113 protein-coding genes and 1 tRNA gene (1 of these 114 cut by a window edge) are annotated in these 111,097 nt (G+C 69.2%); 55 read left to right on the forward strand and 59 right to left on the reverse strand.

Annotated elements, in window-relative coordinates:
- Nucleotides 1-224 precede the first annotated feature (224 nt).
- The 7 genes from ACFYTQ_RS20705 to ACFYTQ_RS20735 all read left to right on the forward strand — a co-directional run bounded on the left by ACFYTQ_RS20705 (nucleotide 225) and on the right by ACFYTQ_RS20735 (nucleotide 6,474).
- A complete protein-coding gene (locus tag ACFYTQ_RS20705) occupies nucleotides 225-974 on the forward strand; it encodes a lytic transglycosylase domain-containing protein (RefSeq protein ID WP_387363109.1) in 750 nt (249 codons plus the stop codon).
- 175 nt (nucleotides 975-1,149) lie between these two features.
- Nucleotides 1,150-2,439 (forward strand): phosphopyruvate hydratase, encoded by a 1,290-nt coding sequence (eno, locus tag ACFYTQ_RS20710; RefSeq protein ID WP_387363112.1) that lies wholly within the window; start codon nucleotides 1,150-1,152, stop codon nucleotides 2,437-2,439.
- 48 nt (nucleotides 2,440-2,487) lie between these two features.
- Nucleotides 2,488-3,114, forward strand: a complete 627-nt coding sequence (locus tag ACFYTQ_RS20715) for a septum formation initiator family protein (protein WP_387363115.1) — start codon at nucleotides 2,488-2,490, stop codon at nucleotides 3,112-3,114.
- Nucleotides 3,111-3,686, forward strand: coding sequence for a DUF501 domain-containing protein (locus tag ACFYTQ_RS20720; RefSeq protein ID WP_387363118.1), 576 nt, complete (start codon nucleotides 3,111-3,113; stop codon nucleotides 3,684-3,686). The genes ACFYTQ_RS20715 and ACFYTQ_RS20720 overlap by 4 nt, the downstream gene beginning before the upstream one ends.
- Nucleotides 3,679-4,626 (forward strand): exopolyphosphatase, encoded by a 948-nt coding sequence (locus ACFYTQ_RS20725; RefSeq protein WP_387363121.1) that lies wholly within the window; start codon nucleotides 3,679-3,681, stop codon nucleotides 4,624-4,626. The genes ACFYTQ_RS20720 and ACFYTQ_RS20725 overlap by 8 nt, the downstream gene beginning before the upstream one ends.
- Before the next feature lie 250 nt (nucleotides 4,627-4,876).
- Nucleotides 4,877-6,343 (forward strand): peptide MFS transporter, encoded by a 1,467-nt coding sequence (locus tag ACFYTQ_RS20730; RefSeq protein ID WP_387363123.1) that lies wholly within the window; start codon nucleotides 4,877-4,879, stop codon nucleotides 6,341-6,343.
- A 57-nt stretch (nucleotides 6,344-6,400) separates the two neighbouring features.
- Nucleotides 6,401-6,474: transfer RNA gene (locus ACFYTQ_RS20735), tRNA-Leu, on the forward strand.
- 170 nt (nucleotides 6,475-6,644) lie between these two features.
- Here ACFYTQ_RS20735 and ACFYTQ_RS20740 read toward each other — a convergent pair.
- Nucleotides 6,645-7,055 (reverse strand): hypothetical protein, encoded by a 411-nt coding sequence (locus ACFYTQ_RS20740; RefSeq protein ID WP_387363126.1) that lies wholly within the window; start codon nucleotides 7,053-7,055, stop codon nucleotides 6,645-6,647.
- Nucleotides 7,056-7,213: 158 nt separating this feature from the next.
- Between ACFYTQ_RS20740 and ACFYTQ_RS20745 the strand changes: the two genes are divergently transcribed.
- Complete coding sequence (locus ACFYTQ_RS20745; RefSeq protein WP_387363129.1) at nucleotides 7,214-7,699, forward strand: flavodoxin family protein; 486 nt, start codon at nucleotides 7,214-7,216, stop codon at nucleotides 7,697-7,699.
- Nucleotides 7,700-7,722: 23 nt separating this feature from the next.
- On the opposite strand, the gene ACFYTQ_RS20750 is transcribed toward ACFYTQ_RS20745, so the two are convergent.
- Nucleotides 7,723-9,117: a pentapeptide repeat-containing protein gene (locus ACFYTQ_RS20750; protein WP_387363132.1), complete on the reverse strand. Its 1,395-nt coding sequence runs from the start codon at nucleotides 9,115-9,117 to the stop codon at nucleotides 7,723-7,725.
- Nucleotides 9,118-9,360: 243 nt separating this feature from the next.
- On the opposite strand from ACFYTQ_RS20750, the gene ACFYTQ_RS20755 reads away from it, so the two are divergent.
- Nucleotides 9,361-9,786 carry a hypothetical protein gene (locus ACFYTQ_RS20755; RefSeq protein ID WP_387363135.1) on the forward strand — a complete coding sequence of 142 codons (426 nt, stop codon included), beginning with the start codon at nucleotides 9,361-9,363 and terminating at the stop codon, nucleotides 9,784-9,786.
- A 78-nt stretch (nucleotides 9,787-9,864) separates the two neighbouring features.
- Here the strand turns inward: ACFYTQ_RS20755 and ACFYTQ_RS20760 are convergent, their stop codons facing one another.
- From ACFYTQ_RS20760 to ACFYTQ_RS20780, 5 genes are all read right to left on the reverse strand, one after another.
- The gene (locus ACFYTQ_RS20760; protein WP_387363138.1) at nucleotides 9,865-11,097 is read right to left on the reverse strand and encodes a cytochrome P450; all 1,233 of its coding nucleotides are present in this window, start codon (nucleotides 11,095-11,097) and stop codon (nucleotides 9,865-9,867) included.
- Between the two features lie 14 nt (nucleotides 11,098-11,111).
- Complete coding sequence (locus ACFYTQ_RS20765; protein ID WP_387363141.1) at nucleotides 11,112-12,395, reverse strand: cytochrome P450; 1,284 nt, start codon at nucleotides 12,393-12,395, stop codon at nucleotides 11,112-11,114.
- A gap of 269 nt (nucleotides 12,396-12,664) precedes the next feature.
- Complete coding sequence (locus tag ACFYTQ_RS20770; RefSeq protein ID WP_387363144.1) at nucleotides 12,665-14,281, reverse strand: carboxylesterase/lipase family protein; 1,617 nt, start codon at nucleotides 14,279-14,281, stop codon at nucleotides 12,665-12,667.
- Nucleotides 14,282-14,381: 100 nt separating this feature from the next.
- Entirely contained in the window at nucleotides 14,382-14,852 is a 471-nt protein-coding gene (locus ACFYTQ_RS20775) for a MarR family winged helix-turn-helix transcriptional regulator (RefSeq protein WP_387363147.1), read from the reverse strand.
- Between the two features lie 144 nt (nucleotides 14,853-14,996).
- On the reverse strand, nucleotides 14,997-15,566 hold the full coding sequence (locus ACFYTQ_RS20780; protein WP_387363150.1) for a TetR/AcrR family transcriptional regulator: 570 nt from the start codon (nucleotides 15,564-15,566) through the stop codon (nucleotides 14,997-14,999).
- 86 nt (nucleotides 15,567-15,652) lie between these two features.
- Here ACFYTQ_RS20780 and ACFYTQ_RS20785 point away from each other — a divergent pair, with 86 nt between their 5' ends.
- On the forward strand, nucleotides 15,653-15,979 hold the full coding sequence (locus ACFYTQ_RS20785; RefSeq protein ID WP_387363153.1) for a hypothetical protein: 327 nt from the start codon (nucleotides 15,653-15,655) through the stop codon (nucleotides 15,977-15,979).
- Between the two features lie 86 nt (nucleotides 15,980-16,065).
- Nucleotides 16,066-16,479, forward strand: coding sequence for a hypothetical protein (locus ACFYTQ_RS20790; protein WP_387363156.1), 414 nt, complete (start codon nucleotides 16,066-16,068; stop codon nucleotides 16,477-16,479).
- A gap of 100 nt (nucleotides 16,480-16,579) precedes the next feature.
- Here the strand turns inward: ACFYTQ_RS20790 and ACFYTQ_RS20795 are convergent, their stop codons facing one another.
- The 3 genes from ACFYTQ_RS20795 to ACFYTQ_RS20805 form a co-directional block, all read right to left on the reverse strand.
- Entirely contained in the window at nucleotides 16,580-17,407 is an 828-nt protein-coding gene (locus tag ACFYTQ_RS20795; RefSeq protein ID WP_387363159.1) for an SDR family oxidoreductase, read from the reverse strand.
- Nucleotides 17,408-17,442: 35 nt separating this feature from the next.
- Nucleotides 17,443-19,065: a bifunctional 3'-5' exonuclease/DNA polymerase gene (locus ACFYTQ_RS20800; protein WP_387363162.1), complete on the reverse strand. Its 1,623-nt coding sequence runs from the start codon at nucleotides 19,063-19,065 to the stop codon at nucleotides 17,443-17,445.
- A 175-nt stretch (nucleotides 19,066-19,240) separates the two neighbouring features.
- Nucleotides 19,241-19,801: a TetR/AcrR family transcriptional regulator gene (locus ACFYTQ_RS20805; RefSeq protein WP_387363165.1), complete on the reverse strand. Its 561-nt coding sequence runs from the start codon at nucleotides 19,799-19,801 to the stop codon at nucleotides 19,241-19,243.
- A gap of 139 nt (nucleotides 19,802-19,940) precedes the next feature.
- Between ACFYTQ_RS20805 and ACFYTQ_RS20810 the strand changes: the two genes are divergently transcribed.
- Entirely contained in the window at nucleotides 19,941-21,413 is a 1,473-nt protein-coding gene (locus tag ACFYTQ_RS20810) for an MFS transporter (protein ID WP_387363168.1), read from the forward strand.
- Between the two features lie 246 nt (nucleotides 21,414-21,659).
- Here ACFYTQ_RS20810 and ACFYTQ_RS20815 read toward each other — a convergent pair whose 3' ends face one another.
- From ACFYTQ_RS20815 to ACFYTQ_RS20840, 6 genes are all read right to left on the reverse strand, one after another.
- Entirely contained in the window at nucleotides 21,660-22,574 is a 915-nt protein-coding gene (locus ACFYTQ_RS20815) for an anti-sigma factor RsbA family regulatory protein (RefSeq protein ID WP_387363171.1), read from the reverse strand.
- A complete protein-coding gene (locus ACFYTQ_RS20820; RefSeq protein ID WP_387363173.1) occupies nucleotides 22,571-23,407 on the reverse strand; it encodes an MEDS domain-containing protein in 837 nt (278 codons plus the stop codon). Before ACFYTQ_RS20820 ends, ACFYTQ_RS20815 begins: the two co-directional genes overlap by 4 nt.
- 32 nt (nucleotides 23,408-23,439) lie before the next feature.
- Nucleotides 23,440-23,766, reverse strand: coding sequence for a plasmid stabilization protein (locus ACFYTQ_RS20825; RefSeq protein WP_387363175.1), 327 nt, complete (start codon nucleotides 23,764-23,766; stop codon nucleotides 23,440-23,442).
- A 1-nt stretch (nucleotide 23,767) separates the two neighbouring features.
- Entirely contained in the window at nucleotides 23,768-25,960 is a 2,193-nt protein-coding gene (locus ACFYTQ_RS20830) for a glycogen debranching N-terminal domain-containing protein (protein ID WP_387363178.1), read from the reverse strand.
- A gap of 103 nt (nucleotides 25,961-26,063) precedes the next feature.
- Nucleotides 26,064-26,699, reverse strand: coding sequence for a TetR/AcrR family transcriptional regulator (locus tag ACFYTQ_RS20835; protein WP_387363181.1), 636 nt, complete (start codon nucleotides 26,697-26,699; stop codon nucleotides 26,064-26,066).
- A complete protein-coding gene (locus ACFYTQ_RS20840; RefSeq protein ID WP_387363184.1) occupies nucleotides 26,696-27,949 on the reverse strand; it encodes a glycosyltransferase 87 family protein in 1,254 nt (417 codons plus the stop codon). Before ACFYTQ_RS20840 ends, ACFYTQ_RS20835 begins: the two co-directional genes overlap by 4 nt.
- A 93-nt stretch (nucleotides 27,950-28,042) precedes the next feature.
- Between ACFYTQ_RS20840 and ACFYTQ_RS20845 the strand changes: the two genes are divergently transcribed.
- On the forward strand, nucleotides 28,043-28,924 hold the full coding sequence (locus ACFYTQ_RS20845; RefSeq protein ID WP_387363186.1) for an SGNH/GDSL hydrolase family protein: 882 nt from the start codon (nucleotides 28,043-28,045) through the stop codon (nucleotides 28,922-28,924).
- A gap of 46 nt (nucleotides 28,925-28,970) precedes the next feature.
- Here the strand turns inward: ACFYTQ_RS20845 and ACFYTQ_RS20850 are convergent, their stop codons facing one another.
- Complete coding sequence (locus ACFYTQ_RS20850; protein ID WP_387363189.1) at nucleotides 28,971-29,912, reverse strand: SDR family NAD(P)-dependent oxidoreductase; 942 nt, start codon at nucleotides 29,910-29,912, stop codon at nucleotides 28,971-28,973.
- A gap of 102 nt (nucleotides 29,913-30,014) precedes the next feature.
- On the opposite strand from ACFYTQ_RS20850, the gene ACFYTQ_RS20855 reads away from it, so the two are divergent.
- Nucleotides 30,015-30,860: a helix-turn-helix transcriptional regulator gene (locus ACFYTQ_RS20855; protein ID WP_387363192.1), complete on the forward strand. Its 846-nt coding sequence runs from the start codon at nucleotides 30,015-30,017 to the stop codon at nucleotides 30,858-30,860.
- Here ACFYTQ_RS20855 and ACFYTQ_RS20860 read toward each other — a convergent pair.
- Nucleotides 30,842-31,342, reverse strand: coding sequence for a DUF2306 domain-containing protein (locus ACFYTQ_RS20860; protein WP_387363195.1), 501 nt, complete (start codon nucleotides 31,340-31,342; stop codon nucleotides 30,842-30,844). The two genes, ACFYTQ_RS20855 and ACFYTQ_RS20860, sit on opposite strands and share 19 nt — an antisense overlap.
- Nucleotides 31,343-31,628: 286 nt before the next feature.
- On the opposite strand from ACFYTQ_RS20860, the gene ACFYTQ_RS20865 reads away from it, so the two are divergent.
- A complete protein-coding gene (locus ACFYTQ_RS20865) occupies nucleotides 31,629-32,354 on the forward strand; it encodes a TetR/AcrR family transcriptional regulator (RefSeq protein WP_387363198.1) in 726 nt (241 codons plus the stop codon).
- Nucleotides 32,355-32,382: 28 nt separating this feature from the next.
- Complete coding sequence (locus tag ACFYTQ_RS20870; RefSeq protein WP_387363201.1) at nucleotides 32,383-33,192, forward strand: NAD(P)H-binding protein; 810 nt, start codon at nucleotides 32,383-32,385, stop codon at nucleotides 33,190-33,192.
- Here the strand turns inward: ACFYTQ_RS20870 and ACFYTQ_RS20875 are convergent.
- The 5 genes from ACFYTQ_RS20875 to ACFYTQ_RS20895 form a co-directional block, all read right to left on the reverse strand.
- Entirely contained in the window at nucleotides 33,152-33,655 is a 504-nt protein-coding gene (locus tag ACFYTQ_RS20875; protein WP_387364221.1) for a dephospho-CoA kinase, read from the reverse strand. The two genes, ACFYTQ_RS20870 and ACFYTQ_RS20875, sit on opposite strands and share 41 nt — an antisense overlap.
- Nucleotides 33,656-33,695: 40 nt before the next feature.
- Nucleotides 33,696-34,100, reverse strand: coding sequence for a PPOX class F420-dependent oxidoreductase (locus ACFYTQ_RS20880; RefSeq protein WP_387363204.1), 405 nt, complete (start codon nucleotides 34,098-34,100; stop codon nucleotides 33,696-33,698).
- A 66-nt stretch (nucleotides 34,101-34,166) separates the two neighbouring features.
- A complete protein-coding gene (locus ACFYTQ_RS20885) occupies nucleotides 34,167-34,787 on the reverse strand; it encodes a Fic family protein (protein WP_387364224.1) in 621 nt (206 codons plus the stop codon).
- Nucleotides 34,787-34,948 (reverse strand): hypothetical protein, encoded by a 162-nt coding sequence (locus ACFYTQ_RS20890; RefSeq protein WP_387363207.1) that lies wholly within the window; start codon nucleotides 34,946-34,948, stop codon nucleotides 34,787-34,789. The genes ACFYTQ_RS20885 and ACFYTQ_RS20890 overlap by 1 nt, the downstream gene beginning before the upstream one ends.
- 104 nt (nucleotides 34,949-35,052) lie before the next feature.
- Nucleotides 35,053-36,243 carry an esterase/lipase family protein gene (locus tag ACFYTQ_RS20895; RefSeq protein ID WP_387364227.1) on the reverse strand — a complete coding sequence of 397 codons (1,191 nt, stop codon included), beginning with the start codon at nucleotides 36,241-36,243 and terminating at the stop codon, nucleotides 35,053-35,055.
- 272 nt (nucleotides 36,244-36,515) lie between these two features.
- On the opposite strand from ACFYTQ_RS20895, the gene ACFYTQ_RS20900 reads away from it, so the two are divergent.
- The 3 genes from ACFYTQ_RS20900 (at nucleotide 36,516) to ACFYTQ_RS20910 (ending at nucleotide 40,537) form a co-directional block, all read left to right on the forward strand.
- Entirely contained in the window at nucleotides 36,516-37,871 is a 1,356-nt protein-coding gene (locus tag ACFYTQ_RS20900; protein ID WP_387363210.1) for a purine-cytosine permease family protein, read from the forward strand.
- A 37-nt stretch (nucleotides 37,872-37,908) separates the two neighbouring features.
- Nucleotides 37,909-38,934 (forward strand): phosphotransferase enzyme family protein, encoded by a 1,026-nt coding sequence (locus ACFYTQ_RS20905; protein ID WP_387363212.1) that lies wholly within the window; start codon nucleotides 37,909-37,911, stop codon nucleotides 38,932-38,934.
- 115 nt (nucleotides 38,935-39,049) lie between these two features.
- Entirely contained in the window at nucleotides 39,050-40,537 is a 1,488-nt protein-coding gene (locus ACFYTQ_RS20910) for an amino acid permease (RefSeq protein WP_387363216.1), read from the forward strand.
- Here ACFYTQ_RS20910 and ACFYTQ_RS20915 read toward each other — a convergent pair.
- Nucleotides 40,510-41,055, reverse strand: coding sequence for a hypothetical protein (locus ACFYTQ_RS20915; protein WP_387363219.1), 546 nt, complete (start codon nucleotides 41,053-41,055; stop codon nucleotides 40,510-40,512). The genes ACFYTQ_RS20910 and ACFYTQ_RS20915 overlap by 28 nt on opposite strands.
- Before the next feature lie 157 nt (nucleotides 41,056-41,212).
- Here ACFYTQ_RS20915 and ACFYTQ_RS20920 point away from each other — a divergent pair, with 157 nt between their 5' ends.
- The 4 genes from ACFYTQ_RS20920 (at nucleotide 41,213) to ACFYTQ_RS20935 (ending at nucleotide 44,410) form a co-directional block, all read left to right on the forward strand.
- Nucleotides 41,213-41,887, forward strand: a complete 675-nt coding sequence (locus ACFYTQ_RS20920; protein WP_387363222.1) for a TetR/AcrR family transcriptional regulator — start codon at nucleotides 41,213-41,215, stop codon at nucleotides 41,885-41,887.
- A gap of 51 nt (nucleotides 41,888-41,938) precedes the next feature.
- A complete protein-coding gene (locus ACFYTQ_RS20925; RefSeq protein WP_387363225.1) occupies nucleotides 41,939-42,334 on the forward strand; it encodes a MerR family transcriptional regulator in 396 nt (131 codons plus the stop codon).
- Nucleotides 42,331-43,191, forward strand: a complete 861-nt coding sequence (locus tag ACFYTQ_RS20930; protein ID WP_387363228.1) for a TIGR03619 family F420-dependent LLM class oxidoreductase — start codon at nucleotides 42,331-42,333, stop codon at nucleotides 43,189-43,191. The genes ACFYTQ_RS20925 and ACFYTQ_RS20930 overlap by 4 nt, the downstream gene beginning before the upstream one ends.
- A 76-nt stretch (nucleotides 43,192-43,267) precedes the next feature.
- Nucleotides 43,268-44,410 carry a hypothetical protein gene (locus tag ACFYTQ_RS20935; protein WP_387363231.1) on the forward strand — a complete coding sequence of 381 codons (1,143 nt, stop codon included), beginning with the start codon at nucleotides 43,268-43,270 and terminating at the stop codon, nucleotides 44,408-44,410.
- Here ACFYTQ_RS20935 and ACFYTQ_RS20940 read toward each other — a convergent pair.
- Nucleotides 44,395-44,730 (reverse strand): cupin domain-containing protein, encoded by a 336-nt coding sequence (locus ACFYTQ_RS20940; protein ID WP_387363234.1) that lies wholly within the window; start codon nucleotides 44,728-44,730, stop codon nucleotides 44,395-44,397. The two genes, ACFYTQ_RS20935 and ACFYTQ_RS20940, sit on opposite strands and share 16 nt — an antisense overlap.
- 71 nt (nucleotides 44,731-44,801) lie before the next feature.
- Between ACFYTQ_RS20940 and ACFYTQ_RS20945 the strand changes: the two genes are divergently transcribed.
- Nucleotides 44,802-45,743: a GlxA family transcriptional regulator gene (locus tag ACFYTQ_RS20945; protein ID WP_387363237.1), complete on the forward strand. Its 942-nt coding sequence runs from the start codon at nucleotides 44,802-44,804 to the stop codon at nucleotides 45,741-45,743.
- Between the two features lies 1 nt (nucleotide 45,744).
- Here the strand turns inward: ACFYTQ_RS20945 and ACFYTQ_RS20950 are convergent, their stop codons facing one another.
- From ACFYTQ_RS20950 to ACFYTQ_RS20960, 3 genes are all read right to left on the reverse strand, one after another.
- Nucleotides 45,745-46,680 carry an undecaprenyl-diphosphate phosphatase gene (locus ACFYTQ_RS20950; RefSeq protein ID WP_387363240.1) on the reverse strand — a complete coding sequence of 312 codons (936 nt, stop codon included), beginning with the start codon at nucleotides 46,678-46,680 and terminating at the stop codon, nucleotides 45,745-45,747.
- A gap of 73 nt (nucleotides 46,681-46,753) precedes the next feature.
- Entirely contained in the window at nucleotides 46,754-47,929 is a 1,176-nt protein-coding gene (locus tag ACFYTQ_RS20955; RefSeq protein WP_387363243.1) for a PucR family transcriptional regulator, read from the reverse strand.
- A gap of 75 nt (nucleotides 47,930-48,004) precedes the next feature.
- On the reverse strand, nucleotides 48,005-48,451 hold the full coding sequence (locus tag ACFYTQ_RS20960) for a winged helix-turn-helix transcriptional regulator (RefSeq protein WP_387363246.1): 447 nt from the start codon (nucleotides 48,449-48,451) through the stop codon (nucleotides 48,005-48,007).
- A 66-nt stretch (nucleotides 48,452-48,517) separates the two neighbouring features.
- Between ACFYTQ_RS20960 and ACFYTQ_RS20965 the strand changes: the two genes are divergently transcribed.
- The 3 genes from ACFYTQ_RS20965 (at nucleotide 48,518) to ACFYTQ_RS20975 (ending at nucleotide 51,530) form a co-directional block, all read left to right on the forward strand.
- Nucleotides 48,518-49,420, forward strand: coding sequence for an NADP-dependent oxidoreductase (locus ACFYTQ_RS20965; RefSeq protein WP_387363249.1), 903 nt, complete (start codon nucleotides 48,518-48,520; stop codon nucleotides 49,418-49,420).
- 7 nt (nucleotides 49,421-49,427) lie between these two features.
- Complete coding sequence (locus ACFYTQ_RS20970) at nucleotides 49,428-51,104, forward strand: DUF885 domain-containing protein (protein WP_387363252.1); 1,677 nt, start codon at nucleotides 49,428-49,430, stop codon at nucleotides 51,102-51,104.
- Between the two features lie 135 nt (nucleotides 51,105-51,239).
- Entirely contained in the window at nucleotides 51,240-51,530 is a 291-nt protein-coding gene (locus tag ACFYTQ_RS20975) for a hypothetical protein (protein ID WP_387364229.1), read from the forward strand.
- A 41-nt stretch (nucleotides 51,531-51,571) separates the two neighbouring features.
- Here the strand turns inward: ACFYTQ_RS20975 and ACFYTQ_RS20980 are convergent, their stop codons facing one another.
- Genes ACFYTQ_RS20980 through ACFYTQ_RS20990 form a run of 3 tightly spaced genes read right to left on the reverse strand, consistent with a single transcriptional unit; the run spans nucleotide 51,572 to nucleotide 53,322 of the window.
- Complete coding sequence (locus ACFYTQ_RS20980) at nucleotides 51,572-52,180, reverse strand: DUF305 domain-containing protein (RefSeq protein ID WP_387363255.1); 609 nt, start codon at nucleotides 52,178-52,180, stop codon at nucleotides 51,572-51,574.
- A 51-nt stretch (nucleotides 52,181-52,231) separates the two neighbouring features.
- Nucleotides 52,232-52,705, reverse strand: coding sequence for a hypothetical protein (locus ACFYTQ_RS20985; protein WP_387363258.1), 474 nt, complete (start codon nucleotides 52,703-52,705; stop codon nucleotides 52,232-52,234).
- A gap of 47 nt (nucleotides 52,706-52,752) precedes the next feature.
- Entirely contained in the window at nucleotides 52,753-53,322 is a 570-nt protein-coding gene (locus ACFYTQ_RS20990; protein ID WP_387363261.1) for a hypothetical protein, read from the reverse strand.
- A 72-nt stretch (nucleotides 53,323-53,394) separates the two neighbouring features.
- On the opposite strand from ACFYTQ_RS20990, the gene ACFYTQ_RS20995 reads away from it, so the two are divergent.
- Nucleotides 53,395-54,534, forward strand: a complete 1,140-nt coding sequence (locus ACFYTQ_RS20995) for a class I SAM-dependent methyltransferase (RefSeq protein ID WP_387363264.1) — start codon at nucleotides 53,395-53,397, stop codon at nucleotides 54,532-54,534.
- A 116-nt stretch (nucleotides 54,535-54,650) separates the two neighbouring features.
- Nucleotides 54,651-55,508, forward strand: coding sequence for a Bax inhibitor-1/YccA family protein (locus tag ACFYTQ_RS21000; RefSeq protein ID WP_387363267.1), 858 nt, complete (start codon nucleotides 54,651-54,653; stop codon nucleotides 55,506-55,508).
- A gap of 71 nt (nucleotides 55,509-55,579) precedes the next feature.
- Here ACFYTQ_RS21000 and ACFYTQ_RS21005 read toward each other — a convergent pair whose 3' ends face one another.
- The 3 genes from ACFYTQ_RS21005 to ACFYTQ_RS21015 form a co-directional block, all read right to left on the reverse strand.
- Complete coding sequence (locus ACFYTQ_RS21005; RefSeq protein ID WP_387363270.1) at nucleotides 55,580-56,800, reverse strand: acetyl-CoA C-acetyltransferase; 1,221 nt, start codon at nucleotides 56,798-56,800, stop codon at nucleotides 55,580-55,582.
- A gap of 35 nt (nucleotides 56,801-56,835) precedes the next feature.
- Nucleotides 56,836-57,702, reverse strand: coding sequence for an SGNH/GDSL hydrolase family protein (locus ACFYTQ_RS21010; protein WP_387363273.1), 867 nt, complete (start codon nucleotides 57,700-57,702; stop codon nucleotides 56,836-56,838).
- A 93-nt stretch (nucleotides 57,703-57,795) separates the two neighbouring features.
- Nucleotides 57,796-58,254 carry a hypothetical protein gene (locus tag ACFYTQ_RS21015; protein ID WP_387364232.1) on the reverse strand — a complete coding sequence of 153 codons (459 nt, stop codon included), beginning with the start codon at nucleotides 58,252-58,254 and terminating at the stop codon, nucleotides 57,796-57,798.
- Between the two features lie 134 nt (nucleotides 58,255-58,388).
- On the opposite strand from ACFYTQ_RS21015, the gene ACFYTQ_RS21020 reads away from it, so the two are divergent.
- From ACFYTQ_RS21020 to ACFYTQ_RS21035, 4 genes are all read left to right on the forward strand, one after another.
- Complete coding sequence (locus ACFYTQ_RS21020; RefSeq protein ID WP_387363276.1) at nucleotides 58,389-59,765, forward strand: cystathionine beta-synthase; 1,377 nt, start codon at nucleotides 58,389-58,391, stop codon at nucleotides 59,763-59,765.
- A 108-nt stretch (nucleotides 59,766-59,873) separates the two neighbouring features.
- The gene (locus ACFYTQ_RS21025; protein WP_387363279.1) at nucleotides 59,874-61,031 is read left to right on the forward strand and encodes an AbrB family transcriptional regulator; all 1,158 of its coding nucleotides are present in this window, start codon (nucleotides 59,874-59,876) and stop codon (nucleotides 61,029-61,031) included.
- 490 nt (nucleotides 61,032-61,521) lie between these two features.
- Entirely contained in the window at nucleotides 61,522-62,163 is a 642-nt protein-coding gene (locus tag ACFYTQ_RS21030; RefSeq protein WP_387363282.1) for a transglycosylase SLT domain-containing protein, read from the forward strand.
- Nucleotides 62,164-62,289: 126 nt separating this feature from the next.
- Nucleotides 62,290-63,462: a hypothetical protein gene (locus ACFYTQ_RS21035; protein WP_387363285.1), complete on the forward strand. Its 1,173-nt coding sequence runs from the start codon at nucleotides 62,290-62,292 to the stop codon at nucleotides 63,460-63,462.
- A gap of 104 nt (nucleotides 63,463-63,566) precedes the next feature.
- Here ACFYTQ_RS21035 and ACFYTQ_RS21040 read toward each other — a convergent pair whose 3' ends face one another.
- Both ACFYTQ_RS21040 and ACFYTQ_RS21045 read right to left on the reverse strand, forming a co-directional pair.
- On the reverse strand, nucleotides 63,567-63,914 hold the full coding sequence (locus ACFYTQ_RS21040; RefSeq protein ID WP_387363288.1) for a DUF6401 family natural product biosynthesis protein: 348 nt from the start codon (nucleotides 63,912-63,914) through the stop codon (nucleotides 63,567-63,569).
- Nucleotides 63,915-63,969: 55 nt separating this feature from the next.
- On the reverse strand, nucleotides 63,970-65,133 hold the full coding sequence (locus ACFYTQ_RS21045; RefSeq protein ID WP_387363291.1) for an acyl-CoA dehydrogenase family protein: 1,164 nt from the start codon (nucleotides 65,131-65,133) through the stop codon (nucleotides 63,970-63,972).
- A 38-nt stretch (nucleotides 65,134-65,171) separates the two neighbouring features.
- Between ACFYTQ_RS21045 and ACFYTQ_RS21050 the strand changes: the two genes are divergently transcribed.
- Nucleotides 65,172-66,320 carry a cystathionine gamma-synthase gene (locus tag ACFYTQ_RS21050; protein ID WP_387363294.1) on the forward strand — a complete coding sequence of 383 codons (1,149 nt, stop codon included), beginning with the start codon at nucleotides 65,172-65,174 and terminating at the stop codon, nucleotides 66,318-66,320.
- A 61-nt stretch (nucleotides 66,321-66,381) separates the two neighbouring features.
- Here the strand turns inward: ACFYTQ_RS21050 and greA are convergent, their stop codons facing one another.
- Together greA and ACFYTQ_RS21060 are read right to left on the reverse strand one after the other, a co-directional pair.
- Entirely contained in the window at nucleotides 66,382-66,876 is a 495-nt protein-coding gene (gene greA, locus ACFYTQ_RS21055; RefSeq protein ID WP_387363297.1) for a transcription elongation factor GreA, read from the reverse strand.
- Nucleotides 66,877-67,168: 292 nt separating this feature from the next.
- Nucleotides 67,169-67,594: a DUF4307 domain-containing protein gene (locus ACFYTQ_RS21060; protein WP_387363300.1), complete on the reverse strand. Its 426-nt coding sequence runs from the start codon at nucleotides 67,592-67,594 to the stop codon at nucleotides 67,169-67,171.
- 133 nt (nucleotides 67,595-67,727) lie between these two features.
- Here ACFYTQ_RS21060 and mca point away from each other — a divergent pair, with 133 nt between their 5' ends.
- The gene (mca, locus tag ACFYTQ_RS21065; protein ID WP_387363303.1) at nucleotides 67,728-68,624 is read left to right on the forward strand and encodes a mycothiol conjugate amidase Mca; all 897 of its coding nucleotides are present in this window, start codon (nucleotides 67,728-67,730) and stop codon (nucleotides 68,622-68,624) included.
- Complete coding sequence (locus ACFYTQ_RS21070; protein ID WP_387363306.1) at nucleotides 68,621-68,905, forward strand: hypothetical protein; 285 nt, start codon at nucleotides 68,621-68,623, stop codon at nucleotides 68,903-68,905. Before mca ends, ACFYTQ_RS21070 begins: the two co-directional genes overlap by 4 nt.
- 362 nt (nucleotides 68,906-69,267) lie before the next feature.
- Here the strand turns inward: ACFYTQ_RS21070 and ACFYTQ_RS21075 are convergent, their stop codons facing one another.
- Nucleotides 69,268-69,510, reverse strand: coding sequence for a PASTA domain-containing protein (locus ACFYTQ_RS21075; protein ID WP_387363309.1), 243 nt, complete (start codon nucleotides 69,508-69,510; stop codon nucleotides 69,268-69,270).
- 411 nt (nucleotides 69,511-69,921) lie between these two features.
- Between ACFYTQ_RS21075 and ACFYTQ_RS21080 the strand changes: the two genes are divergently transcribed.
- The 3 genes from ACFYTQ_RS21080 to ACFYTQ_RS21090 all read left to right on the forward strand — a co-directional run bounded on the left by ACFYTQ_RS21080 (nucleotide 69,922) and on the right by ACFYTQ_RS21090 (nucleotide 73,314).
- Nucleotides 69,922-70,488: a hypothetical protein gene (locus ACFYTQ_RS21080; protein WP_387363312.1), complete on the forward strand. Its 567-nt coding sequence runs from the start codon at nucleotides 69,922-69,924 to the stop codon at nucleotides 70,486-70,488.
- Between the two features lie 70 nt (nucleotides 70,489-70,558).
- Nucleotides 70,559-72,604 carry a thioredoxin domain-containing protein gene (locus tag ACFYTQ_RS21085; RefSeq protein ID WP_387363315.1) on the forward strand — a complete coding sequence of 682 codons (2,046 nt, stop codon included), beginning with the start codon at nucleotides 70,559-70,561 and terminating at the stop codon, nucleotides 72,602-72,604.
- A gap of 113 nt (nucleotides 72,605-72,717) precedes the next feature.
- Nucleotides 72,718-73,314 (forward strand): LGFP repeat-containing protein, encoded by a 597-nt coding sequence (locus ACFYTQ_RS21090; protein WP_387363318.1) that lies wholly within the window; start codon nucleotides 72,718-72,720, stop codon nucleotides 73,312-73,314.
- On the opposite strand, the gene ACFYTQ_RS21095 is transcribed toward ACFYTQ_RS21090, so the two are convergent.
- Both ACFYTQ_RS21095 and ACFYTQ_RS21100 read right to left on the reverse strand, forming a co-directional pair.
- On the reverse strand, nucleotides 73,298-74,839 hold the full coding sequence (locus ACFYTQ_RS21095) for an adenylate/guanylate cyclase domain-containing protein (protein ID WP_387363321.1): 1,542 nt from the start codon (nucleotides 74,837-74,839) through the stop codon (nucleotides 73,298-73,300). The two genes, ACFYTQ_RS21090 and ACFYTQ_RS21095, sit on opposite strands and share 17 nt — an antisense overlap.
- 31 nt (nucleotides 74,840-74,870) lie before the next feature.
- Nucleotides 74,871-75,494: a hemolysin III family protein gene (locus ACFYTQ_RS21100; protein WP_387364235.1), complete on the reverse strand. Its 624-nt coding sequence runs from the start codon at nucleotides 75,492-75,494 to the stop codon at nucleotides 74,871-74,873.
- A gap of 127 nt (nucleotides 75,495-75,621) precedes the next feature.
- Between ACFYTQ_RS21100 and ACFYTQ_RS21105 the strand changes: the two genes are divergently transcribed.
- Together ACFYTQ_RS21105 and ACFYTQ_RS21110 are read left to right on the forward strand one after the other, a co-directional pair.
- Nucleotides 75,622-76,410 (forward strand): isoprenyl transferase, encoded by a 789-nt coding sequence (locus ACFYTQ_RS21105; protein WP_387363324.1) that lies wholly within the window; start codon nucleotides 75,622-75,624, stop codon nucleotides 76,408-76,410.
- Between the two features lie 30 nt (nucleotides 76,411-76,440).
- A complete protein-coding gene (locus tag ACFYTQ_RS21110; RefSeq protein WP_387363327.1) occupies nucleotides 76,441-77,025 on the forward strand; it encodes a hypothetical protein in 585 nt (194 codons plus the stop codon).
- Nucleotides 77,026-77,035: 10 nt separating this feature from the next.
- Here ACFYTQ_RS21110 and coaA read toward each other — a convergent pair whose 3' ends face one another.
- Nucleotides 77,036-77,968, reverse strand: coding sequence for a type I pantothenate kinase (gene coaA, locus ACFYTQ_RS21115; RefSeq protein ID WP_387364238.1), 933 nt, complete (start codon nucleotides 77,966-77,968; stop codon nucleotides 77,036-77,038).
- A 177-nt stretch (nucleotides 77,969-78,145) separates the two neighbouring features.
- Here coaA and ACFYTQ_RS21120 point away from each other — a divergent pair, with 177 nt between their 5' ends.
- The gene (locus tag ACFYTQ_RS21120; RefSeq protein ID WP_387363330.1) at nucleotides 78,146-79,393 is read left to right on the forward strand and encodes a DUF885 domain-containing protein; all 1,248 of its coding nucleotides are present in this window, start codon (nucleotides 78,146-78,148) and stop codon (nucleotides 79,391-79,393) included.
- A gap of 52 nt (nucleotides 79,394-79,445) precedes the next feature.
- Entirely contained in the window at nucleotides 79,446-80,744 is a 1,299-nt protein-coding gene (gene glyA, locus ACFYTQ_RS21125) for a serine hydroxymethyltransferase (protein WP_387363333.1), read from the forward strand.
- Here glyA and ACFYTQ_RS21130 read toward each other — a convergent pair.
- The gene (locus ACFYTQ_RS21130; RefSeq protein WP_387363336.1) at nucleotides 80,741-81,697 is read right to left on the reverse strand and encodes an LLM class F420-dependent oxidoreductase; all 957 of its coding nucleotides are present in this window, start codon (nucleotides 81,695-81,697) and stop codon (nucleotides 80,741-80,743) included. The two genes, glyA and ACFYTQ_RS21130, sit on opposite strands and share 4 nt — an antisense overlap.
- A gap of 80 nt (nucleotides 81,698-81,777) precedes the next feature.
- A complete protein-coding gene (locus tag ACFYTQ_RS21135; protein WP_387363339.1) occupies nucleotides 81,778-82,050 on the reverse strand; it encodes a hypothetical protein in 273 nt (90 codons plus the stop codon).
- A gap of 452 nt (nucleotides 82,051-82,502) precedes the next feature.
- Here ACFYTQ_RS21135 and ACFYTQ_RS21140 point away from each other — a divergent pair, with 452 nt between their 5' ends.
- The 3 genes from ACFYTQ_RS21140 (at nucleotide 82,503) to ACFYTQ_RS21150 (ending at nucleotide 85,528) form a co-directional block, all read left to right on the forward strand.
- Complete coding sequence (locus ACFYTQ_RS21140; protein ID WP_387363342.1) at nucleotides 82,503-83,783, forward strand: PhoH family protein; 1,281 nt, start codon at nucleotides 82,503-82,505, stop codon at nucleotides 83,781-83,783.
- 185 nt (nucleotides 83,784-83,968) lie between these two features.
- Nucleotides 83,969-84,559: an LGFP repeat-containing protein gene (locus ACFYTQ_RS21145; protein WP_387363345.1), complete on the forward strand. Its 591-nt coding sequence runs from the start codon at nucleotides 83,969-83,971 to the stop codon at nucleotides 84,557-84,559.
- 111 nt (nucleotides 84,560-84,670) lie between these two features.
- A complete protein-coding gene (locus ACFYTQ_RS21150) occupies nucleotides 84,671-85,528 on the forward strand; it encodes an acyl-ACP desaturase (protein WP_387363348.1) in 858 nt (285 codons plus the stop codon).
- Between the two features lie 168 nt (nucleotides 85,529-85,696).
- Here the strand turns inward: ACFYTQ_RS21150 and ACFYTQ_RS21155 are convergent, their stop codons facing one another.
- Together ACFYTQ_RS21155 and ACFYTQ_RS21160 are read right to left on the reverse strand one after the other, a co-directional pair.
- The gene (locus tag ACFYTQ_RS21155; protein ID WP_387363351.1) at nucleotides 85,697-86,137 is read right to left on the reverse strand and encodes a limonene-1,2-epoxide hydrolase family protein; all 441 of its coding nucleotides are present in this window, start codon (nucleotides 86,135-86,137) and stop codon (nucleotides 85,697-85,699) included.
- Nucleotides 86,138-86,264: 127 nt separating this feature from the next.
- Nucleotides 86,265-86,978, reverse strand: coding sequence for a TetR/AcrR family transcriptional regulator (locus ACFYTQ_RS21160; protein WP_387363354.1), 714 nt, complete (start codon nucleotides 86,976-86,978; stop codon nucleotides 86,265-86,267).
- A 96-nt stretch (nucleotides 86,979-87,074) separates the two neighbouring features.
- On the opposite strand from ACFYTQ_RS21160, the gene ACFYTQ_RS21165 reads away from it, so the two are divergent.
- Entirely contained in the window at nucleotides 87,075-88,250 is a 1,176-nt protein-coding gene (locus tag ACFYTQ_RS21165) for an FAD-dependent monooxygenase (RefSeq protein ID WP_387363357.1), read from the forward strand.
- Nucleotides 88,251-88,444: 194 nt separating this feature from the next.
- Here ACFYTQ_RS21165 and ACFYTQ_RS21170 read toward each other — a convergent pair whose 3' ends face one another.
- Both ACFYTQ_RS21170 and glpX read right to left on the reverse strand, forming a co-directional pair.
- Nucleotides 88,445-89,848, reverse strand: coding sequence for a class II fumarate hydratase (locus ACFYTQ_RS21170; protein WP_387363360.1), 1,404 nt, complete (start codon nucleotides 89,846-89,848; stop codon nucleotides 88,445-88,447).
- A 95-nt stretch (nucleotides 89,849-89,943) separates the two neighbouring features.
- A complete protein-coding gene (glpX, locus tag ACFYTQ_RS21175; protein WP_387363363.1) occupies nucleotides 89,944-90,987 on the reverse strand; it encodes a class II fructose-bisphosphatase in 1,044 nt (347 codons plus the stop codon).
- Nucleotides 90,988-91,122: 135 nt separating this feature from the next.
- Between glpX and ACFYTQ_RS21180 the strand changes: the two genes are divergently transcribed.
- From ACFYTQ_RS21180 to ACFYTQ_RS21190, 3 genes are all read left to right on the forward strand, one after another.
- Complete coding sequence (locus ACFYTQ_RS21180) at nucleotides 91,123-91,689, forward strand: DUF4245 domain-containing protein (RefSeq protein ID WP_387363366.1); 567 nt, start codon at nucleotides 91,123-91,125, stop codon at nucleotides 91,687-91,689.
- Nucleotides 91,690-91,866: 177 nt separating this feature from the next.
- Nucleotides 91,867-92,424: a DinB family protein gene (locus ACFYTQ_RS21185; RefSeq protein ID WP_387364241.1), complete on the forward strand. Its 558-nt coding sequence runs from the start codon at nucleotides 91,867-91,869 to the stop codon at nucleotides 92,422-92,424.
- Between the two features lie 273 nt (nucleotides 92,425-92,697).
- On the forward strand, nucleotides 92,698-93,594 hold the full coding sequence (locus ACFYTQ_RS21190) for a phosphotransferase family protein (RefSeq protein ID WP_387363369.1): 897 nt from the start codon (nucleotides 92,698-92,700) through the stop codon (nucleotides 93,592-93,594).
- A 64-nt stretch (nucleotides 93,595-93,658) separates the two neighbouring features.
- On the opposite strand, the gene ACFYTQ_RS21195 is transcribed toward ACFYTQ_RS21190, so the two are convergent.
- Genes ACFYTQ_RS21195 through ACFYTQ_RS21210 form a run of 4 tightly spaced genes read right to left on the reverse strand, consistent with a single transcriptional unit; the run spans nucleotide 93,659 to nucleotide 96,174 of the window.
- Nucleotides 93,659-93,997, reverse strand: coding sequence for a VOC family protein (locus tag ACFYTQ_RS21195; RefSeq protein WP_387363372.1), 339 nt, complete (start codon nucleotides 93,995-93,997; stop codon nucleotides 93,659-93,661).
- Nucleotides 93,994-94,221 (reverse strand): exodeoxyribonuclease VII small subunit, encoded by a 228-nt coding sequence (locus tag ACFYTQ_RS21200; RefSeq protein WP_387363375.1) that lies wholly within the window; start codon nucleotides 94,219-94,221, stop codon nucleotides 93,994-93,996. Before ACFYTQ_RS21200 ends, ACFYTQ_RS21195 begins: the two co-directional genes overlap by 4 nt.
- Nucleotides 94,208-95,479: an exodeoxyribonuclease VII large subunit gene (gene xseA, locus ACFYTQ_RS21205; RefSeq protein WP_387363378.1), complete on the reverse strand. Its 1,272-nt coding sequence runs from the start codon at nucleotides 95,477-95,479 to the stop codon at nucleotides 94,208-94,210. Before xseA ends, ACFYTQ_RS21200 begins: the two co-directional genes overlap by 14 nt.
- Nucleotides 95,476-96,174, reverse strand: a complete 699-nt coding sequence (locus ACFYTQ_RS21210; RefSeq protein ID WP_387363381.1) for a lipid droplet-associated protein — start codon at nucleotides 96,172-96,174, stop codon at nucleotides 95,476-95,478. Before ACFYTQ_RS21210 ends, xseA begins: the two co-directional genes overlap by 4 nt.
- A gap of 146 nt (nucleotides 96,175-96,320) precedes the next feature.
- On the opposite strand from ACFYTQ_RS21210, the gene ACFYTQ_RS21215 reads away from it, so the two are divergent.
- Together ACFYTQ_RS21215 and ACFYTQ_RS21220 are read left to right on the forward strand one after the other, a co-directional pair.
- Complete coding sequence (locus tag ACFYTQ_RS21215) at nucleotides 96,321-97,325, forward strand: 4-hydroxy-3-methylbut-2-enyl diphosphate reductase (RefSeq protein ID WP_387363384.1); 1,005 nt, start codon at nucleotides 96,321-96,323, stop codon at nucleotides 97,323-97,325.
- Nucleotides 97,326-97,500: 175 nt separating this feature from the next.
- Entirely contained in the window at nucleotides 97,501-98,325 is an 825-nt protein-coding gene (locus ACFYTQ_RS21220; RefSeq protein ID WP_387363387.1) for a hypothetical protein, read from the forward strand.
- 134 nt (nucleotides 98,326-98,459) lie between these two features.
- On the opposite strand, the gene ACFYTQ_RS21225 is transcribed toward ACFYTQ_RS21220, so the two are convergent.
- Nucleotides 98,460-99,212, reverse strand: a complete 753-nt coding sequence (locus ACFYTQ_RS21225) for a DUF6542 domain-containing protein (RefSeq protein WP_387363390.1) — start codon at nucleotides 99,210-99,212, stop codon at nucleotides 98,460-98,462.
- 121 nt (nucleotides 99,213-99,333) lie between these two features.
- A complete protein-coding gene (locus ACFYTQ_RS21230; RefSeq protein WP_387363393.1) occupies nucleotides 99,334-100,470 on the reverse strand; it encodes a DNA recombination protein RmuC in 1,137 nt (378 codons plus the stop codon).
- A 102-nt stretch (nucleotides 100,471-100,572) separates the two neighbouring features.
- Here ACFYTQ_RS21230 and ACFYTQ_RS21235 point away from each other — a divergent pair, with 102 nt between their 5' ends.
- Nucleotides 100,573-101,742 carry an exonuclease SbcCD subunit D gene (locus ACFYTQ_RS21235; RefSeq protein ID WP_387363396.1) on the forward strand — a complete coding sequence of 390 codons (1,170 nt, stop codon included), beginning with the start codon at nucleotides 100,573-100,575 and terminating at the stop codon, nucleotides 101,740-101,742.
- 164 nt (nucleotides 101,743-101,906) lie between these two features.
- Here the strand turns inward: ACFYTQ_RS21235 and ACFYTQ_RS21240 are convergent, their stop codons facing one another.
- On the reverse strand, nucleotides 101,907-102,110 hold the full coding sequence (locus ACFYTQ_RS21240) for a hypothetical protein (protein ID WP_387363399.1): 204 nt from the start codon (nucleotides 102,108-102,110) through the stop codon (nucleotides 101,907-101,909).
- Between the two features lie 29 nt (nucleotides 102,111-102,139).
- Between ACFYTQ_RS21240 and ACFYTQ_RS21245 the strand changes: the two genes are divergently transcribed.
- On the forward strand, nucleotides 102,140-105,697 hold the full coding sequence (locus ACFYTQ_RS21245; RefSeq protein WP_387363402.1) for an AAA family ATPase: 3,558 nt from the start codon (nucleotides 102,140-102,142) through the stop codon (nucleotides 105,695-105,697).
- Between the two features lie 78 nt (nucleotides 105,698-105,775).
- Here ACFYTQ_RS21245 and ACFYTQ_RS21250 read toward each other — a convergent pair whose 3' ends face one another.
- From ACFYTQ_RS21250 to ACFYTQ_RS21265, 4 genes are all read right to left on the reverse strand, one after another.
- Nucleotides 105,776-106,330 (reverse strand): methylated-DNA--[protein]-cysteine S-methyltransferase, encoded by a 555-nt coding sequence (locus ACFYTQ_RS21250; RefSeq protein ID WP_387363405.1) that lies wholly within the window; start codon nucleotides 106,328-106,330, stop codon nucleotides 105,776-105,778.
- Nucleotides 106,327-107,823 (reverse strand): AlkA N-terminal domain-containing protein, encoded by a 1,497-nt coding sequence (locus ACFYTQ_RS21255; protein WP_387363408.1) that lies wholly within the window; start codon nucleotides 107,821-107,823, stop codon nucleotides 106,327-106,329. The genes ACFYTQ_RS21250 and ACFYTQ_RS21255 overlap by 4 nt, the downstream gene beginning before the upstream one ends.
- A 138-nt stretch (nucleotides 107,824-107,961) precedes the next feature.
- Entirely contained in the window at nucleotides 107,962-108,153 is a 192-nt protein-coding gene (locus ACFYTQ_RS21260) for a YbdD/YjiX family protein (RefSeq protein WP_387363410.1), read from the reverse strand.
- Nucleotides 108,150-110,447, reverse strand: a complete 2,298-nt coding sequence (locus ACFYTQ_RS21265; protein ID WP_387363413.1) for a carbon starvation CstA family protein — start codon at nucleotides 110,445-110,447, stop codon at nucleotides 108,150-108,152. Before ACFYTQ_RS21265 ends, ACFYTQ_RS21260 begins: the two co-directional genes overlap by 4 nt.
- Nucleotides 110,448-110,682: 235 nt before the next feature.
- Between ACFYTQ_RS21265 and ACFYTQ_RS21270 the strand changes: the two genes are divergently transcribed.
- On the forward strand, nucleotides 110,683-111,097 hold the 5' portion of the coding sequence (locus ACFYTQ_RS21270) for an ABC transporter substrate-binding protein (RefSeq protein WP_387363416.1). Its footprint extends 908 nt past the window's final position; 415 of the gene's 1,323 nt are visible here — the first part of the coding sequence; the start codon lies at nucleotides 110,683-110,685; its stop codon lies off the right edge, out of view.

The raw sequence follows: 111,097 nt of genomic DNA on the forward strand, positions 1-111,097 counted from the left end.
GCCTCGACTCCTCCGACACGATGATCCCTTCCGCTGAGACAAACCGCCCCAGCTTCTCCGATCACCATCCGACCCACAAGATCTCAGACAGTCCCGATCCGCACCCTCTGTAGAGCCGTGCAAGGGGTGCGGATTCGAATAAAGGGTGCGGCTGGGTTCGTGGTCCTGGGGATCGCTCGGGGTGGTTCAGCTGGGAAGGGGTGGGGAGGCTGGATGATGGGGGTGTGCGTTCGAGGAAGTTCAGGGCCTCTGCCGGGGTGGTGCGGGGCGGGGTGGTGCTCGTGGCCCTTGTGGTCGGGGTGGCGGGGTGTGGGATCGGGGAGAAGTTGCCGCCGATTCCCGAGGGGATTCCGCCGGGGCCGGGGACGGCGGTGCCGGTCATCGATCTCGACGCGCCCGGGCGGGCGGCCGAGCAGTTGCGGGATTGGGCGGGGGAGCAGGCGGGGGCGCTGCGGATTCCGGTGATCGCGTTGGAGGCGTACGGGTACGCCGCGGCGATCATGGCTCGCGCCCAACCGAATTGCGGGATCGCCTGGACCACGATCGCGGGCATCGCCGGGGTGGAGAGCAAACACGGCAGCCACGGCGGCTCCAGCCTCGACGCCGACGGCGAGGTGCGGCCACCGATCCGCGGCGTGCCCCTCGACGGATCCCCGGGCGTCGCAAGGATTCTCGACGAGACCGAGACCGCCCGCACCGGCGCCCCGGTCTACGTCCGCGCCGAAGGCCCCTTCCAATTCCTCCCCGAGACCTGGCAGCGCTTCGGCGTCGACGCCAACGGCGACGGCGTGGCCGACCCGGACAACATCGACGACGCCGCCCTCACCGCCGCCCGCTACCTGTGTGTCAGCGGCGGCGACCTGACCACGCCCGAGGGCTGGCAGCGAGCTCTGTTCACCTACAACCAGTCCCGCGACTACATGCTGAAGGTCCGCGATCACGCGGCCGCGTACAGCGTCGGCCGTCGCGCCTGAGAATTATTTTCGGCGCGTCACCGGCGCGTCTCCATGCAAGGGGTGCGGCTGGGATCTGGTCGAGGTACCCGCCCGCGCCCTGCGTTAGGCTCGCGGGTGCACGGGCTCGCCGTGCGACCTGCTCATGGACGGCGGTGAGCGGGACGGAGTCCACAGCCGAAGGAGTGTCGTTTTCGTGGCCATCATCGAACAGGTCGGAGCTCGCGAGATCCTGGATTCGCGCGGTAACCCCACCGTCGAGGTCGAGATCGCTCTCGACGACGGCACGCTGACCCGCGCGGCCGTGCCCTCCGGCGCGTCCACCGGCGAGCACGAGGCCGTGGAGTTGCGCGACGGCGGTGACCGCTACGGCGGCAAGGGCGTGCAGAAGGCCGTCGAGGGCGTCCTCGACGAGATCGCCCCGGCCATCATCGGTCTGGACGCGGTCGAGCAGCGCACCGTCGATCAGGTCCTGCTGGACCTCGACGGCACCCCCGACAAGTCCCGCCTCGGCGCGAACGCCCTGCTCGGCGCGTCGCTCGCGGTGGCCCGCGCCGCCGCCGAGTCCTCGGGTCTGGAACTGTTCCGCTACCTGGGCGGCCCCAACGCCCATGTGCTGCCGGTCCCGATGATGAACATCCTCAACGGCGGCGCCCACGCCGACACCAGCGTCGACGTCCAGGAATTCATGATCGCCCCGATCGGCGCGCCCACCTTCAAGGAGGCGCTGCGCTGGGGCGCGGAGGTCTACCACGCGCTCAAGGCCGAACTGAAGACCAAGGGCCTGGCCACCGGCCTCGGCGACGAGGGCGGTTTCGCCCCCGACCTCGCGGGCGGCACCCGCGAGGCGCTCGACCTGATCGCCGCCGCCATCGGCAAGGCGGGCTACAAACTCGGCACCGATGTCGCCCTGGCGCTCGACGTCGCCGCCACCGAGTTCTACACGGCCGGTTCGGGTTACAAGTTCGAGGGCGCGGACAAGACCGCCGCGCAGATGGCCGACTTCTACGCCGAACTGCTCTCGGCCTACCCGCTGGTCTCCATCGAGGATCCGCTGTCGGAGGACGACTGGGACGGCTGGGTCGCCCTCACCGATCAGCTCGGCGAGAAGGTCCAGCTCGTCGGCGACGACCTGTTCGTCACCAACCCCGAGCGCCTCGAGGACGGCATCGCCAAGGGCGCCGCCAACGCGCTGCTGGTCAAGGTCAACCAGATCGGCACCCTCACCGAGACCCTCGACGCGGTCGAGCTGGCCCATCGCAACGGCTACAAGACCATGATGAGCCACCGCTCCGGCGAGACCGAGGACACCACCATCGCCGACCTGGCGGTGGCGGTCGGCAGCGGCCAGATCAAGACCGGCGCCCCCGCCCGCAGCGAGCGCGTCGCCAAGTACAACCAGCTGCTGCGCATCGAGGACGCGCTGGGCGATTCGGCCCGCTACGCCGGGGACGTCGCGTTCCCGCGCTTCGTCGCCGAGGACTAGTAACGTCGTCGCGAGTCGATCAATCGGTACCGACTTTCGAGGTGTGAGATGACGGAGCGACGAGCGCGCGGAACCAGTCCGGCCGGACGTGGAGAACGCCGCTCGTCGCGGTCGTCCCGATCGCGCCCCGAACGCGCGGCCGGTGCGTCGGCCCCCGCGGCGCGCACCGCCGCGGGCAAGCGCGCGGTCCAGCGCCGCGACCGCAAGCCGGAAACCGCTGCGGCCAAGGCGAAGTCGAAGTCGCACGATCGGCACGACCGCAAGATCCTCGGCCTGTCCACCGGGCGGGCGGTGATCCTCGCGGCCGTGCTGTGCGCGCTCGCGCTCACCCTCGCGGTGCCGATGCGCACGTATTTCAGCCAGCGCGCCGAGGCCGCCCAGCTCACCCAGCAGCGCCACGAACTCGAGGACGATCTGGCGCGGCTGCGCGATCGCCGTGCCCAGCAACAGGATCCGGCCTACATCCGATCCGAGGCGCGCAACCGGTTGCGCCTGGTCATGCCGGGGGAGACGCCGTACATCGTGCAGGTGCCCGGCATCGAGCAACCCCCCGTCCCCGCCCAGATCGCGCCCCCGCGCAAACCGGACCCCTGGTACACCGAGCTGTGGCGCAGCGTGTCCACTCCCCAACCCGCACAACAGGTTTCGCCTACCCCCGAAGGAGCGCCCCGGTGACCCAGCCCGACACCCACTCGGCACGCGAGGGTGGGCAGCCGAGCGAGGCCGATCTCGAGATCGTCGCCCGTCAGCTCGGACGCCCGCCGCGTGGGGTGCTGGCCGTGGCCTACCGCACGCCCGACGGTCAGCCCGCCGTGGTGAAGACCGCACCGCGACTACCCGACGGCACCCCGTTCCCCACGCTGTACTACCTGACCGATCCCCGGCTGACCGCCGAGGCGAGCCGTCAGGAGGCCGCCGGACTCATGCGCGGCATGACCGAACGCCTCGCCGCCGATCCCGAACTGGCCGCGGCCTACCGCCGCGCGCACGAGGGCTATCTGGCCGAACGCGACGAAATCGAGTCGCTGGGCACCGATTTCAGCGGCGGCGGCATGCCCGATCGGGTGAAATGTCTGCACGTGCTGATGGCGCACGCCCTGGCCAAGGGCCCGGGGGTGAACCCGCTCGGCGACGAGGCGGTCGCCCTGGCCGCCGACACCGGACTGCGCGGCACCGCGATTCCCGCGGATTGGCCGAAATACGAACGGTACCAGCCACATTCGGCGGGAGAGGAACGCGATGAGTAACCGGGTGGCCGCGGTCGACTGCGGCACGAATTCGATTCGACTGCTGATCGCGGACGTCGACGCCGACGGCCGCCTCGCCGACGTGCACCGCGAGATGCGCATCGTGCGTCTCGGCCAGGGCGTCGACGCGACCGGCGTGCTCAATCCCGAGGCCATCGAGCGGACCCGCGTCGCCCTGCACGACTACGTCGACCTCATGCGCGACAACGAGGTCACCCGCGTGCGCATGGTCGCCACCTCCGCCACCCGCGACGCGAGCAACCGCGACGACTTCTTCACCATGGCCGCCGCCGAACTGGGCCGCGTCGTGCCCGGCGCGACGGCCGAGGTGATCACCGGCGACGAGGAGGCCCGGCTGTCGTTCGCGGGGGCGGTCGGTGAACTCGCCGACGACGAGGGACCGTTCGTCGTGGTCGATCTCGGCGGCGGCTCCACCGAGGTCGTGCTCGGCGACGCGACCGGCGTGACCGCGGCCTACTCCGCCGACATCGGCTGCGTCCGCATCACCGAGCGCTGCCTGCACGGTAATCCGCCCACCCCCGAGGAGGTCGCCTCGGCCCGGTTCTTCGCCTCGCAGCGGCTGGCGCAGGCGTTCGGCACGGTTCCGGTCGGCCGCGCGCGCACCTGGGTCGGCGTGGCCGGGACCATGACCACCATCGCCGCCGTCGCGCTCGATCTACCCGAATACGATTCGGAGAAGGTGCATCTCACCCGACTGCCGCTGGACGAGTTGCGCACGGTGTGCCATCGCCTGATCGGCATGAACCACGACGAGCGCGCCGCGCTGGGCCCGATGCATCCCGGCCGCGTCGACGTCATCGGCGGCGGGGCCGTGATCACCGAGGTGCTCGCCGACGAACTCGCCCGGCGCGCGGGCATTTCCGAGTTGATCGTCAGCGAGCACGACATCCTCGACGGGATCGCGCTCTCGACGCTGTAGACACACCTGTTCGAGGACGCGTCCGCGCTCCGGTGCGCGGTAGTGCACGGTGCCAAGGCGGCTCGCCCGCACTTGTGCACATTGTGAGCAAATTGCTCGAGCGTCCAACAATCTGACCGGAATTCGCTTCCTCGACAGACATATCCCGCTACTCTGCTGGCCGCGGCGATCCACACCCGGATCGCCCGGAGTTCAGGCGACCACAACCCCGGTTGCTGAAAGATTGCGATGGCATGGAAAGGTCGAGCGCATGACGGAAGGGGCCCACCTCGAACAGGGGCGCACCGAGCGGACGCTGTTCGGGCATCCGATCGGGCTGGTGAACCTGTTCGGCGTCGAGCTGTGGGAGCGGTTCTCCTTCTACGGCATGCTCACGATCCTGGGCTACTACCTGTACTACTCGCTGGCCGAGGGCGGGCTGGGCCTGGAACAGTCCACGGCCACGGGCATTGTCGGCGCGTACGGCGGTCTGGTGTACCTGTCGACGGTGCTGGGCGGCTGGGTCGCCGACCGCCTGCTCGGCATGGAACGCACGGTGTTCTACGGCGGCGTGGTCGTGGTGGCCGGACACATCGCGCTGGCGATCCTGCCCGGACTCACCGGTGTCGGGGTGGGCCTGGTGCTGGTGGCGCTGGGCAGCGGCGCGCTCAAGGCGAACGCCTCCTCGTTGCTGGGCACGCTCTACGAGAAGGGTGACGCGCGGGCGGACGGCGGTTTCACGCTGTTCTATCTCGGCATCAACCTCGGCGCGTTCGTCGGGCCGCTGATCACCGGTGTGCTGCAACGGGATATCGGATTCCACTGGGGTTTCGGCGCGGCCGCGGTCGGGATGACGCTGGGTCTCGCGCAGTACGTGGTGTTTCGGCGCAACCTCGGCACGCACGGGCGGGAGGTTCCGAACCCGTTGCGGCCCAACGAGATCGGCCGCTCGGTCGGGTTCGTGGTCGTGCTGCTCGTCGTGGTGGTGATCGCGATCGCGACGAGACTGCTCACCCTGGGCAACCTGTCGTGGGTGACCACCGGCGTCATCGCGGTCGCCTCGATCGCCTACTTCGCGGTCATGCTGACCCATCCGCGGGTGACCCCGCTCGAGCGCACCCGGGTCCGCGCGTTCATTCCGCTGTTCGTCGCCAACGCCGTGTTCTGGTCGCTGTTCCAGCAGATCTTCACCGTGCTCGCGGTCTACTCCGACGAACGCATGAACTGGTCGCTGCTCGGCTGGACCGCCCCCTCGAACTGGATCGGCTCCGAGGAACCCGTCTGGATCATCGCGCTGTCACCCCTGTTCGCGATGATGTGGACCCGCCTCGGCACCCGCGCCCCCAGCACCCCGCACAAGTTCGCCTACGGCGTCATGGGCATGGGCGCGTCATTCCTGCTGTTCGTCCCGCTCGCGGGTTTCGACGGCAAAACCGTACCCGCCCTGCTGGTCTTCCTGATCCTCGGCGGCTTCGCCGTCTCCGAACTCCTGCTGTCCCCCATCGGCCTGGCCGTCACCACCCAACTCGCCCCCCGAGCCTTCCGAGCCCAGATGATGGCCCTCTACTTCTTCTCGGTAGGCCTCGGCACCGCCCTCTCCGGCGTCCTGGCCCGCTTCTACACCCCCGACGCCGAGATCCCCTACTTCGCCCTGACCGGCCTGGTAGCCATAGCCATCGGCCTCCTGACCCACACCCAGGCCCCTAAGATCACCGCCCTCATGAGAGGAGTCCACTGATCAAGTCCTCAAACAATTCCGAGACGCCCGTACAAATCCGTTAGGCTGACCCGGCACGCCCCCGTAGCCCAATTGGCAGAGGCAGCGGACTTAAAATCCGTACAGTGTGGGTTCGATCCCCACCGGGGGCACGTACTGCATCTACACATCCCGTTCCTGCCGTGGTGATGGCCACCTGGTCTTCGTCGTGCATCCGGACGAGCAAAGACATCGACGACACCTCGCGCAGGCCCAGGCCGACACAACCGGCCACCCCTGCGACAGCGAGAACCAGCAAGGTGTCCGGCAATCGAGCTGCGGCCTACAGCAATTCGGGTGCGAGATAGGTAGCCGCCAGGGTGACGAAAGTCTCGGCCTCCTCCTTCGATACGGCGTATTGGTAGGTGACGCGGCGGGCCACGAAGACTCGTTGCGGGCCGCGGTCGCTGTTGGGATGGGCGGCGATTTCGGTTCGCAGGTCGGCGACGACGGCTTTGGCGAGGTCCACGCTTTCTCGCCGGTATTTCCACGCCATGACGCGGAGTTGGCCGTCGTAGGAGTCGAGCCCGTCGAGGAACTGTTTCTCCTGGGCGGTGTACTGCTGGATGCGCGGAATTCGGTCGCCGTAGACATTGAGGGTCAGGCCCGCGGAGAAGCCGAGGGAAGCGCCGAAGAGGCAGGCCGCCGAGGCGATGAGGAAGAGGCGACGGGTAGCTGGTGAGGCTTTGATCACCTATCGAATTGTATTGCGTGACAGCGGGTGTCGAAGTCGAGTGTGTTACACGCAGATCCAGTACGCGCCGCGCCCGGGGGCACATCCTTCTTCAGCCTGTGTCACAGCTCACCCCCTCGACCTGTCACACCTCCGCCCCGACCGGAGTCTCCATGCTCATGGAAACGACTGAGCAACCACAGACTTCGGCCGTGATCGTGTGCGCGTCGGTGTCCCATGGCAATACCGCGCGGATCGCCGAGGCGATCGGGCAGGAACTCGACGCCGTGATCGTGGCTCCCGAGGAGGTCGATCCGAAGGATTTGGCGGCGGCGACGTTGGTCGGTTTCGGCTCGGGGATTTTCGATCTGGACTTTCATCCCACGCTCCGGCGGTTGGTGGCCGCGCTACCACAGCGGGAGGACGGTAAGGCATTCGTCTTCGCCACCAGTGGATTTCCCGAGCCGCCCTATCGTCGATACCTCCGGCGCATGTCAACCTCGCTGGAGGAGAAGGGATTCGAGGTCATCGGTACGTTCGACTGCCGCGGTTTCGATACCTGGCTTCCGTTCCGGCTGGTCGGGGGTCGGTATCGGGGTCGGCCGGGGCCGTCGGATCTCGAGGCGGCACACGCCTTCGCGAAGGGGCTGCGCGATCGGGTTTGACGGACAGTATTCCGGCCCTCTGCTCACCTTACGGGCGCGGCGAACGTTTCCGTCGCGGGTAGCCAGTTGTCCGGCTTGACGTTGCGCGGTTTTCGGGAGAGGTCCGTGGACCAGTCGAAGACCGGCTCCGGGGGACCCCACTGCCTCGGATTGGCGAATGAGACGAGCTCGGTTCCGAAATCCACGTTCTCGAAGGAGGTGGGTCCCGAGAAGGAGGTGTGGCCGAACCAGGCGTCGGCGGCGAACCTCGCACCCCCGAACCTGGTGGGGCCGGTGAATCGGGCGTCGCTGAACCAGGCGGTGCTGGAGAACGTCGTCCCGCCGAACCTGGTGGTATCAGCGAATCTCGTATCGCCGTACCAGGCGTCGCCGTAGTACGTCACGCCGCTGAATTCGGCCGGGCCGGAGAATGTCGTCCCGCCGAATCCGGCTGTGCCGGAGAATCTCGCGTCGCTGAATCCGGCCGTATCGCCGAATGTAGCCTCGGTGAACCACGCGGCGCTGCTGAACTTCGTGTGGCTGAACCTCGCGGTGTCCGAGAATGTGGCGCCGTCGAACCTGGCGGCGTCGAGGAACGTCGCGCGGTCGAAATCGGCGTCGCTGGAGAATGTCACACCGTCGAACCAGGCTGTGCCGGAGAACGTCGCACCGCTGAACCCGGCCGTGCCGGTGAATCTGGCGTTGCTGAACCGGGCCGTACCGGAGAAGATCGACGTACCGAAGTAGGCGTCTTCGAGGTAAGCGGCGCGGAAGTCGAAATCACAAGCCGACCAACTGAATTCAGCGGTCGGTCGCACTCGAGCGGCAATGACACGAACGATGGCCGTCCGTACCTCGCGGTCGTTCTGGCGGAATTCGAAATAGTCCTCGTGCTCACCTACGCCGCCGCGACCGCGCCTTCTTCGGACACTTTTGCTCTGGTGGTTGCCACCGAGGTCGGGTGCGTAGGGCAGGCGGAGATACCCGCACAATACGTCGATGCACTGCTGACGGCGCAGCCTACGGGATTCGTCGGCCACACCGGCCATCGCATATACGCCGGCGATGCGTACGGCCACATCGGTAGCGCCGAGTTGCGCCGCCGCGGCGCCGAACCGTTCGACGAACCGGCCTTGTTCCAGATCGCGTTGGCGGCGATACGCGACGACCAGCGCGACGACGCCGCCGACACCGGCGACAATGGTTAGCGACAACTTCGTGATGTCGATCGGCGCGGCGGGAGCAGTGCTGGTAGCGATGAATCGACGCAGCACCCACTCCATACCGACTGCCAGAAGGACGCCGACCACCAGTGCCGTGGCAATCGACCAGAACAGGCCGATATCCGCGAGCCCGCGCGCGTTTCCCTTGGCGATCGCCGTCGTCCGTCGTGCCGCCCGTATCGCCGAATGCTGGACCCAGCGCATGCTCCCCGTCACGCCTCGATTCTCGCGAAAAGACCGACAGCTCACCGGCATACATAGTAAACCTCACGACTACTGCGATCTCGCCACGACCGTTGAACCCGAAGGGGTTGCGGAATCGGTTTCGACGGTCGTCGGTACCGACCCGGCCAAATAGGCTATTCCGGACCCAAACCATTTGCCCCTCACCGCCACCCGTCCCCAGTCACTCCCCGCAACGAATAGCCATGGACCATTCACCCAACTGGAAGGACCAAGATGCAACGGCTCGGAAATGTGGTGCCCCGCATGATGGCGGTCGGATCGCTCACCGCGCTCGTGCTCGGCGGGGGTATGGCCGGGGTCGGCGTCGCGAACGCGCGGCCGGATGCGGAGTTGTCGATCGGGAAGGTCGAGGTCAGCGAGGATTCGGCGAAGGTCGAGGTGAAGTACAGCTGCTCGAAGGACGACAAGGTCGTCTATCTCGCCGCCGGTGTGCTGCAGGCGAATCCGAGTCCGGACGAGGCCGCGGGGGAGAAGGTGCAGGAGGCCGAATGCGACGGAAAGGCCAAGATGGTCACCGTCGAGGTCGCGGCGGGACAGGGCAAATTCGACAAATCCAAGCCCGCTCTCGTGGCCGCCGGTCTGCTCGATGAGAAGGGTGAGTCGGTGAAGGCGGCCACGACGCATTACAAGCCCGAGTAATCGCGTCCTGCTGTCCGCGACGATGGACAGGCCCGGGACGCGGCACGAAAGCTCCCGCGCCCCGGGCCTTTTCCCGTCTCAGGCTTCCAGCAATACCGGCAATCGCCCGTGACCGTTGGAGATGAAACTGGGCACGGTCCCCAAATCGTCGGTCGCCAAACGCATTCCGGGGAATCGCGCGAAGATCGCCGACAGCGCGATATCGGCCTCCAACCGGGCCAGCGCGGCCCCGAGGCACAAATGCTTTCCCCACCCGAAGGCCAAGTGGTCCTTCTCCTTTCGGGTGATGTCGAACTCCTCGGCCGTCGGCCCGTACACCTTCGGATCCCGGTTGGCCGCCGCGTAGGAGGCGAGAATGGCCTCGCCCGCGGCGATCCGGACGGTCCCGGCCGCGGTCTCGAGATCGATGTCCTCGACCGCGTAGCGCAGCGGCAGATGCGCGACGGGCGCCTCGAACCGCAGCGCCTCCTCCACCAGCTCCCGCCACTCGATCGCGCCCGACTCCAGCGCGGCGCGCTGCTCGGGATGGGTCAGCAGCAGGTAGATCGCCTGGTCGAGCAGGTTGACCGTGGTCTCGTGCCCGGCGCTGATGACCAGCAGCAGGGTGTCGACCAACTCCTGCTCGCTGAGCCGCGAACCGTCCTCCTCGTCGCGGTGACCGATCAGGACGCTGGTCATGTCGTCGCCGGGATGCTCCCGCCGATACGCGACCAGTTCACGCAGAATCCGTTGCATCTCCAGGTAATTCGCCCCGGCCTGCTCCGGCGTCAGCGACGTGTCGAAGATGCCGTCCACACAGGTCCGCAGCCCCGGCCCCAAATTCTCGGGCACGCCCATGAGTTCGGAGATGACCCGGATGGGCAGCGGATAGCAGTACCCCTCTCGCAGGTCGACCGGCTCCCCGGCCGGTGTCTCGGCCAGCCGGTCGAGCAGATCGGCGGCGATGGCCTCGACCCGCGGCCGCATCGCCTCGGTCCGGCGCGGCGAGAACGCGGGCCGCACCAGTTTCCGTAGCCGAGTGTGGTCGTCCCCGTACGCGGTGAACATATTGTTGACCGCCACCCAGGTGTACAGCGGCCAGCTCTGCCCGACCTCCTCCTTGATGAAGGCGGGCCAGTGCTGCCGGGCGTCCTTGGAGACCCGCGGGTCGAGGAGCAGACCGCGCAGAATCTGTTGATCGGTGATCGACCAGGCCGGCACGCCCTCGGGTAACAGCACCGGGACGACGGGCCCGCGCTCGCGCAGGGCCGCGGACTCGCCCTGGATGTCGGCGCCCGCGACGTCCAGTGTCAACGCGTCGGTGTGCTCCATGTGTATCTCCTCATCTAGACATGCAACGGTGGAGATTTCGGGAAGGTGACCGGCAGCTCGGTCAGGGCCCGGTGGAACGGCCCTGGGCGCCAGACCAATTCGTCGGTCCGGACCGCCAACTGCATGTCGGGAAGAGCGTCGAGGAGCTGATCGACGGCGTCCTGGGCGATCTGGAGTCCCTCCTTGCGGGCGGGGCAGTGATGCTCGCCCGCCGAGAACGCCAGATGCGAGCGATTGCCGCGCACACTCAGCGCGCGGGCCTCCGGATCGCGGTTGCACGCCGCCATACTGATCACCACCGGTTCGTGTGCGGGTAGCCAGGTGTCGTCGATGACGACGGGCTGCCGCGGATAGGTGACGCAGTAGTTCGCCAGTGGTGGATTGGTGAACAGCACCTCGTCCAGCGCGTCCAGCGTGGACAGGCTGCCATCGAGGAGGTTGCCCGCGAACCGCTCGTCGGTGAGCATGAGCAACAGCGTGTTGCTGATCAGATGCACCTGCGGTTCGCTGCCGCCGCCGTGCAGGGTGACCAGTTGATGCGCGATCTCCTCGTCGGTGAGGTTGTTGCGGTGATCGATGAGCCGCGAGGTGATGTCCTGGCCCGGCGACTCCCGTTTGCGCGCGATGTGTTCGAACAGCGCGCCCATCAGCAGCCGGTTGCCCTCGTCGGCGTCACCGGCCGCGTCGAAGATGGCCGCCATCCCCTCGCCGACCTTCTGCAGGGTGTCGGTCTCGAAGCCCAGCAGATGGCCCAGCACCTGGTACACCAGCGGATAGATGTACTGGCCCAGCAGGTCGACGCGCACCATCGCCTCGCCCTCGACGCCGGTGCAGAAGCCGTTGATCAGATCGATGGCGATGCGTTCGATGGCGCGGTGCATCGCGTGCTTGTCCGCGCCGTCGATCGCGTCGCGGTTCGCCTCACCGTAACGGGCATGTGCCAGACCGGAATTGCGCAGCGCGTTGGGCCGCCACTCCAGCATCGGCAGCAACGGGTGACCGGCGGGCAGGCTGCGCTGCCAGATGCGCGGGTCGGCCGGAAAACGGTCGGGATCGTGCAGGATCCGCACCGCGGTGCGATAGCTCAGCACCAGCGTCGCGGGCACCCCCGGGGCGAGTTCGACGGGCGCGAGGGAACCGTACTTGTCCCGTAGCATCTCGCACGCGCCGTGCGGATCGTCGGCGAATGCCTGGTCGTACATCGGAAAACCCGGTTCGCCGCGATCGAACGGCGATTGCCGGATCACCGTGGTGTCGTCGTTCACCGCGGCGGCGGTCGGCCAATGCGACTCGGTCACAGTTGATCTCCAAACTGTCGACGGATCGCTGCGATGAAACCCGTTGAGCAGCAGCCATTCCGTCGTCGTACTACATCGAATACGTTGCGACTCAGGATGTTTCGGGCAATGCTGCCACACGGTACCGCCCCGCGCGAGCGCGCGCGGCTCCGGTCCACGCAAATCCCCCATTCGGTCCCAACGCTCCGAAAGGAACTTAACCGACACCACCAGCCGATGTACGGCGAACGGCGGCAAATCTACCCCGAACCAGTAGGGGGTGTACCGATCTACCCGATATGTCCGATCTCCGACCACAGATCGCAGTGATGCTGACCCTCGAAACCGTCGCCGACGAGGACGCGGTCACCGCTCAGTTCGAGGGTGCGGTCGGGTTCGGCGGGCCACGGGGTGAAGGCGGGCGTCTCGGGATCGCCGGTGTAGGCGAATCGGGCCCAGCTCTGCTGGATACGGCGGGAGAGCTGATCGGCTACGGGTGGAAGCGGGTAGGGCAGGCCGACGCCGCCGGAGAAGACGTACAGCACGTCGGCCGCGTGAAAGGCGCCGGGCAGCACCGGGTTCTGGCCCAAGGGCGCGTCGTCGAACTGGTACTGCCAGACCCGTCCACCGCCGTGGCGCGCGGCCCGGGACACGAACAGGGACGGGCAGGCGAAGAATCCGTCGGTGATCACCTGTCGCTTGGCCTCGGTGGCGGATGCGAAGGCCGACAGCGGGTATCGGTCGAGGACACGATCGGTATCGGCGCCGAATTCCGTGCGCAGCCAGGCCAGGTAGTCGCTGTCGGTCGGAACGGCGCCGCGGGTGTAGTCCAGCAGGGCGATGAATGTCGCGCCCTCGTTGGTATTGCTGCCGGTGATCAGGGGGATGTCGCGGGCGGCGCCGTTCGCGAGGGCCGTCTCGGGGTCGGTGGTGAGCACGACGCCGTCGAGAATCGGCGTCCAGGTGACGTTCATCGACATGAGCGAGGTGGTGGGGGAGTCCAGCAGGCGGCCTACCGGCAAGGCACGAAGGCATGCCGAACGGCTTGCGGGATCGGCACATCCGAGCGCGGCCGCGTAGTCGGCCGAGCGCTGGTAGGCGACCTCCTTGCTCGGCGGTGCGAGCGGACTACGGGCGCAGGAGCCACTTTGGACGATCGCCTTGGCGTAGAGGCCGCGGGCCAGCGGGGAGGCGAGCTGGGTGCACACGCTCATGCCGCCCGCCGACTCGCCGAACAGCGTGACATTGTCCGGGTCGCCGCCGAACGCCGCCGCGTTGTCCCGGATCCAGTGCAGCGCGGCCTGCTGATCGAGGGTGCCGTAGGTGCCGGTCGCGCCGCCGTCGGCGTCGGCGAGTTCGGGCAGCGCCAGGAAGCCGAACGGCCCGACGCGGTAGTTGGGGATGGCGACGATGACCTGCCCGTCGCGCACGAGCCGTGCGGGCGAGTCGTATTGGGAGTTCGCGCCGAGGACGAACGCGCCGCCGTAGAGCCACACCATCACCGGCAGTTTGGCGTCGGCGGGATGGTCGGGGACGTAGACGTCGATGTTCAGGCAATCCTCGCTCGACGGCCACAGCGGCGCGCCGGTCGGCAGGGTGGGGGCCTGCGGACAGGCCGGGCCGTGCTCGACGGCCGGACGGGTTCCGGTCCAGGCGGGAGCGGGTCGTGGTGGCGCGAAACGGTTTTCGCCCGCGGTCGACGCCCCGAAGGGCACGCCGAGATACTGGACGATACCGTCGGCGCGCCGCCCGCTGATCTCGCCACCGCTCACGGTCGTCACCGGCGCGTCGCCGGGGGCCGCGCCGACGGTCGCGGGCACGGCCGCCGTGAGCAGGCCGAGGATCACGACGAGGGACCACAGCCAGGCCGAAGGTCGCCGACGCGCTGCCGGAATGGAGACGCCCATGTCCCGCTCCTGCTTCTTTTGATGCAAAAGTATTAGGGCGAAAGGGTAGCGGCACACCGGCGTTCGAGCCATGGGTATCGGGTGACGAATTCGAGCGATGTCACTTTTCGGCCAGCGCGGCCAGCAGGCGTCGCAGGGCGGGCAGGGCGTCCTCGATGGCTCGCCGGTCCGCGGCGGGCAGGTCGCCGAGGACCTCGCGCAGCATGGCCGAACTGGCCCGGTCGTAGCGCGCGAGGAGATCGCGGGCACGCGGCGAGGCGACGAGCAGCGCTCCCCGACCGTCCGAGGGGAGGGGGCGCCGCTCGATCAGTCCCGCGGTGGTCATGGCCCGCACGAGATTGCTGATCGTCGACTGCGCCACCTTCAATTCGCTGGACGCGCGGCTCGGCGGCAGGCCGTCGGTGGCGACGAGCAGCCGCAGCAATTCGATCTGCGCCTCCGGCAGATCCGGCAGATCCGCGGCGGCCCGGGTCTGTCGGAGCACCGCCCGGCGCAGCGGGCCGAGCAGCGCGCTGAGCTGGGCCTCGGGCGAGGTCGCCCGGGTCGGGACCGGATCGGCTGGCGCGTTCACGCTCCCATTCTGCCCGCGTCGATGCGTGGAATCCGTCGCCGCCCGGCTTGACGGTCTCGTCGGCGGGGATGGTCGGCCGCTGGCCCGCGATATCGACAATGGTCCTCCACCGCAACGACTTTCGCCTCGTGGCCGAACGTTCGGTCAGGCATCGTCGGAACGTATTGAGCCGTAAGCGATTTCGTGGAACGCCCCCCGCAGCAACGCCGTCACCCGTTCCGGTTCGGCATCGGCCACTCCGTCCAGGCGCAGCAGGTGGCGGGCGATGACCGCGCCGATGGTGACCGCGCCGAGGAGTCCGGCGCGCAGGTCCGCGTCGTCGGGCGCGAGGTGGCCCGCGGCTTGGCGCTGCCGGGCGACCATGCCCGAGCGGACCTCGCTCAGGGCGTCGGGGTGGGTGAACATGGAGCGCAGCGCCGCGAGCGCCTCGGTGGGTTCGTCGGCGAGTTTGTGTTCGAGTGCGGTCAGCAGTTGTTCGGCCGCCTGCTCGGGGGTTCCGGTCACGTGGTCGTCGTCGCCGAACGCCGCCGCGCGGGCGAACAGGTCGTCCTTGGAGCCGAAATAGCGCATGACGAGCCCCGGGTCGGCGTCGGCCTCGGCGGCGATCGCGCGGATGGTCGCTCGGTCGTAGCCGAGTTCGGCGAACAGCTTCCGGGCCGCGGTCAGAATGCGGGCCTCGGTGCGATTACGTTGCTCGGCGCGACGGGAACTCATCCGGTCAGTCTACGCGCGTTGACTGGGTGGGCGGCGAGGTGTTAGCTTCGGTCTACGCTTGTTGACCGAGAGTGAGGGTGATCGCCGTGTGGCATACGATCCTGCTGTCCGCCCTGGCCGGGCTCATGGGGGCCAATGCCGTGCCGCATTTCGTGAAAGGCATGGTGGGCGAGCCGTTTCCGAATGTCTGGGGCAATGATCCGCTGCGCAATGCGGTCGCGGGGGTTCTCGGGCTCGCGCTCGCCGCCGGGTTCGGGGTGTGGGCCGGGCTGCCGGATCATCCGGTCGCGGGGAGCGTGAGCGGTCTGGCGGGGGCCTTGCTCATGGCCGTGTTCCACGGGCGGCGGGGGGCGTTCCGGCTGAACTCCCGGCTCGGACTGCCCACTCCGCCGGGTCCGGAACCGATCGCCTGATTGCGGACCGGGCGGTCGCCTCGCGTGCCATGATGTGGGATAGCTGATCGTTCGCCTGATCGGGTACTCGCGAAGGAGTCTCGCTCATGACACACGCATCACGACCCGGAGCACGAAACGCGGTCGCCGCCGGGGTCTCGCTCGGCGCGGCGGTCCTGCTCATCACCGTCGGGGTCCTGTCCATTCTGGAGGGCATCTCCGCGGTGGCCTCCGACCAGTTGTTCGTGGCCGGCGCCGACTATCTGTACGAACTCGACGTCACCGGCTGGGGCTGGATCCACATCGTTCTCGGCATCCTGCTCATCGTCGCCGCCATCGGCCTCGCCACCGGCACCACCTGGGGCCGCGTCGCCGCCATGACCCTGGCCGCCCTGTCCATCGTCGGCAACTTCCTCTGGCTCCCCTACTACCCCTGGTGGTCCATCCTCGTCATAGCCCTCGACATAGTCGTCATCTGGGCCATCGCCACCTGGAACCCCGACAAGACCCCCACCCCCTAACGCAACCCAGCCGCACCCTTTATTCGGATCCGCACCCCTTTCAGAGCTATGGAAGGGGTGCGGATTCGAATAAAGGGTGCGGCTGGGGTTGGTGGACCTTTCAAGGGGTGCGCCATTTGTGGGTGTCGAGGGTGCTGCTGGCTTGGGGGCCCATGAGGAGCATGCCGCCGTCGACGACGTAGGAGGCGCCGGTGATGTAGCTGGCGGCGGGGGTGGTGAGGAAGGCTACGACGGCGGCGACCTCCTTGGCGTGGCCGGGGCGGCCGAGGGGGATGCCGGGGCGGGATTCGGTGCGGGGGTCGGTGTCCTCTTGGCTGGTCATGGGGGTCGAGATCTCGCCTGGCGCAACGGAATTCACGGTGATGTCGTGTTCGGCCAGTTCGAGGGCGAGCACCTTGGTGAGGGCGCCCAGACCGGCCTTGGCGGCGCAGTAGGGGGCCGAGCCCACGCGGGGCGCGTGCTCGTGGACGCTGGTGATATTGACGATCCGGCCGCCCCGCCCGGCGTCGATCATGCGCCGGGCCGCGCGCTGCGAACAGAGGAACGCGCCGTCCAGATCGACCGACAGCACCTGCCGCCAGGTGTCGAAATCCATATCCATCGCCTTCTGCGCCGAGCCGGTGCCCGCGCAGTTGACCAGGACATCGATGCCACCGAGCTCGTCGGCCAGCTCGTCGACGACGGCCGCGGCGGTGGGCGGATCGGTGAGATCGAGGTGCCGGATCGCCGCGCGGACGCCCTGTTCGCGCACCTGATCCGCGGTGCGCTGGGCGCCGGTCTCGTCCTGGTGGAAGGTGATTCCGACGTCGACGCCGCCGCCCGCGAGGGCCACCGCGATCGCCGCGCCGATGCCGGAATCGGATCCGGTCACCACGGCCCGCATCGGCGCGCCGGTCCGGTCTTGCGGGAGAGGAGCGGAAGCAACCATGCTCGACGGCTACCCGGCCAAGGTGGCCGCACACATCACTTGGCGTCCCAATAGCATTCGACCACCGCCGTGGTGAACGGGAACCGCACCGGCGTCGGCCCGAACGTGAGCCGCCCCGCCGCCTCCGCCGCGGTCGTGACGGCCGCCGCGACGGTCTCGGCCTCCTCGGCCGGGCAGTGCACGATCACCTCGTCGTGCTGGAAGAACACCAGTTCGGCCCGCGACCCGGCCCTAAAGATCAACTGCCGCAATGTCGCCAGCAACGACAGCGCCCAATCGGCCGCACTGCCCTGGACCACGAAGTTGCGGGTGAACCGCCCTCGCGCCCGCGCCGCGGCGGCGGCGAGCTCCCCGTCCACCGGCGGACAGGTGCGCCCCAGCCAGGTGCGGACGAGACGGCCCTCCTCGCCCGCGCGGGCCGCGTCGTCGACGTAGGCCACCGCGGCCGGATAGCGGCGGCGCAGTTCGGCGAGGTGTTTCAGCGCGTCGCCGGAGGTCTGTCCGTACATCGCGCCCAGCATCGCGATCTTGGCCTGATCGCGGTCGCCGTCGAAGTCGCGCGCCGCCAGGTCCGCGTACAGATCCTCCCCGCGCCCGGCCACCTCCATCAGACCGCGATCGCGTGAGATCGCCGCCAGCACACGGGGTTCCATCTGGTCGGCGTCGGCGACCACCAGCCGCCACCCGGGATCGGCGCGCACCGCCTGCCGGATGATCTTCGGAATTTGCAGCGCCCCACCGCCGTTGGTGGTCCAGCGGCCCGAAACCGTTCCGCCGGGCAGATATTCGGGCCGGAAGCGGCCGTCGTGCACCCACTGATCCAGCCAGGACCAGCCGTGCGCGGTGTAGAGCCGATACAACGTCTTGTAGGCCAGCAGCGGTTCCACCGCCGGATGCTCGACCCGTTGCAGCTCCCATTTGCGGGTGGAGGACAACAGGATTCCCGCCCGCCCGAACGCCTTGATGATCTCCTGGGGCAGATCGGGCCGCACCCGCGCGCCGAAGGCCCGCGACACCTCCTCGGCCAGCTCCGCCATCCGCCGCGGTTCCATACCGCCCGGAAAGCGTTCGCCCAGTAGGGAATCCAGCAGCTCGCGATGGATGTCGGCGCGCCACGGGATGCCGGTGCGCGACATCTCGGTCGCGACCAGCATTCCCGCCGATTCGGCCGCCAGCAGCAGCCGCATCCGCTCCGGATGTTCGGTCCGCGCGGTCCGCGCCAGCTGCCCGGCGTAGACCTCGAGCAGCGCGTCCAGTTCGTCGGTGCCCGTGGGCAGCGGCACCGGGCCGGATTCGAACAGCGACGGCTGGGTCTGCGCCGCGCGGGCGGGTCCGTCGGCCGGGACCGGAAGTCCGTGCAGCCGAGCCCAACTCGCCGCCAGCGACCGCGCCTGGCCCGACTGCCCCTCCTCGTGCCCGATCAGCAGCGCCTCCGCGGCCTCCACGTCGTAGCAGCGCTCGACCCGTACCCCCGCGGCCAGCAGCCGCCGATAGATCGCACTCGTCGACCGCCACACCCACCGCTCGACCTCCGGCCGCGCCCGCACCGCCTCGACGAGCGAGGGCTCGACCACCACCGGCCCCGCGGCTCGCCCGTCGGCGTCGACCGGGCACAGCCGCGCCCCGCCGTCGCCGGTCTCGGCCAGTGCACATCGCATGGGCACGAGTCTGGCATCGACCACCGACAACCAGCGCCGACCCGCCGCCGGTGCTCTTCCCGCGGCATCCCGACCCTGAGGTTTCGCAACGCGACCATCAGGTCGCCGACCCGTGGCCGGGATGGTCGGTCATCACGTCCAGCTCGGCCGAGATGTCGAGCCGGGCCCGAACATCTCACACCTGACGCAGAAAGTCCTCCGCCAGCGTGCGCGCGTCGAGCCCGGCGGGGTCACGGCCGCTCAATACCCAGAAGAAGGTGGGCCCGATCAGCAACGCCGTGGCCCGCTCGATCGGCATACGCGAATCCGGAAGGGCCCGTTCGATGACCACGCGCGCGCTGTCGCCGAGAATGTCCTTGCCCGCGAGCAATTCCGCGACCGCCGGATCGTGCTGGGCCTCCCCGAGCAGCGCGCGGTACGCAGCCCCGGCCGGTGACCGCCACAGGAAGCGGACCAGCGCCTCCAGGTAGGCGGTGAGATCGTCGAGGGGCGACCCCGCGGGTTCGATCGCCAACTCCTGCTCGGCGTCGGCCGCACCGGCCTCGAACAGGATCTCCGCCTTGGTCGACCACCAGCGGTACACCGTCTGCCGTCCGACCCCGGCCCGTTCGGCGATGCCCTTCATCGTCATTGCCGCGTAACCGATCTCGACCAGCAGGTCGTCGACCGCCTGCAACACCGCCACCCGCGCCTGTTCGCTGCGGGGGCGGCCCACTCGACCGCGCGCGTCGTCCACGTCACAACTATAGCGAGACACCGTGACTCGTTATATGCTCTCGTTTCGAGACACTATGACTCGTATTTCTGAGGAGGTCACATCGATGCGTGTATTCGAAAACCGTCTTTCGGCGAGATCGCGGCGGGAGCGTACGCCGATGCGTGAGCCGGTCGGGTCCCCGCCGCGCTCCGGATCGGTTCTCGCGTGCGTGTGTGCGTGTACGGCCCTGGTCGTGGGTTTGGTGGCGGCGATCAATCTGGCGGTGCCGATGGTCGCGGCGAGCGGGTTGCGGCCGAGCGGGGCGCAGCTGTTGTGGATCGTGGACGCCTATATCGTCGTCTTCGCGTGCCTGGTGATTCCGGGTGGCGCGGCGGGGGACCGGTTCGGGCGCAAGGGCGCGCTGCTGGCCGGTCTGCTGACTTTCGCTGCGGGAGCGGCGGTTTCGGCCCTCGCACCGAATGTCGTGCTCCTGCTGGCGGGGCGGGCGATCACCGGTGTGGGAGCGGCGCTGGTTCTGCCGAACGCCCTGGGTGTGCTCGTGCACGCGACCGCGCCCGAGGGTCGGGGCCGCGCGCTGGCGGTCTGGGCCGCGATGACCGGGATCGGCGGATTACTCGGAAACGTCGGTGGCGCAACGGTTCTCAGCGCCGGGTCGTGGCGGGGGCTGTTCGCGGCGATCGTCCCGATCGCCCTGGGTTGCGCGCTGTGGGTGGGTCTGGTCGCGCCGCGCAGTGCCCGGCATTACCGCCGACTCGATCCGGTGGGCACGGTGCTGTTCGTGGCGGCCACGGTGGCGCTGCTGGTCGGCATCATCGAGGGTCCCGAACGGGGCTGGGGCAGCGGTGTCGTGCTCGGCGCGTTCGCGTGCTGCGGTGTGCTCGGGGCGCTGTGGGTGGCGGTCGAAATCCGTTCGCCCGCACCGTTGCTCGATCCGCGGCTGTTCCGGATCCCACTGCTCGCCAGCGCGTGCCTGGGCATGCTGGTAACGTTCTTCGGCAGCTTCGGCCTGTTCTATCTCAATGCCTCGCTGTTGCAGTACGGCCGCGGCTATCCGGTCCTGCTGACCGGGCTCGGGGTGCTTCCGCTGTCGTTGCCGCTGCTGGCCGGGTCGCGCTACGTTCCGGGACTGGTGCGGCGGATCGGGGTCCCGGCGACGCTGGGCGCGGCCTTCCTGGCCACCGGCCTGGGCCTGTTCGGCCTGTCCACGGCCGCGCGCCAGCCCTACCCCGCCTACGCGGCCTGGCTGGTGGTGATCGGCATCGGCATCACGCTGGCGCTGCCCTGCCTGACCGCCGAACTCACCGCGGCCCTGCCGGTCGAGCGGGCCGGGGTGGCGGGCGGATTGCAGTCGGCCACAAGGGAATTGGGCAGCGCGTTGGGCGTCGCCGTCGTGGGCACCGTGCTGACCGCGACGTTCACCCGGCGACTGCCGATGATCTCGGGCCACACTCCGCGCACGGTGGCGCAGGCGCTCACGGTGGCCCCGGACCGCGGGGCCGCGATCGTCGACGCCTTCACCGACGGGGCGGTCTCCGCGTTGCGGGTGGCGGCGTTGGTCACGGTGACGGCGGGCGCTGTGGTCGTGGCCGTGGTGGTGCGGAAGGACCCCTCGGCTCGGGGACCGCGCTAGCCTCCGGGCGTCGGCGCCGCCGCGGGCGCTGATGCGGCGGCGCCGACTATCCGAGATCGCCCCAGGCTGAATTGGGGCGAGTACGAGCCGAAGGGACGGCCCGTGTGTTAGCACGGTAGTCCAAAAGCGGGCCGAGAATGTTGTGATACGCCCCAATTGGGGGGTGATGATTGTTACTCGGGGTAACAGGGCTGGTGAGGGCGGTGTGGCGGCGGAACCCGACCGGGAGTCGGTTGTCGCCCCGCGTCAGTCCGCGAGGCGGAGCAGGGCGTAGTGGGTGGTGCCCTCGGGGCTCGAGTAGGTGCGGAACAGGTCGGCGAGCCGATGGACCAGGAGCAGGCCGCGTCCGCCGAACTGGCCGGGCTGCGGTGGGTGGCGGCCGGCGAGGGGGTCGGTGATGTGGCCCGGGTCGCGGGTCTCGCAGACCAGGTAGTCGCCCTCGCGGCGCAGGCGGAGTTCGCAGTGGCCGTCGGTGTGTTCGAGGCTGTTGGTCGCCAGTTCGGTGACGATGAGTTCGAGATCGGGTACGCGGCGCGGCGACAGGCCCAGTCCCAGGGCGCGGTCCGCCGCCGTGTGCCGGGCGCGGGCCACGTCGGCCGGGGCGGCCACGACCAGGTCCGGCAGGTCGTCGAAGGCGAACAGTCGCTGGTTGTACCGGTCGACGACGGCGTCGGGCTCGTAGTCCGGGCTGTCGTAGCGCCGCCCGGCCGCCCAGATCTCGGGATGGGTCCGGCGGGCGTCGGCGACCGCGACGTCGTCGAGAGTCGTTGTGTCGTAAGGGCATACGATCGTCACGTCGCGTTCCACGAAGGCGAAGTTGATCAGCGCCTCGTGCTGCGCGCACGCCGGATACTCCCATTCGTCGCGCCCGGCCCAGATCGGCTCGCCCACGATCCGCACGTGCCGATCGGGGTGGGCGTCGGCGAATTCGCGCAGCACCCCGGCGATGATCCGTCCCGGATTGCGTCCGGCCTCGCGCATATCGATCAGGGTGATGTCGTCGGCGGCATTGCCCAGCGCCGAGCGCAGCAGCCGGAGTCGATCGCCCGGCACCGCCGCGGCGGCGGGCCCGTCGCCCTCGGTCAGGAACGGCACGAGCCCGTCCAGGTACTCCTCGTCCGACCCGTAGAAGAGTGCGGGATGCACGAATGTCGGGGTCATGCTACTTCCTCCACCTGCACGTCCATCTCCAACACGTCCACCAGCCGCGCCGCGCCGGGCCAGCCGGTCCGCAACACCAGGCGGGCGTCCCGCGCGGCGGCGTACTCGGCGAGTCGGAGCAGGCTGTGGTGGTCGAGGAACCGCAGGTTCGTCGCGTCGATCGTCAACCGGCCGTCCTCGGGTGCGGGCGCGGCCTGCCGCAGCACGGTGGGGAACAGCGTGCGGCTGAGCGTATCCAGTTCGCCGCCGAGCGCGGCGGAATGCGCGGCGGCGCCGAACAAGCGAAATCCGAAGGCCGCGTTGGCATTCGGATGCTGACAGGCGAGCTGGGTCAGGGTCGACTCGGGCAGCTCCGCGCTGTGGTAGGCGCACATCGCCGAGAACGGCCGGGTCGCCATGTAGCGATCCACCAGCCACTCGTACCGCGCGAACGCCGCGAGCTGGGCGGGCGTGCGCACCAACGAGGTGGCGTCCGCGGCGATCCGCAATCCGGTGTACCCGGCGGCCAGCGCGGCCTCGGTCGCCTCGGCGTAGACGCGCACCTGGGCCTCGGGATCGACCGAATGTCCGGCGGGATAGACCTCCTCGACCGAGACAACGCGGGCCCGGCCGTCGCGCAGCGCGTCGGCCCACCCGTCGAGTTCGCCGAGGTGCCCGGCCAATTCGGCCGCGTCGCCCGCGGCCACGTACCAGACCAGGGCGCCGAGCCGCAGCCCGTCGGCGAGGAATTCGCGGGCCCGGAGCCGGAACTCGTCGGGCCGTTCGAAGCTCCAGCAGACGTGATCGTGTGACCCCAACCCCCGCGCATGGTGGACCAGCCCGGACCTTCGCACGAGGCCGAGTGTAGCCCGCCCGGTTTCGGGGCCTACTTACCCAGGGCTTTTTGCAGCTGGCCCTTGGTCATCCGGGACCGGCCCTTGATGCCGCGCTGGCGCGCCTCGTTGTAGAGCTGGTCGCGCGTCGGGCCCTTGGGCCGATTGGTGCCCGAGCGCTGGCCGCCGCGGCTCTGCGGGGACTTGTCCTGCGTGGACGAGCGGCTGGCGGTGCGGGACTGACCGGACTGGGCGCGGTTCTTGTTGACCGTGCGGGCCGCGATCTCCTTCGCCCGGCCGCTGCTCGCCCCGCGGTCGCGGGCCGAATCCTTGACGTGCTCGTACTGGCGCTCCTGCTTCGCCGTCCATTCCTTCGGCATGTCACACCTCCTGTGCGCGACATACCCCTTCACCCTCGGCCGAATCCATCGGTGCGACGCTGACCGGATGCCGCCCGGTCCAATCGGTGAGCGTCCAGTCGGCGGGCAGGCCGTGCACACGACCGTCGGTGCCCTCGGCCTCGATGGTCACCGAGACCGGTCCGAGGCGCAGATCGGCCAGCACCATATTGCCCCAGCGCTCGGGAAGGCAAGGGGCCAAGGCGATTTCGCGGCCGGGGACGTTCGGTTCGAGGCCCAGGAACGACCGGACCAGCAGCAGCGGCGTGGCCGACGCCCACGCCTGCGGGGAGCAGGACGTGGGATAGGGCACGGGCGTGCGGAACTGATCACGCGGGAAACCACAGAACAACTCGGGCAGCCGGCCGTCGAAGGCGAGCGCCGCGTCGATCAATCCCTCGGCCAGCCGTTCGGCCAGTTCGATCGCGCCGGGCAGATGCCGGTAGCGCAGCAGCCCGGCGACGCCGATCGCGGTGTCGTGCGGCCAGATCGAACCGTTGTGGTAGCTCATCGGGTTGTAGGCGCCCATGTTCGCGGCGAGGGTGCGCAGGCCGAAGCCGTCGCTCATGGCGGGGGAGGACAGTTGCTCGATGAGTTGCGCGGCGCGGTCGTCGGGCACGATGCCCGTCCACAGGCAGTGCGCCACATTGCTGGTGAGCGAGTCGACGCGGCGCTTGCGGTGATCGAGAGCCAGTGCGTACCAACCGGATTCGGGGATCCAGAACGCCTCGTCGAACTGCTTGCGCAACTGCTGGGCCTGGTCGCGTAGCCGCTCGGCGGTGTCGGTGTCGCCGCGCGCCTCGGCCATCGCGGCCCGCGCCATGCGCGCGGCGTAGACGTAACCCTGCACCTCGCACAGCGCGATCGGCGCCTCGGCCAGATGACCGGACACGTCGTTGATGGCGTCGAAGCTGTCCTTCCAGCCCTGGTTGGCCAGCCCGCGATCGGTCTTGCGCTGGTATTCGACGAACCCGTCGCCGTCGCAGTCGCCGAAGTGGTCGATCCACGACAACGCGGCGTCGGCGGCGGGCAGCAGTTCCTCGACGGCGCCGTCCGCGCCCCAGCGGCGGCACTGGTCGAGCAGCATCACGAAAAGCGGTGTGGCGTCGACGGTTCCGTAGTAGACGCTGCCGCCGAGCACCCGGTCCCCGGCCGGGCCGCGGCGCATCTCGTGCATGATGCGGCCCGGTTCCTCCTCGGTGAGCGGATCGACCGTGCGGCCCTGCAATTCGGCCAGCTGCCGCAGCGTGCCGACGGCCAGATCGCTGTCCAGCAGCAGCGCCATCCACGAGGTGAGCAGGCTGTCGCGGCCGAACAGGGTCATGAACCAGGGCGCGCCCGCGGCCACGTACGCCGGGGGGCCGTCGCCGTCCTCGTCGCCGCGCGGCGTGCCCTCGATGCGCAGCGCGCCCAGATCGCTCTCGGTGTGCCGCAGCACGTGGGTGAATCCGGCGTCGGAGGCGGTCAGATTGGTCGACGAGGCGCGCCACGCCTTCATCCGCCGCGCCGGGTTGTCCTCCTCGGTGATCGACATGCGGACCGGATGATGGTTGACGACGGGCTGGGCCAGCAGCGTGGTCTTCCACTCGCCGTGCGCGGGGACCAGGGCCCGCCAGGTGATCGCGCCCGGCAGCACCTGCGGCTGTCCGGTCGCGGTGAGCAGCAGGCCGCGGCCGTTGTCGTTGTGATCGGACAGCCGCAGCTGCTCGCCGACCACCACGGCGTCGGCGCTGCCCAGATGCGTGCGCCCCTCCTTCACCGCGAACAGGTCGGCGAAGTCGGCGTCGGCGTGCACGGTGATGGTGAGCGCGGTGTCCTCGTTGCCGAGGTTGTGCACGGTGAGGATCTCGGTCAGACCCTCGCCGATGAGTCGGCGCCGCTCGATCATGACGGTGCTGTCGGCGAGTCCCGCCCGCGGCGGCTTGCGCAGCACGAACCGCACCTTGAACGCCTCGGCCGCCTGCACGGTCAACGGTTCCAGCGGATGCCCGTCCACCCGCACCTCCCATCGCGAGAGCACCCGGGTGTCCCGGTAGTACAGCCCCTGCGGTCCGCCCGGCCGAATGTCCCCCAGCTGATCGGACAGACAGAACGTGCTGGCCTCGACCAGCGTGATGGTCGGCTGCCCGCCCACCCCGATGGGCGGTCCGGCATTGAAGATCCGCGGCGCGGTCATGACGCCCACCGCCTCGTCCGGCCACCACCGTGGGACAAGGTACTGCTCATCGCATTTCCTCCTGCCGAACGCGTGCGGGAAACCGATAGCAAATTGATCTTACTTATAGTCCATGATGGGGGCGGGTCTGTCGAGGAGCCGGGCGCAGGAGTTCGTCCACCCCGCGGCGGAGCAGCCGGACGCTGGTTCGGTCGTCCAGGCGCAGGGCGATGTTCGTGGCGTTGAGCATGCTGTCGAGCTGAACGGCGGCCAGCTCGGGGTCGGTGTCGTCGAGTTCGCCTGCGGCCGTGGCCTTTTCGAGGTGGTGGCGGAGCAGGGTCAGCCATTGGTCGCGCCGGTGGACCAGGGCGTCGCGGACCGGGCCGGGGTGGGAGTCGAATTCGGCGAGGGTGGCGGTCCAGAAGCAGCCGCCGGGGAAGACCGGGCGTTCGGCGTAGCCGAGCCAGTTCTCGATGAGGGCGCGCAGGTGGGCGAGGCCGGGCGGGAGGTCGCGGGCGGGAGTGACGACCTCGTCGAGGAAGACGGCGCGGGCGGTCTCGATGGTGGCCAGTTGCAGCTGTTCCTTGGTGCGGAACAGGGTCTGGATGCCCGCCTTGCTGATGCCGAGATCGTCGGCGAGGCGGCCGAAGCTCACGCCGTCGAGTCCGTCCACCGACGCGATCTCGGCCGCGCGGCGGGTGATCGCCAGGCGGGAGCGGGCCCCGCGCAGCAGGCGGCGATCGGCGGTCCCGTCGCTCACGTGCGGGCGGGGTCCGGTTCCGGTGCGGAGGCGGCGCGGCGCGTGCCGAAGACGAACAGGGCCACCAGCAGCACGCTCAACCAGACGTAGGTGTCACCGACGAGGTGTTGCCATGGCGTCCAATCGAATTCGCGGTTGTTGTCGCCGGGTTCCCAGTTCTGCGGGCCGATGACGAAGACGGTCGCGGTCGCGGCCAGGACCGCGAACCACGGCAGCGCCGACCGCGGCGGACGCCGCGCGGCCACGCCGACACCGGCCAGCAGCGCCGGGGCGATCCACACCCAGTGATGCGACCACGAGATCGGCGAGACCAGCAGCGTGAAGATCGCGTTGAACGCCAGCATCAGCGCCGGCTCGTCGTGGGCGCGGCGCATGGCCGTCACGACCAGCGCCAGCACGATCGCCGACAACAGCAGCCACAGCGCGGTGAACGCGGGTTCGGGCACCCGGAAACGCGACAGCACGCCCTGGATCGACTGGTTGGTGTGGAAGGCCGAACCGCTCAGCCCGGAGACATTGCCCATGCCGCCGAACCAGTACCGCGCGGATTCGTGCGGCATGACCGCGAAGGCCAGCAGCGTCGCGGCGGCCCCGGTGAGCGCGGCGGTGAGCGCGGACCGGTAGTCCTTGCGGACCAGGAAGTAGATGACGAACGCGGCCGGGGTCAGTTTGATCGCGGCCGCGATGCCGATGAGCATGCCGCGCCGCCACTTCGGGCGCTGTGCCAGGCAGTCGGCGGCCACCAGGACCATGAGCAGCAGGTTGACCTGGCCGAAGTCGAGCGTGGAGTGTACGGGTTCGAGCAGCATTCCCAACGGGATCGCGCAGGCCGTCGCCCACAGCACGAGTTCGGTGTTGCCCCGCCACATCCGCCGGGCGACCAGATAGAGCGTCACCGCGAGGGCCAGCGTCGAGACCACGAAGAACGCGATATTCGCCGGATGCCAGGCCAGCATCGCGAACGGGCCCAGGGCCAGTGCGGCGAACGGGGGATAGATGAACGGCAGGCTGATGCCGATCGTCGTCTTGGGCAGCGAGCCGTACATGTCACCGCCGTGCCACCACGCCTGCACCCCGAGGCGATAGACCTGGAGATCGATGAATTCGCGGCTGATGGCGGTCAGCGGATAGCTGGGATGGGTCAACCAGTAGACCGCGACCACGACCAGCAGCGGCGGAATCAGCCACAGCGGACGGCGCAGAGAGCGGGCCGGAGACTTCGTCGGAGCGGGGGCGGACACACTAACCATCCAGGACGAGACTACCGGTCATCGGTACGCCGGGTATGCTCGGGCCGCAAGGCGGTCCGGTTTCGTGCGATTTTCCGGGGGAGGAGTTCGTCGGTGTTCAAGACCCGGCTGCTGTCCTCGGTCGCCGCGTCGGCGGCCGTCGTGAGCGTGCTCGCGGGTCCGGCGCACGCCGAGGGAGCGTTCGAAGAGTATGTGGCCCTCGGTGATTCGTGGGCCGCGGATTTCACGCTGAGCCAGGGCACCGCCGAATACGCCCCGCTCGGATGCGGTCAGAGCCGCCACAACTACCCGAAGCAGATCGCGGCGACATTGCATGTGGCGCGTTTCCAGGACGCCTCGTGCGAGGGCGCGACGACGAACGAGCTCACCTCGGCGCAGACCACGCGTGACGGCACGAACGCGCCCCAGTTCGATCGGCTCACTCCCGCAACGGATCTGGTGACCCTCGAGATCGGCGGCGACGACGCGCACCTGGCCTCGACCGTCGAGCGCTGCCTCACCGTGAATCCGCGCGCGACGCCCTGCCAGGACGCGCTCGTGGTCGACGGCGTCGATCAGATGTCGGCGAATATCGCCGCGGCCGAACCCAAGGTCGTCGACGCGATCGCCGGGATCAAGGCGCGTTCGCCGCGCGCCCGCATCCTCCTGATCGACTACTTCCGCGGCGCCCCGACCGAGGGCGGCTGCTTCCCGGTCATCCCGATCTCCGACAGCGACGCGGCCTGGCTGGGCCGCAAGCTCATCGAACTCGATCGGATGCTGGCACGGGTCGCCTCGAGTACGGGAGTCGATTTCGTCGACACCTACTCCGGCAGCTTCGGTCACGACGCCTGCCAGCCGCCCGGAGTCCGCTGGGTGGAGGGCCTGATCCCGCTGTCGATCAACCCGCCCGGCCTCGCGGTCCCCTTCCACCCCAACCAACTCGGCGCGGACCACCAGACCCGCACGGTGCTCGGGTACCTGTCGGGGGCGTAACCGCGGCACCCGGCGGTGTTCGAACCCGCACGAGGGAGGTGGTGCCCTACGGGGAGCTGGGGGAGTGAGACCGATGGCGCAGCAGTTCGGCGGTCGCCTCCCACAGGCGGCGTTCGCGTTCGCGGTCGGTGGCGATCGGATGTGGCTCGGCGACAACGGATTTCACGACGAAGGCGCCGTCGCGTAGGTGGGCCCAGCGGTCGTCGAGGGCGAGGGCGGCGAGGAGGGGACCCGAGCGTTGCGGGGTGGAGACGCCGGGGACGCGGGCCAGCGCGCGACCGATCATCTGGGCGGGCTTCGGGGTCCCGCGGCTCAGGGCGGTGCCGGGCATCCAACCCGGTTCGAAGACGGTCACATTCACGCCGTCGGGGGCGTGGCGCTGGAGTTCGTGGGCGTAGTAGAGGACGGCCAGTTTGGCGTTGGAGTAGGCGGTGCCGGAGGCGGTCGCGCTCGGGGCGGTGGTGGCCGGGCGGGCGAGGTCGACGGGGTCGGCCCAGGCGGCCGGGGGGACGTGCAGGAGTTTGCGCCAGACGTTGGCGTGGTAGGTGTTCGAGCCGAGCAGCACGATGCGGGCGGGGGCGGTGAATTCGCCGAGCAGGTCGGCGATCAGCTGGGCGTGCGCGAGATAGTTGACGGCGAAGGTCGTCTCGTAGCCGTCGGGGGTGGCCCGGCGGGTGTCGGTGGAGATGATGCCCGCGTTGGCGATCAGGGCGTGCAGCGGTCGGACGGCGCCGGTGCCGAGCAGGTCGCGGGCGGTGGCCGCGGCAGCGCGGACGTCGGCGAGATTCGCCAGATCGCAGGGGATCTCGTGGACCGTCGCGCCGCGGTCTCGGGCCTCGGCGGCCACCGCGGTCAGATCGGATCCGGCGCGGCCGACGAGCAGCAGGTCGGGGCGTCGGTCGCGGGGACGGTCGGCCATGGCGAGGACGGTGTGGCGGCCGAGGTTGCGGGTGGGGCCGGTGATGAGGACTGTTCCGGGATCGGTCATGGAATCAGCGTGCGGCCGTGCTCGATCCGTGGGGAGTCGTCCGGTTTTCGTAGGACCGGCAGGGCCAGGACAGTCGCGGTGGGGCGTGAGCACACTGGGGTCATGGAAGCGTGGGAGTTCGGCCGGACGCTGCGCCGGTTGCGCGACCGGGTGCCGCCCGAGGCCGTGGGGGTTCCCGTGGGTCCGCGCCGCCGCGCCAGCGGACTGCGCCGCGAGGAACTCGCCGGGCTCGCGGGCATCTCCGCCGACTATCTGACCCGGCTCGAGCAGGGGCGCGCGACCGCGCCGTCCGCCCAGGTGGTGGAGTCGCTGGCCCGGGCGCTGCGGGCGCCGGACGGCGACCGCGATCTGCTGTACCGGCTGGCGGGTTTGGCCGCGCCCGGCCCGGATGTGGTGCCGTCACGGATCACCCCGAGCGTGCAGCGGCTGCTGGATCGGCTGTCGCACACGCCCGTGGTCGTGTACAACGCCGGGTGGACGCTGGTGCTGGCCAACGCGCCGTACGACGCGCTCATGGGCGATACCACGAGCTGGCGGGGGCTGGAGCGGAACGCCGTGTGGCGCAATGTGACTCGGATGCCGTCCCGGGTCGTGCACACGGCTCGGGAGCAGGCCGAGCACGAGGCCCGGCTCGTCGCGGATCTGCGGTTGACGGCGGCGCGCTATCCCGCCGATCGGTCGTTGCACCGATCGATCGCCGAGATGTCCTCGGGCAGTGCGCGATTCGCCGAACTGTGGGAGGCCGAGAACCCGACGCCCCCGGGTGATCCGGCGCGGCGCAAGACCATCGACCATCCGGCGGTCGGTCAAATCACCCTCGATTGCGACACGCTGATCGTCACCCAGGACGATCTGCGCGTCACCGTCTACACCGCCGAGCCCGGCACCGAGGACGCCGAGCGGCTGGAGCTCGCCATCGTGCTGGGGACTCAGGCGCTGACGCGCTGAGTGCGCAGGCCGCGTTCGATCCACCATTCGGCGATCAGGAGGCAGGTGGTCCAGCCGAGCCAGGTGCCGATTCCGGCGACGGTCTGGGTCATCAGTTTCTCGTCGCCGTGGAAGGTCGTCTCCAGCTGGGGATCGAAGATCACCACGAGGACGGCGGCCAGGACGCGATTGAGCATGATCGACAGGGTCAGGGCGAAGCTGCGGATCATCCAGCGCCGGTGTTCGGCGAAGCGCCGACGACGAGCCATGCGCCAGCCCGTCGCGGTGACGGTCAGCCACAGGGCGGCGAGCATGACATTGCTGACGCGGGCCACGGGCCCGAACGGGCTGGTCGCGCCGATGACCAAACCCGCGAGTCCGGCGGGGAGGACGCCCGCGAACACGTACCAGCGGCCCAACCGCCGATGCAGTGCGGGATACCTGCGGCGGAACCACGGCCAGACCTGGAAACCGCAGCTGAGAATGGCGATCGATCCGCACACGACGTGCAGGACGAGCAGCGGGTAGTGCGGGGCGAAACCGGGATCCGGGAGCGCGTCCGGTCCAGGGTCAGATAGGGCGGCAGGGAGAACGCGACGAACGCGACGGTGAGGACCAGCAGCGGTCCCACCCAGGGGCGTTGCCACCAGCGTCGGGTATTCGTCTGGGGCGCAGGGGGATTCGGGATTCTTGTCGGTGTCGCCATGAGTGCCATCCAGGTTCGTGGGATCTTCTGCGTATTGCATACGCATAGGCGTATGTTATACGCAATAGTGGTGAGGAGCGAGCATGAGCGATGAACTCCCTCGGGTCGCACGGCTGCTGTGGACGGGCAAGCAGCCCTCCGGCCGAGGTCCCCGGCCCGGACTGAGCCTGGAGCGCATCGTGGACGCGGCCGTCGCGATCGCGGACGGGGAGGGGATCGGCGCGCTATCGATGCAGCGGGTGGCGAGCGAGTTGGGTGCGGCGACGATGTCGCTGTATCGGCATGTGCCGGGCAAGGACGACCTCGTCGCGTTGATGCTCGACTCGACCATGTCCGTTCCGTTGGACCTGCCGTCCGGGAATTGGCGTGCGGCACTGGACCTTTGGGCCCGGCGGACGCGGGAGCTGTATCGCGATCATCCGTGGGTGCTCGGGGTCGGCTCGAGCAATCGGTGGATGGGGCCGAACGAGGCCGCGTGGGCAGAGGCGCCGATGGCGGTGCTCCTGGCGTCCGGATCGCCGCCCGGCGTCGCGATCGAGGCCGTCATGTCGGTGAACGCGTTCGTCGGCGGCGTGGCGCGGCTGGAGATCGATCCGGCGCTCGGGCGGGACGTGGGCGGGCATGTGGGTCCGGTGCTCGATCCGGAGATGATCCGCCGGTACGGGCGGGCGGAGCGGTACCCCGCCATGCTGGCGATGCTGAGCGACGCGCCGCAGGAGCCGAACGATTCGCGGTCGACGGCGGAGGCGGTTTTCGAGTTCGGGTTGGGGACGCTGCTGGACGGTATCGCCGGGCGGTTGGACGGCTGAATCGCCGGTGTCCTGGGAGGATCGACGCATGATTCTGGTTACGGGAGCGACCGGCAACGTCGGTGCGGAAGTGGTACGGGCCTTGTCCGGGGAACCGGTGCGGGCGGTGGTACGGAACCCGGAACGCGCCGCGCTGCCCGCGGGCGTGGAAGTCGTTGCGGGAGACCTGCGTTCACCCGACTCCCTGGATTTCTCGGGCGTCCGAGCGGCCTTCCTGCTCCCCGGATACCCCGGCCTCGCCCGCGCGGCGGCCGCCGCCGGCGTGGAGCACATCGTGCTGCTCTCCGGCGTCTCCGCCGGAACCGGCGACACCTCCAACGCCGTCACCCGCTACATGATGGCCTCCGAACAGGAGGTCACCGAAACCGACACGGCCTGGACCATCCTGCGCCCCTGCGCCTTCGCGTCGAACGCCCTGCGCTGGCTACCGCAGTTGCGTGCGGGCGACGTCGTGCGAGCTCCGTTCCCGGCGGTGCGCACGGCGGTGCTGGATCCGGAGGATCTCGGCGAGGTGGCGGCGGCGGTCCTGCGAAACGGCGACCATCGAGGCGAAATCCTCTGGCCCACAGGCCCGCAGGCCCTCACCCCGGCCGAACAGGTCGCCGTTCTGGCCAAGGTCACCGACCGCCCCTTGGTCTGCGAGGGCCTCAGCGACGACGTGGCGCGCACGGAGATGCTGCGAGACACTCCGGTCGAATACGTGGACGCCTTCTTCGACTTCTACGTCAACGGCGCGATCGACGAGTCCATCGTGCGTCCGACGGTCCAGGAGGTGCTGGGCCGGGCCCCGCACACGTTCAGGGAGTGGGCCGAGGCCCACGCCTCCGCCTTCCGTTAGGGATCCCGCTTATTTCGACCAGTCGACCGACAATATCGTCGAGATGCGCGGTGCTGGTATCGATCTCGACGGTCGCGGCAGCCCGGAGCATCGGCACCACCTCCGCCGTATCCGCGATGATCCGTTCACGCTCCTCGGCGGTCTTGCCGAACGGGTTGGATTCGCGGGCGGCGATGCGTTCGAGCATCACCTCGACGGGCGCGCTGAGCAGGACCACGTAGTCGAATCGTTCGTAGAACACGTATTGGTTCCATACGGTCCCCGCGACGAACAGCGCTTCCCCCGATCGCTCGTGCGCGGCGAGGAGGGCCGCGATTCGATCCTCCAGCCACCGGCGTTCGGTACCGTCCGGCTCGTCGATCCAGCCCCCGGAATCGGTGTCGACCGCGCGAAAACCACGCTCGGACAACGACTTCAGCACGGTGGATTTCCCCGTCCCGGACATCCCTGTCAGCAGGATCATCACCACCGGACGATCGTAACGACGTCCGAGGTTCGTTCCGTCATTGCACGCTGGTCCCCGTGGGCGTCACGACGAGCACGACCCGATCCGGAGCATCGGCCGGTGCCTCGGTGATCGGCATCTCGTAGCGCCGAGCCAGGAACAGAAAGAACTCGCCTGTGGGGTCGGATTCGACCGCGGTGACCTCGCCGCGGACCTCGAGGTAGCGGTAGGGCTGGTCGGGGTCGTTGATGGAGAGGGAGACGCGGGGGTCGGCCTCGACATTGCGGAACTTGCGGCGGGTGCGGGTGGTGGTGAAGCGGAGGTGGGTGCCGTCCCAGGCGAACCACATCGGATTCGTTTGGGGGGAACCGTCTTCGCGGAGGGTGGAGAGGTGGGCGAACAGGGGGCGGGTGAGGAGGTCCTGGTGGGTGTTGGGGATTTGGGTGGGGGTGATCTCGGGCATCGCGTCATCCTGTTCGTCGTGGTTCGGACGCCGAGGGTAACGGACGTGGGAAGACGTCGGTGAACCTTAGTCACCGAACGGGCACACCGGAACGAACGCGGCGAGCTCGCGAGGATCGCGATGCTCGTCGAACTTCCGAAGGAGATCGATGTAAGTCCGTTTGTGGAGGTCCCAGTCGTACCGTTGCAGGGTCTCGCCGGTTTGCGCGGCGGTGAACACCAGATCCCCGAGAAGCCTTGTCGTCCGGCCATTTCCGTCGGTGAAGGGATGGATCCGCACCGTCTCCGCGTGCACGACAATGCCCAGCTGTCGTGGAGTCCAGTCGTCGGTGTGCTGCCAACGGTAGCGGATGTTGTCGAGTGTGTTCCTCAGTTCCGATGCGATCTGTTCAGGTGCGATGCCGATGGTCATCTCCCGGACGCGGAACCTCCCGGCCCACTGCCAAAGATCGCCGTACAAGCGGAAGTGGAGGTCACGGATGAAGAAGTCGGTGAGTAGATCATCCAACGTGATTGCATCACAAAGGATTTCGGCCAGGAGGTTCGTTGTGGTCTCTGTTTGGAGTTGTTGCTCGATATCGTAGATCTCAGCCTTGCTGATCGGTTCGCCCAACGCCTCTCGAATGGAAGGTTGCAGGGCCTCGGCCTCTTCGTGAGCGAGGGGCGTCTCCCCGTAGCCAGGCTCCATCACTTCCCGGTCCGGGACCGGTGCTCGGCGAGGAACTTCTCCACTCGCTCGGAACGCTGGTAGTTGGGGGGAACGATCCGGCGTTCGAGCTTGGCGGATGCCTTGGTCGAGCTGCGCGCCACTCGCTTGATCGTTTCCTTGGTGACAGCGGGACGCTTCATGGCTCGAACCTCTCTGCTCCGGCGGCACTTCATCCTAGCTCCGGAGCATCGAGGGCATGCCGAACCGCCGGGTCGTTGGCACGGCCCGGCGGGACGGGTTCACATCACGGGTGGCCGCCGCCTCCGATCAGCCAGGGGTTGGGGGAGCATTTCAGGTTGGGGAACTTGGTCGGGTCCAGGGCGTTGAGGGCGATGGAGAGGGCTCGGGGGGAGTACATCATGGTCAGGTGGTCGGAGAGGTCTATGCCGCAGTCGTCCTGGAGGGTGATGTTGTGGACCGTCGCGCCGGGGCCCGCGGTGAGGAAGGTGGAGTCGTAGGGGGTGGTGATCTCGTCGTAGCGGGTGCCTACGACGGTGTAGTTGATGCCGGAGACGGTGTCGCCGTTGGCATTCAGCTTGTTGATGAAATCCGAGCCGACGGTCTGCTGGATTCCGGAGACTCCGACGACGAGGGAAATGGGGCCGAGAACGTCGATGCCGAAATTGTTGATGGCTCGGCCGAGAGCGCCGATTCCGTCGAGCGTGGTGCCGTGATGGGTGGCGCCGTAGGTGATGAGGTTTTTGACCTTCGTGCCGCCGCCTTCGTATTTCGTGTAATAGTTCGTCATCGAGCCGCCCTGCGACCAGCCGATGATGTCGACCTGCGGGGCGCCCGTGGCGGACAGGACGCGGTCGACGAAGGTCGACAATTGCTTGGCCGAGGTCGGGATATCGCCGGTGCCGTACGCGCCGGGCAGCAGCGAACCGGCGCCGCCCCCGTTGATCAGGTCGGAACGGCCGTAGTTGAAGGCGAACTCACAGAAACCCGCGTCCTTGATCGGCTTGCTCATGTACGCGAACGTGTCGTAGGCGTCGGCCCACGTGCCGTGCACCAGAACGACCGGCCGCGGATGCGCCGAGCTGGGCTTACAGCTCCAATCGTTGACCCCGGGCGGGGCGACGTCGGGGTTGAGCAGCGAGTACCCGAACGCCGCCAGGAACGCCGACATCTCGGGCCCGGACCCCTTGGTGTCCGACGCCGAACTTCCCCCCGTATCGGCGACCGGCTGCTTCGACTTGTCCTTCAGCCCGCTCGCGATCTTGTCGATGAGCTGCTGTTTCTGCGCGCTGAGCGAGGACGTGCCCGCGTCCGCGGCGGGTGCGGCCGCGGCGGGCGGGGCGGCCGTGGTCGTGGTCGTCGAGCTCGGCGCGGCCGGTTCGGCGCCGGCCAGCGCGCCGGACGCGCCGACGGTGAGCGCGAATGTGCTGGCGAAGATCGCCAGACGCAGTAATTTCCGATTCTGGGTTCGCTTCATCATGCTGCCTCTTTGCAGAATTAATGATCACGGGGAAATGGTTCTCCGACGCCTGAACGTCGAAGTGGATAAACGGTAACTCCGACCATTTCCTGTATTCGCCGAGGTGCCGAACAAGCTGAAAAATCTCACAATTCGACCCGATTGCGAGAGTGATATAACACATTGTGAATCAGACGTATATTCGATCTCGGCAATCGGTATTTCCACCAGTTCACCACGCCGGGCCACGTCCGCGACGGCACCGCCCGTGACCTAGCATGGGGTGGGTTATGGCCGATACTCGCGAGCAGCGGCGGGCTCGAAACGCCGAGGCGCCCCTCACGCTCACCACCGAACCCCCACGCAGCCTCTCCTTCGCCGATCAGACGGCGTTCTGGGTGAATCTCGGGGTCAGTCTCATCGGATTCACCGGGGCGCTGTTCGTCCTGCGGCCGGGGGATTCGCCGCAGTTGCCGGTGCTCGCCGCGATCCTGGCGACCGTACTGGGGACGGTGATCGGAACAGCGATGGTCGCGGCCGCGGGCGCGGTGGGCGCGCGCACGGGGGCGCCCGCGATGGCGAACTTCCGGGGGCTGTTCGGAACTCGCCTGTCGTACGTGCCCACGGTCGCCAATATCGTGCAGTGCGTCGGCTGGGGCGTGTACGAGCTGACCGTGATCTCCGGTGGGGTGCGGGCGTTGACGCACGGCGCGCTGCCGCGGGTCGCGGTGATCGTGGCGGCCGGGATGCTGTGCACCGCGATGGCGGTGTGGCCGTTGTCGGTGCTGCACATCCTGCGCAAGTACGTGACCGTCGCGGTGGCGATCTCGATGCTGTATTTCACCGTGCAGTTGCTGCGGCATCCGCTGCCCCCGAGCCCGGACACCTCGTGGAGCGGATTCTTCCCGGCCGTGGATACCGCTCTGGCCGTTGCGGTTTCGTTCGTGCCGCTGGCCGCGGACTACACCCGGCACGCGCGCTCGGCGGCCGCGGCGTCGGGGGCGACGCTGCTCGGCTATTCGGTGGGACAGATCTGGTGTTATCTGCTGGGCATCGTCGCGTTGCTCCAGGTCGGCGGCGACCCGGAGCGGATCTTCGACACCTTCCTCGGGGTGGCGGCGGGCTGGGTGTTCTTCGCCGTGCTGGTGCTGCGGGAGTCGGATCAGTCGTTCGCGAACGTGTACTCGACGGCCATGTCGTTGCAGAATCTGCTGCCGCGCGTGGATCGGCGGATTCTCGCCGGGGCGGTCGGGGCGCTGGCGACCGTGCTGGCCCTGGGGGTGCACGACTTCACCGGATTCTCCAACTTCCTGTTGCTCATCGGGTCGGTGTTCGTGCCGTTGTGCGCGGTGCTGGTGGTGGACTACTTCCTCGGCCGTGGGCGGCGGGGGTGGGATCTGTCGGAGCACGCGCCCGCGCGTCCGCTCATGGTGCTGCCGTGGGTGCTGGGTTTCGCGGTGTATCAGCTGTTCAATCCGGGATCGGTGACGTGGTGGGCCCGGTTCTGGGTGCGGGTGCAGGACGCGGTGGGGGTGCGTCCGGGCGGCTGGTCGTCGGCGTCGTTGTTCTCGTTCCTCGTCGCCGGGGCGGTCACCGGACTCCTGGTGATGGTGGAGCGCCGGCGCGCCGGAACGACGGGACGGTAGGGCCGGGGTGGGCCGGGACGGCGAATGGGTCTGGGGCATGGGCGCCGACCCGGTGGCCGAACCCGATTACCCGCCACTGACTCTCGACGAGATCGACGGCGCCGTCGAGATCGAGTGGCGCAGTCCCCGACCCCTGTCGACCACGGCCCGGGTACGGATGGGGAACGGGTCTCGGGTGGTGGTCAAGCGCGTGCCGATGGCGCTGCGCGACGGCGCGGCGCTCGCCGAGGAGCACCGGTTCATGGATCACCTTCGGCGACAGGGCATTCCGGTGCCCGAGGTGCGGTCGTGGACCCGGGACGGCTTCTCCTACGAGATGCAGACGCGCGGGGCGGGGTCGGATCCGTACCGCGGGGTGTTCTCCTGGACGCCCTACCTGTCCGTGGCGCACGCCGCCGCCTCGGGACGGATGTTGGGCCGAATGCACCGCGCCGCAGCCGGTTACGACGCGCCCGCCCGTCCCGTCCGCCCCCTGACCCCCGCGATCTGCACCGACCCGATCGCCACGGCGAGGACCTACGCCGCCGCCCGCCCGGCGCTCGCCGCGTTCCTGGCGAGCAAATCTTGGCGAACCGAATTGGCCTGGCCGCCAATAGAACTCGGTGACCTGGAACCCCTCTGGACGCACAACGACTGGCACCCCACCAACCTGCTCTGGTCCGGCGACGAGATCACCGCGGTCTTCGATTTCGGCCTCGCCAACCGCACCACCGCCGTCTTCGACCTCGCCGTCGCCGTCGAACGCTTCGCCGTCGACTGGCTCGCGCTGCCCGCGGGCGGCCCCGCGCGCGTGCGCGCCGACCAACTCGCGGCCTTCCTCGCCGCCTACCGCGAAACGCGCCCGCTCACCCCCGGCGAACGCGACGCCCTGCCGAAACTGTTCCCGCTCTGCCACGTCGCCTACGAACTCTCCGAGATCGACTACTTCCTCTCGGTCCTCCCGCGCCCCAACCACGAGAACGCCGAAATCGCCTACCGCCGACACCTTTCCGACCGCCTGCGCTGGGCGGCCTCGCCCGACGGACGCGCGTTCACCCGGCGCATCGAACGACTGACCCGATGACGGCCGAATTCCGCTGACAGTTTTTGCCGACCTGGTGCATCTCGGCGGGCGAACCGGGCAATACTATGTCGCAGGCGGGTCGAGCGGGGGGCAGCTACAACGGAGGAGTAAGAGGTTGGCCAGCGCGTTGTTCCGCACCAAATCCGTAGAGCAGTCGATCAGCGACACCGACGACCCGGACTCGAGACTGCGGCGGGATCTCACCGCGGTCGACCTCACCGTCTTCGGCGTGGCCGTGGTCGTCGGCGCCGGTATCTTCACGCTCACCGCGCGCACCGCGGGAACCGTCGCCGGTCCCTCGGTCTCGCTCGCCTTCGTCTTCGCCGCCGTCGCCTGCGGGCTGGCCGCGTTGTGCTACGCCGAGTTCGCCTCGACCGCGCCGGTCGCGGGCAGCGCCTACACCTTCTCCTACGCGACCTTCGGTGAGCTCGCCGCCTGGATCATCGGCTGGGACCTCATCCTCGAATTCGCCCTCTCCGCCGCGGTCGTCGCCAAGGGCTGGTCGCAGTACCTCGGCGAGGTGATGGGGTCGCGCACGCCGATCGTCCACTTCGGGTCGGTCAGCTTCGACTGGGGCGCGGTGCTGTTGCTGGCCGTGCTCGGCGTGCTGCTGGCCGTCGGCACCAAGGTGTCCTCGCGGGTGTCGGCGATCGCGGTCGCCATCAAACTCGCGGTGATCGCGCTGGTGCTCGTGGTCGGGCTGACCTACTTCAAGTCCGAGAACCTCTCGCCGTTCATCCCGCCGTCCAAGCCGGGCGAGGGCGGGTCCGGCGTGCATCAGTCGTTGTTCTCGTGGCTGACCGGCGCGGGCAACAGCACCTTCGGCTGGTACGGGCTGCTGGCCGCGGCGAGCCTGGTGTTCTTCGCGTTCATCGGCTTCGACGTCGTCGCCACCACCGCCGAGGAGACCAAGAACCCGCAGCGCAACGTGCCGCGCGGCATCATCGGCTCGCTGCTCATCGTGACCGTGCTGTACGTGGCGGTCTCGCTGGTGCTCACGGGGATGGTGCCCTACACCGAATTGTCCGGTGGCGACGCCACTCTCGCGACCGCCTTCGCGATCCACGGCGTGGACTGGGCCAAGAACATCATCTCGATCGGCGCGCTGGCCGGGCTCACCACCGTCGTCATGGTGATGTACCTCGGGCAGACCCGGGTGCTGTTCGCGATGTCGCGCGACGGGCTGCTGCCGCGCGGGCTGGCGCGCACCGGCCGCAAGGACACGCCCGTGCGCATCACCGTCATCGTCGGCGTGGTGTGCGCGGTGCTGGCGGGCTTCGTCGAATTCGGCACGCTCGAGGAGATGGTCAACATCGGCACGCTGTTCGCCTTCGTGCTGGTCTCGATCGGCGTGCTGATCCTGCGGCGGACGCGGCCGGACCTGCCGCGCGGATTCCGGGTGCCGCTGGTTCCGCTGGTGCCGATCCTGGCCGTGATCGCCTGCGTGTGGCTGATGTTGAACCTGTCGGTGGAGACCTGGCTGCGGTTCCTCGTGTGGATGGTCGTGGGGCTGGCGCTGTATTTCACCTACGGCGTACGCCATTCGGTGTTGCGCAAGCGGGAGCGGGCGGCCGGTCAGTCCGGCGCGGTCGAAACCCCCTGAGGTGCGGTCTCACCCGCCGCGTGGGCGGACCGCGCCAGCGCCCGGGCACGGTCGAGCTGTTCGAGAATCGTTTCCCACTGGGCGTATTCGCCGTCGGGCCGTCCCGCGGCGCCGTCGAGATGAAGGCGCAGCAGCGCCCGGGTGACCTCCGCGGTATAGGCCGCCGCGGCCAGCGGCGGGGGCACCCGATCGACGGCGTCGTAGACCTGGGCGACGCGGTCGGTGAGCCAGTACGCCTCGAAATGCGCTTGGGCGGCGGGATTCTCGTCGCGCAGCGCGACGCCGCTCGGTCCCGCGGCGCCCGCGCGGTCGGACAGGCCGCCCAGATCCGGCGCCTCGCTGAGCGCCCGGCGGAGTTCCGCGCCGAGCGTGCGGTACAGCAGACCCGCGAGCATGGCGTGTTCGACCCCCGCGGTGTCGGTGCCCGCCAGCTCTCGGCCCCACACCTGCTCGGCAACCTCGTCGACCTCGGCGCCCAGGATCGCCAGTGCCGCCCTCAACTGCCCTATCGTCGCCATAGGTGCTCGTTTCTCTGCCGTGGTGTGACAGGTGGACAGGACGGACGACCGTCTTGTCGATCGATAGGCTACCTTCTGGCAAACGTTTTTGCCCGCCGAACGTGTGCGGTGTCGTGCCCGTCCTGCTGAACCGGTCGACTGTCCATATCCTGGCGGTATGAGCGTGCGGACCGACGAGACGGCCGGCCGCCTGCCGCGCGGCAGGCATCGGCTCAGTCGCGCGGAGGTGGAGTCGTCGCAGCATCGGCGATTGTGCGGGGCGGCACTGGACGTGGTGGGGGAGTTCGGCTACGCGGCCACCACCGTCGGCGATATCGTCGCGCGGGCCCGGGTGGCCCGGCGGACGTTCTACGCCATGTTCGCAGGTAAGGACGAATGTTTCGCCGCCGCATACGATTTCGGCGTCGAGCGGGCGCTGGATCGGGTGACGGCGGCGATCGGCCGCTGGCACGACAGCGATTTCGGCGTCCGGGTGCGGATCTCCTTCGAGACCTATCTCGACGTGCTGGCCGCCGCACCCGCCGTCACCCGGGCGTTGTACGTGGAGGCGCTGGTGGCCGGCGGGCCGTTGGTCGAGCATCGCGCGCGGGTGCATCGGCTGTTCGCCGACTACCTCACCGAGGTCGCCGGGGCGGCCGTGCGGCACGGGGAACTGGCCGCGCTGCCCGATCCCCGGATGGTCGACATGCTGCTGGGCGGTATCGATGACCGCATCCGCGCGTGCCTGAATCATGAAGGGGCGCAGGCATTGCCGAGTCTGGCTCCGTTGTTCACCGACGCGGCCCTCAGGCTGTGCGACGCGACGGTGCGGGGCCGCGACGGCTTGCTCTGACATCGATGACAAGGTTTAGCGTCGGCGGGGTCGGTGTGGTGAGGAGGTCGCATGTTGATCGGGGAGTTGGCGGATCGGGCCGGGATCAGTGCTCGGATGTTGCGGTATTACGAGCGGCAGGGGTTGGTGCGGGCGGGGCGGTCGGCCAATGGGTATCGGGTGTACGACGAGGGGGAGGTGGTGGTCGTGCGCAAGATTCGGGAACTGTTGGCGCTGGGGTTCGATCTGGCGGACGCGGGGGCGTTCGTGACCTGTCTGCGGGCGGGGAATCGGTCGGGGGACGAGTGCCCGGATTCGGTGGAGAGTCTGCGGCGTCGGCTGGCCGAGGTGGAGGGGGCGATCGCCGAGCTCACCGATGTTCGGGAACGTTTGCGCGGGCAGCTCGCGGCGGCGGATGACGCGCCGAGATGTGAACTGTCGCATTATCTTTCGGAGGAGAATCGGTGAAGTTCGCCGTCAGTTACAGCACGCCGTTCAACGGGACCGATCCGGATCGGCTCGTCGCGTTCGCGCGCCACGCCGAGGAATGCGGGTTCGAGGGGCTGTACGTGCAGGACCACATCGCGTTGTACCCGGGGGCGAACTACGGGGGCGGGGAGATGCCGCCGACGCTGGCGTACTTCGATCCGCTGGACTGCCTGAGTTTCGTCGCGGCGGCGACGGATCGGCTGTTGCTCGGGACGGGCGTGCTGCTGTTGCCGTATCGGCATCCGGTCGTGCTCGCCAAGCGGCTGGCCACCCTCGACGTGCTGTCCAAGGGGCGGATGCGGCTGCTCACGATCGGTCTCGGCGCGCTGCCCGGCGAGGCCGAGGCGGTCGGCGTCGACTTCCGCAGCCGGGGCCGCCGCGCGGACGAGGCGATCGACGTGTTGCGGCTGCTGTGGGCGGGCGGGCCGGAGGGCGTCGATCATCGCGGCGAGTTCTTCGCCTTCGACAAGCTGTGCAGTTATCCGAAACCGCTTGCGGGAGCGGACCTTCCGATCCACGTCGGCGGTTCCAGCCGGGCCGCCGCCCGCCGCGCCGGTCGCCGGGGCGAGGGCTACTTCGCGGGCGGCATGCTCGACGAGGCCGAACGCGATCGGCAACTCGACCTCGCCCGCAAGGCCGCCGCCGAGGCCGGGCGCGATCCGGCCGCGCTGGAGTACACCCGGTGGGGCTCGGCGAATCTGGCGCCCGAGCGGGTCGCCGAACTCGCCGAGCACGGCGTGACCCGCGTCGTGGTCAACCTCACCACCGAGACCGCCGCCGAACAGCACGACCAGATGTCGGACTTCGCCGCGCGTTTCGGGTTGACGGCGTCCTAGCCGATCGGGCGCGATCGCACCGCGGTTCGCGGTTCGGGGGTTTCCCGGCGAACCGGCGATGCGGTTGGATGACGGCGTGGACACTGTCGAATTCGCCCGTGTGGTCCAGGAATTCGGGCCCGGCGCCGCGCTGCTGGTCGAGCCCGGGTCCGCGGCCGCCGCCCACGTTCCGGCGCGCTGGGCGGGGATCGCGGGCAGCGAGGTCGCGTGGGACCGCTGCGCCGCCGCGTTGGCGCTGTGGCCGCGCGAGGTCGTCGATCTGCTGCCGAGGTTCGCGTCGGTGCTCGCGCGCTGCCTGGAGGATGTGCGGGTGTGCCTGCTGCGCGGGGACTGGGTGTTGCTCTACGGGATACGAAACCGGTTCCGGGAGCACGAGTTCCGGATCGGCTGGGATCCCGCCACCTTCGGCGCCGCCGTCCCGGCGCACTGGGACGCGCTGCCCGAGGCGCTGCGCGAGTTCCTCACCTCGGTGCACGCGGGCTTCACCGATCTGGACCGCGTCTCCTTCGGGCCCGTCCGGCCGCGCGACATGCTGAGCTACGCGGAGCTGGGGCTGCTGCCGGTGCGCAATTGGCAAGCGGGCGAGGATATTCCGGTGGATCGGGCCATGCTCGTCACGCGGGGGCTGGGCGGCACGTACTACTTCGCGTCGCCGGATCTGCCCGCGGGGACCATCGGCTGGGAGGCGGGCGGGAACCTGGACCGGCCCCTGCCGTTCGGCCCGACCCTCGACGACATGATGAGCCGCGGCTTCCCGCCCGCGACCGCTCCCGAACCCGTCGCCGCACCCGGTCCGCCGCCGCGGGTGGCGCGCGCGGTGGTGTGGAACGCGAAGCTCACCGAGGACACCGCGCGGGCGCGCATCCACGAACTCGTCGGCGAACTGTCGACGGCGCTCGGCGGTCAGCTGCGCGTGGAACCGCTGGACGAGACGATGCTGCCCTGCGACGACGACGCGGGCGGGGTGTCGGAGTTCGAGCGGCTCGACGCCCGGTTCCGGCTCGAACCGCCGCCCCCCGATCGCGCGCGCGGCTATCTGCCGGTGCTCGTGCGGATCTGGGAACAGCGCGGCTGGAAGGTCGACGCGTCGGTCGAGGCGGACGGCGTCGTCGCGCGCGCCCGGACGGCGGACTGGTTCGAACTCGTGCTCTCCTGTCGCGACGACGTGCTGCGGCTGACCGTCGCCTCGCCGGGAATGGCCCGTCAGCCCTCGGGATAGAACAGGAACAGGGTGCAGCCGGTGGTGGTCGCGGGGATGTGCCAGGAACCGGCCGGTGCGTGCAGGAAGGTGCCGGGGCCGTAGTCGCGGGCGCCGTCGTGGAAGGTGCCCGCGACGACGTAGACCTCCTCGGGGCCCGGTTCGTGCACGTCGCGGCGGGGCCATCCGGAGCCGGGGTCCATCTCGAGGAGGTGGGCGTGCGCGCCGTTCGGTCCGGTCCAGAGGGTGCGCAGCCGGACGCCTGGGAAGAGTTCGCGGACCGGGGCGTCGGCGGCGGTGTTCGAGGTGTAGCCGTCCTGGGCGAGGATCTCGGGGTGCATGACTCCTACCGTGCTCCGTGCGGTGGGGTCCGGACAGTGTCCGATAAGACGTCATAGGGTACTTTTTTGCCATGCATCGTGTGGTGGCCCTCGTGCGGCCGGTGCAATCGACCTTCGAACTGGGTTGTGGCGCAGAGGTGTTCGGCACACCCCGGGCCGGGGTGCCGCAGTACTACGAGTTCGAGGTGTGCGCCGAGCGGCCCGGACCGGTGCCGACGACCGCGGGATACGCGCTGAACGTCACCCGCGACCTGTCGGCGCTCGACACCGCCGACACCGTGCTCATCCCCGGCTGGCTGCCGGTGGAGACGCCGTTGCCGCCCGCCGTGCGCCGGGCGCTGCTGCGGGCGCACGCGCGCGGGGCGCGGCTGGTGACGATCTGTTCGGGGGTGTTCGCGCTGGCTCGCACGGGTCTGCTGGACGGCCGGTCGGCGACCACCCATTGGGCGCGCGCGGCGCAGCTCGAATGGGAGTTCCCCGCGATCCGGGTCGAGCCCGATGTGCTCTACGTCGATCACGGCGACGTGGCCACCAGCGCCGGGGCGGGCGCGGGCATCGACCTGTGCCTGCATCTGGTTCGCAAGGATCACGGCCCCGCGCACGCCGCGCTGCTCGCCCGGCACATGGTGCTGCCCCCGCACCGCGAGGGCGGTCAGATCCAATTCGCCCCGCCCCCACCGCCTTCCGACGCCCTGGACGGGCTGCTCGAATGGGTGGAGGCGCGCCTGGACAAGCCGCTCACGGTCGAGGACATGGCCGCGCACCTGCGCGTCTCCCCGCGCACGCTGGCCCGCCGCTTCGCCGACCAACTGGGCACCAGCCCCGGCGCCTGGCTGCTCGCCCGCCGCGTGGCCGAGGCCCGAAACCTGTTGGAGCAGACGGATCTACCCGTCGACGCCATCGCCGTCCGCGTCGGCCTCGCCTCGGCGGTCAACCTGCGCCGCCGCTTCCGCGACCGGGTGGGAACGACGCCGGGCGCGTACCGGCGCGCGTTCCGGACGCCGGGACCGTGATTCAGCCGAAGTGCAGGATCGACAAACCGCCCGCGACGAGGCAGTAGGTGGCGAACGGGAGCAGGGTGCGGGTGCGGAAGTAGCGTTCGAGGTAGCGCACCGCGAGCCAGGAGCAGACGCCGGAGACGAGCGCGCCCACCAGGATCGGGCCGCGGGCGGGGGCGATGCCGGGGTTGAACAGTTCGGGGAGTTCGACCAGGCCCGCGCCGAGAATGGTGGGCGTGGCCAGGAGGAAGGCGAATTTGGCGGCGTGCTCGTTCTCCAGGCCGCGCCACAGGCCGCCGACCATGCTGAGCCCGGCGCGGCTGAAACCGCTGAGCAGCGCGCCGGTTTGGGCGAAGCCGATGGCGATCGCCTCCCACCAGCTCAAAGCCGCCAGGGGACGGTCGGATTGGCGCGGGGTCGCCGGGTCGAGGAGCGCGACACCGCCGTGCGCCCGGCGGCGGGCGAAGCGGCGGCCGTACTCCGCGAGCGACGGTTCGTTGCGGCGGCGCAGCCCCTCGCCCACGATCAGCACCGCGCCGTTGGCGGTGAGCACGACGCTCGTCTCCAGCGGGGTGACCGACAGGGCGTGCAGTTCGTGATCCAGCAGCGGTCCGAGCACGCCGACGGGGACGGTGGCGAGGATGATCAGCCAGGCGAGCCGTTGCGGCACGGTCTCCGCGCGCCCGGTGCGCACCGACGCCACGAAACCGCCCGCGATGGCGAGCCAATCGCGCCGATAGTGTCCGAGCAGGGCCACCGCCGTCGCCACGTGCATCGCGACCACGACCGCGAGATACACTGTGCCCCTGCCGGATCGGCCCTGGCTCGCCTGCCGCCAACTGCCGCCGACCCAGTCCGCGACCAGCACCGAGTGTCCGAGACTGGAGATCGGGAAGAGTTCGGTGACACCCTGTACCGCCCCGATCACGGCGGCCTGTGAGTAGGTGATCATCGAGCACGAGTCTCGCACAGCCCCGGGGCCGGATCATGATCACCCCACAGGTGGGCACAATGCCCGAAATGCCCTATCCCTCAGCATGATTGCGGTAGGTGCGCGCCACCAACGCGGCGCGCAGATACCACAGTCCGCTCGGCTCGGTCGGGTCCAGACCGGTGAGCTGGCCGACGCGCTTGAGGCGGTAGTCGACGGTGTTGGTGTGCACCTGGAGCTGTCGCGCGGTGCGCTGGCGGGACAGGCCCGTGGCGAGGTGACTGCGCAGGGTCTCGAGCAGATCCGGGTGGTCGTCGAGCGGATCGAGCAGGGTGCCGAGCCGGTCCAGGCCCGGTCCGGGGCGGGTGAGCTGGTACTCCATCGCCAGATCGGCGAAGCGGTAGAGCGCGGGCGGGCTGCCCAGCCGCAGCACGGTGTCGAGGAGTTCGTGGGCGCGGTCCGCGCAGTCGGGGATCTCGGCGGTGGCGGCGGTGACGACCGTGGCGGTGATCGGCACCTGGGCGGCCTCGGCGAGCCGGGCGACCAGCGGGTCCAGTTCCTCGTCGGCGATCGCGTCCGCGGGCACGAGCACGGTGCCGCCGTCGACGCTGAGCAGCGACAACACCCGCCCGTCACCGGAGCGGGCCAGCTCGGCCTGCAATCGCCGAAGTTTGCGGCGCGCAACGACTTTGCCGTCCACGCCCGGCCGGTCCTCGTCGCGATGGCGGGGCAGGCTCATCGCCAGCACGGCGTACTCCGGCGCGATCTCCACGCCGCTCTCCCGGGCCATGGTCGAGGTCGGATGCCCCGACAGCAGCGCCGACACCAGGGTGTGCACGGCGGTGTGGTGCTCGCTGACCGCCGCCTGGTGTTCGCGCACGTACGCCAGCGAGACCGCCGGGGTGATCGTGTCCAGGACCTGCAGGAGCAGCTGGGCCGGATTCTCCGGCCGCTCGTGCGGTTCGGTCTGGGTGAGCAGCAGATCGAACGCCACCCGGAAGCCCTCGTGCACGGCGTGGTGCACGGTATCGATCGGGATGCCCTCGCGCGCCCAGCCCGCGGCGGCCTGCCGCAGGAATTCGACCTTGTCGTCGGGGCAGCGGCCCTCGAGGACGTCGATGGTCAGTTCCAGGCAGACGCGGGTGACGGCGGTGATGTCGCCGCGTAACGCGTCACCGGGCAGGGTCGCGCACGGTGCCACATGCCTGGCGAAATGGCCGACCAGTTGTCGCGAGAGATTCCGGACATCGTGTCGGGCGCGTCCGTTCATGGAGACTCCGCAATCGCGTCTTCGAGGAACACGAACGTTCCCAGTAGCGGCCGACTCTATCGAGCGTGCCGGTCGCTACGCAACCGTCCGGGATGTGACCGGTAGGGGTTCGGGCGGTGTGAGATCGGCCTCACGCTCGTCGAATCGCGCTCGGGCGCTGACCAGTTCGCCCTGGTGGGCGACGACCCACGAACCCATGGCATGGGTCAACCGGCCCAGGTCCTCGCCCAGTTCGGTGAGGGAGTACTCCACCCGCGGCGGCACGGTCGGGTATACCGCGCGGCGGACCAGGCCCTCGCGTTCCAGGGTGCGCAGGGTCTGGGTGAGCATCTTCTGGGTGATGCCGTCGAGGCGGCGGCGCAACGCGTTGAACCGCACGGGTTTCCCGTCGACGCGCAGCGCGCCGAGCACCAGCAGCACCCATTTGTCGGCGAGCACCGACAGCAGTTCGCGGGCGGGGCAGCGGTTCAGGTAGCTGTCGACCAGATCGTCGGAGCCGATCCAGGAGTCCACGGTATCCATCGGGTACCTCGGTATGGAAATAGTGCCTACTTTCCAGCGGATACTACAGCGCCCAGAATCGGGAGTATGCGAGCGATCAGTCAGAACAGCTTCGGCGGCCCGGATGTGTTGCGCACCATCGAGATTCCCCGCCCCGAGCCCGGACCGGGCGAGGTGCTCGTCCGGGTGGCGGCGACATCGGTGAATCCGGCGGATTGGAAGGTGCGCGCGGGGCACGTCCTGCTGGGCGACCCGCCGTTCACGCTCGGATTCGACGTCTCGGGCACGGTCGCCGCGCTCGGATCGGGCGTGACCGGCTTCGCGGTGGGGGAGGAGGTGTTCGGGATGGTGTTCGGCAGGTTCGGCGCGTACGCGGAATACGTTGTGGCGCAGGCGGAGTCGCTGGTGCGCAAGCCGGAGGCGCTGGATCACGTCCACGCCGCCGCGCTGCCCAGCGCGGCGACGACCGCGTGGCAGGCGCTCGCGGGGCTGCGGGCCGGGGAACGGGTGCTGATCCACGCGGCGGCCGGGGGCGTCGGGCATCTGGCCGTGCAGATCGCCGTCGCGCGGGCCGCGGAGGTGCTGGGGACGGCGCGCGCGGACAATCACGAGTTCCTGCTGGGGCTCGGCGCGAGCGAGCTGATCGATTACCGCGCAACGGATTTCACCACGGTCGTGCGCGATGTCGACATGGTGTTGGATCTCGTCGGCGGCTCCTACGGCGCGCGCTCGCTGCGGGTGTTGCGGCCGCAGGGACGGTATGTGGACGCGCTGGGCTCCGACGCCGAGGGCGATCCGCGGTACGTCCGGTTCTACGTCGAGCCGTCCGGGGCGGATCTGCGCGAGATCGTCGCGTTGATCGACGCGGGCCGGTTGCGGGTGGAGGTGGCGCGGGTGCTGTCGCTGGCGGAGGTGGCCGAGGCGCACCGGATCAGCGAATCCGGCCGGGTGCGCGGGAAGATCGTGCTGGTGCCGTGGGGCGCGGCATGATGGGGTGATGGACGCGCACGCCGAACTCGTCGATCTGGCCGAGAAGTACTGGGACACCGTGCTCGAGGCGGCGCCCGGCGCCGCGACCCTGCTGGGGGATCGCCGCTTCGACGACCGGATCGAGGATCTCTCCGAGGCCGCCGAACAGCGGTTGACCGGGGTGTATCAGGGCCTGCTGCAACGGGTTTCGGCCCTCGACGCGGCGGCGTTGACCGACCGGGACCGGATCACCCGGGCGTTGCTGATCCAGGAGCTGGCCTCGGCCGTCGACCAGCTGGAGTGGCGGCCGGTGGAGATGGCGTGCGATCAGATGGACGGCGTGCACGCGGCGACCTTGACCCTGGCGCCGCAGACCAATGCCCCCGCGCCGGAGAACGCGCGGGCCCTGGTGCGCCGGTTCCGGCAGTTCGACACCCTGTTCGCGCAGGCCGCGGAGCGGTTCCGGGCGGGGCTGGCGGCCGGGCGCGCGCCCGCGCGGGTCGTGGTCGAGCGGTCGCTGAACCAGCTCGACGGATACCTCGCCTCGGATCCGGCGGACGATCCGTTCGTCACCTTCCCCGGCCCGGCCGACTGGGACGGTGAATCCGCTTGGCGCGCAACGCTGTCCGAGGTGGCGAGCGAGGTGATCCGCCCGGCCCTGCGCGAGTATCGGACGGCGTTGGCCGAGGAACTGCTCCCCGCGGCACGACCCGACGACAAGGCCGGGCTGTGCTGGCTCGGATCCGACGGCGAGGACATCTACCGGCGGCTGCTGCGCAGGCACACGACCCTCGACGATCTGGGGGCCGAGGAGATCCACGCGCTGGGTCTGGCCGAGTTGGAACGGCTGCGCGAGGAGTACGCGCGGGTGGGCGGCGCGCTGTTCGGGCTGCGGGATCAGGCCGAGATCTTCGAGCGCCTGCGCGCGGACCCGGCGCTGCGCTACCGCGACGGGGCGGAGATCCTGGCCGACGCGCGCGCCGCGCTGGCCGACGCCGACGCGGCCATGCCCGACTGGTTCGGGCGGCTGCCCGAGGAGTCGTGCGCCATCGTGCCGGTGCCGGAGTTCCTCGCGGCGGATGTGGCCGGGGCGTACTACTTTCCGCCCGCCGCCGACGGCTCGCGGCCGGGGACCTACTTCGTGAATTTGTACGACCCGTCCGATCAGCCTCGCTACCAGACCCGGGCCATCGCCTACCACGAGGCCATTCCCGGTCATCACCTGCAACTCACGATCGCCAACGAGCTGACCGGGGTGCCGCGCTTCCAGCGGCAGTCCTTCGCCAACACCGCGTTCGTGGAGGGCTGGGCGCTCTACACCGAACGCCTCGCCGACGAGATGGGGCTGTATCCGGACGATCTCGCCCGGATCGGCATGTTGGCGGCCGACTCGTTCCGCTCGGCGCGGCTCGTGGTCGACACCGGTCTGCACGCGCGGGGCTGGAGCAGGCAGCGCGCGATCGACTTCATGGTCGCGCACGTCCCGGTCGGGCGCACCGAACTCGAGACCGAGGTCGATCGGTATATCGCCATACCGGGGCAAGCGGTCGGTTACAAGGTCGGACAGCTGGAGATCGCGCGGCAGCGGGCGCGGGTCGCCGAGCGGCTCGGGGAGCGCTTCGACATCAAGACCTTTCACGACACCGTGCTGGGCTCCGGGTCGGTGAGCCTGCCGGTGCTGCGGGAACTCGCCGGGACGCTCTGAGGCCCGGCCCGTCAGCGGCCGAAACGGTGTGTCCGCCTGCGGCAAACAACCGGCGTGCTGTTCAATGGACTGGTACGACGAGTTCTTCCAGCATGCTCCGCCCTCGCAGCATCCGAAAGGACAACTACCGTGAGCATGGTTCTCGCCGCAGCACACGACATGTACACGACGGTGGTCGCCCAGGTCGGCAATCCGACCCCGGAAACGCCCCCGGCCGCGGACAAGATCATGAAGATGGTCCGCTACTTCACCTGGTTCGTCCTGCTCTCCGGCGTCAGCGCCATCACCTACGGCGGCGGGCGCTTCGCCTGGGAGAAGTGGAGCGGCGGCGCCCTCGAATCCCCGAAGATGGTCGCGGGAGCCATGATCGGCGGCGCCACGGCCACCAGCGCGGGCACGATCATGAACGCCGTCATCGGCAGCTGATGCCGGGATGACGTCGCGCGTCATCCCGGCGTCGGCGGTGCTCAGGACTGGGTGAGCAGGGTGTGCATCCGGTCGATCTCCGCCTGCTGGGCGGTGACGATGGCCTGGGCCAGGGCCTTGGTCCGGGCGTCTCGACCGTCGGTGAGTTCGGTGTCGCTCATGGTGACCGCGCCCTGATGGTGCGCGATCATCATCCGCAGCCACTCCCGGTCGAAGTCCGCGCCCGAAAGCCCTTGCAGCGCGGTCATTTCGTCGTGCGTCATCATGCCGGGCATATCGTGGCCCATATCGGCGGAGGGCGCGGGCCTGCCCGCCGCGCGCAGCAGATCGGTGATCTGCTGCATCTCGGGGGCCTGGGCCTTCTCGATCTCCGCGGCCAGGGCGATCACCTGGGGGTTCGGCGAGCGGCCGGGGACCAGTTTCGCCATATCGAGGGCCTGGGCGTGATGCGGATACATCATTTGCAGGAAGGTGATGTCGGCATCGGCGAAACCCGCGTCGGCGGTGGTCGTGCCGCCGCCGTGGTTCATGCCGGACATGGTCGTGGTGGCCGGGGACGCGGTGTCGTCGCCGTTGCTGCAGCCGGCCATGAGCAGGGCCACGGCGATGCCGGTGCCCGCGAGCGTGGTTCGGGTACGGGGGCCGAACATGATTGTCCTCCTGAGGGATTCGTCTGGGTGAAGGGCGCGCGCGGGCGCCCATCAGATCCGCAGGATCGACAGCTCCGGTAGGGACGGCACGGTCCACGGGGGTGGGCGTGGCTGGCGGGACAGCCGGGCGCGCGCGGCGGCGGCCGCGGCATCGGCCCGGTCCGCGCCGACCCACGCCACCAGCGCGAGCCCCAGGACGAGGGCGAGCGCGGACAGGACGAAGACGCACGCGTGCATTCCGGCGTGCGCGGGGCTCGGGTCGGCGGTGGCCGCCTGGTCGTGTGCCCGCGCCGCGGCGGGTTGGGTCGCGGCATGCGTGGTGTGGTCGGTGGCGGGTTGGGCCGCGGCGTGCGTGGCGGGTTCGGTGGCGGGTTGGGTCGTGGCGTGCGTGGCGGGTTTGGTGGTCGGGTGGGCCGACGCGTGTCCGGCCCCGAAGACGGCCGAATGCATGATCGCGATCCCGGCGACCAACACGAACAGCCCGAGCAGCCGCGAGCGGCGGGGCGTTCGGCGGGAAGCGATCACGCCGCCAGTCTAGGTCGGCGCGCCGCGGCCGAACCAGGCCGCCGGACTCAGGGCGTCGCGATATCGATCACCAGGCGGGCCGGATTGTCCAGTGCCGCAACGGAAAACGCGGGCCGGTCCGCGTCGATGCCGATGAACGACCGGGTGGCGCCCTCGTAGACGTGCGCGCCGTAGACCCCGGTGATCCCCGGCACCGCCGGATCGGTGACCGGATCCGGACCCTCGTATTCGGCGACGCCGCTGTCCCAGGGATAGGCCGAGCCGAGGATCTGTACCTCCAGAATGGACCGCCCGGCCACCGCCACGGCCGTCCCGCTCCCGTCCTGGACGGCCCGGTCGGTGTAGCGCACCCGCCAACCCGGCCGTCCCGTGCCGCCGAGTTCGTAGACCACGCGATCGAACCCGGGGTGGTGGCCGAGGCGCACGCCCGTGACCGTCAGGCGCGCGCCCGGCGAGGGATCGCCCTGTTCCGGGTCCACGCTCGTGGGCGGCGCCGCGGCGGCCGAGGTGGTCGCGACGTGCTCGGCGGGGTGCGCGGCAGGCTGGGACGAGTCGGTCGAGCAACTCGTCAGCAGCGTCAACCCCGCGATCGCGGTGAATACCAGCCTGTTACGCATGGGGCAGATGGTATGCCGGGTAACCATTGGGGTGGTGGCGACGACACGGCAACGATCTAGCACACTAGAGGTGTGTTGGTCGACGACGTATTGAGCCGATTGCGGCGGTATCCGGATGTGGAGGCGGTGAACCTCTATGCCGTCGACGCCGCCGATCGCCTGATCCTCGACGTCGCGGCCGAATCGCTCGAGAAGGCGGGCAGCGGACACGTGGCCGTCCTCGACGACGGCTACGGCGCGCTCACCCTCGGCGCGATCGCGGCCCACGATCTGCGCGAGGTGCGGGTGCATCAAGATCTCTTGACGGGAGAACAGGCCCTCGCCCACAACGCCCGCGCGCTCGGGCTGGCCGATCGCTATGTCGCGCATCCGCTCGGGCGCGGGTTGCTCGCCGATGTCAAGGTGGTGCTGCTGCGGCTGCCCCGCGCGCTGTCGGGCCTGTCCGAGATCGCCGACGCCATCGCGCGCTACGCCGATCCGGATGTGCGGATCTTCGCGGGGGCGCGGGACAAGTACCTGACCCCGGCCATGAACGAGGTACTGGCCGAATCGTTTTCGTCGGTGCGGGCCAGCCGGGGCCGGCAGAAGTCGCGCATCCTCCTGGCGGAGGGCCCGAAACCGTTGGGGGAGCCGCCCTTTCCGGTGCGCAAGCGGATCGATGAGCTGGGGCTCGAGGTGGTGGCGCACGGCGCGGCGTTCTCCGGGCCGCGGCTCGATATCGGCACCCGCTTCCTGCTCGAGCATCTGCGCCGGATGAAGCCCGACGCGCGCGACGCCATCGATCTGGGTTGCGGCACCGGCATTCTCGCGGTGGCCCTCGCCAAGGCCCGCCCGCACCTCGCGGTGACCGGCACCGATCAGTCCGCCGCGGCGGTCGCCTCCGCCCGCGCCACCGCGGCGGCCAACGACGTCGCCGACCGCGTGCAGGTGCTGCGCGACGACGCCATGTCCGAACTCGCCGATCACAGTGCGGATCTCGTGGTCTGCAATCCGCCCTTCCACATCGGCGCGGCGGTGCACACGGGGTCGGCCATCAAGATGTTCGCCGAGACCGGGCGGGTGCTGCGGCCGGGCGGGGAGCTGTGGACGGTCTACAACTCGCACCTGAACTATCGGGGCGTGATGGAACGCATGGTGGGCCATACGGATGTGGTGGGCCGCAATCGCAAGTTCACCGTTACGCGCTCGGTACGCGGGTTGCGTACGCGGTAGAGTCCTGAATGTCCGATTTCTGTCCGGTTCGGGAACTTGCTTCCGGCACCGGGCGTTGGACAATCAGAACGGTCACGATCGACGTTGGCCGCGAACCTCGGAAAGGCGACGAGACGGTGCGCACCACTAGCAACCCGATCTTCAAGCAGTTACCGCAACAGCAGGGCGGTGGATACGCGGGATTCGGTTCGGCGGCTGCGGGCGCCGGGCAGTTCGGGCAGTACGGCCAGCAGCCGTACGGCTACGAACAGCAGCAGCAGCCGTATCAGGCGGCCCCGGCCGCGCGGCCGATGACCATCGACGACGTCGTCACCAAGACCGGCATCACGCTGGGCGTGGTGACCGTGGCGGCCGTGCTGTCCTACGGGCTCACCGCGGCGAATCACGCGCTGGCACCGCTGTTCGTCATCGTCGGCGGCCTGGTCGGCTTCGTGCTGGTGATGGTCGCGACGTTCGGGCGCAAGCAGGACAATCCGGCGATCGTGCTGAGCTACGCGGCGGCCGAGGGGCTGTTCCTGGGCGCGCTGTCGTTCATGTTCACCAATGTCGCCTTCGGCGGCGTCGGCGGTTCGGGGCTGATCGCCCAGGCGGTGCTCGGCACCTTCGGCGTGTTCTTCGGCATGCTGGTCGTCTACAAGACCGGCGCGATCCGCGTGACGCCGCGGTTCACCCGAATGATGTTCGGCGCCATGATCGGTGTGCTGGTGCTCATGCTCGGCAACCTGATCGCCGCGTTCTTCACCCCGGGCGGTTTCGGCCTGCGCGACGGCGGCCCGATCTCGATCATCTTCAGCCTCGTCGTGATCGCCATCGCGGCCTTCAGCTTCCTGCTCGACTTCGACGCCGCCGACCAGCTCATCCGGGCGCAGGCGCCGGAGAAGGCGGCCTGGGGCGTGGCGCTGGGCCTGACCGTCACCCTGGTCTGGCTGTACCTGGAGATCCTGCGACTGCTGAGCTACCTGCAGAGCGACTAGTCCTCACGACCTATCCGAAAACCACTGGCCCTCGGGAAATCCCGAGGGCCAGTGGTCTTTTCAGCGGAGGATCAGCTGAGGCGTTCGATGATCATCGCCATGCCCTGGCCGCCGCCCACGCACATGGTCTCCAGGCCGAACTGCTTGTCGTGGGTCTGGAGGTTGTTGATGAGGGTGGCGGTGATGCGGGCGCCGGTCATGCCGAACGGGTGGCCCAGGGCGATCGCGCCGCCGGAGACGTTCAGCTTGTCCAGATCCATGCCGAGCTCGCGAGCCGAGCCGAGCACCTGCACCGCGAACGCCTCGTTGATCTCGTAGAGGTCGATGTCGCCGATGCCCATGCCCGCGAGCTTCAGCGCGCGGCGGCTGGCCTCGATCGGGCCCAGGCCCATGATCTCCGGCGACAACCCGGACACGCCCGTGGACACGATGCGGGCCAGCGGGGTCAGGCCCAGATCGCGCGCCTTGGTGTCGCTCATGATGACCAGCGCCGCGGCGCCGTCGTTGAGCGGGCAGGCATTGCCCGCGGTGACCGTGCCGTCGGGGCGGAAGACCGGCTTGAGCTGCGAGATCTTCTCGTAGGTGGTGCCGGGCCGGGGGCCGTCGTCGGTGCTCACGACGCTGCCGTCGGGCAGGGTGACCGGGGTGATCTCGCGCTCGAAGAAGCCCGCCTTGATGGCCTCCTCGGCGCGGTTCTGCGAACGCACACCCCAGTGGTCCTGCTCCTCGCGGGAGATGCCGGTGAACTGGGCGACGTTCTCGGCGGTCTGGCCCATGGCGATGTAGATGTCGGGCAGCAGGTCGTTCTCGCGCGGGTCCTGCCAGCCGTCGGTGCCGCCCTGGGCGCGTTCGACCGTGCGGGACTCGGCCTCGGCGAACTTGATGTTGTGGGTGTCGGGCCAGCCGTCGGAGGTGCCCTTCGGGAACCGCGAGACCGTCTCGACGCCCGCGGAGACGAACACCTCGCCCTCGCCCGCCTTGATGGCGTGGAAGGCCATGCGCGAGGTCTGCAACGACGAGGAGCAGTAGCGGTTGACCGTGGTGCCGGGCAGGTAGTCGTAGCCGAGCTGGGTGGCGACCACCTTGGCCATGTTGAAGCCGCCCTCGCCGCCGGGCTGACCGCAGCCCAGCATCAGGTCGTCGATGTCGGAGGCCGCGAGCGCGGGCACCTTGTCGAGCGCGGCGCGCACCATCTGGGTGGCCAGATCGTCCGGGCGCATGCTCACCAGGGAGCCCTTGGCGGCCCGGCCGATGGGCGAACGGGCGTAGGACACGATGACGGCCTCGGGCATGAGGACTCCTTCTGTCGTCGGATGCTCCTCCGAATTTACGTCGCGGGCATCGGGTCCGGAACACCCGGTATGCCCCTGTCGCTCGCGCGCAGTTCGCGCAGCAGGGCCGGGAGCAGATGCTTGGCGGCCAGCTCGTAGCCCGCCGCGGAGGGATGGAAGCCGTCGGTGGAGAACAGGATCTCCGGGGTGGTGCGGAATTCGCGGCCGAGCAGATTGCCCATCGCGACCGGACTCGCGCCCGCGGCCAGCGTCGCCGCGGTCTGGGCGCGGGCCAGCCGCTGACACCAGCCGTGCACGACCGTGCGCAGCGGTTGCGGAATCGCCGACACCGTACCGAGATCCGGGCACGTGCCGACCACGACGACGCTGCCCGCCGCGCGCAACCGGCCCACGGCCTGCCGCAGCCGCTGCGCCGAGCGCAGCACCGAATGCTTCTTGGTGACGTCGTTCGCGCCGATGAGGATGACCGCGGCGTCCGGCGGCGGTCCGGCGACGAACATCGCGTCCACTTGTCCCGCAAGACCTTTCGAGGTGGCGCCCGATATCGCCTTGGTGCTCAATCGGATTCGCAGCCCGGTCGCCTCGGCCAGGCCGCGCGCGATGCGCACGCCCGGCACGTCCTCGGGGTCGACGCAGCCGACGCCCGCCGCGGTGGAGTCGCCGAAGATCATCAGATGCAGATCGAACGGCACCCCGGTGCGCCAGCGCCGCGGCGCGAGGCAGCCCGCGGTGTACACCCCGTCCGCCTCCGGCGGCTTGGCCGTATCGCGCCCGATCACGGTGCGCGCGGCCTGCGCCTGCGACATCAGCAACTTGTAGGTCGCCCAATACCCGGCGGTGGCACCCGAACCGGCCACCACGGTCGCGGCTCCCGTCACCGCGAATGTCCGCCACGTCCTCACGAAACCCTCCGCTACAGCCTCTCCCGCCTCGACATCGACCTGCATACATCGTGCCGGATCGCTCGGCTGTGAGCACGGACCCCGGGCGAACGGTTACTGACCCGGTGGCGGACCGGCGACCTCGAAGGAGCCGTGCGCGGGCGCGTGCAGGGCGTTGGTGGTGACGATGACCTCGATGTGGCCGGGCCCGGTGTCCTGGAACATCGCGTACAGGATGCTGCCGTAGATGCCGGTGACCACGTTCAGGCGGTACTCGCCCGCGGCCCCGGTGTTCATATTGCGCCAGGACACCGTGGTCTCCACATTGCACAGCGGAGCGAACGGGTACTGGCCGGGCCCGACGCCCTGGATGGGCAGCGCCTGCACATTGACGACCGCGCGGCCTGGGTAGTCGGGGCTGGTGTCGGCCCAGGTCCGAATGTTGCCCCAGCAGAACCCGCCGTAGTACATGCTCGGCGTCTGCGGGAATTCGGTGGTCTGGGCGGCGGCGGGCGCGACGAGCGCGATGGTCCCGAGGGACCCGAGCACGGCAGCGCGGACGGTCTTCGGCATCCTCACGCGGGCGATGATAGGGCGAATACGGTTCCCGGTCGCGCTTTGTGGTAAACGCCGCGCCGGAAATCGGACGCGCCGATCGATCCGCACCCGGTCCGAGCCCGCGCGCGGGTTCTGGAACGATGGGTGCCATGCGCATCGCGAACCACGTCGTCGACCTGATCGGCAACACCCCGCTCGTTCGGCTGAACGCCGTGGTGGGGCCGAACTCCGGCCTGGTGGCGGCGAAGATCGAATACCTCAACCCGGGCGGCAGCTCCAAGGATCGGATCGCGGTCAAGATGATCGACGCGGCCGAGGAGCAGGGCCTGCTGAAGCCGGGCGGCACGATCGTCGAGCCGACCTCCGGCAACACCGGGGTGGGCCTGGCGCTGGTCGCGCAGCAGCGCGGGTACAAGTGCGTATTCGTCTGCCCCGACAAGGTCGGCGAGGACAAGCGAAATGTGTTGCGCGCCTACGGCGCCGAGGTCGTGGTGTGCCCGACCGCCGTGCCGCCGGAGCATCCGGACAGCTACTACAGCGTCTCGGACCGTCTCGTCCGCGAGATCGACGGCGCCTGGAAGCCCGATCAGTACTCCAACCCGGGCGGCCCGGCGAGCCACTACGAGACCACCGGCCCGGAGATCTGGCGCGACACCGAGGGCCGGGTCACCCATTTCGTCGCCGGGGTCGGCACGGGCGGCACGATCACCGGCGCGGGCCGCTACCTCAAGGAGGTCTCCGACGGGAAGGTGAAGGTCATCGGCGCCGACCCCGAGGGTTCGGTGTACTCCGGCGGCACCGGCCGGCCGTATCTGGTCGAGGGCGTCGGCGAGGACTTCTGGCCGACCGCCTACGACCCGAGCATTCCCGACGAGATCATCGCGGTCTCCGACGCCGACTCCTTCGAGATGACCCGCCGCCTGGCCCGCGAGGAGGGCCTGCTGGTCGGCGGCTCGTGCGGGATGGCCGTGGTCGCGGCCCTGCGGGTGGCCGAGCGCGATCCGGACGCGGTGGTCGTGGTGCTGCTGCCCGACGGCGGCCGCGGCTATCTGTCGAAGATCTTCAACGACCGCTGGATGAGTTCCTACGGCTTCCTCAGCACGCGCCTGGACGGCCGCAGCGAACCGCTGGTCGGCGAGGTGCTGCGCGGCAAGTCCGGCGCGCTGCCCGATCTCGTGCACACCCATCCGTCGGAGACGCTGCGCGACGCCATCGAGATCCTGCGCGAGTACGGGGTCTCGCAGATGCCGGTGGTCGGCGCGGAACCGCCCGTGATGGCCGGTGAGGTCGCGGGCAGCGTCAGCGAGCGCGATCTGCTCTCGGCCGTGTTCGAGGGTCGCGCGCACCTGACCGATCCGGTCTCCAAGCACATGAGCGAGTCGTTCCCGCTGATCGGTTCCGGCGAGCCGGTGTCGAGCGCGACCAAGGCCCTGGAGACCACCGACGCGCTGATGGTCGTCGAGGACGGCAAGCCCATCGGCGTGATCACCCGGCACGATTTGCTGGGCTTTCTCAGCAGCTACTGACACCCGTTCGATACCGCTTCGATCGGCTCCTTTCCGTTAGGTAACTTCCGAACGGGAATAACTGGACTGTTACCGGGAGTTCACGGGCGCCGACGAGGATGGGGTCGTATGACGCGGGGACAGGCGTGTGTGCTGGTGTTGCTGGGTATCGCGGTGCTCGCCGCCGCGGAGCTGCTCGAACGCGTCGGATTCCCCGCGGCGGCGATGATCGTCTCGCTCGTGGTCGGCGCCGCGCTGGCGATGAGCGGTCGCCTGCCCGCCGCGTTGCCGCGGCCGGTGAGCGTGGGCGTGCAGGCGATGTTGGGCGTGCTCATGGGCAGCTACCTCGAGGTGGCGCTGTTGCGTTCGATCGGATGGGATCTCGTCCCGGTGCTGCTGGTCACGGTCGCCACGCTGGTGATCAGCGTGCTGGTGGCGCTCGTCTTCGCCCGGGTGGCCGGAATGAGCCTGCCGACGGCGACGCTCGGCATGATGGCCGGGGGCTCGGCGGCCGTGGTCGCGTGCGCCGACGAGTTGGGGGCCGATCCGCGGCGGGTGGCGTTCATGCAGTACCTGCGGGTGGGTTTCGTGGCGCTCAGCGCGCCGGTGGTGGCGACGCTGCTGGGGGAGGGCGACGGGTCCGCCGCCGAGGTCGCCGGACGGGTCACGAATCCGGATCTGCCCGCCTGGATGATCGTCGGACGGGGCGATCAGGTGGCCGGGCTGTCGATCGCTATCGTGTTGTGCCTGTTGGGAATTCGCGTCGGCCGATGGCTGCGGCTGCCCAACGCCGCGCTGCTCGGGCCGATGTTGCTGGCCATGCTGCTCACGGCCGCCGGGGTGAGCCACGGGTACGCGCCGACGCATCTGTTCAAGCAGTTGCTGTTCGTGTGCGTCGGCTTCGAGGTGGGCGGCAGGTTCACCCGTTCGGTCGTGGTCGAGATGGCCCGCCTGATCCCGGCCGTGACCGCAGCGGTGGTGACGCTGTCGGGGTTGGTGGGCGCGGTCGCGGTGAGCCTCGGTCTGGTCGTGGATCTGCGGCCCACCGATCTGTACCTGGCCACCACGCCGGGCGGCATCAACGCCGTACTGGCCACGGCCGAGACGATGAATGTGCACACGCCGCTGATCACCTGCGTGCAGAGCATCCGGTTGATCGTGACGGTGCTGTTGCTGCCCGTCGTTACCCGGGTGTTGCGGACATCGGTCACGCCACGGATCGACCCGGGTGGGGAGACGCGGCCGATGGTCGCGCGGGCGGCGGTATCGGCAGGTGGCGGGGGCTGACGGACGGCGTCACCGCGTCGTGACCTTCCGTTACCGGACGTTGTCCAAGAGCGGACAAACGGCCCTCGTCCAGCGCGACACGGTAACTTTCTTGGTGATCCGGGTCACTATAAGGTTTATCTAAAACCGCAGTTCAAAGGGTTATAGCGAGACCGAACTGTCCAACCTACGGTCGCGTAGCACCTACTGTTAACCTTCGGTTAGGTTTACGGCAACCTGCCGCAATCATCCTGTGACCTCGTTCGAAAACAGACCTCAGGTCTGCACAGCACGAGGAGTAGTCAACACCAACGCGGAAACACGACCGCCGCCGGACCATCCGGCCATCACCGAGATTCGGGTCGTGTCAGTTGGGGAGCCAGTCTCTCCCCGGTCCAAGCACAAAAGCATTCAGCGCGAAGGCGAGCCCGCGAGCGACGGGTCCTCGTCCTGGTATCGCGCTGCCCGCTGCAGGCCACCGGCCGATACAGAGTAGGAAACCCACCTCGAAATGACGACGAAGTCCTTCATCGCGAACAACAGAACCAAGGCGATCGCGCGCACCGCGGGCTCGGCGACCCTCGCCCTGGCCGCCGTCGCCGCCATCGCGGGCGCCGCCGGACAGCACTCCGACGCGGTCGAGCCCACCACGCTGGCGTCCACGATCGCCGCCTCCAACGCCCCGCAGGCCCCGGCCGCCCCGGCCGCGCCCGCCGCGCCCGTCGCGCAGGCCGTCGAGGCCGCCGCCATCCCGGCGCCCATGCCCGCCCCGGCCCCCGAGCCCGCGCCCGCGCCGGAACCGCAGCCCGCCCCCGCGCCCGCGCCGAGCTACCCCGACAACCTCGACGGCTGGATCCACCAGGCCCTCGACATCATGGCCGCCCACGGCATTCCGGGCAGCTACGAGGGAATCATGCGCAACATCATTCGCGAGTCCTCGGGCAACCCGCAGGCGATCAACCTGTACGACTCCAATGCGGCCATGGGCATCCCGTCCAAGGGCCTGTTGCAGGTCATCGATCCGACCTTCGCCGCCTACCACGTCGACGGCACCCCCTTCGACGTGTGGGATCCGGTCGCCAACATCGTGGCCGCGTGCAATTACGCCGCGCACCGCTACGGCTCGATGGACAACGTGAACTCCGCGTACTGAGCGCGCAACAATCCGGTAGCAATATCGATGCAAACCGGTGATTCGACTGATCACCCAGGGGTATAAACCCTTCAGTAGCAGTTCTGGCAAACCGTCGGGAACGTCAGATAGCGAAGGGATGGGTCGGTGTACACCTCCAGTTTGGCTATCGATTTTCAGCAGGGCATGTCGAACGCGTGGAGTTCCATCGCGACGTGGGTGCCCAAATTCATCGGATTCCTCGTCGTCCTCGTCATCGGCTGGATCGTCGCGAAGGTCGTGGCGAGAATCGCCGGGGCGATCCTGCGGCGGATCGGTTTCGACCGGCTCGTCGAACGCGGCGGGATCAAGGACATGCTCGCGCGGAGTCGCTACGACGCCACCGACATCCTGGTGAAGCTGGTCTACTACGCGATCCTGCTGATCGCGTTGCAGATCGGCTTCGGGGTCTTCGGCCCGAATCCGGTCAGCGACATGCTCAACGGCATCGTCTCCTGGCTGCCGCGGGCCGCGGTCGCGATCATCATCGTGGTCATCGCGGGCGCGATCGCGCGGGCGGTCTCGGATCTGGTCTCGAACATGCTCAGCGGCCTGTCCTACGGCCGGATGCTGGGTCGCATCGCCGCGGTGTTCATCTGGGGCGTCGGCATCATCGCCGCGCTGAACCAGATCGGGGTGGCCACCTCGGTGACCATGCCGATCCTCATCACCGTCCTGGCGACCATCGGCGGTGTGCTGGTGGTCGGCGTCGGCGGCGGCCTGGTCCGGCCCATGCAGCGGCGCTGGGACGGCTGGCTGGACAACCTCGAGGGCGAGATGCCGCAGCTACGCGGTCACGCCGAGGCGTATCAGCGTGGGCGCGAGGACGTTTCGCGGCAGCGCGAGATGTCCCACGAGCAGGAGAGCGAGCATCGCACGCCGCAGATGGCGGGCGGCGCGAGCTACGGCTCCGAGCAGATGGGCCGCGGGCAGATGGGCTCGATGGGGTACGGCTCCGAGCGCGGCGATCGTCCGGGCGCGGGCGGCGGTATGCCGGGCGCGCAGGGCGGACGGCCGGGCGCGCAGGGTGGTCCCGCCGGGATGCCCGGCGGACAGGGCGGTCGGCCGGGAATGCCGGGCGCGCAGGGCGGTCCGACCGGGATGCCCGGTGGACAGGGCGGTCGGCCGGGAATGCCCGGCCCGCAGGGCGGCGGTCGCCCCGGTATGCCGGGCGGTCGTCCGGAAATGCCCGGCGCGCAAGGGGATCGGCCGGGAACCCAGGGCGGCCATCACGGGCACAGCGGGCCGACCGGCGACGATCCGGGTGAGTCCCGGCGCTGATCCGTCCGACCCGACAACGCGATATCCTGAGCGGCCGCGAATCACGCGGCCGCTCAGCGCTTTTCGGGTGGCGGCGGCGCGACCGTCGCGGCCACGAATCGGGATCAGGTCCGGGCGAACGCCAGCTGACACACCCCGGCGAGCCGCAGTTGCAGCCAATCCGCGGCGCACCACTCGTGCGGATCCCGCGGCGCGGCCAGCGCCGCCCGGCCGGAATGTTCGAGCAGGCCGCGGGCGTAACCGGCGAGCAGGACGCTCCCGGGCACCGCGGCCGAATTCTCCACCCCCATTTCGAGGATGTCGCGGATCGCGGCGGCATGCTGATCCAACGCCGCCGACACCGCCGGGACCGCCCGGGCCGCCGCCAGCGCCGGAACTCCGTGCGTCTGGTGCAGGCGATTCAAGGTCTTGCGCGCCGACACTTCGAGCAACGCGGAGCCGAACAAAAACACCCGGCAATGCTAGCAATCACGCAGCATTTACCACACTGTGATATTTCGCAAATTGTCAGCGAAACGCCTTCGATCCGGTGAGTGCCTCGCCCAGCACGAGCTGATGCACCTCGGCCGTGCCCTCGTAGGTGAGCACCGACTCCAGGTTGTTGGCGTGCCGCAGCACCGGATACTCGAGCGTGATTCCGTTGGCGCCCAGGATGGTTCGGCATTCGCGGGCGATGGCGATGGCCGCCCGGGTGCTGTTGAGCTTGCCCGCGCTGACCTGTTCGGGTCGCACGCCGCCCGCGTCCTTGATTCGCCCGAGGTGCAGGGCGAGCAGCAGGCCCTTACCCAGTTCGACGGCCATATCCGCGAGCTTGGCCTGGGTGAGCTGATAGGCCGCGAGCGGTTTGTCGAACACCTCGCGGGTGCGCGCGTACTCGACGGTGGCGTTCAGGCAGTCCCGGGCCGCGCCGAGCGCGCCGAACACGATCCCGAACCGCGCCTCGGACAGACAACCCAGCGGCGCGGCCAGACCGGTGGCCTCGGGCAACCGCGCGTCGTCGGGCAGCCGCACCCCGTCCAGGCTGAGTTCCGCGGTGATCGAGGCGCGCAGCGACAGCTTGCGGTGCATCTCCCGCGCGCCGAAGCCCGGGGTGTCGGTGGGCACCAGGAACCCGCGAATGCCCTCCTCGGTGCGCGCCCACACCACGGCCACATCGGCCACCGAGCCGTTGGTGATCCACATCTTCGACCCGTCGAGCACCCAATCCGAGCCGTCGCGACGCGCCCGCGTGCGCATACCGCCGGGATTGGAACCGAAATCGGGTTCGGTGAGTCCGAAGCAGCCGAGCAGATTCCCGGCCGCCATCTCCGGCAGCCAGCGCCGCTTCTGCTCCTCCGAGCCGTACTTGTGGATGGCCGTCATCGCGAGCGAGCCCTGCACCGAGACCATGCTGCGCACACCGGAATCCACGGCCTCGAGCTCGAGGCAGGCCAGCCCGTATTCGGTGGCGGTCACCCCGGCGCAGCCGTAGCCCTCGAGATGCATGCCGAGCAGGCCCAGTTTCCCCAGTTCCGGGGCGAGTTCGCGGGCCGGGAAGGCGCCCGCCTCGAACCAGTCGGCCACATGCGGGCGCAGCCGCTGCTCGCCGAACAGCCGGACCGTGTCCCGGATCTGCCGCTCGGTGTCGGTGAGCAGGGAATCGATGGCGAAGAGCTCCTCAACGGTGACCATGCGAATCACAGTAATTGTCGAGTTCTAGGCTGGCAGTCATGACCGACGATCAGCTGGGGTTCTCCACACGGGCCGTGCACGCCGGGTTCGATCCCGATCCGCAGACCGGAGCGGTGAACGTGCCGATCTACGCGAGTTCGACCTTCGCCCAGGACGGGGTGGGCGGACTGCGCGGCGGATACGAGTACGCGCGGACCGGCAACCCGACCCGTACCGCACTGGAGGCCAATCTGGCCGCGCTCGAATCGGGCCGGTATGGACGGGCCTTCGCCTCCGGCATGGCGGCCACGGACTGTCTGCTGCGTGCCACCCTGCGGCCCGGAGATCACCTGGTCATCCCCGACGACGCGTACGGCGGCACGTTCCGCCTGATCGACAAGGTCTTCACGCAGTGGGGCATCGAGTACTCGGTCGCCCCGGTGTCGGATCCGGATCGAGTGCGCGAGGTCATGCGGCCCACCACCAAATTGGTGTGGCTGGAGACGCCGACCAACCCGCTGCTCAATGTCGGCGATATCGCCGCGCTGGCGGCCGTCGCGCACGGCGGCGGCGCGAAACTGGTGGTGGACAACACCTTCGCCTCGCCGTACCTCCAGCAGCCGCTGCTGCTGGGCGCCGACATCGTGCTGCACTCGACCACCAAGTACATCGGCGGCCACTCCGATGTGGTGGGCGGCGCGCTGATCACCGACGATCAGGAACTGGACGCGGCCTTCGCCTTCCTGCAGAACGGCGCGGGCGCGGTGCCCGGACCGACCGACGCCTTTCTCACCATGCGCGGGGTGAAAACCCTTGCGGTGCGGATGGATCGGCACTGCGACAACGCCGAGACACTCGCCGGTTACCTCGTCGATCATCCGGCCATTTCGCGGGTGATCTACCCGGGCCTGCCCGAACACCCCGGATACGCCATCGCGCAGAAGCAGATGCGCCGCTTCGGCGGCATGATCTCGGTGCGCCTGCACGGCGGCCACCAGGCGGCGCACGACTTCTGCGCGCGCACAAGGATTTTCACCCTCGCCGAATCGCTGGGCGGGGTGGAGTCGCTCATCGAGCATCCGGGCGCCATGACGCACGCGTCGACCGCGGGCTCCGAACTCGAGGTGCCCGCGGATCTGGTGCGACTGTCGGTGGGAATCGAGGACATCGGTGATCTGCTGGCCGATGTGGAGCAAGCACTGGGCTGATACGGGAGCGGGTCCGGCAACGGTGCTGCATCCCGTTGCCGGACCCGGCGAATTCCCGGCGTCAGCTGTGGTAGGGCTCCGCGCTGACCAGCGTCACCTTCATGGTGTTGCCGTTGGGCAGGGTGTACTCGCGGGTCTCGCCCACCTTGGCGTCGATCAACGCGCCGCCGAGTGGCGAAGAGGGCGAATAGGTTTCGAGGTCGGAGCGGCCCAGGCCCTCCTCGCGCGTGCCGATGAGGAAGGTCTCGGTATCGCTCTCGTCGCCGTCGTAGTAGACCTTGACCACCGAACCCGGCAGTGCGACACCGGAAACCGCGGGCGGCACGCCCACCTTCGCGTTGTTGAGCAGCTCCTGGAGCTGCCGGATGCGTGCCTCCTGCTGGCCCTGCTCCTCGCGTGCCGCGTGGTAGCCGCCGTTCTCCTTGAGGTCGCCTTCTTCGCGGCGTTCGTTGATCTCGGCCGCGATGACCGGACGGTTGGCGATGAGCGCGTCGAGTTCGCTCTTGAGCCTCGCGTGCGACTCCGGGGTCAGCCAGGTCACGTTCGTCTCAGTCATCTCGATCACTCCCTAGTAGTTGTTCCCGGCGTGCCGGGATTCCCTGAGGCCGCCGTCGTGCGCCCCCGCTGCTGGAGGCGCACGACGGCGTGGACGGCTGGAGCGATCCCTGGGGGATGTCCTCGAACCCCGACAGCGCCGGCCGTCAATGCAGCAAACACGGCTCCAGAGGCTCCGGAACCGTGCGTTGGACCATTTTAGCACGAAATACAAAAACGCAGGTCGGAGCGGTCTTTGCGACGCGTTTTGCCCTGTTGGCCCGGCATTTCGCGGCCCGGTCGCGGGGTGTTTCTCAGGGGGCTCTCAGGTACTCGGGCACTTTGCCGCTACATCCGTAGATGTTGCCGTTGGCCGGGCGCGCGGTCGCCCGCACGGGCACGGTGATCTCGACGGTGCCGCTGTCGGAGGGCGCGATCAGCACCTCGCGGCGGCCGACCTCCGCGCCGTCGGTGTCCATCGCGCGCACGAAGCAGACGACGGGCCGGTCCGGATGTTTGCGGGTGACCTTGAAATGAACGGTCAGCGTGGAGTCGTCCACGAGCTGATAGCCGAGCTGATCGGGCTCGATGTCCTGCGGCCCGAACTGCCGATACCCCAGGTAGGCCACGCCGAGACCGAGCAGGACCACCACCGCGCCGAGCGCCCCGGCGACCCAGCGGCGGTCGCGCCGCGGGCCGGTGCCGTAACGGTCGGCCACCCGGGTGGAGGCTTCGCTCATGATCTGGTCGCTCCCGGGGGGTAGGTCGGAACAATCGGAGGTCGAATGGAACTATAGGGAGTGGAGATCGAGGGCCCACACCCGCGGCGGAGAGCGATGAGGTGACGATGGTGAGCGACGAGGTGAATCAGGCGTGAGTGGACTTCGCCTCATGGCGGTGCATGCCCACCCGGACGACGAATCCAGCAAGGGCGCCGCGACGACCGCGAAATACGCCGCCGAGGGCAACGACGTCCTGGTCGTCACCCTGACCGGCGGCGAGCGCGGCTCGATCCTCAACCCCGCGATGGACGTGCCCGGCATCCTCGATCGCATCAACGAGGTGCGCAAGGAGGAAATGGCCGAGGCGGCCAAGGCGCTCGGCGTGCGGCAGACCTGGCTGGGCTTCGTGGATTCCGGTCTGCCCGAAGGGGATCCGCCGCCGCCGCTGCCCGAGGGCTGCTTCGCCCTGGTGCCGCTGGAGGAGGCGACCGAGGCTCTGGTACGGGTCGTGCGCGAGTTCCGGCCGCACGTCATGACCACCTACGACGAGAACGGCGGCTACCCGCACCCGGACCACATCATGTGCCACAAGGTGTCGATGGCCGCGTTCGAGGCGGCCGGTGACCCGGAGCGCTTCCCCGACGCCGGGGAGCCGTGGCAGCCGTTGAAGCTGTACTACGACCACGGCTTCAGCATGCAGCGGCTGGAGGTGTTCGCCGCGGAGTTCGAGCGCATCGGCGAGCCGTTCCCCATGCAGGACTGGCTCGACCGCATCCGCAAGGCCGCCGCCGAGCGCGGCGACATCATGGGCCGGGTGACCACGCAGGTCGAATGCGCCAAGTACTTCCCGCAGCGCGACGACGCCCTGCGCGCGCACGCCACGCAGATCGACCCCAACGGCGCGTTCTTCGCGATCCCGCTGGAGATGCAGCAACGCCTGTGGCCCACCGAGGAATTCGAACTCGCCCGCACCCACGTGCGCACCGAACTCCCGGAGACCGACCTGTTCGCGGGCATCCGCGAGGCCGACGAGGACCCCGCCCGATGATCTGGACCCTGCTGGCCCAGCCCACCACCAACCCCACCGGCCCCGAATTCGGCAAGGCCAGCCCCCTCGGCCTCGTCATCATCCTGGTCCTACTGGTGGGCACGGTCCTACTGATCCGCTCGATGAACAAGCACATCAAACGCCTACCCGCCGAGTTCTCCCCCGAGCACCCCGAACCCGACCAGGCGGCCGACGAGGGCACCGACCCGGGCGCGGTGGAGGGCGATGCGTCCGACCAGCAGCCGAAGCCGCCCGCGAAGGCAGACCCGGACCAGAGCTGAGCCCCCTCCCGCTACCGGTTCGCTCCAACCAGTCCCTCGCTTCTGACTCGGGCACGCTTTTCGCCCGAGTCAGAAGCGAGGGTCCCGAGTCCGATGCCGACAGATGTCACAGTCGCAATCGAAGTACCCGATCCCCGCGCTACCCCGCGCCCCCCGCCGCTCGGCTTCCTCCAGATCCGCGAACCACGGCCGCCGTGACACGCGAGAGGTGGTGCTGTTCTTCATGCCCGATGAATACCCAGTCCCACCCCACTCAACGGATCACGATTCCGCTGATTTTCGTTGCGCCCCAGGCGCATCGGCAACCTTTCGGCTCATCTACTCCCGGAGGCTCCGACAGCGCCGCCCCGAACCAGCGGGTCTCAGCACGGGTTCGGCTCCCCGTACTTCACGACCGAAAGAACCGCCTCGCCTTCCGTGAAGGGCGTCCCGGGCGCGGGGGTCTGGGCGACGACGATCCAATTGCGGTCGAGAATCTGCTTGCGCCCGGCCCCGGTGGCGTCCTTGGAACGCGAGAAGAACACCCCGGCCCGCTGAATCGTGTTCTGCGCGTCCTGCAGATTCAGGCATACGACGGGCGGCATCAGGGCCACGGAATTGGTCACCGGGGAGGCCGGAGGCGGCGGGGGAGCGAGGGACGTGGTGGTGGTGGGAATCGGCGCGACCGTCGTGGTGCTCGACAATGCTGATGTGGTGGGCTCGGCCGATCGGGAGGATGTCGTGATCGGCGCGGCAATGGGATGAGGGCCAGCCGTACATCCGGCGGTCGACAGCACGGCTGACACGCCGAAGGCAAATATGAGACCAGCGTGTCCTGTTTTCCGATTGATGGTCACGACGTGTTGATCGCCGTCGCATGGCGAATTGATACAGCCGAAATTTCGAACCAACCGGACGGCTCGTGGGAAGCGGTCGGTTTTCGCGACACTTTTCGATTGACGCTCGGGCGGCGAAGAGATAAGAATGGGTGCCGACCGAGGGGCTGATCAGGTACCAAGATCTCCGGTAGGGGAGTCATGTTCGAAGTATTGGTGGGATTCGGCGTCACAATTATCAGGGCCGTACAGGCGGTGTGGGCGAAGGCGCCCGGTCTATTCAGATTCCTGGTGAAGTCTCCCGCGACGCCCGTCGCGATTCTTTTCCTCGGCATAGTGATAGGTGTTCTGGTCACCCGGGTGAACATGGAACACAGGATCCGGCAGGGCGGTTTGGATCTGAAGTCCTACTGTGGTGAGAAAATGTCGGTAGACGGGGAATCCTGCACCGTCGAAATCAATGAGGCGATACTGACCTCGGCTTGCAACTGGCGCTACCCTGATCAGAAAGACGTGGGTGTCTACACCAGTGGAAGTCCCGACAGCGGTGACTGCCGTGCGCTCGACAGCGGTCGATCACTCGGCGGTATAGACAATCTGGGCGATTACTGCAACAACGCGTATTCTGGTTCCAGACTCCATGTATCAGCGAGTGCGTCGCGCTATTCATGCTCGATGAAGATCGACATGAACAAAGCATGCGGCGAAAAATACCACTACGCCAACCCGAAAGCGATCAAAGAAGACAGCGGCTGGGCCTGCTACTGAGGGCCACGCCCCGGTCGCCTCGCCCCCCGCAACCTGGCCCGAACCCCCCGTCTGTGACAGGCTGGGGCACATGAACCGGCTAGGTCGTGCCACGTCGCCGTACCTTCGTCAGCACGCGGACAACCCGGTGCACTGGCAGGAGTGGACCCCCGCCGCCCTCGCCGAGGCCGCCGAGCGGGACGTCCCCATCCTCCTCTCCGTCGGCTACGCCTCCTGCCACTGGTGCCACGTCATGGCCCACGAGTCCTTCGAGGATCAGGCCACCGCCGACCTGATGAACGAGCACTTCGTCTGCGTCAAGGTCGACCGGGAGGAACGCCCGGATCTCGACGCCATCTACATGTCCGCCACCGTCGCCATGACCGGGCAGGGTGGCTGGCCGATGACGTGTTTTCTCACACCCGCGGGCGAGCCGTTCTACTGCGGGACCTACTACCCGAAGGTGCCGCGTGGCGGGATGCCGTCGTTCGCGCAGGTGTTGACCGCGGTGTCCGAGACGTGGCGCAGCAGGCGGGACGAGGTGGATCAGGCGGCGGGGCAGGTGGCCGAGGCGTTGCGGACGCAGGCGGGTGGGTTGCCGGAGTCCGAGCTCGAGGTGACGCCGGAGTTGTTGCGGCACAGCGTGACCGCGGTGTTGAAGGATGTGGACGCCGAACACGCGGGATTCGGTGGGGCGCCGAAGTTTCCGCCGTCGGCGTTGCTGGCCGCGCTGCTGCGGCACTACGAGCGCACCGGCGTGGAACAGGCGTTGCAGGTGGTCGTGCGGACCGCGGAGGCGATGGCGCGGGGCGGGATCTACGACCAGTTGCGCGGCGGGTTCGCGCGCTACTCCGTCGACGCCGCCTGGGTGGTGCCGCACTTCGAGAAGATGCTCTACGACAACGCGCTGCTGCTGCGGGCCTACGCGCATCTCGCCCGGCGGGTCGCCGACCCGTTCGCGCTGCGCGTCACCGAGGAGACCGCGCAGTTCCTGCTCGACGATCTCGCCACGCCCGAGGGCGGTTTCGCGTCCGCGCTCGACGCCGACACCCGCGTCGAACCGGACGGGCCCGGCGTCGAGGGCGCGACCTACGTGTGGACCCCGGCCGAACTGACCGGCGAACTCGGCCCGATCGACGGCGCGTGGGCGGCCGAGGTGTTCGGCGTCACGACCGCCGGAACCTTCGAACACGGCACCTCGGTGCTCACCCGCTACCACGATCCGGACGACGCCGCCCGCCTGGCGAAGGTGCGAAACACCTTGCGCGAGGCCCGTTCCCGCCGCCCGCAGCCCGAGCGCGACGACAAGGTCGTCACCGCCTGGAACGGCATGGCGGTGACCGCCCTGGCCGAGGCGGGCATCGGCCACGCCCGCCCGGACTGGATCGAGGCCGCCGCCCGCTGCGCGCGATACCTGTTGCGCGAGCACGTCTCCGGCGACCGCGTGGCGCGCGCCTCCCTCGGCGGATCGGTGGGCGCCGCGCCCGGCATCCTCGAGGACTACGCGTGGCTGGCCACCGGCCTGCTCGCGCTCTACCAGGCCACCGCCGACCCGGACTGGCTCGCCCACGCCGAACGCCTGACCGACAGCGCCGCAACCCATTTCGCCGATCCGGACAACCCGGGAGCGTGGTTCGACACCGCCGACGACGCGGAGACCCTGGTGGCCCGTCCCCGCGATCCGCTCGACGGCGCCACCCCCTGCGGCGCGTCCGCCTTCGCCGAGGCCCTGCTCACCGCCTCGGTGCTCAGCGCCCCCGACCGGGCCACGCGCTACCGCGACCTGGCCGAGGCGACCCTCACCCGCGGCGCGCTCGTGCTGGCCCGCGCGCCCCGTTCGGGCGGCCACTGGCTGACCGTGGCGGAGGCGGCCGTGCGCGGTCCCATCCAGATCGCCATCGTGCTGCCCGGCGACGCGTCCGCGACCGAGGCGTCGACCGAAATGCTCGGCGCCGCACGGTGGTTCGCGCCAGGCGGCGCGGTCGTCGTTGTGGGCGAACGGGATTCGGCCCCGCTACTCGCCGACCGGCCCGCCGTGAACGGCCGGCCGTCGGCGTACCTGTGCCACGGATCGGTCTGCGATCTGCCCGTCACCAGCGTCGACGACCTGCGCTCGGGGCTCGTTGCGATTTCATAGCACTTGGGTATGAATACGTGAACCATGCGCCGGAGATGCTTGCCGCGACGTTTTCCGCACGGCAGGATTGCCTCGCCGAGACCGACTCCGATCGCATGAACAGGGGTGACCGCGTGAGCCAGCGCAGACGTGACAACCGCAGATCCGCGCCCGTCCGGCGGGCCGTCGTGACCGGCGTGGCCGCCGCGGCCGCGGTGGTATCGATCACGGCCGGTTCGGCCGCCGCCCGGCCCATCGGCCCGTTCGACGTGGGCGGCGCGATCGAGACCGAGTACGACCGCGCGGGCGGCTTCACCACCTTCGGCAATCCGGTGGGCCCCGAGACCGACGCGGCCCGGGGCGGCAAGTTCCAGGTCTTCGAGAAGAACAACTCGATCTACTGGTCCGTCGGCACCGACGCGCACTACGTCGGCGGCCTGATCCGGGACAAGTGGGCGGCGCTGGGCTGGGAGAACGGCGCGCTCGGCTTCCCGATCACCGACGAGCAGAAGGCGCGCAACGGCGACGGGCGCTACAACCTGTTCGACGGCGGTTCGATCTACTGGTCGCCGCGCACCGGCGCGCACGCGGTGTGGGGCGCGATCCGCGACATCTGGGTCAGCAATGTCGCCGAGGCGGGCCGCTACGGCTACCCCACCAGCGACGAATACGACTACCAGGGCGGTAAGGCGCAGGACTTCCAGGGCGGCCGGATCACCTGGCATCCGTAGGCGCGAGCGTCGCCGAATTCGCCTCGGCCCCATCGGTTTCCGGCACCGCGACGGGCACGTCGGTCCAACATGAGGTGGCCGCGCGCCGCCCGCGCAGCTGAATCGTCTCGTAGTGCACCCATTTCGCGCGTTCGGGCGCGGCGGCGGCGTCGATCACGGCCCGGCTCACCAGGATTCGGCGCGGGACCGATTTCGCCTCGGTGGTCAACCGGGCCGCCTCGTTCACCGCGTCGCCGATCACGGTGTACTCCAGACGGGAATCGGTGCCGACGTCCCCGGCGAACACCAGTCCGCGCGCCACCCCGATCCCGATGTCGAGTTCGCCCTGCGCGAGCACCTCGTCGCGGATGCGTCGCGCCGCCCGCAGCGCGGGAGTCGCGTTGTCGGCCAACGCGATCGGCGCGCCGAAGATGCACAGCGCCGCATCGCCCTCGAACTTGTTGACCAGCCCCTCGTTGTCCTCGGTCGCCGACACCACGGTCGCCAGCAGCCGGTTCAGCTTGGCCACGAACTCGCCCGGCGCGAGTTCGGTGGACAGCGCCACCGACCCCACCACATCGACGAACAGCGCCGTCACCACCCGCACGTCCCCGGTCAGGTCCAGTGAGCCGGACAGCGCGCGCTCGGCGACCTCGGCGCCCACGTGCCGCCCGAACACCTCCCGCATGCGTTCGCGCTCGGACAGATTGGCGGCGAGTTCGTTCACCGAATGCTCCAGGCGGCCGATCTCGCTCGCGCTGCCGACGGGCACCCGCACGTTCAGATCCCCGCGCGAGATCCGATCGAGGGCTTGGCGCAGCATGCGCAGCGGCGCGGCGACCGCGCGGGCGAGCGTCGCCATGGTCAGCGCGCCCACCGCGATGCCGACCACGGACATGTAGAGCGCGGTGCGAATCCGGTCCTCGGGCTGGGTCGTGGGATCGGCGAGCACCACGATCAGCATGAGCAGCGGCATCGCCCCGGCCACCGCCCACGACACGACGAGCCGGTTGAGCACGGTGGAACTCCAGTGCATGGTCCCGCCCAGCACCACCGCCACGATCGGGATCGCGGGTCGGATCAACCGGTCCACGACCAGCAGCGTGAACCCGGCCGATTCGAACGCGCCGAGGGTGAACATCGACCCGATCACGGCCGTGCCCTTGGGCGGCACCACGTGCGCGAACACGGCCGTCGCGATGACGACGCCGGGCAGCCAGATGGCCAGCGCCCGCGCGGTCACCGCGACCGGCACGTTCAGCAGCCGCCGCGCCTCCTCCTCGGTCGGCCGGCGGCCCTGATCGAGCCAGCCGAAGTAGCGGAACCGGTCCCGCACGGCCAGCACGATGCCGATCAGCGCGCCGAGCGCCGGATAGATCGCCGCCTGGCCGATGGCGGTGAGCCAGTCCGGCCCGAACCGGCCCAGGTACCCGCTGAGGAACAGTTCGGTGATGATGACCCCGAGCCCGCCCAGATTGCAGCAGAGCACCACCACCGACAGACCCCACGGCGCGCGCAGCAACCACAGAATCAGCCGCGCGATCATGGCGGTCAGCATAGAGCCCGCCCGTGACGGGTCACAGCAGAACGACCAGCCAGACCGCCACGTAGTGACACAGCGCCGCGACAACCGTTGCGGCATGGAAGAACTCGTGATGACCGAAGGTGTCCGGCCACGGATCGGGCCATTTCGCGGCGTAGAGGATCCCGCCCACGCTGTAGGCGATGCCGCCGACGAGCAGCAGCACCATCGGCGCGACGCCGACATTGTGGGTCATGGTCGCCGCGACCGGCACGATGGCCCACCCCAGCAGCAGATACAGCGGCACCCCGACCCAGCGCGGCGCGGTCGGCCACAGCAGTTTCAACGCGACCCCCGCCAGCGCGCCCGCCCACACGACCGTCAGCAGCACGGTTCCGGTCCGGCCGGGCAGCCCGAGCAGCGCGAAGGGGGTGTAACTGCCCGCGATGAACAGGAAGATCATCGAATGATCGGCCCGCTTCATCCGGATGCGGGTGCGGTCGGAGCGCCACGTGACCCGGTGATAGGTCGCGCTGACCCCGAAGACGCCGCACACGGTGAGCCCGTACACCAGCGTCGACCAGGCCGCGGTCGTCGAGACCGTCGCCGCGGCGCCCACCAGCGCGAACACCGCCAGCGCCGCGATGCCCACGGCATAGGTGTGGATCCAGCCCCGCATCCTCGGCTTCACCGGGATGCCCGCGATCGTCGATTCCGCCAACCCGCTTACCTCCTGAGTAACCTACGGTACCGTAGGTTAACGGTCTCGGCACTGAAACATCGGCACACCACCCGTAGGGCGTAGGGTGACCGCCGTGGAGATTGCTAGTCGGGTGCGTAGTCTGCCCTACCGCATCTACGAAACGCGGCTGTCGAAACAGCTGGCGGGCAAACAACATCCGCGGCACGTGGCGGTGGTCTGCGACGGCAACCGCCGCTGGGCTCGGGAGAACGGTTTCACCGACGTCACACACGGGCATCGGGTCGGCGCGCTCAAGATCGCCGAACTGGTCGACTGGTGTCAGGCCGAGGGCATCGAGATGGTGACGGTCTACTTGCTGTCCACCGAGAACCTCAATCGCGCGCCCGACGAACTCGACACGCTGTTCGAGGTGATCACCGACGTCGTCGAGGAGTTGTCGGCCCCGGAGAAGAACTGGAGCGTGCGCATCGTCGGCTCGCTCGACGGCCTGCCCGGCGAGGTCGCGCGGCGGTTGCAGAAGGCGGCCGACGAGACCCACGGGCGCAACGGCATTCACGTCAACGTCGCCATCGGCTACGGCGGGCGGCAGGAGATCGCCGACGCGGTGCGTTCGCTGGTCCGCCAGGAGATGGCCGCGGGGGAGACCGGCGAGGATCTCGTGCAGTCGATCACGGTCAACGCCATCGGCCAGCACCTCTACACCTCCGGCCAGCCCGATCCGGATCTGGTCATCCGCACCTCCGGCGAGCAGCGGCTGTCCGGCTTCCTGCTGTGGCAGAGCGCGTACTCCGAGATCTGGTTCACCGAGGCGTACTGGCCCGAGTTCCGCCGGGTCGACTTCCTGCGAGCGTTGCGCGATTACGCCGCGCGGCACCGCCGTTACGGCGTCTGACGACGCCGCTTCTTCGCGTACCGTCGGTATATGACCGACAGTCGTGCCGCAGCGCCGCGGCCGCCGTCCTACATCAGCTACGAGGACTTCGGTCGGCGCTTTCTGGAATACGCCGCCTCCGCGGAGCGGATCGCCGGCGCCTTCGGCGAATTGACCGGCGCCGCATTCGATTTCGGGCCGATCGGCGCCGGGCCGGGCAAACTCGCCAAGGTCACCGCGCGGGTGCGACTGGGGGAGCCGAGGCTGCGCCGGCGGCTCGGCCAGCACATCGAATTCGATCTGGCCATCCCGCTGAACCTGGACCTGACCCTCGATCTGGCCGTGGACCGGGAGCACTACGACGTCTCCGGACACATCCGCCTCCACCTCACCGTGCGCACCGCCGAACCGCTGCGGGTGGTCATCGATATCGCCGAACCGCGGCCCGGCGACGTGCGCATCGACGTCGACACCGACACCCGCCGCGCGCAGATCGTGCGCATCATCGCCGGGGTGGACCACGAGATCCGCCGCTTCATTGCCCGCTACGTCGCGAACGAGATCCGCAAGCCGCACATCGCCGCCGCGCGCGATATCGATGTGGCGTCGCGGCTGGACGCGGCCTGGAAGCTCTGAGCCGCCGGATTCACAACTTGCGCAAGCGAATTCGATTGATGCTGTGATCGGAGTCCTTGCGCAGCACCAGGGTCGCCCGGGGCCGGGTGGGCAGGATGTTCTCGACCAGATTGGGCCGGTTGGTGGAGTTCCAGATCTCCGCGGCCGCGATCGTGGCCTCTTTGTCGGTGAACTTCGAATAGTGGTGGAAGTGCGAGGCCGGATCCGCGAAGGCGGTCTGGCGCAGGGTGAGAAAGCGATCGATGTACCAGTGCTCGATGTCCTCGATGCGGGCGTCGACGTAGATGGAGAAATCGAACAGGTCCGAGACCATCAGCCGCGGGCCCGTCTGCAGCACGTTCAGGCCCTCCATGATGAGGATGTCGGGCTGGCGCACGCAATGCGTCTCGCCCGGCACGATGTCGTAGCGGATGTGCGAATACACCGGCGCGCACACCTCCGGCGCACCGGATTTCACCTCGGTGACGAAACGCAGCAGTTTGCGCCGGTCGTAACTCTCCGGAAAACCCTTGCGATGCATGATGCCGCGGCGCGTGAGTTCGGCTGTGGGATAAAGGAATCCGTCGGTGGTGACCAGATCCACCCGGGGATGATGCTCCCAGCGTGCCAGCAATGCCTGAAGCACGCGCGCGGTCGTGGATTTGCCGACCGCGACGCTGCCCGCGATGCCGATGACGAACGGCACCTGATGATCCGGATGGGTCTCCCCGAGAAATGTCGCCGTCGCCGCGAACAGCCGCTGCCGCGCCGCGACCTGCAGGTGGATCAGTCGCGCCAGCGGCAGATAGACCTCGGCGACCTCCTCGAGATCGATCTGCTCGCCCAGGCCGCGCAGCCCGATCAGTTCTTCCTCGGTGAGCACCAGCGGAGTCGATTTCCGCAGCGTGCGCCACTGCTCCCGATCGAATTCCACATAGGGACTCGGTTCGCTCATCCGCCCCACGACGCACACCCCCGGTTCGATGAGCACGGTGCCCCGGCAGACGGTCCTCGCATAGCCGAATTCTCCTCACGCCCCTTTCCATGCTGTACGCCGGGTGTGACTACTCACGAGTAACAACGGGTGAGATAAATCTCCCCGAATACCTCTTGCCTCCGCCCTCCCCGCTATCGTCGATTCATGCAAGCGCATCCGCTCGTGAGCGAATATCTGCGCCTGGGGCTGGCTTTCGACCGGCTCGAGGAAGGCTTCGTGGACGCCTACACCGGCGATCCCGCGCTGCGCTGGTCGGTCGAGAACGCGCCCCGCCCCGAACCGCGCGAATTGGCAACGCGCGCAGCCGATCTGCGCGCGCAGCTGGCCGATGCGAGCCTGCCCGCGCAACGCACCGAATTCCTCGACGCGCACCTGCGCGCCCTGGAATGCTCGGCCCGCAAGTTCGCGGGCGAGGACATCGCGTTCGTCGACGAGGTGCGCGCCTACTTCGACGTCGATATCGCCCCCGGCGATCTCGACGACTACCGCGCGGCCCATCGGCGGATCGAGGAGGTCCTGCCCGGCGCGGGCCCGCTGCGCGACCGGGTCGTCGCCTATCGCAAGGCCGACGAGATCCCGCCCGAGCGCCTGCGCGAATGCGTCGCGGCGTTCTCGGGCGCGCTGCGCGAACTGGTCCGGGCGCGCTACCCGCTGCCCGAACACGAGCGGGTGGACTACGAGGTCGTCGGCGACAAGCCGTGGTCGGGCTTCAACTACTACCTGGGCAACTTCCGCTCCCGGGTGGCGATCAACTCCGACCTGAAACAGCACATGGCCCACCTGCCCGCCCTCATCGCCCACGAGGCGTATCCGGGCCACCACACCGAACACTGCCGCAAGGAGTCCGGACTCGTCGCCGCGGGCCAGGACGAGCAGACCCTCTTCGTGGTCAACACGCCCCAGTGCCTGATGGCCGAGGGCCTCGCCGACCTCGCGCTGAAGTCCATCGTCGGCCCCGACTGGGGACTGTGGGCCCAGGAGATCTACGCCGATCTCGGCCTGCGCTTCGACGGCGAACGCGCCCAACGCTTTTCGAGCGCCTCGGCCGACCTCCTGACCGTCCGCCAGGACGCCGCCCTGCTCCTGCACGACCGGGGTCGCGACGCCGACGAGGTGGCCGAGTTCCTGCAACGCTGGGGCCTCAACACCGAGGAACGCGCCCGCCAATCCCTGCGCTTCCTCTCCTCCCCGCTGTGGCGCGCCTACATCAGCACCTACGTCGAGGGCTACCGCCTGCTCGGCTCCTGGCTCGACGCGGCCCCCGACCCCGACGACCGAGCCGACCGCTTCCGCCGCCTCCTCGACGAGCCCCTCACCCCGGGAGCCGTCCGCCGCGAACTCGCCGGGCACGAGTCCCACACCACGGGAGCCCTCCGCGGCGAGCACAACTGACGCTCGGGGTCCCGACCCCGACGACGTGCGCGGCGGCAACTAAACTGTGCGGGTGACCCAGACGACCGCCGCCTCTGTCAACTCCCAGTCGCTCGCCGAACTCGATCCCGAGCTGGCCACCGCGATGGCCGGGGAACTCGCCCGCGAACGCGACACCCTCGAGATGATCGCCTCGGAGAACTTCGTGCCGCGCGCGGTGTTGCAGGCGCAGGGCAGCGTGCTGACCAACAAGTACGCCGAGGGTTATCCGGGTCGCCGCTACTACGGCGGCTGCGAGCACGTCGACGTGGTGGAGAACCTGGCGCGCGAGCGGGTCAAGGAGCTGTTCGGGGCCGAATTCGCCAATGTGCAGCCGCATTCGGGGGCGCAGGCCAACGCCGCGGTGCTCATGGCCCTGATGAATCCGGGCGAGAAGCTGCTGGGTCTGGACCTCGCGCACGGCGGCCACCTCACCCACGGGATGCGGCTCAACTTCTCCGGCAAGCTCTACGAGGTGCACGCCTACGGGGTGAGCAAGGAGGACCACCGCGTCGATATGGAGGAGGTCCGCAAGCAGGCCCGTGCCGTGCGGCCCAAGGTCATCGTCGCCGGGTGGTCGGCCTATCCCCGGCACCTGGACTTCGCGGCCTTCCGCGAGATCGCCGACGAGGTCGGCGCCTACCTGTGGGTCGACATGGCGCACTTCGCCGGTCTGGTCGCCGCCGGGCTGCACCCCTCGCCGGTGCCGCACGCCGACGTGGTGTCCTCCACCGTGCACAAGACCCTCGGCGGTCCGCGCTCGGGCGTGATCCTGGCCAAGCAGGAGTTCGCCAAGAAGCTCAACAGCGCGGTGTTCCCCGGCCAGCAGGGCGGCCCGCTCATGCACGCGATCGCGGCCAAGGCCGTGGCGTTCAAGATCGCCGGGACCGACGAGTTCAAGCAGCGTCAGGAGCGCACCCTCGCGGGCGCGAAGATCCTCGCCGAGCGGCTCACCGCCGACGACGTGCGGAACTCCGGCGTCAGCGTCCTCACCGGCGGCACCGACGTGCACCTGGTCCTCGTGGATCTGCGCAACTCCAAACTCGACGGCCAGCAGGGCGAGGATCTGCTGCACGAGATCGGAATCACGGTGAACCGCAACGCCGTTCCGTTCGATCCCCGCCCGCCGATGGTCACCTCCGGCCTGCGCATCGGCACCGCCGCCCTGGCCACCCGCGGCTTCGGCGACCCGGAGTGGACCGAGGTCTCCGACATCATCGCCACCGCGCTCGCGGGCGGCGCCGACTTGGCCGCCCTGCGGGCCCGAGTCGCCAAGCTGGCCAACGACTTTCCGCTCTACCAGGGCCTGGAGGACTGGCGGCTGCTCGGCTAGGCGCTGCCGGCGACCAACGGCCGCAGCGTGTTTCCGGCGAGTTCCAGAATGCCGGGCTCGTGGCCGTTGGCGACCATATTGATGATCACGCCGTCGATGCCGTGGTCGAGCACGCGCCGCTGGATCTGCTCGGCCACCTCCGCGGGCCCGCCGACGAAGTGCCGGTCGGCCTGGGCGCGCTGGGCGTCGGACACATTGGCGTCGTACAGCTTTCGCGCCCGGTCGTTGTCGGTGTCGAGATAGACGAACGCGAGGAAGCTGGTCTCCAGCGTCGCCGGATCGCGATCGACCTCCGCGCAGCGCGCGTGCAGCGCCTCGACCTTGCGCGGCAACTCCGAGGCATCGCAGATGATGTTCAGGTGGTCGGCGAACCGGGCCGCCAGCCCGAACGTCTTCTTCTCCCCGCCACCGCCCAGCATGATCGGCAGATCGTCGCGAATGCGCGGTTCGTTCAACGCCTCCCGGGTGCGGTACCACTTGCCGTCGGCGCTGGGATGCTCCCCGTGCAGCATCGGCCGGATGATCTCCAGCGCCTCGGTCAGCCGCTCGAAACGTTCGGTGAACGTGCCGAATTCGAAGCCGTACCCCTCGTGCTCGAGCTCGAACCAGCCCGCGCCGATGCCGAGCACCGCGCGGCCGCCGCTGACCACGTCCAGCGTGGTGACGGTCTTGGCGAGCAGCGCCGGATTGCGATAGGTGTTGCCGGTCACCAAGGTGGACAACTGGATTCGCTCGGTGGCCGTGGCCAGCGCCCCCAGCGTGGTGTACGCCTCCAGCATCGGCTCGGTCGGCGCGCCCAGCCCCGGCAGCTGATAGAAGTGGTCCATCACGAACGCGGCGTCGAACCCCGCCGCCTCCGCCGCGCGTGCCTGCTCGATCACCGACGGGAACAGCTCCCGCGGCGATCGGGCGTGACTGAAACTCGGCATCTGATAGCCCAGGCGAATGGTCATGCCACGAACGTACTTCAGCCCCGGCGCGACCCGACAGGGAAGGATCGGCCCTGGCAGAATCCGCGCGGGGGGTGTATGGGCTAGGTGTGCTCGGCCAGGTACCCGATGTACAGCGGCCGCAGCGCCTCGCCCACCTCGCCCTCGCCCGCGTGCACGTAGTCGTCCAGCAGCGGCAGCACGTACTTGATGTCGGCCTCGCTCTCGCCGACCTGTCCGGCGGCGGCCTCGGCGGCCGGGATCTGTTTCAGCAGTTGCCACAGGAACTTCACGTCGCCGTGCTTCACGGCGTGCTCGACCGCGCGGTCGTGCAGTTCCTTCGACGAGAGCTGTTCGAGCTGATCCACATCGGCCATGGCACGACTCTAGCGGTTTTCAGCAAACCGCAAGCGCGCGCGGCATCCGGTTTTTCGCGTCCGAACAGGGCGTTAACGGGATCTTCACCGACACGCCCGCTGTCTCGGAGGCCGAGAACGCGAAATCGCAGTAACGTCGTTTGTGCGAGCCGCATAGGTGTGGCTCGTACGGGAGGTCCTGATCGTGACTGAGCAACTCAGTACGAGGGGGCCGGCACCCGGCCTCTGGGTCGTTTGACCCCAGGGCGGACCGGCCCAGCGAGAACGTTCGTGCAGGTGTAGCACGGACACAAAAGGAGCCCACCGTGACTGATGCACGCTCCGTCATCGCTCCCTCGAAAGCCCGCTCTTCCCAGAGTGGAGGCTCCGGAAAGGGAGCCCGCGCCTCGCAGACTGGATCTGCCTCCTCCTCGGATTCTCCGAATACTCCCGATTCCGGCTCGAAGACCTTCGTGATCGACACCTCCGTCCTGCTGTCGGACCCCTGGGCCGTCACGCGCTTCGGGGAACATCATGTGGTGCTGCCGCTCGTGGTGATCAGCGAACTCGAAGCCAAACGTCATCACCACGAACTCGGCTGGTTCGCGCGGGAGGCCCTGCGCATGCTGGACGATCTGCGCATCGCGCACGGCCGCCTGGATCAGCGGGTGCCGATCGGCACGGTCGGCGGCACCTTACAGGTGGAGCTCAACCACACCGATCCGAGTGTGCTGCCGGTCGGATTCCGCACCGACACCAACGATTCCCGCATTCTGGCCTGCGCGCTCAATCTCGCGGCCGAGGGCAACACGGTGGTGTTGGTGTCCAAGGACATTCCGCTGCGGGTCAAGGCCGGTGCGGTGGGTCTGCACGCCGACGAGTACCACGCGCAGGACGTGATCATCTCCGGCTGGTCCGGCATGGCCGAACTCGAGGTGAGCGCCGAGACCGTCGACAAGCTCTACTCGGAGTCGATCATCGATCTCGACGAGGCCCGGGATCTGCCCTGCCACACCGGAATTCGGCTGCTGGGCTCGGGCGCCAGCGCGCTGGCGAGGATCACCCCGGACAAGCGCGTGCAGTTGGTGCGCGGGGATCGGGAGGCGTTCGGCCTGCACGGGCGTTCGGCCGAACAGCGGATCGCGCTGGATCTGCTGCTCGACGAGAGCGTGGGCATCGTCTCGCTCGGCGGTAAGGCGGGCACGGGCAAATCGGCGCTGGCGCTGATGGCGGGTCTGGAAGCCGTGCTGGAGCGGCGATCTCACCGCAAGGTCGTGGTGTTCCGTCCGCTGTACGCGGTCGGCGGGCAGGAGCTGGGTTATCTGCCGGGCACCGAGGCGGAGAAGATGGGGCCGTGGGCGCAGGCCGTCTTCGACACCCTCGAGGGGCTGGCCAGCACCGAGGTGCTCGAGGAGGTGCTCTCGCGCGGGATGCTGGAGGTGTTGCCGCTCACCCACATTCGCGGTCGCTCGCTGCACGACTCGTTCGTGATCGTCGACGAGGCGCAGTCGCTGGAGCGCAATGTGCTGCTCACGGTGCTGAGCCGGCTGGGCAGCGGCTCGCGGGTGGTGCTCACCCACGACGTCGCCCAGCGCGACAATCTGCGGGTGGGCCGGCACGACGGCGTGGCCGCGGTGGTCGAGAAGCTCAAGGGGCACCCGTTGTTCGCGCACATCACGCTGACGCGGAGCGAGCGTTCGCCGATCGCCGCTCTGGTCACCGAGATGCTCGAGGAGTACGGGCCGAATTCCTGAGGCTGGCAAATGCCAGGCGTGTGTTTCTCCTCACAGATCGAGGGTATATTGCGCCGTGTTAGGTGTTCGGCGGGGTTTCTGACGAAGTGCTCTGATTCGCCGGACCTTAGCCGGACAACGGCCTGAGTGGCCGGTGGCGTCGCCCGCGCGGCGCCACCGGCTTCGTCTCCCTCGAGAGGATGGACATGCACCACTTCGCTCGACGTTCGGCTGTTCTCACCATGACCCTCGCCGCCGGCACACTGCTGTTCACCGCGTGCAGCAACGACGACGACAACAACTCCAATTCCAAGGCCTCCGACGCGCTTTCGAGCGCCTCGGCCGCGATGACCAGCGCGGGTTCGGCCATGACGAGCGCCGGTTCGGCGATGAGCAGCGCGGGCTCGGCCATGAGCAGCGCGTCGGCCGACGCCTCGGAGACCAAGATCTCGACCCAGAACGGCGACATCACGGTCTCCGGCAAGATTCTGGCCAAGTACACCGAGATGGGCGGCACCGACGGCCCGCTCAGCCAGCCCACCGGATCCTCGATCAGCGGTCCCGACGGCGGTTCGTGCCAGGAGTTCGTCGGCGGCGCGATCTGCTACAGCGACAACACCGGTCCGCACGTGGTGTGGGGCGAGATCCGCAAGGCGTGGGAGGGCGACGGCGGGGTGAACGGCAAACTCGGCTACCCGACGAGCGACGAGAAGGACATCGCGGGCGGCAAGCAGAGCGACTTCACCGGCGGCACGATCACCTGGGTGAACAACGAGACTCAGGTCACCGAGAAGTAGTCCGGCGCGTCGCGGCCCGGAAACCAGGCGTTTCCGGGCCGCTGCCGTGAAGTTTCAGCGTACTTACGGGTGGCTGCCACATTTTTCCCCGGCGGTCGGTACGTTGTCGGGGTGCAAAGTGTCTTGACCGACCGTGAGCTGCTGGAGAAGCTGGCAGACGAGGTGGAAGTGAATCTGCGCCGGCACGTCGAGGAGGCCGCTGGGTGGCAGCCGCACGACTACGTGCCCTGGGCGGACGGCCGCAACTTCGCCTTCCTCGGCGGAACCGATTGGGAGCCCGACCAATCCGAGCTCGGGGACGTCGCCAGGGTCGCGCTCATCGTGAGCGTCCTCATCGCCGACAACCTCCCCTCCTACCACCGTGAACTCGGCAAGTACCTGCGCACGGGCCACTGGTGGCGCTGGGTGGGCCGCTGGACCGCCGAGGAGAATCGCCACGAGATCCTCATCCGCAACTACCTCATGGTCAGCCGCGCCGTCGACCCCGTCGAACTCGAACGCCTCCGCATGGCCCACATGACCACCGGCTTCCGCCGCCCCGCCCTCCACCTCCTCGACGTCCTGGCCCTGTGCGCCTTCGAGGAATCCGCCGCCGCCGTCCGCCACCGCAACACCGCGGCCCTCAACGAAAACCCTTTGGTCACAGCCATTTCCGAACGCCTGGCCGCCGACGACGAACTCCAGTCCGTCTTCTTCGCCAACCTGGTCGCCGCCGCCCTCGACCTGGCCCCCGACCAAACCGCCCGAGCCATCGCCGACCGCATAACCGACTTCCACGTCCCCGAGGTAACCCTCGCCGACGGCCGCAACAGCACCAAGGTCCTCGCCGAAGCAGGCATCTACGACCCCACCCGCGAACCCGACCTGGTCTTCACCCCGCTGCTCGACCGCTGGAACTTCTTCACCCGCACCGATTTCGGCGAAACCGGCGAAACCGCCCGCGCGGAACTCGCCCACCTGAAGCGCTGACCCGCCGCCCGGTGCGGGGTACCGCACCGGGCCGTTCCCCTTCCGTGGTTGAGGCAACCCAGCCGCACCCTTTATTCGAATCCGCACCCCCTACAAGGCATTACAAGGGGTGCGGATCCCGATAAAGGGTGCGGCTGTGTTCGCTCGGCTTTCGGGAGGGCGGGGAGGTCAGCGGCGGATGGATTTCCACAGGCCCGCGAAGGTGCCGCGGAGGAAGTTCTCCCAGCTGAAGTGGTCGTGCCACAGGGTGATTCGGCCGTCTACGAGTTCGAAGGTGCCGCAGACCCAGAAGCCGACTTCTACCGGGCCGACGCGGAGGTAGTCGGTGCGTTCGGTCAGGACGGTCTGTCCCTCGGCGGTGGGATGTCTCTCGGACTCCACGGCGATGTGGTGCATGTCCACTCGGAATCCGAACGCCTTGCGGCTCAGCCCGCGCAGGATCGACCCCACCCGCCGCGCCCCGCGAACATCCGGCAACGAGGTGTTCTTCCACACCACATCCGGATCCAGCAGCTCCACCGCCTCGCTCACGGCCCCCATCTCCAGCGCGACGAAGAACTCCCGAACCGTCGTAACCGCCCCCTGCTGCAACCCCGGAGTCTCGGACATACCCTCGACTGTAATTCGGCCCCGACCCCACCCGCACCCCTTATCCGAATCCGCACCCCTTCCAGCCCCCTGGAACGGGTGCGGATCCGAATAAAGGGTGCGGCTGGGTTGGTGAACCTGGGGGAACTCAGGGTGAGGGGAGGGCGGCGAGGCCGTCGAGGATTCGGTCTATGCCGAAGGCCAGAGCCTGGTCGCGGGACGACGGGTCGGTGGACTCGGCGAAGGCCGTGAGGGTGTGGGGGTATCGGTCCGCGTGGGTGGCGAGGGTTTCGGCCAGGGCCGTGGCGAGGCCGGATTCGACGTCGATGGTGGGGGAGGCGATGGCCTGCTGGGCGAGGTTGCGCGCGTGGCCGACCAGCAGGACCACAGCGTCGAGCCGCTGAGGGCCGGTGAGGGACGTATCGGCGAGGGCCGCCAGGGCGGTTTCGGTCCAGTCCATCTCGTTCGGACCGAAGGGACGAGCGCCGAGGCTCACCTCCAGGCTCCAAGGATGACGGGACATCCGTTCGAAGATCGTGATCGTCCACAGCCGGAGCCGGGCCCGCCAGAGCTCCTCGCCCGAATCCGCTTGGGATGCAAGTAGTTCCGGCGGCGGCCCCATGGCCACGTCGAGCATCAGCGCGGTCAACTCCGACTTCCCCGGCACATACCGATACAACGCCATCTTCGCGCACCCCAACTTCTCGGCCAGACGCTGCATCGACAGATTCGCCAAACCCTCCGCGTCGGCGAGTTCGATGGCCGCGGCCACGATCCGATCCAGCGACAGCGACGGTTTCGGGCCGCGCCGGGGGCGCTGCTGGTTGCCCCACAGCAGTTCGAGGGTGGTTGGTGCCGACATGGTTTCCATCCTGACGAAGAAGGGCTTGACGTACAAACTGCGTCCAGCATACGCTAAAAAGCGTCCAGCAGACGCAGTTAACCCTCGGAGCCCACCATGCGCAACCAGACCGTCCTCATCTCCGGCGCGAGCATCGCCGGTCCCGCCCTCGCCTACTGGCTGAACCGCTACGGCTACACCGTCACCGTCGTCGAGAAGGCGCCCGCGCTGCGCCCCGGCGGCCAGGCCGTCGACTTCAAGGGCAAGACCCATCTCACGGTGCTCGAACGCATGGGCGTCCTCGACGAGATCCACCGCCACCAGACCGGCCGGACCGACATGATCTACGTCGACGACCGGGGCCGCGAGCGCGCCCGGCTGTCCGGTGAATTCCTCGGCGGCGATGTCGAGATCCTGCGCGGCGACCTCGCCCGCATCCTCTACGAGCGCACCGCCGACGCCTGCGAATACGTCTTCGGCGACGCCGTCACCGCGCTCACCGACACCGACTCCGGCGTCCACGTGGAGTTCCAGCACGCCCCCGCGCGCACCTTCGATCTCGTCATCGGCTGCGACGGCATCCACTCCGGCGTCCGCCGCCTGGCCTTCGGCCCCGAAGCCGACTACGTCCGGCACCTCGGCTACTACTACTGCGTCGCGGGCGCGCCGGGTTGGGGCGCGGATCCCGCTCGGCGGCAACGCAATTCGGCCAACGCCTGGCACGCCCCGGGCCGGATGGCCGTCGAGGGCGGGGCGAAGGCCGCGCAGATGTATCTGTTCGCCTCGGCCGAACTGGACTACGACCGCCGCGACACCGCCGGACAGCGTCGCCTGGTGACCGAACGTTTCGCGGCGATGGGCGGCGGCGTGCCGGACATGCTCGCCGAACTGGACACCCTCGACGACTTCTACCTCGACTCGATCAGCCAGGTCCGCCTCGACGGCCACTACACCCGGGGCCGCGTCGCGCTGGTCGGCGATTCGGCCTACGGCAACACCCTCGGCGGATTCGGCACCGGCCTCGCCGTCGTCGGCGCCTATGTGCTCGCGGGCGAACTGGTCGCCGCCGACGGCGACCACACCGTCGCGTACGCCCGCTACGACGAGATCATGCGCCGCTACGCCAAGATCGCGGGCAACGCGAACGCCGGACGCTTCATGGCCCCGAAGACCGCGCTGGGCATCCGGATGCGCAACTGGTTCCTCGGTTCCCGGGCGTTCAATCTCATGCTGAAGTTCAGCGACGACGCCGCCAACGACATCGAATTGCGCGACTACCCCGCGCTGGTGTGAAACGGGTCACCGATTGCTGCCGATTAACAAGTGTCCGGTAGCAGGAAGGAGTGCCCCATGCTCATGGATGACTTGAGCACGATGCTCACCATTGCCATGAAATGGTTCAACATATTGGTCGACGAGGGCCGGAACATTCTCGGCATGTGACGACCGCGCTGCGCGGGTAGGGGATTCCCTACCCGCGCAGTCGGCTATTTCCGCTCATCCACCTTCGCCATCGACAGCACGTCCAGCCGCCGATCCAACTCCTCCTCCGACAGCTTGTCCCCGATCAGCCCGCGATCGATGACCGTCTGCCGAATGGTCTTACGCTCCTTCAACGCCTCCTTGGCCACCGCCGCCGCCTCCTCGTAACCGATCGCGGAATTCAGCGGGGTCACGATCGAGGGGGAGGATTCGGCCAGGCGACGCAGGCGCTCCACATCGGCCGTCAATCCCTCGACGCACCGGTCGGCGAACAGCCGGGAGACATTGGCCAGCAAGCGAATCGACTCCAGCACATTGCGCGCCATCATCGGAATGTAGACGTTCAGTTCGAATGCCCCGTTACCGCCGCCCCAGGCGATAGCCGCATCGTTGCCGATAACCTGCGCGGCCACCTGCGTAACCGCCTCGGGCAGAACCGGATTCACCTTGCCGGGCATGATCGACGACCCCGGCTGCAAATCCGGGAGCTGAATCTCCGCGAGCCCGGTCAGCGGCCCGGAACCCATCCAGCGAATGTCGTTGGCGATCTTGGTCAGCGAGATCGCGACCGTGCGCAGCGCGCCGGACACCTCGACCAGCCCGTCCCGGGCGGCCTGCGCCTCGAAATGGTCACGCGCCTCGACCAATTCGTCCAAGCCGGTCGACTTGCGCAGTTCGGCAACGACTTTGGCCCCGAACCCGTCGGGCGCGTTGAGCCCGGTGCCGACCGCGGTCCCGCCGATGGGCAGCTCGCCGAGCCGCGGCAGCGTGGCGAGCAGCCGCTCGATGCCCGAACTCACCTGCCGCGTGTAGCCGCCGAACTCCTGACCCAGCGTGACCGGCACGGCGTCCATGAGATGCGTGCGACCGGACTTCACCACCTCGCGCCATTCGATCGACTTGTCCAGCAACCGAAGTCGCAGATGCTCGAGCGCCGGGACGAGGTCCTTGACGACGGCCTCGGTGGCGGCCAGATGGGTGGCGGTGGGGAAGGTGTCGTTGGACGACTGCGACATGTTCACGTCGTCGTTGGGGTGCACGGTCACGCCGTTCGCGGCGGCCAGGCTCGCGATCACCTCGTTGGCGTTCATGTTCGAGCTGGTGCCGGAGCCGGTCTGGAAGACGTCGATGGGGAACTGGTCGTCGTGACGGCCGTCGGCGATCTCGGTCGCGGCGGCGATGATCGCGTCGGCCTTGCCGCCGTCGAGCAGCCCGAGGTCCCGGTTCACGGTGGCACAGGCCGCCTTGAGCAGGCCCAATGCCCGGATCTGAGCGCGCTCCAGGCCGCGGCCGCTGATCGGGAAGTTCTCCACGGCCCGCTGCGTCTGCGCGCGCCACAGCGCGGCTGCCGGAACGCGGACCTCGCCCATCGTGTCGTGTTCGATGCGGTACTGCTGCTCCTCGGTCATGATTTCGACCCTAAGCCCGCGTGCGCCCGAATTGGTCGCTACACCCTGAGGGCTTTCGCACACGCGGGACGGGAACACGCGGACCGCGCATCGGATCAGGGCAGCGGCGGCACCGCGTGCTCGTCGCCGACGAAATCGACCGAGGAGTACTCGCGCAGCTTGGTCAGGCGATGGTAGGCGTCGATCATGCGGACCGTGCCCGACTTCGAGCGCATGACGATCGACTGCGTGTACGCGCCGCCGCCGTAATAGCGCACGCCCTTGAGCAATTCGCCGTCGGTGACGCCGGTGGCGCTGAAGAAGACGTTCTCGCCGGAGACCAGATCCTCGGTCGAGAGGATGCGGTCCAGGTCGTGGCCCGCGTCGATGGCCTTCTGCCGTTCGGCCTCGTCCTTGGGGGCGAGCTTGCCCTGCAACGAACCGCCCAGGCAGCGCATGGCCGCGGCGGCGATGATGCCCTCGGGCGTGCCGCCGATGCCGATCAGCACGTCGGTGCCGGAGTCGGGGCGCGCGCAGGCGATCGCGCCCGCGACATCGCCGTCGGAGATCAATCGGATGCGGGCGCCCGCGTCGCGGACCTCCTGGATGTGCCGCGCGTGCCGCGGCCGGTCCAGGATGCACACGGTCAGATCGGAGACCGACGAGTTCTTGGCCTTGGCGACGCGGCGCAGGTTCTCCGCGATGGGCGCGGACAGGTCGATGACATCGGCCGCCTCCGGGCCGACGGCGATCTTCTCCATGTAGAACACCGCGGACGGATCGAACATCGCGCCGCGCTCGGCCACCGCGAGCACCGAGATCGCGCCCGGCGAGCCCTTCGACATGAGGGTGGTGCCGTCGATCGGGTCGACGGCGAAGTCGACCTCCGGACCGGTGCCGTCGCCGACGAGTTCGCCGTTGTAGAGCATCGGCGCCTCGTCCTTCTCGCCCTCGCCGATCACCACGACACCGCGCATCGACACCGACGCCACGAGCTGACGCATGGCGTCCACCGCCGCGCCGTCGCCGCCCTCCTTGTCGCCCCGGCCGACCCAGCGACCCGCGGCCATCGCTCCGGCCTCGGTCACCCGGACCAGTTCCATCGCGAGGTTGCGGTCGGGGGCCTCGCGGCGGCTGGTCGCGGGCGTGGGTGCCGTCATTACGGTGCCTCCTCAGTTGTGTCCTGCTGGCTGAATTGTCGCAGAACGGTTCCGGCCCCCAATCAGGTACCGCCGTTCCATTTCCGTATGGAGGGGGTGCGCCTGGTCACAGCGCGACGCGTGGATACTGGGAGCGTGTCGTCTCCCAAGCCGCGAATCCTGCACGACTACCGGGATTTGTTCTGGTCGCTGATTCCGCTCGTGCTGATCTGCGTGGTGCTGGCGGGAGTGGCCAGTCAGTGCAGTTTCACCACGCACGGGCCGACGCAGGGGCGGATCCCGGAGTTCGATCTGCGGTCGGCCCTGCGCGACGACGCTCGCACACTGCCGTTCCCGATTCGTCAGCCGAGCCTCCCCGACACCTGGAAGCCCAATTCGGGCACGCGCGACACCGTCACCGGGACGGGCGGGGGAGCGGTCAGCACGGTCGGATTCATCACGCCGCAGGGCAGCTACATGCAGCTCACGCAGTCGAACGCGAGCGTGGACGCGCTGGCGAACCACATCGAGAACACCCGCACCCCCAGCGGCACCCAGCGGATCGACGACCATGTCTGGACGGTCTTCCACGTCCAGGGCAGCGAACCGGCCTGGATCACCGACCTCGGTCCGGTGCGGCTGCTCGTCAAGGGCGCGGGCGACCAATCCGCCTACACGACCCTCGCCACCGCGGCCGCGGCCGCACCACCCGTCCAGCCCTGACGCCGGTCCTGACGCCGGCTCCGCCTCAACGCCAGGGCCACCACATCGTCGTCGACGACCGCGACCTGCGCGGAACTGTTCGTGGTCGCCCTATGCAGACCCCGGTCCCCCGAACTTGTCGGTGGTCGTCCCTATGCTGGCGGCGACATCCGAATCCATGAAGGGGGTCCCATGGAGATCGACTGGGCCACGCAGCTTTCCGACCAGCTGGACTACCACTGGCACAGCCAGTTACGCCCGCGGCTGGACGGCCTGACCGACGACGAATACCTCTGGGAGCCGGTCCCCGACAGCTGGACCGTCCGCCCGCGCACCACCGACGACCAACCCGGCACGGGCCCGTTCACGGTCGACTTCGCCTATCCGCCACCGGATCCCGAGCCCGTCACCACCATCGCCTGGCGCCTCGCCCACATCATCGTCGGCGTCTTCGGCATGCGTGCCGCCAGCCACTTCGGCGCCCCACCCGTCTCCTACGAATCCTTCCCCTACGCGGGCACCGCCACCGCCGCCCTCGACCAACTGGACCAGTCCTACAAACTCTGGTCCACCGCCGTCCGAGCCCTCACCCCCGAGGCCCTCGCCGCCCCCTGCGGCCCCGGCGAAGGCCGCCTCGCCGACTACCCCCTCGCCGCCCTCATCCTCCACATCAACCGCGAGGCCATCCACCACGGCGCCGAAATAGCCCTCCTCCGCGACCTCTACCTCCGCCACAGACCGGACCCGCCCAAATAAGGCCAAATAGTCTGTCCGCGTATGTCATTGGATGACTCGCGCCCTGCCTCGTTCCGCCGTAGCCCGCCCTTGCTCCCTCGCGCCCACCTCGCTCCGCTGCGCCCCACCTTGTTCCGCCACCTCCCCTCTCTTGCTACGCCGCGTCCCCTCGCTTGTTCCGCCGCGCCCCATCCTTTGTCCCGCCGCGTCCTCTCGCTTGCTCCGCCACGCCCCACCTCTTGTTCCGCCGCGCTTTTCGGCGGATCCCTCTCCGAGTTCGGCTAGGGTGGGCAGGTGGATCGTGCGGACTTCGGTTGGCTCCAGGAGGCATTGGGGCAGCCGATCGGGGACGCCACGGCCGCCGATCGGGTGCTGCCGAACGGTGCGGAGACGGTGGCGCTCGCGGACGGCACGCGGGTGATGGCGCAGCGGTGCCGCAAGCGCGGCGAGGTCGAGCGGCAGGTGCGGGTGCTGGGTGCGCTGCGAGAATCGGCCGCCGCCAAGGCGATTCCGCTTCCGTCTGTCCGGAAGGCGGACGCGGACGCCGAGCCGCCGTGGATCGTGTTCGACGAACTACCCGGCGAACCCGCGGCCGCGCACATCGAACCCTCCGGTCCGCATCTCCAGGCGCTGGCCTTCGATATGGGCGAACTGCTGACCGATTTCGCCGAATTGCCCTGTCCCGACCTGGAACTCGACGATTCGTGGGCGCGCCCGCACTACCTGGCCGCCCGCGCCGACGCCTGGGCCGAATGCCTCGCCCCGGTCCTCACGCCGAAGCAGACCGCCACCATCGAGGACGTCCTGGCGGATCTGCCCGACCTGTTCGAGGGCCGCCCGGCGGTGCTCGCGCACGGCGACTACACCCCCGCCAACGTCCTCGTCGAGGGCACCAAGATCACCGGACTGCTCGAATTCGGCTCGGTCCGCCTGGCCGACCCCCTCTTCGACGTGGCCTGGTGGATCTGGACGGTCGGCCTCGGCGGCTCCGACCTGATCGACCAGACCTGGCCCGCTTTCCTGCACGGCGCGGGCATGGACCCCCTCGACCCCCTCCTCATCGAACGCGTCCGCTATCTCCAACTCGTCCGCATGCTGGAGATGCTCGCCGACGACGACCTCCCCCCGAACCCCTGGCGCATCACCCACGAGCGACTGGCCCGCACCCTGGCAGCCATCGCCGACGGCTGATCGGAAAGGCAACCGCCGCTTGCCGATCGGGCGTGCCCCGGGCGGCCGCCGCCGTATGCTGGGATTACGCCCGATGGCTGAGCACGTTCACCACGGTCCCATCCGGATCCCGCACGAAGAACCGCCGCACCCCCCACGGCTCGTCCCGCAGCTCGTACACGATGTCGCCCCCGGCCATGGCCGCGTAAACCGCGTCCACATCCGCGACCTCCACGCTGACATCCGGTTGCGGCGCCTCGGTTTCCGCGCTCACCAGCATCACCTGCGCGGTCGGCTGCTCCGGCGACGCGAGCGTGACCGCCCACCCCAGATCCATGACCTCGTGAAAGCCCAAGCGCCGGTAGAACTCCCGGCTCGCCGCGAGATCCGCGACCCGCAGATCGGGCACCACCCGCCGGATCACGACGCACCGTCCGAACGTCGCGACAGGGCATCCTCGACGCGCTTGCGGGCGCCCGCGAGGTGCTCCTCGCACCGGTTGGCCAGCGCCTCGCCCCGCTCCCACAGCGCCAGCGAGTCGTCGAGATCCATCCCGCCCTGTTCCAGCATCTTCACGACATTGACCAGCTCGTCGCGGGCGCGTTCGTACCCGAAGGTCGCGATCTCGGCGAGATCATCGGCGCTCATCGGGTGACTCCTTCCGGTCGGTGGTCAGGATCTGGCTGCCGAGCGCGGCCGCGGTGACCGCGCCGTCGGTGACGCGGATCCGCAGCTGGGTGCCGGGCGGCGAATCGGCCACCGCGCGGATCACGTGCCGTTCGTTACCCGAAACCCGTTGCACCACAGCGTATCCCCGCGCCAGCGTGGCGGCCGGACCCACCGCGGTGAGTTTCTCGCGCAGATGCCGGGTGGCGGTCGCCTGGGTGGTGATGACATGGTCGACGGCCCGCCGCGCCGCCGTCCGCAGCCGCTCGGCCTCGTCGTAGCGCTGATCGAGCAGCCGCAGCGGTTCGGCCAGCACGGGCCGCGACCGCAGCTGGGCGAGCGCGCGCCCCTCCCGATCCACCCACCCCCGCAACGCCGCCGCCGACCGTTCCCGCAACTCCGTGACCAGCGCCAACTCCGCCGCCGCGTCGGGCACGATCCGCTTCGCCGCGTCGGTCGGCGTGGCCGCGCGCAGATCCGCCACGTAGTCGGAGATCGGATTGTCCGGCTCGTGCCCGATCGCGCTGACGATCGGCGTCGTCGCCGCCACGATGGCCCGGCACAGCGTCTCGTCGGAGAACGGCAGCAGATCCTCCACGCTGCCGCCGCCGCGCGCGAGCACGATCACCTCGACCGCCGGATCGCGATCCAGCTCGGCCAGCGCCTCCAGAATCTGCGGCACCGCCGTCGGTCCCTGCACCGCGGTGTTGCGGATCTCGAATCGCACCGCGGGCCAGCGTCCCCGCGCGACGGTCAGCACATCGTGTTCGGCGGCGCTCGCCCGCCCGGTGATCAGCCCGATCGTCTTGGGCAGGAACGGAATCGGCCGCTTCAACCGCTGATCGAACAGCCCCTCCGCGGCCAGCAACGCCTTCAACCGCTCGATGCGCGCCAGCAGCTCCCCGATGCCGACGGGCCGAATCTCGGTGACGCGCAACGAGATCGTGCCGCGCCCGGTGAAATAGGACAATTTGCCGTACACGACGACGCGGCTGCCCTCCTGCAACGGCACGGCCGCCGCGCGCAACAGCTCCGACTCGCACGTCATCGACAGCGACATGTCCGCCGCGGGATCGCGCAGCACGAGGAACGCCGTGCGCGCCCCCGGCCGCAGATTGATCTGGGTGATCTGCCCCTCGACCCAGACACTGCCGAGCCGATCGATCCACTGCGCGACCTTGACGGCGATGCTGCGGACCGGCCAGGGATTCTCCGGCGAATTCCCGCGGGGATCGCTCACTTGGCCTGCACTGTGGCGATCCGATTCGTCAGCATGGTCACGAACGGGGCCCGGTCGCGGGTCTTCAGCTCGTATTCGAGCAGGGTGGCGAGGTCGTCGAGGCTGAGCACGCGCAGCCGGGCGCGCAGCTGCGCCAGGGTCATGTTCTCGTAGTCGAAGCGGACCGCGACCTCGGGAGTGTCGACGGTCTCCGGCTTGCCGTTGCTGGAAGGCGTTGCGCCGGAAGCGCTTTCGGGCTCCGGCTCGGAGTCGTCCGGCGCGGTCGTCGGCTGCGGCGCGGTGTAATCGCTCTCCGGCGCGAGCGGACGCGGCACGACGGCGTCGGTCTCCACGGGCGGCTGCGGGGCGTTGAAATTGCTCTGCGCCGAGGTCGGCTCGGGCTCGTCGTACAGATCGAAACGGCTCTTGCGGCTCGTGTCCGCGGCGAAACCGGGGGTTTGCTGGTCGATCTCGTCCTCGTCGAAGGTCGCCCATTCGGGCTGTTCCACGGGACGGTTGGCGAGGCGGTCGAAAACGAGGTCGCCCTTGAGCGCCAGGCTGGTCACGAACTGCTGCGTGTGCATGGTCGTCTGCAGCAGGCGACTGATGGCGGTGATCGGGAAATTCATTGCCACCGTGGGTAGCCGACGAGTTTCCTCGATCGCGTAAACGGCGGCACCGGCGGCGACGCGGGCGATGAACGGCGGTCGGAACATAGTCCTAGCCTGCCCGAAATGCCGTGTGATGCAAAGCGGCCCCCAGGGATCGGTGGTGCGGTGTCCGTCGAGGATATCGGTCGGCGGTCCGCGTGAGGTCAGCGGCTCGCGGTGGCCGCGGATGGTGAGCCACGTAAGCTGGGGGCATGTCGTCGGCAATCCCCTTGAACGTCGGAATCGCGCGGTCGGCCGGGTCCGCTGTGACCGGTGCCACGAAGCGGGTGCTGCTCGCCGAGCCGCGGGGGTACTGCGCCGGGGTGGATCGGGCGGTGGAGACCGTGGAGCGCACGCTCGAAAAGCACGGCGCGCCGGTCTACGTCCGCAAGGAGATCGTGCACAACCGGCACGTCGTGGAGACGCTGCGCGAGCGCGGCGTCGTCTTCGTCGACGACACCGACGAGGTGCCCGAGGGCGCGGTCGTGGTGTTCTCCGCGCACGGCGTCTCGCCCGCGGTGCACGAGGCCGCCGCCGCGCGCAACCTGCACACCATCGACGCCACCTGCCCGCTGGTCACCAAGGTGCATCAGGAGGCCAAGCGCTTCGCTCGCGACGACTTCGACATCCTGCTCATCGGCCACGAGGGCCACGAGGAGGTCGAGGGCACCGCCGGTGAGGCCCCCGACCACGTACAGCTGGTCGACGGCCCCGACTCGGTCGCGAATGTGACCGTCCGCGACGAGAACAGGGTGATCTGGCTCTCCCAGACCACCCTCTCGGTCGACGAGACCATGGAGACCGTGCAGCGCCTGCGCGAGCGCTTCCCCAAGTTGCAGGACCCGCCGAGCGACGACATCTGCTACGCCACGTCCAACCGTCAGACCGCGGTCAAGGCCATGGCCCCCGAATGCGATCTGGTCATCGTGGTCGGCTCGCGCAACTCCTCCAACTCCAAGCGCCTGGTCGAGGTCGCCCTCAACGCGGGCGCCCGCGCCGCCCACCTCGTCGACTTCGCCCGCGAGGTCGACCCGTCCTGGCTCGAGAACATCCACACCGTCGGCGTAACCTCCGGCGCCTCGGTCCCCGAAATCCTCGTCCGCGGCGTCCTGGACCTCCTCGCCGACCACGGCTTCGCCGACGTCCACCCGGTAACCACCGCCAACGAAACCCTCGTCTTCGCCCTCCCCCGCGAACTCCGCCCCACCCGCCGCTGACCAATCCCGCATGGGGACAAGCCCCGTCCAGCTACCCAAGGCCAACGACCCCAGGTACGGCAACCCAGCCGCACCCTTTATTCGAATCCGCACCCCTTTCAGGGCCCTGCAACGGGTGCGGATCCAAATAAAGGGTGCGGCTGGGGTTGGCGAACCTGGGAAGGCCGGGCATGAGGTGAACGTTTTGGAAGGCGAGCCGGTCGAGGGGCTGGACGCCGAGGGATTCATCGCCCGAGAGGGTTCGCTCGAACGCGTCCCGCCGCGATTCGAACCCATCGTCACGCACGCTCGCGCCGCGATCGCGCGGACCTTCGGACCGAAACGCCTGCACAGCGCCTACCTGTACGGCAGCGTCCCGCGCGGAACAGCGGTCGAGGGGCTGTCCGATCTCGACCTACTGCTCGCGATGCACGCCGAACCCACCGACACCGACCGCGCCGACGCCACCGCGATCTCCACCGAACTGGACGCCGCGCACCCCGAAATCGACGGCGCCGCAATACTTCTCGCCACCACGACCACCTTGCTCAGCGACCTCGAACGCCACGACCTCGGCTGGTTCGTCGCCTGCCTGTGCACCCCACTCCTCGGCGATGACCTCGCCACCCACCTGCCGCGCTACCGACCGACCACCCTGCTCGCCCGCGAGACCAACGGCGACCTGCATCTCCTCCTGCCCACCTGGGCCGAACGCCGGGCCGAATGCCGCACCGACGCCGAACGAACCCGCCTGACCAGGCAGATCTCCCGCCGCACAGTCCGTACCGGACTGACTCTCGTCATGCCCCGCTGGGGCGGCTGGACCAGCGACCTCGCCCGCTCCGCAGAAGTCTTCGCCCACTACTACCCGCACCGAGCCGCCCAGATGCGCCGCGCCGCCACCGCCGCCCGCGCCCCACACGCCGACCCGCCCGTCCTCGACCTCATCATCGACGATCTCGCCCCCTGGCTCGCCGCCGAATACGCCGCTACCATCGGAATCAAAACGCCCCGAATGTGATTCGCGCCACCCGCGAATAGCCCTGGGCCGTAACGACATCGCCGCCCCACCGATATGCCACACGTGGGGCCGGTGCCGGAGGGACGAACGGGCACCGCGACGTGCCGCCCGGCGGGCAGTGCCGGTGCGGCACGTCAGTGTTCGATGCGGCCCGAATCCCGTTCGCGGTAGCGGACATTGGGCCGCGGATGCGGGGGAACCTCACCACTGCGCTGCGGTCGACCGCGGCGCGGCTGCTCGGCCCCGGCCGCCCGCTCGGAACCACGCGAATAGCCCGAACCGGGCGGCACTCTCGACGAGCGCTCCCCGGTTTTCGCGGCCGGACGCTCGGCCGTCTTCGCACCGGGACGGCGGCCCGTGCGAGATGTCCCCTCGGGATCGCCCTTCTCCGGACGCCCCCGCCGCGCCTTCTCCCCGGCCGAGGACCGCCCCCGCCGCGCGCGCTCGGCCGAGGGCCGCGGCCCCCACGAATCGCCCTTGCGGACGCGATCCCCGCTCCGGCCCGGCCCGGCCTCCTGGCGGTGCAGATACATCCGCACGGCCCCGATTGCCAGCACCAGCAATGTCGCGATGGCCATCACCGGGAACCGATTCACCAGGGGGATGGCCAGATTCAGCAGGATGTCCTTGAGCGAGGTCGAGCTGTGGCCGATCAGTTGCTGATACGCCAGCGGCACCGCCACGAACAGCAGCAGCGGCGGGGTCACCATGGTGGTGAACAGGCCGCGATAGCGCACCACCAGCGCCGCGAGCACACATCCGATGATGTAGGCCGCCGCGAACACGTGCGTCAGATCCTTGCCGCTGCCCCCGGAGTCGATGAAGAATCCGATGAACGTGCACGCCACCGCGATCAAGACCGCCGCCCCGGCCGGGACGCCGGGCACCGACGGAATGATCGATCGGTGCGATGCCGGCACCTCGGATCGGTCGCGTTGGGTAGCTGCCACGTAAAGCACACTATCGGTAGCGACCGAAACGTGTGTCGAGGCCGGGCGGAAGGGCTGGTCAATCGCTGGTGTCGACGCATTCCACGGCCCGCGGCCACGCGTCGACACGCCGGATGTCGGGCACGTCCCGATCGCCGATCTCGAGTTCGTGCAGCCGCCGCGCGGTCACCATGACCCGCGATTCGACCGTCGCCACCGTCTGATTGAACGCCTCGACCGATTTGCCCAATTGCGCGCCGAGCCGATCCAGATGCGTACCGGTCGTGCTCAGCCTCGTGTACAGCTCGCGACCCAGTTGCTGAATGGTCGCCACATCGCGGGACAACGCCTCCTGCCGCCAGCCGTAGGCGACCGTGCGCAGCAAGGCGATCAGCGTGGTCGGGGTGGCCAGGATCACGTTCCGCCCGAAGGCGTACTCCAACAGACCCGCGTCGGTGGTGAGCGCGGCGTCCAGGAACGGATCGCCCGGGACGAACAGCACGACGAATTCCGGGGACGGGTCGAACGCCGCCCAATACGCCTTGTCCGACAGCTGATCGATATGGGCGCGCAGATGTTTGGCGTGCCGGGTGAGATGCTCGCCGCGCAGCCGGAAGTCCTCCTCGGCGGTCGCGTCCAGATACGCAGTGAGCGGCACCTTGGCGTCCACGACGATCTGCCGACCGCCCGCGAGTCGCACCACCAGATCGGGGCGCACGCCGCCGTCGCGTCCGGTGCCGGTGACCTGGGTGTCGAAATCGCAGTGCCGCGACATGCCCGCCAGTTCCACGACCCGCTCCAACTGGATCTCGCCCCAGCGTCCCCGCACCTGCGGCGCGCGCAGCGCCGACACCAGCTGACCGGTCTGCGTGGACAGCTGATGCGACAGCCGCTGTATGCCCGCGACCTGTTCGCGCAGACCGGAATACGCGTTGATGCGGCTGTGCTCGACCTGACGAATGTGCTGTTCGAGCGCGTTCACCGCCTCCCGCAGCGGCTCCACCAGCGCGCCGACGGCGTGCGAATTGCGCCGTGCCGCATCCTCGCTCGCCGCGCTCAGGGACTGGCGGAGCAATCGCTCGTTGTCGCGCAACGCCGCCAGGCTCGCCTCGGCGCGGGCCGCGCGCTGTCCCGCCCGCGCGACACAACCCAGCCAGCCCAGCCCGACTCCGGCACAGAACACCAACAGCAGCGCGAACAGCATCGGTGCGGTCATGCAGCCGATAGTGCCGTATGCCACCGACAAAGTGGCGTTTTCGCGCCACGACCGGCCCGGCGGTTTCGACTCTGTCGGTGTCATGCCCTACGGTTTCGCGGCATGCGGATGCTGCACACCTCGGACTGGCATGTGGGGCGCACCTTCCACGGCGTCGATCTGCTTGCCGACCAGGAACGTTCGCTGGCGGCCATCGCCGAGATCGTGGCCGCCGAGGGCGTCGAGGTGGTGCTGCTACCGGGCGACGTCTACGATCGGTCGATCCCGAGCGCTGACGCGATCGCGGTGTGCAACAAGGGTTTCGAGGCCGTTCGCGCCGCCGGGGCGGTCATCGTCGCCACCTCCGGCAACCACGACTCGCCGACGCGGCTCGGCGCGCTCGGGAGTTTCGCGGCGGCGGGCGGACTGCATCTGCGCACCACCGTCGCCGACGTGGACCGCCCGATCACGTTTTCGGACGAATACGGCGAAATCGCCTGTTACGGCATTCCGTACCTGGAGCCGGAGATCACCCGCGCCGAACTCGATGTGCCGCAGGCCCGCTCGCACGCCGAGATCCTCGAGGCTGCCATGGCCCGGATCCGCGCCGATCTGGCCCGGCGCGGCGACCCGCGCTCGATCGTGCTGGCCCACGCGTTCGTCGTCGGCGGCGAGGCGACCGGTTCGGAACGATCGATCTCCGTCGGCGGCGTCGAGACGGTTCCCGCGAGCGCGTTCGACGGCATCGACTACGTGGCCCTCGGGCACCTGCACTCGCCGCAGACCCTCACCGAGTCCGTCCGCTACTCCGGTTCCCCGCTGCCGTACTCGTTCGCCGAGCGTTCCCATCGAAAAGCGGTGTGGCTGCTCGACTTCGACGCCGACGGCCTGGCCGAGGTGCGCCGCCGCGACCTGCCCCAGGTCCGCGGGCTGACCCAGCTCACCGGCACCCTGGACGACCTGCTCGCCGATCCCGCCCACTCCGACTGCGAGACCCACTACATCTCGGCCACGCTGACCGACCACGCCCGCCCGATCGACGCCCTGCGCCGCCTCCGCGACCGCTTCCCGCACGCCGTACACGTCGAATGGTCCCGCCCCGAGGGCAATCCGGAGCTGCGGTACCGCGAACGCGTGCACGGTCGCCGGGACACCGAGATCGCCCACACCTTCCTCGCCGACGTCCGGGGCGACCCGACGCCCACCGAACTGCACTGGCTGGAGCGCGCACTCGCCGCCGCGACGGCCGAAACCGAGGTGGTTCGCGAGGTTTCGGAGGAACTGTCGGCATGACGGACTCCTCGCACGCCGACGATGACGGGCAGGCCCATCCACCACACCGCCCGGCCCGCGCTCGCGGCCCCCGGCTGCTCGGTGAGTTCCGCGGCCAAGTCGCCCCTCGTGGCCCCCGGCTGCTCGGTGAGTTTCGTAACCAAGCCGTCGCTCGTGGCCCCCGGCTACTCGATGAGACCCGCGCTCAAGTCGCTCCCTGTTGCCCCCGGCTGCTCGGTGAGTTCCGCGTCCAAGCCGTCGCTCGTGGCCTCCGGCTGCTCGGTGAGATTCGCGCTCAAGCCGCTCCTCGTGGCCCCCGGTTGCTCGGTGAGTTCCGCGCCCATGCTGCCCCTCGTGGCCCCCGGCTGCTCGGCGAATTCTGTGTCCACCAGGCCGTATTCGCGACAGGAGGCCGGGCGTGAGGTTGCACCGGCTGGAGGTCACCGCGTTCGGTCCCTTCGCCGAGACCGCGACGGTCGATTTCGACGAACTCGGCGCGGACGGGCTGTTCCTGCTGCACGGGCAGACCGGTGCGGGGAAGACCACCGTGCTGGACGCGATCGCCTTCGCGCTGTTCGGCCGGGTGCCGGGCGCGCGGGGGGAGAGCAAGCGGCTGCATTCCGATCACGCCGACCCGCAGACCCCGCCGCGGGTGCTGTTGGAGGCGACGCTGGGCGGTCGGCGGCTGCGGCTCATCCGCACACCGGAGTTCCAGCGACCCAAGAAGCGCGGCACGGGATTTCGCACCGAGAATGCGGCGGCCACACTCGAATGGCTGGACGGGCACGGCCAAAACCTCTCGCGCATACCGGATATCGGCGACGAGGTGAACCGGCTGCTCGGGATGAGCGCCGACCAGTTCTTCCAGGTGGTGTTGCTGCCACAGGGCGATTTCGCGCGATTCCTGCGGGCGGACAACGAGGATCGCGAGAGGCTGCTCGAAAAGCTCTTCGACACAGAGCGTTTCGGGACGGCCGAACAGTGGCTGGCCCAGCGGCGGCGCGACGGTCAGGCCGAGCTGGAGACGCGGCGGCAGCACATCGATCGGCTCACCGCCCGGATCGGCGGCGTGGCGGGTCTCGGCCCGACGGAGGCCGTCGGACCCTTGGAGGCCGTGGAGTGGTCGCAACGCCTGCTGACCACCGCCCGCACCCGCGCCACCGAAGCGGCCGCCGAACTCGCACGCTGCCAACAGGATTCGACACAGGCCCAGGCGGCGGCGGATCAACAGCGCCGCCTGCACGACCTGCATAGGCGGCTGACCAACGCCCGCGCTCAGCTCGCCGAGTACCACGCCGCGGCCGACCTGCGTAGCCAGCGGCGCGACGAACTCGACCGCTCCCGCCGCGTTGAACCGGTGGCCGCCGGGCTGGCGGAGGCGCGAGCCGCGGCGGTGATGGTTCGCCGTCGGGCCGATGAGTCGCGTTCGCTGGCGGAGCGTCTCGCCGGGCGCCTGCTCGAACCCGCCAGTCTCGAGATCAGTGGGACATATTGGGCGGCAATGGATCTCGCCGAGGGGGAATTGGCGGGTACCGAATGGGGCGAGGATCTGCGGGCCATCGAACCGTTGGCGGGGGATGTGGAGGCGGGGGCGGGGGGTGGTGCTGGTTCGCGTACGGGTGGGGGCGACTCTGAGGCTGCGCGTGGGACGTTCGGCTCGAATGTCTATGGCGAGCGGGCGAATTCGGATGATACGCAAGCGGGAGCGGGAGGGTCGTCAGGCGGTCGGGCAAGTGACACGGAAACAGGAGCGGCAGGGCCGTCGGACGGTGGGGCAAGTGACGCGGACGCCGCTGGTGCGCGGCGGACGCCGATGGGCGACGAACTCGGCCTCTTCCCCTACCCGAACTCGGACGAACCGAGCCTGTTCGACGACGAACCAGGCCTCTTCGACATCGTCACGAAGGAACCTTCGAGGCCCGCGCGCCGAAACGGGCCGCTGCGAACGGTGGCCGACCAAGCAACAGCGCCGGAGGCCGAAGACACTGAGCCGCAACCGAATTCACCCCAACCCTCCGGCATCGAGCAGGCCGTCCAACGCTGGACCACGCAAATCGGCGCCCTGGACGAGGTCCGCAGCGACGCCGATTCGGCTCGCCGCCTCCGCACCGACCTCGCCGCCCTCCGCGAGGAGCACGCCCGGCTCACCGCTCGACTGAAGACGCTCTCCACCAGGCGCGCCCAACTCCCCGAGGCCATTCGCGCGGCCGAGGTCCGCCTGCGCGAGGCCGCCGACGCCGTCGCCGAACTCCCCGGCCTCGCCGCCGACTGTGAGCGGCTGCGGGCCGCCGCGACCGCCGCCGTCGAACTGATCCGGGTGCGCGCGGATCTCGCCCGCGCCGAGGCCGAACACGATTCGGCGCGCGCCGCCCACAACGACGCCCGCGAACGCACCCTCGACGTCCGCGAACGCCGATTGGCCGGAATGGCGGCCGAATTGGCGGGCGCTCTGAACGCGGGCGATCCGTGCAGCGTGTGCGGTTCGACCGAGCACCCCGCCCCCGCGCGACCCGTCGCGGCCGCCGCCTCCAAGGCGGACGAAGAGAAGGCCGTCGCCGCCGAACGCGCCGCCGAGACCGCCCGCGAACGCGCCCTGGCGCGCGTCACCGAACTGCAACGCCGCCGCGAGGTCCTCACCGAACGCGGCGGCGACGGCGATACCGCGGAGCTGACCGCGTCCCTCGACGCCGCGACCACCCGCTACCAGGCGGCCAACACCATCGCCGCCCGCCACGACGACCTCACCGTCGAACTCGCCCGCCTGCGCACCGAGGACACGAACCTCCAGGAGGAACTCCGCGACGCCGAGGGCCGTACCGGCGCGGTGGCCGAACGCATCTCCGCCGCGGACCGTCGCCTCGCCGAGGTCACCGAACGGCTGCGTCTCGCCGCCGGAGCCGACGGCACGGTGGAACGCCGCCGCGCCCGCCTCGAGGCATTGATCGCCGACGCCACCGCCCTGCGCTCCTCCCGGACCGAAACCGCCTCGGCACGAGACCATCTCACCGCCGCCGCTCGCCGCGTCGAACTGACCGCGCGCTCGGCCGGTCTGATCACCGAGGGCGAATCGGTCGTCACCGACGGTGCGGCCGAGCCGGACTACGCGGTGCTGGCGGCCTACGCCAAGATCGTCGACGCGGCCACCCGAACCGCCCGGCAGCAGGCCGACATCGAGGCCGAACTCACGGCCGCCGAGGAGGTCCGCGCCCATGCCGAGAAGGTTCTGGCCGAGCCGGACATCCGGGCCGCCGCGACCACCGAGCCCGGCGATCTCACCGTTGCGGAAGCGGCTGTCGCACAGGCGCGTTCGTGTCACGAGGCCGCGATCGCGGCCCACGCCGAGGCGACGCGTCGTGTCTCGGATCTGGAGGATCTCAGCGGACAGCTGTGGGCGGCGGTCGACCACATCACGCCCATGCAGACCGCGCACGACGAACTGGCCGAACTCGCCGACGTCGTCGCGGGCCGTGGCGCCAACAACCGCAAGATGTCCCTGCGTTCCTACGTCCTGGCCGCCCGGCTCGAGGAGGTCGCCCTGGCCGGTTCGGTCCGCCTGCGCCGAATGTCCGGCGGCCGTTACGAATTCGTCCACTCCGACGCCGCCGGTCCCCGCGGCCGCCGCGGCGGCCTGGGCCTCGACATCCGCGACGACTACACCGGCGCCATCCGCCCCGCCAAAACCCTCTCCGGCGGCGAAACCTTCATGGCCTCACTGTCTTTGGCCCTCGGCCTCGCCGACGTCGTCTCCGCCGAATCCGGCGGCCTCGTCCTCGACACCCTCTTCATCGACGAGGGCTTCGGCAGCCTCGACGCCGACACCCTCGACGCCGTCATGTCCGTCCTCGACGAACTCCGCTCCGGCGGCCGAGTAGTAGGCGTCGTCTCCCACGTAGACGAAATGCGCCAACGAATCCCCAGCCGCCTCCACGTAATCCGCAACCCCACCGGCTCCCACCTCCAAACCATCGTCGCCTGACCCCCCCCACCCGATAGCCCCAAATAAGCCCCACCCCCACCCGCACCCCTTATTCAAATCCGCACCCCCTACATCCCCTTACAACGAGTGCGGATCCAAATAAAGAGTGCGGCTGTACTGCCGAACCTTGGTAGCGGTGGATTCGTGGTCGAGCAGCCAGCGTTTGATCGGGAGCCCCCAGCGGAAACCGCCCAGGCTGCCGTCTGTTCGGAGGACTCGGTGGCAGGGGACGAAGAGGGCGGCGGCGTTGCGGGCGCAGGCGTTGGCGGCGGCGCGGATGGCTTCGGGGCGGCCGGAGCGTTCGGCGTAGGTGGTGTAGGTGATGGGGGAGCCGGCGGGGATCTTGCGGAGGACTTCCCAGGCGTGGACGAGGAATGGGCCGGAGAATTGGCGGACGGTGATGGCGTCGATCGCGAGGATGTCGCCTGCGTGGTATCGGAGGACGGCGTCGGTGACCGGGCCCAGTGAATCTCGTTGGCGCAGTTGGGTGGGGCGCAGGGTGGGGTGGATGACGGGACGCAGGTCCTCGGGGTCGGCCGTCCAGCCCGACGCCAATACCGCACCGTCCGAATCGACGATCGCCGTGAACGGTCCCGCCGCGGTATCCACCGTCGCGACATCCGCGAAAATCATTGCTGCGCTCCCACTTTCACGACGGACCGGGCCGCCACCCCATTGACCGCGCCGCTGGTCCGCTCGGCCAGCGCGCGCTTCCACAGATGCATCGAGAGATACGACCGCCACGGCGCCCACCGCGCGGTCTCCGTCAGATCGATCCCGAGCAGCGTCGCCCCCCGCCGCACGACCAGATCCGTGTGCAACAGGATGTCCGGATCCGCCAGCAGCCGCATGGTCACGTAATCGGCCGTCCACGGCCCGACCCCGTCCAGCGCCAGCAGATCCCGCCGCACGTCCGCGGCCGTCCGGCCCGCGTGCAACGCCAGCTCGCCCGACGCCAGGGCGCGCGCCGCCGACAGGATGGAGGTGGTCCGGCGCGTCGGTCCGGTCAGCACCTCCGCCCCCCGGTCGGCGATCGCCTCGGCCGACGGGAACAGCCGCGGCACCGGCCCGCTCACCGTCTCGCCCAGCGCCTCCACCAATCGCGCCGTATGCGTGGCCGCCGCCGAGACCGAGATCTGCTGCCCGATCATCGTGCGCAGCAACAACTCCTCGGCGTCCAGACAGCCGGGCACCCGGATGCCGGGGCTCACCGGCATTCCGTGGAAGCCGTTCGCCAGCCCCTCGTCGATGCCGATGGGATCGGCGTCCAGGTCCAGCAGATGTCGCAGGCGTGCCACCGTCGGCGCGAGGTCCCGCATGTCGTGCAGCGCGAGCGCCGCCCGGACGTGCCCGGTCTGAATGCTCAGCCGAGCCGTAGCGTGCCCGTGCGGCGTCCGTAGGCTGCGGGTGTAGGTGCCGTCCTCCCACTGCTCGATGCCGGGCACCGCGTGCGAGGACAGGAACCACTCCAGCCACGGCTTGTCCAGCGGTTCGCGATAAGGCAACCGGAGAGTGAGCATGCCGTTGGTGGCGGGCAGGGTGTCACCGCGCGAACGCCGGGACTCCTCCCGCAACACCGTCGGGCTCACCGCGAACACCTCGCGCACGGTGTCGTTGAACTGCCGGATGCTGGCGAAACCGGCCGCGAAGGCGATGTCCGACATGGACATTCGCGTCGTCTGGATCAGCAGCCGCGCGGTGTGCGCGCGATGCGCCCGCGCCAGCGCCAGCGGTCCCGCGCCGAGCTCGGAGGTCAGCACCCGGGTCAGCTGACGTTGCGAGTACCCCAGCGCCCCGGCCAGCGCGGGCACGCCGCCGCGTTCGATCACACCGTCGGCGATCAGGCGCATGGCGCGCGCCGCCAAGTCCGCGCGGGTGTTCCACAGCGGGGATCCGGGGGTCGCGTCGGGCAGGCAGCGGCGGCAGGCGCGGAAGCCGCCCTGTTGGGCGGCCGCCGCGGTGGGCAGGAACGTGACATTGGAGCGCTTCGGGGTGATAGCCGGACACGATGGGCGGCAATAGATTCCGGTGGTGCGCACCGCGGTCACGAAATGCCCGTCGAAACGGGCGTCGCGGGTCGCCACGGCACGGTAACAACGCTCGAAGTCCAGACCGTTCGCACTCACGGGTTCCACCATGTCAGCCCGAGCGGATCCGCGCTAGCGGAAAACAGACAGCTACCCCCGCGATGCAACGTTTCATGGTCATTCGGTCTGGCTATGAAACGATTGCTCGTTATGTGCTGGGGCGCCCGCGAATTCCGCTCAACAGCACCGGGTGGTCGGGTTGCGGTCCGCCGCGGCGTACCGCTCCCGCCAGTACTCCCGTTCCGTCGGCACGGCCCGGTCGGGGTGATTTCGCCGCAGATGCTCCACGTAGCGGGTGTAGTCCTCCCCGCCGATCACGGCGTTCACGTACCGGATCAGTGCCCGGCCCGTACCCAGGACGGCGCTCACTCCCGCGCCGAGGCGTGTGCCGCCCCCGGAATCCGGACCTTGCCCGCCTTCGCCAGCTCGTCCCATTCCCGCTGCACCTCCTTCTCGGCCGTGCTGGTGAGAAAACCGCTGGGGCCGAAGATCTTCGACGGCACCTCGGGCGTCTCCGCGGTCGGCCCGCCGCCCTTGCGCAGCGCCCGGACGCACACCAGCAGGCCGGTGATCGCCACGATCAACACCAGCACCGCGAACACGATGGACAAGGTGCCCTGAATCGCGGTGTTGCGCACCACCTTGTCCATATCGGCCATGGTCTTGGCGGGCGCGAGCACCTTCCCGGCCGCCCGCGCGTCGGAGTAGATACTGTGCTGCTTCCAGTAGCCGAGGTTCTTGTCCGAGGAGAAGATCTTCTGCCACGACGCCGTCATGGTGACGATCAGATCCCAGATCAGCGGCAGCGCCGGAATCCACGCCCACTTCAGCAGGCCCTTCTTCACCACGATCACCAGCACGACGGTCAGCGCGACCGCGGCCAGCAGCTGGTTGGCGATGCCGAACAGCGGATACAGCGTGTAGATGCCGCCCAGCGGATCGGTCACGCCCATCAGCAGCACCGAACCCCAGCCCGCCACGACCAGCAGCGAGCACAGCCACGCGCCCGGCAGCCACGACGGATCCTTGAAGCGCCGCGCCGCGCCGCCCAGGTTGCCGAGGGTGTCGGAGAGCATGAAGCGCGCCACGCGGGTGCCCGCGTCGATCGTGGTGAGGATGAACAGCGCCTCGAACATGATCGCGAAGTGGTACCAGAACGACTTCAGTCCCGTACCGCCGATGAACTTGTGCATCACCTCGGCCATGCCGACCGCCAATGTGGGCGCGCCGCCGGTGCGCGAGACGATCGTCGACTCGCCCACATCGGCCGCGGTCTGATTCAACTCGGCGGCGGTGATCGGCGTGCCGCCCAGCCCGAGGCCGTTGGTGTAGGCCGCGGCCTTGTCGGCGGTGCCGCCGGTGAGGCCCGCGCCCGCGTTCATGGCGAAGTACAGGTGCTGGTCGAGGATGCTCGCCGCGATGATCGCCATGACCGCCACGAACGACTCCATCAACATGCCGCCGTAGCCGATCATGCGGGCCTGGGACTGCTTCTGCAGCAGTTTGGGTGTGGTGCCGGAGGAGACCAGCGAGTGGAATCCGGACAGCGCGCCGCACGCGATCGTGATGAACAGGAACGGGAACAGGCTGCCCGCGAACGAGGGACCGCTGCTGTTGCCCGCGAACTGGGACACCGCGGGCGCCTTCAGCACCGGCATGGTGAAGACCACGCCGAGCGCCAGCAGCACGATGAATCCGATCTTCATGAACGTCGACAGATAGTCGCGCGGCGCGAGCAGCAACCACACCGGCAGCACCGACGCGACGAACCCGTAGATGATCAGCATCCAGGCAATGGTCGTCCCGGACAGCGTGAAAAGGTCACGCCCCCAACCGGATTCGGACACCCACCGGCCGGAGATGATGACCAGCAGCAACAGCGCGAAACCGGCCAGCGACACCTCGCCGACCTTGCCCGGCCGCACATACCGCAGGTACAACCCCATGAGCACGGCGATCGGAATAGTCATCGAGATCGAGAACACGCCCCACGGACTGCCGCCGTGCAGCTGCCCGTCGGCGCCCTTCGTGGCGGCCAGCGCGTTGACCACGACGATGCCCAGCACCGCCAGCAGGATCACCATGATCGCCAGCACGGCGAGCAGCGCCGCGACGCCGCCGAACAGGCCGAGTTCCTCGCGGGCCATCTGCCCGAGGCTGCGCCCGCGCCGCTTGACCGAGATCCACAGCACCAGATAGTCCTGCACCGCACCCGCCAGCACGACGCCGACGACGATCCAGATCGTGCCGGGCAGATAGCCCATCTGCGCCGCGAGTACGGGACCGACGAGCGGCCCGGCGCCCGCGATGGCGGCGAAGTGGTGGCCGAACAGGACCCGACGGTCCATCGGCATGTAGTCCTTGCCGTTCTCGAGTTCCTCGGCGGGCGTGGCGACATCGTCGCGCGGCTTGGTGATCCGGTACTCGATGAGCCGGGCGTAGAACTGGTAGGCGATGACGTAGGTGCACACCGCGGCGACCACGATCCACACCGCGTTGACGCTCTCGCCGCGCGCGACGGCCAGGACGGCCCAGGCGACCGCGCCGAGGACGGCGACGACGAGGAAGACGCCCTTCTTCACCGGGGACAGGGGAGCGCGATCGACCACGCCGACGGGAGGTAGATCGGGGTCCGTTCGGAGGTATTCGGTGGTCGTCGCCATGCCAGCTACTCTCCCGTACTTCTCACTCGGGTCTTGTGGAAACGGACACAACGTAGCCGAACCGACGCACCCGCGGGCCGACTTCACCAAGTCCGAACATTCGGGACGAATGGTCGCATACCGCGCCGAGATCCCGCAGCCGGGATTCCCGGATGCTCGCGTGTTGCCATGTCCCGCAGCGTGGTACTGCGTAAGCTGCCGTGCTGGTCCGCGGCGGCGTCGCCGCGTCCGTCGAATGCCACTGTCCTGGTCGCCGTCGCGGAGGGAGGTCGTCGTGCGTCGCCGGACCGTGCTCGGATCGATGATCGCCGCGCCATTGCTGGGCTCCGGCTGCGGGGGCGCCGATGACGACGCGCTGACCTTCTTCTTCCAGGCGCGCCCCGAGGAGGCGCGGGCGCGAACGCGGATCATCGACGCCTTCCGACGGCATCGTCCCGACATCGAGGTCCGGACGATCCTCTCGGGTCCGGATCCGTTGCAGCAGATGCTGACCTACTGCGCCGGGGGCAGATGCCCCGATGTGCTGATGGCCTGGGAGCTGCTGTACGCGGGCTTGGCCGAACGGGGTGTACTGCTGGATCTGCGGGACCTCATCGCTCGCGATCCGGTCGGGGCTACATTGCGGGAGGACGGGTACCCCGAGCTCTACG

It is taken from the genome of Nocardia sp. NPDC004068, from assembly GCF_042874315.1.
GTDB lineage: Bacteria > Actinomycetota > Actinomycetes > Mycobacteriales > Mycobacteriaceae > Nocardia.

Coding starts and splice junctions, on each gene's coding strand:
- ACFYTQ_RS20715 (WP_387363115.1), top strand. CDS start 2,488: ATGACGGAGCGACGAGCGCGCGGAACCAGTCCGGCCGGACGTGGAGAA.
- ACFYTQ_RS20725 (WP_387363121.1), top strand. CDS start 3,679: ATGAGTAACCGGGTGGCCGCGGTCGACTGCGGCACGAATTCGATTCGA.
- ACFYTQ_RS20730 (WP_387363123.1), top strand. CDS start 4,877: ATGACGGAAGGGGCCCACCTCGAACAGGGGCGCACCGAGCGGACGCTG.
- ACFYTQ_RS20745 (WP_387363129.1), top strand. CDS start 7,214: ATGGAAACGACTGAGCAACCACAGACTTCGGCCGTGATCGTGTGCGCG.
- ACFYTQ_RS20755 (WP_387363135.1), top strand. CDS start 9,361: ATGCAACGGCTCGGAAATGTGGTGCCCCGCATGATGGCGGTCGGATCG.
- ACFYTQ_RS20760 (WP_387363138.1), bottom strand. CDS start 11,097: ATGGAGCACACCGACGCGTTGACACTGGACGTCGCGGGCGCCGACATC.
- ACFYTQ_RS20770 (WP_387363144.1), bottom strand. CDS start 14,281: ATGGGCGTCTCCATTCCGGCAGCGCGTCGGCGACCTTCGGCCTGGCTG.
- ACFYTQ_RS20780 (WP_387363150.1), bottom strand. CDS start 15,566: ATGAGTTCCCGTCGCGCCGAGCAACGTAATCGCACCGAGGCCCGCATT.
- ACFYTQ_RS20790 (WP_387363156.1), top strand. CDS start 16,066: ATGACACACGCATCACGACCCGGAGCACGAAACGCGGTCGCCGCCGGG.
- ACFYTQ_RS20795 (WP_387363159.1), bottom strand. CDS start 17,407: ATGGTTGCTTCCGCTCCTCTCCCGCAAGACCGGACCGGCGCGCCGATG.
- ACFYTQ_RS20800 (WP_387363162.1), bottom strand. CDS start 19,065: ATGCGATGTGCACTGGCCGAGACCGGCGACGGCGGGGCGCGGCTGTGC.
- ACFYTQ_RS20810 (WP_387363168.1), top strand. CDS start 19,941: ATGCGTGAGCCGGTCGGGTCCCCGCCGCGCTCCGGATCGGTTCTCGCG.
- ACFYTQ_RS20815 (WP_387363171.1), bottom strand. CDS start 22,574: ATGACCCCGACATTCGTGCATCCCGCACTCTTCTACGGGTCGGACGAG.
- ACFYTQ_RS20825 (WP_387363175.1), bottom strand. CDS start 23,766: ATGCCGAAGGAATGGACGGCGAAGCAGGAGCGCCAGTACGAGCACGTC.
- ACFYTQ_RS20830 (WP_387363178.1), bottom strand. CDS start 25,960: ATGACCGCGCCGCGGATCTTCAATGCCGGACCGCCCATCGGGGTGGGC.
- ACFYTQ_RS20840 (WP_387363184.1), bottom strand. CDS start 27,949: ATGGTTAGTGTGTCCGCCCCCGCTCCGACGAAGTCTCCGGCCCGCTCT.
- ACFYTQ_RS20850 (WP_387363189.1), bottom strand. CDS start 29,912: ATGACCGATCCCGGAACAGTCCTCATCACCGGCCCCACCCGCAACCTC.
- ACFYTQ_RS20855 (WP_387363192.1), top strand. CDS start 30,015: ATGGAAGCGTGGGAGTTCGGCCGGACGCTGCGCCGGTTGCGCGACCGG.
- ACFYTQ_RS20865 (WP_387363198.1), top strand. CDS start 31,629: ATGAGCGATGAACTCCCTCGGGTCGCACGGCTGCTGTGGACGGGCAAG.
- ACFYTQ_RS20870 (WP_387363201.1), top strand. CDS start 32,383: ATGATTCTGGTTACGGGAGCGACCGGCAACGTCGGTGCGGAAGTGGTA.
- ACFYTQ_RS20875 (WP_387364221.1), bottom strand. CDS start 33,655: ATGATCCTGCTGACAGGGATGTCCGGGACGGGGAAATCCACCGTGCTG.
- ACFYTQ_RS20880 (WP_387363204.1), bottom strand. CDS start 34,100: ATGCCCGAGATCACCCCCACCCAAATCCCCAACACCCACCAGGACCTC.
- ACFYTQ_RS20885 (WP_387364224.1), bottom strand. CDS start 34,787: ATGGAGCCTGGCTACGGGGAGACGCCCCTCGCTCACGAAGAGGCCGAG.
- ACFYTQ_RS20890 (WP_387363207.1), bottom strand. CDS start 34,948: ATGAAGCGTCCCGCTGTCACCAAGGAAACGATCAAGCGAGTGGCGCGC.
- ACFYTQ_RS20895 (WP_387364227.1), bottom strand. CDS start 36,243: ATGAAGCGAACCCAGAATCGGAAATTACTGCGTCTGGCGATCTTCGCC.
- ACFYTQ_RS20900 (WP_387363210.1), top strand. CDS start 36,516: ATGGCCGATACTCGCGAGCAGCGGCGGGCTCGAAACGCCGAGGCGCCC.
- ACFYTQ_RS20905 (WP_387363212.1), top strand. CDS start 37,909: ATGGGCGCCGACCCGGTGGCCGAACCCGATTACCCGCCACTGACTCTC.
- ACFYTQ_RS20915 (WP_387363219.1), bottom strand. CDS start 41,055: ATGGCGACGATAGGGCAGTTGAGGGCGGCACTGGCGATCCTGGGCGCC.
- ACFYTQ_RS20920 (WP_387363222.1), top strand. CDS start 41,213: ATGAGCGTGCGGACCGACGAGACGGCCGGCCGCCTGCCGCGCGGCAGG.
- ACFYTQ_RS20925 (WP_387363225.1), top strand. CDS start 41,939: ATGTTGATCGGGGAGTTGGCGGATCGGGCCGGGATCAGTGCTCGGATG.
- ACFYTQ_RS20940 (WP_387363234.1), bottom strand. CDS start 44,730: ATGCACCCCGAGATCCTCGCCCAGGACGGCTACACCTCGAACACCGCC.
- ACFYTQ_RS20945 (WP_387363237.1), top strand. CDS start 44,802: ATGCATCGTGTGGTGGCCCTCGTGCGGCCGGTGCAATCGACCTTCGAA.
- ACFYTQ_RS20950 (WP_387363240.1), bottom strand. CDS start 46,680: ATGATCACCTACTCACAGGCCGCCGTGATCGGGGCGGTACAGGGTGTC.
- ACFYTQ_RS20955 (WP_387363243.1), bottom strand. CDS start 47,929: ATGAACGGACGCGCCCGACACGATGTCCGGAATCTCTCGCGACAACTG.
- ACFYTQ_RS20960 (WP_387363246.1), bottom strand. CDS start 48,451: ATGGATACCGTGGACTCCTGGATCGGCTCCGACGATCTGGTCGACAGC.
- ACFYTQ_RS20965 (WP_387363249.1), top strand. CDS start 48,518: ATGCGAGCGATCAGTCAGAACAGCTTCGGCGGCCCGGATGTGTTGCGC.
- ACFYTQ_RS20970 (WP_387363252.1), top strand. CDS start 49,428: ATGGACGCGCACGCCGAACTCGTCGATCTGGCCGAGAAGTACTGGGAC.
- ACFYTQ_RS20975 (WP_387364229.1), top strand. CDS start 51,240: ATGGTTCTCGCCGCAGCACACGACATGTACACGACGGTGGTCGCCCAG.
- ACFYTQ_RS20980 (WP_387363255.1), bottom strand. CDS start 52,180: ATGTTCGGCCCCCGTACCCGAACCACGCTCGCGGGCACCGGCATCGCC.
- ACFYTQ_RS20990 (WP_387363261.1), bottom strand. CDS start 53,322: ATGCGTAACAGGCTGGTATTCACCGCGATCGCGGGGTTGACGCTGCTG.
- ACFYTQ_RS21005 (WP_387363270.1), bottom strand. CDS start 56,800: ATGCCCGAGGCCGTCATCGTGTCCTACGCCCGTTCGCCCATCGGCCGG.
- ACFYTQ_RS21015 (WP_387364232.1), bottom strand. CDS start 58,254: ATGCCGAAGACCGTCCGCGCTGCCGTGCTCGGGTCCCTCGGGACCATC.
- ACFYTQ_RS21020 (WP_387363276.1), top strand. CDS start 58,389: ATGCGCATCGCGAACCACGTCGTCGACCTGATCGGCAACACCCCGCTC.
- ACFYTQ_RS21025 (WP_387363279.1), top strand. CDS start 59,874: ATGACGCGGGGACAGGCGTGTGTGCTGGTGTTGCTGGGTATCGCGGTG.
- ACFYTQ_RS21030 (WP_387363282.1), top strand. CDS start 61,522: ATGACGACGAAGTCCTTCATCGCGAACAACAGAACCAAGGCGATCGCG.
- ACFYTQ_RS21045 (WP_387363291.1), bottom strand. CDS start 65,133: ATGGTCACCGTTGAGGAGCTCTTCGCCATCGATTCCCTGCTCACCGAC.
- ACFYTQ_RS21050 (WP_387363294.1), top strand. CDS start 65,172: ATGACCGACGATCAGCTGGGGTTCTCCACACGGGCCGTGCACGCCGGG.
- greA (WP_387363297.1), bottom strand. CDS start 66,876: ATGACTGAGACGAACGTGACCTGGCTGACCCCGGAGTCGCACGCGAGG.
- ACFYTQ_RS21060 (WP_387363300.1), bottom strand. CDS start 67,594: ATGAGCGAAGCCTCCACCCGGGTGGCCGACCGTTACGGCACCGGCCCG.
- ACFYTQ_RS21070 (WP_387363306.1), top strand. CDS start 68,621: ATGATCTGGACCCTGCTGGCCCAGCCCACCACCAACCCCACCGGCCCC.
- ACFYTQ_RS21080 (WP_387363312.1), top strand. CDS start 69,922: ATGTTCGAAGTATTGGTGGGATTCGGCGTCACAATTATCAGGGCCGTA.
- ACFYTQ_RS21085 (WP_387363315.1), top strand. CDS start 70,559: ATGAACCGGCTAGGTCGTGCCACGTCGCCGTACCTTCGTCAGCACGCG.
- ACFYTQ_RS21095 (WP_387363321.1), bottom strand. CDS start 74,839: ATGATCGCGCGGCTGATTCTGTGGTTGCTGCGCGCGCCGTGGGGTCTG.
- ACFYTQ_RS21100 (WP_387364235.1), bottom strand. CDS start 75,494: ATGCGGGGCTGGATCCACACCTATGCCGTGGGCATCGCGGCGCTGGCG.
- ACFYTQ_RS21110 (WP_387363327.1), top strand. CDS start 76,441: ATGACCGACAGTCGTGCCGCAGCGCCGCGGCCGCCGTCCTACATCAGC.
- ACFYTQ_RS21120 (WP_387363330.1), top strand. CDS start 78,146: ATGCAAGCGCATCCGCTCGTGAGCGAATATCTGCGCCTGGGGCTGGCT.
- ACFYTQ_RS21130 (WP_387363336.1), bottom strand. CDS start 81,697: ATGACCATTCGCCTGGGCTATCAGATGCCGAGTTTCAGTCACGCCCGA.
- ACFYTQ_RS21135 (WP_387363339.1), bottom strand. CDS start 82,050: ATGGCCGATGTGGATCAGCTCGAACAGCTCTCGTCGAAGGAACTGCAC.
- ACFYTQ_RS21145 (WP_387363345.1), top strand. CDS start 83,969: ATGCACCACTTCGCTCGACGTTCGGCTGTTCTCACCATGACCCTCGCC.
- ACFYTQ_RS21155 (WP_387363351.1), bottom strand. CDS start 86,137: ATGTCCGAGACTCCGGGGTTGCAGCAGGGGGCGGTTACGACGGTTCGG.
- ACFYTQ_RS21160 (WP_387363354.1), bottom strand. CDS start 86,978: ATGTCGGCACCAACCACCCTCGAACTGCTGTGGGGCAACCAGCAGCGC.
- ACFYTQ_RS21165 (WP_387363357.1), top strand. CDS start 87,075: ATGCGCAACCAGACCGTCCTCATCTCCGGCGCGAGCATCGCCGGTCCC.
- ACFYTQ_RS21170 (WP_387363360.1), bottom strand. CDS start 89,848: ATGACCGAGGAGCAGCAGTACCGCATCGAACACGACACGATGGGCGAG.
- glpX (WP_387363363.1), bottom strand. CDS start 90,987: ATGACGGCACCCACGCCCGCGACCAGCCGCCGCGAGGCCCCCGACCGC.
- ACFYTQ_RS21200 (WP_387363375.1), bottom strand. CDS start 94,221: ATGAGCGCCGATGATCTCGCCGAGATCGCGACCTTCGGGTACGAACGC.
- ACFYTQ_RS21210 (WP_387363381.1), bottom strand. CDS start 96,174: ATGTTCCGACCGCCGTTCATCGCCCGCGTCGCCGCCGGTGCCGCCGTT.
- ACFYTQ_RS21215 (WP_387363384.1), top strand. CDS start 96,321: ATGTCGTCGGCAATCCCCTTGAACGTCGGAATCGCGCGGTCGGCCGGG.
- ACFYTQ_RS21230 (WP_387363393.1), bottom strand. CDS start 100,470: ATGACCGCACCGATGCTGTTCGCGCTGCTGTTGGTGTTCTGTGCCGGA.
- ACFYTQ_RS21235 (WP_387363396.1), top strand. CDS start 100,573: ATGCGGATGCTGCACACCTCGGACTGGCATGTGGGGCGCACCTTCCAC.
- ACFYTQ_RS21250 (WP_387363405.1), bottom strand. CDS start 106,330: ATGATTTTCGCGGATGTCGCGACGGTGGATACCGCGGCGGGACCGTTC.
- ACFYTQ_RS21265 (WP_387363413.1), bottom strand. CDS start 110,447: ATGGCGACGACCACCGAATACCTCCGAACGGACCCCGATCTACCTCCC.